Source organism: Algibacter agarivorans, from assembly GCF_039543245.1.
GTDB lineage: Bacteria > Bacteroidota > Bacteroidia > Flavobacteriales > Flavobacteriaceae > Algibacter_G > Algibacter_G agarivorans.
Map to the genome: position 1 here is coordinate 1 of NZ_BAABJJ010000018.1, position 92,533 is coordinate 92,533.

Genomic DNA, 92,533 nt, shown 5'->3' on the forward strand with positions numbered 1-92,533 from the left:
AGAAATATGAATAATACTCCAATCCTTTTTAAAAATGAATAGTTTTTGGACTTACTTCTGAAAGTGCCTAATATTTTGGGCGTTACCCAAGGGTCTGGCTTTTCGTTACAATCTTTTTAAAACGTCATCGCAAGTAGTATACGGTGTGGCAATCTGTTTATTATTTGCTTAAAAGCTTGTTGAATTCTGGTCATTTTTAAAAAGGATTTCCTCTTCAATCTCTAACGCGGGCTATTTTCCAAGAAATAGTCTTCAATTCATTGTTACTTCCTTATCTGCTAAATGTAGAATTCAGAAGTTTTAATAAGAATTAGCTTATTTTTTGCCACAGTCCTTTGTTAGCTATTGTTTTTTTTTAATTGTTCTCCAATTTCTTTCCATCTTAAAACAGTGTTTTTTCATTTAATATTACTTTCAAATGCTGATTTTAATTGAGGTGTAATTAGCAATAGTCATAGTTGTAATAATAAAAACGAAATACCAAATATGCATAATTGCAATAGGTGAAAAGTATTTATGATTATAATCATAGAGTTAACGTACAGATACATTTTATGTGAGTTGAAAATATTAAAATGAAAAATGTACGCTAAATTGAAGTTGCTGATTTGCGTTAGTGATTGTAGTAGTTAGCTTTTACCGAGGCGAGTATCGAGGCAAACTAGTAACGAAAAGTTAGACCGCCTGCCCACCGGCAGGCAGGCGCTCAAAATACGGCATAATTAATTAGCTACTTCGCTTATGAATTTTATACGATATAATCGGAGTTCATCATCATCATAATCGCCATCAAACTCTTCAATGGCAGCATTAAGATCATCAGTTTCAGATTCCATAAAATAATCATGAATTTCTTCTTGCTGATCTTCGTCTAAAATATCGTTAATCCAATAATCTATATTCAATTTTGTTCCTGAATACACTATAACTTCCATTTCTTTAATAAAATCTTCCATAGACATCCCTTTTGAAGACGAAATATCATCTAGCGGTAATTTTCTGTCTATATTTTGAATGATGTATAGTTTATTAGCAGAATTGCTTCCTGTAGATTTTACAACTAAATCGTCTGGACGAGTAATATCGTTTTCTTCAACATAACTAGCTATTAATGCTACAAAATCTTTACCGTATTTTTTTGCTTTACCATCTCCAACTCCATGCACATTTGCAAGTTCCGTAAGGTTAATGGGGTATTTTAAAGCCATATCCTCTAAAGAAGGGTCCTGAAAAATAACAAATGGTGGCACACCTAGTTTTTTGGCATTCTTTTTACGTAAATCTTTAAGAATTGCCATTAAAACATGATCTGCAACTGCTCCACTTCCTTTTGCAGCGGTAATAATGCTACCGTCTTCCTGAGCGCCTTCAAATATATGATCTTCGGTCATCATAAAAGATATTGGCTTTTTTATAAAAGCTTTGCCAGTATCTGTTAATTTAATAACGCCATAAGTTTCAATGTCTTTTCTAAGATAACCAGCAACTAAAACCTGCCTTAATAATGCCATCCAGTATTTGTTGTCTTTATCTTTTCCTTTACCAAAAAAGGGTTGTTCATTGGTTTTGTGGGAGTTTATCAAGGCATTCTCTTTACCAATAAGAACATTTACTAAATCCTTAGATTTATATTTTTCGTTGGTATTATCAATAGTTTCAAGAAGCAATTTCACTTCATCTTTAGCCTCAACCTGCTTTTTAGGATATCGGACATTATCATCCATATCGCCACCTTCACCAGTTTTAGTGTCAAACTCTTCACCAAAATAATGTAAAATAAATTTCCTTCTTGAGATAGAAGTTTCCGCGAAAGCGACAACCTCTTGCAACAAAGCCTGCCCAATTTCTTGTTCGGCTACAGGTTTGCCAGACATAAATTTTTCTAACTTTTCAATATCCTTATAAGCATAAAATGCTAAGCAATGGCCTTCTCCGCCATCACGTCCTGCTCTGCCTGTTTCTTGATAATAACTTTCTATACTTTTAGGAATATCATGATGGATTACAAAACGCACATCGGGCTTGTCAATCCCCATTCCAAAAGCAATGGTAGCCACCACCACATCAACATCTTCCATTAAAAATTTATCCTGATGACTCGACCTCGTTTTGGCATCTAAACCGGCATGATACGGTACTGCTTTTACACCGTTTACTTGCAGTACTTGTGCCAATTCTTCAACACGTTTTCTACTTAAACAATAAACAATACCTGATTTGCCATCATTTTGTTTAACAAAACGAATAATATCGGCATCCGCATCTTTAGTTTTTGGTCGAACTTCGTAGTATAAATTAGGTCTATTAAAAGAAGCTTTAAACGTTGTTGCGTTACCTATTCCTAAATTCTTGATAATGTCTTCTTGAACTTTTGGCGTTGCTGTAGCAGTTAAACCAATTATAGGAATATTATCGCCTATACGACCAATGATATGACGTAAATTTCTGTATTCTGGTCTAAAATCATGACCCCATTCGCTAATACAATGCGCTTCATCAATGGCCATAAAAGATACTTTTACCGACCTTAAAAACTCAACATTTTCTTCTTTAGTTAAAGATTCTGGTGCTACATATAGTAATTTGGTAATACCATTAACAATATCTTCTTTAACTTGCTTTACTTCAGTTTTATTTAATGAAGAATTCAGAACATGTGCCACACCGTCTTCTTTCGAAATCCCTCTAATGGCATCTACTTGATTTTTCATTAAGGCAATTAAAGGCGACACTACAATAGCTGTTCCTTCTTGCATTAATGCTGGCAATTGATAACAGAGCGACTTTCCGCCACCGGTTGGCATAATTACAAATGTGTGATTACCAGATAGTAAACTTTCAATAACGTCTTCTTGTAGTCCCTTGAATTTACCAAATCCAAAATATTTTTTGAGTGCGATATAAATATCACTTTTTGCTATTAACATGAATTGTATAAATATTATTTTACTTAATTAAAAACTCAAACAAACATCACAAATCCTATCGATTAATTTAATAATGCATTTGAAGAACCCTCATATTTTTTTTCGTTAGTTTTGTAACGAAATTCCAAATTACAACAATATTTAATTTGAGAAACATTTAAAGATAAGAAAATCTTTAAAACATCAACAAAAAAATTGCAAATTTTGAAAGACATAAATTCTATTATTAATATTGCGAAGCAAACTATTGAAATGGAAGGTCAAGCCATTTTAAACTTATCTAACTTAATAACAGATGATTTTGCTGAGGCTGTTCAACTTATTTATCACTCTCAAGGCCGTGTTATTATTACAGGCATTGGCAAAAGCGCTATCATCGCTAATAAAATTGTGGCCACATTAAATTCTACAGGTACACCTTCAATTTTTATGCATGCTGCTGATGCTATTCATGGTGATTTAGGGTTAATACTTAAAGACGATGTGGTTATTTGTATCTCTAAAAGTGGTAATACACCAGAAATTAAAGTATTAGTACCATTAATTAAAAGTGCTAAAAATAAAATGATTGCCATTACCGGGAGTACAGACTCATTTTTAGGACAGCATTCCGATTATATTTTAAATGCTTTTGTTGAAAAAGAAGCATGCCCAAATAACTTAGCTCCAACCACGAGCACAACAGCTCAGTTGGTTATTGGCGATGCTTTAGCTGTTTGCTTATTAGAATTACGTGGTTTTTCTAGTAACGACTTTGCTAAATACCATCCAGGTGGCGCCCTTGGAAAAAAATTATATTTAAGGGTTCAAGATATTTCTTCGGTAAATGAAAAGCCTAAAATTAATGGAGGCACTAGTATTAGAGATGTTATTGTTGAAATTACCGAAAAAATGTTGGGCGTTACCGCTGTAGTTGAAAATGATAAAATTATAGGCATCATAACGGATGGCGATTTACGTAGAATGTTATCTAAAGTAGATGATTTTTCTAAGTTAACAGCCAAAGATATTATGAGTTCAAACCCAAGACGTATTGAAGCAGAAGCCATGGCTATTGATGCTTTAGAGGTTATGGAAACGAATGGTATTTCTCAATTACTAGTTGAAGAAAACGGAAAATATGCAGGCGTGGTGCATTTACATGATTTAATAAAAGAAGGCATTATATAATGGGGAAAAAGGATATTAATGAGATGTCTTTTTTAGACCATCTTGAAGATTTACGTTGGCATTTAATTAGGATTTGTATAGCAGTTATTACAGTTGCAACTTTTGCTTTTATTTTTAGTCGTTTTATTTTTGACGAAATAATATTCGCACCATTGGAAATGAACTTTCCAACTTATGACATGCTATGTCAAACCGCTAATTTTATTGGCTTAAACACGACATTCTGTGCTGAAGAAATGCCAATGATATTACAAAACAGAACCATGGCAGGACAGTTTTCTGCAGATATTTGGACCGCTATTTTGGCAGGTTTTGTTATTTCTTTTCCTTATGTTATTTATCAACTATGGAAGTTTATTAGTCCTGGTTTACATGGTAACGAGCGTAAACACTCGCGTGGTTTCATTATTATTTCATCACTTTTATTTTTCATTGGCGTACTATTTGGATATTATATTGTAACACCCTTGTCTTTAAACTTTTTAGCGAATTATAGCATTTCTACAAAAGTAGACAATCAAATAGATATAAGCTCTTATATAGCATTAGTAAGGTCATCTGCTTTGGCATCAGGGTTAATTTTTGAGTTACCAATTATTATATATTTTTTAACTAAAATAGGATTGGTTACGCCAGAAATTTTAAGAAAATATAGAAAATATGCTTTGGTAGTTGTACTTATTCTTTCGGCAATTATAACTCCACCAGATATCGCAAGTCAAGTTATAGTTGCCATTCCTATTCTAGTATTATATCAAGTAAGTATTTACATTTCTAAAATTGTTATTAGAAATCAATCGAAAAAAGAAAAGCGACAAGCATAATATTAACATTCCGTTATAATAGTGTATATGATTTTACTATTTTTAGCGTTCAGTATATAAAATTATGATATTAAAAGCCGAAAATTTGATGAAGTCCTATAGCGGACGAAAGGTAGTAAAGGACGTTTCTCTTGAAGTCAACCAAGGCGAAATCGTTGGTCTTTTAGGACCAAATGGTGCTGGAAAAACTACATCTTTCTATATGATTGTTGGTTTAATCAAGCCCAACGGCGGTCATATTTTTTTAGATAATACAGAAATCACAAAATACCCCATGTACAAACGTGCACAGAACGGTATCGGGTACTTAGCTCAAGAAGCGTCTGTTTTTAGAAAATTAAGCATTGAAGATAATATTCTGAGTGTGCTCCAACTTACCAAACTAAGTAAGAAGGAACAGATTGACAAAATGGAATCTTTAATTGAAGAGTTTGGCTTAGGTCATATTAGAAAAAGTAGAGGAGATTTATTATCCGGTGGGGAGCGTCGTCGTACCGAAATTGCACGTGCTTTAGCAACCGACCCAAGTTTTATTCTTTTAGATGAACCTTTTGCTGGTGTTGACCCCGTTGCGGTTGAAGACATACAACGCATTGTAGCACAGCTTACCAAAAAAAATATCGGTATTCTTATTACAGACCACAACGTACAGGAGACTCTAGCTATTACCGATAGAACCTATTTAATGTTTGAAGGTGGTATTTTAAAGCATGGCACTCCTGAAGAATTAGCTAATGATGAAATGGTGCGTAAAGTGTATTTAGGACAGAATTTTGAATTACGTAAAAAGAAGATTCGCGATTAGACACTAAGTGTCATTTGGTTGTTTTTAATTCATTATAACATAGATTTGCCATTCCTGATTTTCGACTGAGCTCAACATAAACTTCAACAGGAATTCGCTTTTAAAAACAGGTTTTTACTTCTTTCCCTACTCATCATTGGAAAACTTCTTCTTAATAAAAATAAAGATTTTTAACAGCAAAAATGCCAGAAGCCCAATAATTAAACCTACAATAAAATCTCTAATAAAACTTGGTAGTGCTTCTAAAAAATGATGTAGAAACTCAATGTTATGAACAAAAATACCACCTGCTACTAACAACAAAGCTATGGTTCCAACAACAGACAAACTTTTTATAACCCATGGTAATGTTCTTATCAAAAGGTTTCCAACTATATGCGAAATACTTTTTTTATTATCATTTAAACTAACTAATTTCAATCCGAAATCATCCATTCTAACAATAAGAGCTACAATGCCATATACTCCAATTGTAGCCACAATAGCCACTACAGACACGACTAAAATTTGAAATAAAATAGGTTTACCAATTACTGTTCCAAGTGCTATAATCACGATTTCTACAGACAGTATAAAATCAGTAAAAATCGCTGATTTAACTTTCATTTTTTCAGCAATAGCGAGCTCTTCTTCAGATAAAACAACATCGTCCTCAGAATGATTTATTTCAGCGTCTTCATGCTTATGTGGAACTAAAAAATGATACACTTTTTCAAATCCTTCAAAGGCTAGATACACGCCCCCTAAAATTAAAGCTAAAGTAACTCCCCATGGCGCAAAAGCACTAAGCAAAAAAGCAATTGGTAAAATAATTAATTTATTAAGCGCAGAACCTTTGGTTATTGCCCATAAAACCGGAAGCTCTCTGGAAGCTAAAAAACCTGTTGCTTTCTCTGCATTTACGGCTAAATCATCACCTAAAATTCCTGCTGTTTTTTTGGTAGAAATTTTACTCATAACTACCACGTCGTCCATTAAGCTTGCTATATCGTCTAAAAGTGCAAAAAAACCTGATGCCATTAAATTAATTTCGATTTTAAATTATCTAAAACAGACATGATTATATAAAGTAATATAATTAATGGGATTGCAGCAAATTGAAGAACAATTAAAAGTACTACACACAATATTATAAAAATATATCTCGTGGCATTATTTTTAAAACTATAGTCTTTGAACTTTAAGGCAAAAAGTTTAATGCTTGAATTTAACATATAGCAACTCACTAATGTAAGCCCGATTAAAAACCATTTATTTAAAATAATGCTATTTATAGCATCGCTGTTTTGAAATTCTATTATTAACGGCAATGACATTATTAATAGTGTGTTTGCTGGTGTTGGCAAACCTTTAAAATACGTTTGTTGGTCTTCATCAATATTAAATTTGGCTAATCTATAAGCTGAAGCTAACGTAATTAGCAAACCTAAAAGAGGAAGTATTGGCAAATTAAAATTCATCCCAGTTGTATTTGATGACCAGCTACTATTTATAGTGCTCGGAGTATCAATAGTAAACTCTAATAGCTTATACATGATAATTCCAGGAACCAAACCACTTGTTACCATATCAGCAAGCGAATCTAATTGCAAACCTAATGCCCCCGATACTTTTAATTTTCTCGCTGCAAAACCATCAAAAAAATCGAAAAATATGCCTAGAAATACAAATAATGCAGCGGCAACATAATTATTATTTACAGCTAAAAGGACAGCAATACTTCCACACAATAAATTTAAAAGTGTTAACGCATTAGGTATATGTTTCTTCATATTCAGAAATTTATTTTGTAAAAATAGCAAACAATTTTCGTCTAATACCAAATAACTAATTCAAATTATTTTAGCATAATCATATAGATTATTTGTTATGAAGCAATATCTATTATAATTTCAAGTTTATAACTTTAAATATTATGCCGATTTGAACATGATATTTTATGATTAAATTGGTATTATGTGCATCTTTGTAAAAAATTGCGATTGAGACTTTACATAACCACATTATTTTGTGTAATATCTATATCTGTATTCAGTCAGACCGTTAGAAAATATTCTAACGAGTTTATGAATATTGGTGTGGATGCCGCTGCTTTGGGCATGAGTAGTGCAGTGACATCACATACTGCTGATGTTAATTCTGGATATTGGAATCCTGCAGGACTCGTAAATCTTGAAGACAATCAATTATCGCTAATGCACTCTAGCTATTTTGCAAATATTGCGAATTATGATTATGCAGCTTATGCCATGCCTCTTGATAACAGAAGTGCTGTTGGAATTTCCTTAATTCGTTTTGCGGTTGATGATATTTTAAATACAACACAACTTATTGATTCCGAAGGCAATATAAACTATGACAGGATTAGCTTATTTTCTACCGCCGATTATGGACTGACTTTTTCGTATGCAAGGAAACTACCTCTAGACGGTCTAAATTATGGTGTAAATGCCAAAGTAATAAGACGTGTTATAGGTGATTTTGCATCATCTTGGGGATTTGGTTTGGATATCGGTATCCAGTTTGAAACCGATAATGATTGGAAATTTGGTGTCATGGCGAGAGATATTACTACCACATTTAATGCTTGGGCTATTGATGATGAGCAATTTGCAACAATTAGAGATGCTGTTGCTGGTCAAAACCAAGAATTACCTGAAACTACTGAAATCACTATCCCAAAATTACAAATAGGCATTTCAAAATTAGTAGATTTCAATTACGACTACACACTTTTAACTGCTGTTAATTTGAATGTTCGTTTTGAAGAAAATAACGATATCATTTCAACATCTGTAGCAAGCATAAACCCTGCTTTAGGGTTTGAGTTTGGCTATGTAGACATGGTTTATTTGCGTGCAGGAATGGGTAACTTTCAAAATGAATTACAGATTGATAATACTGAGCAATTAAGCTTCCAACCAAGTTTTGGTTTGGGTTTTAAATATAACGGTATTCAAATAGATTATGCGTTTACAGATATTGGAGACCAAAGTGTTGCGCTATATTCTAACGTGTTTTCTTTAAAAATTGACTTTAGTATCTTTAGGTAATCTTAAATTACATGCAAAAAACGCTACTCCTCTTATTTCTTTTTTTATTTGCTGAAATATCTCATGCTCAACAAAACATATTATCTGAACAAGCTGAAATTAGCGTGCTTACCGTTGGGCCTGGTACGTCTTTAAATGATGCTTTTGGACATAATGCATTTAGAATTAAAGACCAAATACATGGTATTGATGATGTTTATGGCTATGGTGAATACAATTTTGACGCCCCTAACTTCTATTTAAAGTTCGCCCAAGGAAAATTAAACTACTTAATAAATAAAACAGATTTTAACAAATTTTATCAAGTATATGTTTACTATAATAGAACTATAAAAGAACAAGTTTTAAATCTATCGCTAAGCGAAAAACAAAAACTTTACAATTTCCTTCTGAACAATTATAAACCAGAAAACAGAGCCTATTTATATGAGTTCTTTTTTGATAATTGTGCTACAAAAATTAAGGATGTCGCTAATATTGCTTTAAACAACACAGTTGTTTTTAATGCTCCTGAAGATTTTAAAGAAGCCTCTTTCAGAACCTTAATTCAAAATAATTTAAACCGGAATTCTTGGGGAAGCTTGGGTATCGATTTAGCTTTAGGTTCTGTAATTGATAAAAAAGCAGGCACAGAAGACCACATGTTTTTACCAGAAAATATTTACAATTTCTTTGATAATGCTACAATAAAAAATGGAGAAAGGTCTTTGGTTAAAGACAGTCGCGTGCTTTTCATTCAAAAGAAAATTACTGAACCTAATTCTTTTTTAACAAGTCCTATTTTCATATTTGGAATTATTGGACTACTTATCATTTTTATAACCTATAGAGACTATAAGAATCAAAAGCAAAGTAAATGGTTAGATATAACTCTGTTCACTATCACGGGGATTATTGGTATTGTTATTTTGTTGCTTTGGTTTGCAACAGACCACAAAGGCACACATCAAAACTATAATTTATTATGGGCGTTTGCGCTTAATGCTTTAGTAATAGGCCAGTTTTTTAGAGAAAAAGTTCGTGCTTGGTTTATAAAATACATAAAGCTTTTAGTTATTCTATTGTGTCTATTAATACTACATTGGGTAATTGGCGTTCAAGTATTTGCTATTGGATTGATCCCTTTATTGATAGCGCTATTTATTAGATACCTCTTCTTGGTAAAGTACTTCACGCAAAGCCACTAAGACGCAAAGGTGTTAGACTGGAAAAAATCAAAAGGTGCAATCTTAACGTAAACAACGGAACACTGCGACTGATCACTGAAAACTGAATCACTGTCCTCTAAAGAAAATAACTGTACTAAGTGTTTTTATTAAAATATTTACATCAAGAAAGAAACCCCTATGCTTAATATAATATAAATCATATTGCAGCTTAAGCAAGCTATCATCTACAGATTCACCATATCTGGTTTTTACTTGAGCCCAACCAGTAAGACCAGGTTTAACAATATGCCTAGTTTCATAAAAAGGAAGCATCTGCGATAGTTCGTTAACAAAAAACGGACGCTCTGGTCTTGGTCCTATCAAACTCATTTCACCTATCAAAATATTGATAAACTGAGGTATTTCGTCTAATCTTGAATGCCTTAAAAACTTGCCAAATGGATTAATTCGAACATCTCCTTTTTTTGCCCAAACCGCTCCAGATTTTTCGGCATTTTTAATCATAGTTCGAAATTTAAGTATTTTAAAAATTTCACCATTCTTCCCTATTCTATCTTGAGAATAAAAAAGAGATCCACGATTAGCAATGGCATTACCTAGTAATATAAGTGGCAAAAATAGTATCCCTACTAAAATACCAAGAATGGAAATAACAATATCAAAAAGACGATGAAAAAACAAGTATAGTTTATTCTGATTACTCCGACTAAACGGGAAATATTTATAAAAATCTTTTCCAACAAATTGTACAGGGATACGCTGTGCCAATTCCTCATATACCTGAGTATATTCTTTTATGGGAAAACCTTCTTCAAGCAACTTTATTAGCGTATAATAAATCTCAGAGGTTATAGATTCTGAGTTATAACTTGCTATAACAATTTCAGATATACTTTCACTTTTAATAACTTCTAAAATTTGATTGGGGTCATATTCAGGAATTGCTTTAAACCTTAATGCTTCAAGTTTATTCATTTCACAGTTAACAAATCCAACAATTTTATAATTAGGGTCTGAAGTTTTAAAAGCTTCTATGATTGTTTCAATATTTGATGTCTCACCTATAATTAAAACCTTTTTATAAAATCTGGGAGACACGACAAAGGTGATATAAGCTAACCTCCATAAAAAGAGTGCAACAAGAATTGCAAAATAAAAGAAAAGTATTTGCAAACGATTATCTGGTAGTATAGGCGTAAAATACGGGGTTAAAAAATAAAACAATACGGTTGTTGAAACCGTAAAAATTATACTAGTAGAAATTTTTTCAATCTTACTAGATTTTTGTAAATCATAAAGTTCGAAGACTGTTCCAAAAATTGAAATATATAAAATAAGCACAAAAACCCACCTCCATTTTTCTTTCGTTATCGTAAAATAATCAAAATCGAACGTGTTGCTGACAAAATACAATACTAAGAGTATTGAAACGATATCGAGAAGACGTAAAAGAATTTTACGCTCTGATATATTAAAATGAATACCGCTATTAGACATTATTAAGAACAAAATTGAGAGACCATAAAGATAGTAAGTAAATTCAATTAAGCATCAAATTATTGCAAGACTTTAATCCACTGATTCTTAACAATTTCCCAATCAAACAGTGCTGCCTGTTTTCGTGCTAACCGTCCAATTTCTTTTGTTTTATCGGGTGAATCAATCAATTCTTTAATGGACTTAACAAATGCTTCTTCAGAATTCGGAGTTACCAAAACACCTGTTTTGTTATGCTCAATTAAAAAAGGCACACCTCCAACATTTGTAGAAATTACAGGCAAGCCTAATGCCATGGCTTCTATAACACTAACAGGCATATTATCAAAATTGGTTGTATTAATGAAAACATTATAGCTTTCTGAAAGTGTAATCCAATCTTGTTTTGATAATTTATCTGTAAAAGTAACATCTACATCCAATTCTTCTGCAAGCAGTCTCGCCTTTTGCATACTTCCATCTGCATCTGGACCAACCATACACAATTCAGCTTCAATATTTTCGTCTTTTAAAGCCTTAATAACTTTTACAGCTAATAACGGATTATATATTTTTGAAAATGAGCGCACCCATAACAAACTAATTTTACTAAAAGTACGTTCTTTAAAACGATAATTTTTTAATGCTATTGAATTAGGAATACACTCGATATTACCATACCCTAAATCTTCGAAATTTGATTTCATATATAGTGAAGGCGCAACATTTGTATTCGCATTTCTAAATATTGCTTTTGATAAAATAGGAGACTTTTCTAAACGACTAGGCAAATTACCTCCCCTTAAAATAGGGATATACTCTAGTTTAAGCAACCGGCATAATTGGCTAACTATATATGCATAATAAAAATTCGACGTGCTATAGGTATCAATTAACACAAAATCCACCTGTTTTCTATACTTTAAAACACTAAACATCATATCTAACAACCTTAGTAATTTATTTGACTTACTAGAAGCTGTATTAACAATAAATCCTTCAGCCTCTAATAACTTTCCTAAAGTTTCTATAGACGTTTGGGTTTTACCTTTACTTGATAATTTGTTTCCTATGTATAGGAGGTTTTTCATAATTTACATTTAATAAACATAACCCATAAATAAAGGCGGGTGCAGCAATTCGCATGGACGAATGATTTATTGTTAAAAACCAGAATAAATAAAATGAATAGAAATATATATTTTTTTTGTTTTGTAATCTTAACAATAAAGGTGCTAATAATAATATTGAAAAAGCAATAACGCCAAACAGACCATGTTCGCCAACTATTCTACTCATTTCATTATGCGACGAAACTCTAACTCCTTCTTTTTCTATTCTTAATTCCTTAAGTTTTCCAACGCCTACACCAAGAAAAGGATTTTCAAAAAACTCGTTTAATTCATTGGCTAATAAATCTGATCTTCCTGTTGTTACATCTTCTTTGGTCCTTCCAATAGCGTCTTGGTTTTTATAGCGCTTATCTATTAATCCTTCTGTTCTTAAAGAACTTATGTACCAAGTTAATGCCATACCTATACTAAATATAACTACAGAAAACATAATTCTACTTCTTGTTTTCGAAGCTGCTTTTAAGTAAAATGCTGTAACAAAAGCTAAAATAATTATAATAGCAACCAAAACCCCACCACGACTAAAGGTTATTATAGCTCTATATGTTATTAATCCTAAAATGGAGATATTTAAAACCTTTAAAAACATGGTTCTGGATTGCAAAAATATTCTACCAGCAATTGCAAACATACCCAATCCTAAAATGGTTGACACTTGATTAGGTCCAAAACCGCCAGAGGCTTGAAAATTAGACTGCGTACCCGATAAAATATATTCTATACTTGGCGTATATAAAAACAAATAAAAAGTAGTCGATACAATAGGCAATAAAGCGGCTAATAAAACATCTTGAAGAAGTTTTATAGATACTTGCCTCTTGTAACAATATAAAGCAGCTATACCAAGGCAAAACGGTCCGCTTAAATTAAATGCAATGGCCTTTCTTATATTTGTTTCAAATCCTAAGTTAGAGGTGGCAACTACAATTCCAGGTAAAAGTACCAGCAAATAAATAAAATACACATAAGATCTTTTCCCAACACCATCGCCAAGAAATATGCCTATTAATAAAAATAAAATGATTAAATATTTAGACGCTTCATACAATAGGTTACCTCCTGTCATTCGTAATAAAACCTCAGCACCAACTAAGTATGAGCAAGATATTAACACATAAATATACCTTTTCTGAGGAGGTGCATTAAGTATACTATAAACACTTACAATTACGATTCCTAAAAAATAAATTTTAGAAAGAGGCTCAAACAAATAGATGCCAATAGCAATGCCTAAATGAAATATGATTTGAACTATGTAACTGTACTGTTTCAATTATTATGATTTATAAATTGAGATTAATTGCGTTATTGCATTATCAGCACTAAAGTTAATTTTAACATTTTTATACACCGACTCGCCATGTTGCTTGCGTAACTCAGAATCGTTTATATAAAGTAATAAGGCTTTAGAAAAAGCATCTACATTTTGAGAATTAATTAATTGCCCTTCCCTTTTATTAGTAATAACTTTATTACAATCGCCTACATTTGTTGCAACAATAGGTAATTTAGCTAAGCCATACTCTAATAAAGTTAATGGTAAACCTTCAGAAGAAGACGTTAAAACCCCAATATCACTTTGGTTTAAAATATAATTTACATCTTGTTTTTGTCCATAAACAAACACCTTGTCTTGCAAATTATGGCTGTCAATAAATTTATTTAATTCATTTGAATAAGCATCATTAAAATTCTTACCTATTAAATGTAAACTCCAGTTTTCCATAAACTCAGTTGCTTTAAAAAATGCTTCAAGTAAAAAAATATGGTTTTTTGGATGCCTCAAATTTGCTAAACAAACAATACGATTTCCTATATTGCCTTTCAAATTTGTAACTTGTTTTTCCTCACCTTTTAAAACAGAAAAATTAGGTAAACAATAAATTTCTTTTGTAAGCGTATTTTGTTCTGACCACAATTTCAAATCTTCATTTACCGTAATTATTTTATTAAAAAAATAAGAACAGCTTTTTAAAACGCTGTTATGAGATTTATTAGAAAACAGTCTATTCCCATTATGATCGTGCCAAATAACAATTATTTTTCTATTTATAAGTTTTAAAAGTGTCGCAAAAAAATAGGATGTGGAGTGCGCATGAATAACATTAATCTTGTGGTTTTTTATAAAATCATTTAACTTTTTTAACGCTTTAAAATCTAATGTTCGCTTCTTGTTCAAGAATAAATATTCCACATCTTCACTTAAAGCAAGTTTTAAAGCCCCTTCCAATCTTGTTGCGCATAAAAATGATTTTTCAATTTCTACTGACAATAAATTAGCATAATTAACGGCGGTACGTTCTGCACCACCAACTTGTAAAGAATCTATTAATTGTAAAACTCTCATAGTCTCTTAAGCAATTTAACAATTTCTGATTCAAAAGTTTCTAAAGTATAGTTTTGAGACCATATACTAGCAGATTTAGACATTACTTTTAGACGGTCAGTATCTTTTAAATGTTTCAAAACACTTACAATAGCATCATCAATATTAGGTTCAATTAAAATTCCTCGATTCCCATAATCAAGCATGTAAGGGACAGATGATACTTTTGTAGCTATAGGAATCGTTCCAAAAAACATAGCTTCGGCAACAGCTTTTGGCCAACCTTCAGATTTTGATGGTAATATTAAAAAATGAGCCGTTTTCAATACCTCTTGTATGATTCCATTTTTTTGACTTCCTTTCAATTGAACGCTAGATTCTAAATTATTATCAACTATATATTGCTGCAATTCGTTTTTCAAAACACCTTCACCATACAATTCTAATTGAACTATATTGCCTTTTTTTTGTAATGATTCTACAATCTTAATAGCCAATAACGGATTTTTTCCATTAACTAAACTACCTATGAATACAAAACGTAACTTATTGTCATAATCGCGTTCTGAAGGGGTTATAATATCTTTATTTTTAAAAGTTGCCGTAAAAAAAGGGATGATGTTTTTAGATTGATTTTCCCAAAAACCATAGACTAAAACGGTCATGTTTTTACTAAAAAAAGTGTTTCTTAATATTGCCTTTTGAAATCTATAACTTAAGGGCTGTTTACTTTTAGAATCCCAATTACCTGCATACTTAGCGGTTTTTATTTTCTTAGGAAAAAATATTTGAATCAAGCATCCTAACAAACCGATATTACCTGGGCAACGTAAATGAATGTGGTCTGCTCTTTTACAGGCATTAAAAATTGAAATAAGTATTATTGGAATTTGAATTGTAGATACCAAACTCTTTTTAATAGAAGTAAAAGCTATAGATGGAATCTTATTTAAAATAATATCTGAACGTTCATAACACACTTCTAAATTAGTTGTTGGATTGTTAATTTTTGGTGCTACCACCTCAACCTCATCAACATACTTTAACCATAAATTCATTTCACGTACATAAGGTGCATAAGCAAAAAGTGCGTTTGCTTCTTGCTTATGCGGCGTATGTGAAATAATTAAAAACCTCATGCTTTTACTTTTGGTTTATTAAAAAACAAAGAAACCCAGCCTACAACACGCCCCAAACTTTCTGTAAAAGCTTCCTTTTTTTTATTGGTAGTTATAACATTAGTAAACCGAATGATAGTTAATAACAAAGACGTAGCATGCCATTTTATTCTAGCTTTAAAATTTGGATTTGGGTATTTAACACGCCAAACATACCAGCCATTTCTAACTACCATTTTACCATATGCATACTTGTTTGGTCTGCCAGAATCATCATGATAATGATATAATTGCGCTGAAGTATTAACATATAGTTTTCCTAGTTTTGAAAGTCGCAGGCTAAAATCGGCATCTTCATACAAACCATATCCTTCAAAATAAGTTGAAAAACTAATCTGCTCAAAAACTTCTTTTTTATATGAAGAGACACCACCCATAATTTGCTCAACTTCGTAAATTTTCCCTGAAGGTGGCAAGAACCCAATGCTTCTTCCATGAGCGAATGTAGGAAGAAAACCTGGTACTTTATCTGGTAATAAACCAAACTTCCCTCTTAATTTAAAACGCAATGGTTCATTGCGCATCCACTCACCAAAATAAAATTTATTATTACTTTTTTCATCTGATGTTTCTTCCCAATTTACATTATTTAAAATATAGCCTCCAACAGCTAAAGCATCTTTTTTTAAGGTATAAGTACTTAATAAATTTTCAAAATAATCAGTTTTCAAAATAATATCATCATCCAAAAAACAAATAATTTCTGAAGCCTCAGAAACTAGATTAATCCCATAATTGCGTTGTTTTGTTAAACCTCTATCGACTTCATTGACTTTATAATATTTTAAATCCTCGAAGGTGTTATTTTTTAATTGTTTTTCAGTTTTATTGTCAATAGACCCATCTATAATTAAAATTTCATTTGGATATAGAATTTGTTCCTTTATCGAAAATAGTAGTTTCAATAGAGGTTCGCTTCGCATGTAAGTGCATATAATTAATGAGAATTTCATAATATATCCTTAGAAGTTGTAATGAATTTTTCTTTCACATTAAAAAGAAAATCTGTATTAATATATATAAAACTAAATAACAAAGCTAAACCATAAATAGCATTAAATCGTAAACCTGTGTAAATGTAAGCAGCCATAAATATTTGACCAATTAGTATTGAGAAAACGACTAAATAAACTTTGTCTTTTTCTGATATTATTTTGAATCTTCTGTATTTAAAAATCCTGAACAAACATTGTGAAAACAAAACAACATAAAGTAATCTAAAAACGATAGCTAAAGACTCTAATCCGCCTTCTTTTGGCTTTTCTGGAAACGGATTAAAATTAGACTTCAACTTAATAAAAATGATTTTAAAAAAGTCTTTAAAGCTTAAATTTTTAATATAATTGATTGTGCCCTCTTTATAAAGTTTACCTAATTCTAAAGTTGAATTTTTGGCTTTACCCTCTAAGTTTTCTACATATTTTAAATTTAAACCTTCATCGGCTAAATCACCATCAACATTAGTGTAATTTGTTATTACATTTTCATTCCACCCTTTGGAAAATGTTGCACCTTGCGATGCTGTTAAATAAAGTCCCTGATTAAAAGTTTGTAGATTTCTGAGTGGCCATAAAACCATTAATCCAACAATTAACATAGCATGAGTTAAGACTCTAATAGGATGCTTTTTTAAATTGGTTAAACCGTACATAACCAATAGTGCTAGTACGAAAAACACAGAAACAGGGTGACATAGAATAGTTATTACGGATAGCAATGGAATAATAATACTATATTTTTTTGATTCACTAAATAGCACAAAAGATAATGCCAATAAAAGCACTAGAATTGAAGTTAAACTCTCTGATAAAAATAATGTGGAATATTTTAAGTAGTAAGGTTCTATAAAAAGTATTACAAAAATTAAAAAATGAATAGGTTTAATATTTTCAAGACGCTTTATTAATGAAAAGGCAAAAATCAACAACATCAATTCTAATATAGATTTTGCTATAATTAAACCAAATGGATTGTTAGTTATATAAAAACCCGAAGCCAAAACATAAGGCCAAAGTGGTGGTCTCCAAGTAGCACTTTCTGTAGAAGTTCCTGAATTATTGTCTGAAAAAACACCAAACGTATTTATGTTTTTAGCAATTTTTAAATAATGTGAACCATCACCACCAGCATACACTTTTTCAGGTGTGTACAATTTGTTATTGTATGACAAAACCAAGAAGTAAATTTTAGGCAGCAATACGCATAAAAAAGCTATGGCTATAAAACTAGGCTTACTTAAATATTTTGTCATTATTTAAAAAATCTGTATTTTATGATACAATATATAGCTCTAAAACCGTCTTTCCATCCTATTTTTTTTCCTTCTTCAAAAGTTCTTCCATAATAACTAATACCAACTTCGTAAATTCTAACTTTTGGAATTCGTGATATTTTTGCTGTTACTTCGGGTTCAAAACCAAACCTGTTTTCCTTTAAACTTAAAGACTTTAGCATTTCTGCGTTAAACATTTTATAGCAGGTTTCCATATCTGTTAAATTCAAATTAGTCATCATATTACTAAAAAACGTTAGAAATTTATTCCCTATACTGTGCCAGAAAAACAAGATTCTATGCGGATTACTTCCCATAAATCGGCTTCCGTAAACGACATCGGCATGCCCATTTAAAATGGGGTTTAAAAGCTTGTTATATTCCTTTGGGTCGTACTCTAAATCGGCATCTTGAATAATTATTATATCTCCGTTAGCTTTATCAATTCCAGTATGTAGTGCTGCGCCTTTACCTTTGTTTTTTTTATGTTCAAAAAGTTTTATATTTAAGTCGCCATTAGCACTCATATACTTTTTTACAGCTTCTGAAGTTCCATCGGTACTAAAGTCATTTACAATAACAAGCTCACGACTAATATTATCTAATAGCTTTACATCTCTAATTTTATCTAAGATTTGATGAATTGTTGCCGCTTCATTGTAAGCTGGAATTATGATGGATAATTTAGTAAATGTGTTGTTCATTTATACTTTTTTGTTTTATAAAATAGTAATTGTTCTATCTAAACTGTTCTCCTTTTTTTACTAATCGTTTTGCATATAGTAACGATTTATTAAACTGTATACATTTATATGGTAATTTTAATAATCTTAAAATGATTCCTTTTTTTTCTCTTTTAAAAAGGTATATAAAAAAATGCTTCCAACGCCATTCTTTAATTTGCGATGGCGTAAAATGTTTCAAAAATTTATATGTCACTGTTGGGCTAGGTACCGGACGAATATACTTTACTGGTTTATCTAATTCCCAAGGTTGAACTTTACGGTTTTTACCTAGTATTTTTGACTGATTCCCCCAAAATCGATACCCTCCCATTGGTGGTTTTAAATGCAAATTAGGCGAAAACGGATTGTGTAATACTACTTCGCCTAACATTAATATTCTTAAACCAAAATCTGCATCCTCTCCGTAGCCTCCATCAAAATTCACATCATTGCCTATTAACTTTTCTACAACAGTTCTTTTAACACATGAATTGGCATTACTAAACATGTGTGAGACTCCAACTTTCCATCTATCAGCCTTTAACGTTGAAAGTTTTTGTTTTAAATCGGTAATATTTTGATTTGTGTTATCTGCCATAATATCTAAGCCATTACAAGCACTGGCGTTGTAAGTTTGCAGTATCTTTATATGATTCTCAACAAAATCTGGCAATATCCTCACATCATCATCAGCAAAAATAATATAATCGCCAGTACACATATTTATAGCTTCATTTCTGGCACGACAACTGCCTTTAGTCGTTTGCCATTTTACTTTAACTTCAAACTTAAAGTTTTCTGGGTTGTAATATTTTGCGTCTCGCTCCTCCTCTGGAGTTGCATCAACAATAATGGCTTCCTTAATAAGATACGTTTGTGCGTTATGGTCTTTTAACAGCAACTCTGTATATTCTTGACGCTTCATTGTTGGAATAACCAAACTGACTGTTGGATTACCTTCTATTGTATTTAAATCCCTGTAATCAAGAATTGTATTTTTCTTTTTTAAAACTTTTCTAGAAGCACTTTTTAAAGCTTTATATTCAGATAAAAAACCAAACACCTTCCTAAACAACATATAATAACTATGATGCATTTTGAAATTTTTAAAAAAAAACAAATACCTGTCTTCTTTTGAAATTGACACATCAATTGACGCCTTTGGAAATAAACCTTTTACATAAAGTGGGGTACCTCCTGAGTTTCTTATCAAATTAAATCCAAAATCTAATCCACTAACAACAACTTCTGAATATTGATAATCAAAGCCACCTAACACTTCCCAAACAGATGCTCTAACTACGAAATTATGCGCATTCAACCTCCAGTTAACACAGGTGTCTACACCTTCAAAATCATTAATAAACCACCAATACACAGCAGATTGATACACCAATTCTTGAAAACAGTTTTCAAAGCCTTGATCTAAACCACTATGCCATAAATCGCCAGCACCTTTGGAGAGCTCTTCCAACATTTCAAAATCTGGGTCTCCGTTATAAAACAAAACTTCACCACTATGCGTGGTATATGTATGGAGTTTAATCATTTTTGGGAAGTAGTGATTTATATAGGTCTATATTTTTTTTAAGAACAACAGATGTCGAAAAATTAGAAATAACATGTGCCCTTCCATTGTTTCCGAAGCGTTTATTCTTTTCTTCGTCCATTAGAAGTGATACAATTTTATTTGAAAACAGTTCATGATTTCTGGGGTTTACCAAATATCCTGTTTTTCCATCTTCCATAAGCTCTGTTGCCCAACCAATGTTCGAAGCCACCAAAGCTTTTTCCATAGCTAAAGTTTCAAGCCATGTCATTGGGAAAGCTTCTGCAAAACTTGGTAAAACCACAACTTGAGCCTTCGCTATATGATTTTTTATGTCTTTATAAGGCACTTCTTGTATATGCGTCACTTTAGATTTAGCTTTTTCAGTTAGAAGTTCGAAAAACAAATCGAGTGTTGATTTATTTTCAAAAGCATCCTTAACATCTTTTCCTATTAGAAGTAAACTTGTATCTTCATATACTTCCACAACTTTATTAAATATACTTGCTAACTCTAACACGCCCTTTTTCCTAATAATAGTACCAAAATATAATACCTGTCCTGTCTTAATTTTCGTGTCAATAGGTTTGAATATTTCAGTATTAATTCCATTATAGATAGTTTTAATATCACATTTTAAATGAAACAATTCCTTCGTTAAGTTTCCGGTAAATGTACTTACAGATACTATTCTATCTGCTTGTTTTAAAGCTATTTTTTCAAAAAAATAATTTTTTCGTTTTTGATGTTGCCCTTCAAGGTTACAAAAATAAGTATCGCTACCGTGTAAACGAATAATTAACGGTATAGAAAATGACATTAATGCAGTAATTCCTGTCCAATCAGGCGCTTCAACAACCTCTATTTTGGAGGTTTGAATTTCTTGTTGAATTTTTTTCTGTATGTACTTGCGCTCTAAATACCAACCAAAAAACCTATACCCTTTACGTGAGATTGAAATAACTTTTATACCATCATCATAAAATATTTTTTCTTCGTTTTGAAAAACCACAAAAACAGTAATACTATGCCCTGTATGCACCAAAACAGATGCCATATTTTTAATGCTTGACCCTAAACCTGCAGAAGGCTTCAAATTATTATGTGGATATTCTGGGGTTATGAAGGCTATGTTCAACTTTAATTGATTTTAAAAGTATAAAAATCCTTAATCAGTATTTTGGTAAATTCGCGAGCACCATCTATATTTAAATGTCCACAATTAAAAAAATACTCTTCTTTATAATCAAAAACTGAGCTATAATTAAATATGTTAGTTAAGCGAGATTTTAAAACACCAAATCTATTCCTGTTCTCCATTTCCATACAATAAGGAGCTATAAAAAATTTAAGGTTAACTCTTTTTTCTTTCATCAAACTAATTAAAGACTGAATTTCTTCATTTTTATCATTATAAATAGTAGGTAACTGACCTGATTTAGTTAAGCCAACACCTACTTTAGGATTAAACCCTACTTCAAGATTTATTTTTGGTTTCTTGCCTAAAAATGCTAATAAGCTCTCTCTAAAACCTACTACTTTGTCATATTTCATATACCTATAAAAAGGAATACTGCTATAATAAAAGTTTTGCTTATCCTTTTTTAATTCTTTTTTTATATCAGTATTTTTAATAAACGGAATTAAACTAGCTTTAAAATTATTTGATAGTCCTTTACTATTATAGTTATAATCAACTTGTAAAAAAACATCATCAAAAGTAACACCATTGGAATCTGCTAAAGTTAGCAAAATAAGCATATCTCCTATTGACCCACCAGATAAACCAAAGTTTACACAAGATTTTCCTGTTAATTGTTCGACCAACGCGCAATCAATATGATTTTCAGTCCTAGAGGATCCCAAAAAAACAATATCGTAATGTACATTTTTTGTTTGAAGTATTTTTTGAATTTTGTTTCTTGGAATACCATTTTTAAAAACATAGGAATACAAAGTGTCTAACCCATACATAAGGATTATAAGGATCCCAATAACTTTAGATATGTATATTAAAAACTGTTTCATTAAAATTGAAAATAAATAAATTCTAGATGATTGGAATACACTCCCAATGTTAAAATCATTATAATAACACCAACGATTTTCAGCCATTTTACTCGACCTAAAAAAGGATGCTCAACATGTTTGTGGAACCATTCAAAGAGTATAAATATACCTATTAACACTAATATTTCTATACTATACCTTTCAATACTTAAATATTCAATATTGAAATTTAAGTTAGACACTAATCGCTTAATATAATGACATGCCACTGTACTGTTATCTGCTCTAAAAAACACCCACGCCAATGTAACTAATGTAAAAGTTATTAGCATATCCATAAATTCCCTAAAAGAAGGTATAACTCCATTTTCTGAAACTTGATTTATGTTTTTCCTGTTCTTTTTCCCAATTAATAAAGGAATAAAAAACAAGGCATGCAATGCACCCCAAATAATAAACGTCCAATTTGCTCCATGCCAAAAACCGCTAACTAAAAATATAATAAAAACATTTCTAATTTGTTTATTTTTAGTTGTTCTAGAGCCTCCTAATGGGATGTATAAATAATCTCTAAACCAAGTTGAGAGCGATATATGCCATCTTCTCCAAAACTCTGCCACATCTCTAGAAAAATATGGGTAATTGAAATTTTGCATTAATTCAAATCCAAAAAGTCTTGCTGTCCCAATAGCTATATCGCTATAACCAGAAAAATCACCGTAAATTTGAAAAGCAAAATATACAGCACCCATAAGAAGAGTTAATGTATTTACTTCTTGATAATTGTCAAAAATGGCATTTACATAAGTTGCACAGCTATCGGCGATTACTATTTTTTTAAATAGTCCCCAAATAATTAAATGTATTCCCGATTTGGCTCTTTCTAAATTAAAGATTCTTTTTACTGAAAATTGAGGTAATAAATTTGTAGCTCTTTCTATTGGCCCCGCTACTAGTTGAGGAAAGAAAGCCACAAAAGTCGCGAAATTTATAAAATTCTTAGTTGGTGTCAATTTTTTACGGTAGACATCTATAGTATAACTTAAGGTTTGAAACGTGTAAAACGAAATACCAACAGGAAGCACAATTTGCATAGTTGACACATGCATTTTAACTCCTGACATTGCCCAAGCATCTATCCAACTTTCAACGAAAAAATTGTAATATTTAAAAAAGCCCAACATGCCTAAATTGAAAATTAAGCTTAAAGCTAATAAGTAGTTCCGCTTTTTTTTAACCGTTTCGCTTTGTAGTTTTAAACCAACAACATAATCAATCCCCGTACTTAATGCAATAAGTATCAAAAAGCGATAATCCCACCAGCCATAAAAAAAATAGCTAGCAACCAATAAAAGGATATTTTGAACCTTAAGGTTTCGTTTCAATAAAAACCAATACAAAAAAAACACAGTAGGCAGAAATAATAAAAAAGCAATTGAGTTGAAAAACATAGATAACGTCGTTTATAATTGCTTATTTTTTAATGAAATCAACTTATGCATATCATTCAATATACGCTCTGATGCAAGTGAATGCGGATATTGATTAATTGCATTAAACCACTCTTGTGAAGCTTTTACCGTTTTATTAGAATCTTTTAGAAGGTTTTCTATATCCTTTGAAATGTCATCAGGATGTTTTAACCAACATACAACATCCTTTGATGGTTTAGATCGAAAGTGTACAAAATCATAAACATATACCCCTTTTTGTGGCTTCGCTTCATCATTAAAATAATTGTAATTCATAAAGGCACAGGGTTTGCCATAAGCGGCATAATCAAAAACCATTGAAGACCCTAAATTCACCACACATTCAGTATGTTCAACGATATTAGTTTGAAGTTTATAATCTGCTTTTGTTGGCATTATACTATTCCAAGCGCCACCTTTTTTTTCCCAAATAGGTTCAATAGAAACAATAATATCTTTATATTTTTCTAACACACCATCATACCTGTTTGAAAAATCGACAGGGCACCTTCTAAAAATTATACCCACATTGTGTGACTTATTATTAAGTACTTCCACAGCCTTAGCCAAATCTCTTAAATACAACTCGTCTTTTGGAGACGTTGTTATATCATCCCCACTAAAACAAATATATTTTTTATTCAAATCTAAACCATGTGTTTTAAAGAACTTGACTTTTGATTCTTTAAGAGACGCATCAAAATGATTTTCAAATTGAGGTGTTCCCGTTACTTTTATTTGTTTTGGTTCAATATATTTTTGATAATGAAGCAATTCCTTTTTCATGTGTTCGCTCCAAACACAATAATAATCGGCTGTAACAACAGTAGTTGCTTTTGGAATATTGTCCCAAGAATAAATAAAAGCAGCTGTTGTAATGTCTAAATCTTGAGCTGCCGTAAGCGGTGAAATAGCTGTAACGGCACGCTGGCTTGTAGAAAACACAAAATCTGGTTTTTCCTTTTCTAAACTCAACTTACATTGTTTGTAATATTCGGTTTTTCGTTCTAAAACAATCATTTTAGAACGCAATTGCTTAATGCCTTCTTCTGAATTGAATATACCAACAATCAACTTAACAAATAAGCTTTTTATAGTTGACTTTAAATTTTTATAAGACAACGGGAACTTATATTTCTGATAAATTAAATCCTTATCACGTTTTGTAAAAAGGTTAAGTTCAATACGTATTAATGCCGTTTTTATTAAATCGGTTAAAGCACTTGGTTTAGGTTTATTAATTTCAACCTCTCTAACATTTATATCTTGCAAGCTAAAAGGCGTACTATTCCAAAATACTAAATCTATATTTTTTTCTTTGGCCAAATATAGAAATGAAGTATAAGCAAAGTTCCGAATACTCACTCCATCTGATACCAAAACAAAAACCTTTTTACTCATTCTGCTTACTATAATTTTAATTTCTAAAATTTAGAATTCATTTTACCCTAAATTATTTTCCTTTAGTAAAAGACTCGCGTTTATCCATTGCCATATATGAAAACTACTATCTTGATCACCGTCAAAATAAACTTTCAATTCATCATCCAATAGTTCATTATCAAACCAATTTAGCGTCTTTAAATTATTTGTTTCAGACTGCACCCAATCTTTTAAATCATTTGCCAACCACTCACGTTGTGGTGTTTGCAATGCTCTTTTTGGTGCGTACCTTATAGCATCTGGCAAGTATTCTGAGGCCAAAACTCGTAATAAATATTTTTGTTTTCCTTTATTAATTTTATATTCCAAAGGTTGCGCAAAAGCAAATTCTACTAACCTATAATCTAAAAAAGGTTCTCTCAATTCGGTACTTGCAGCCATGGAAAGCCTATCATTAAACCGTAAGGCTCTCGGGATTTTAGTATAGAACAAATCTCGATATTGCATATTCTTAATAGCATCATCAAAAGGTTTTGGGTACTCAATTTTCTCTGACAAATTTAAAAATTTAGGATTCAAAATTTTTGGTCTAAACGGGGATTTATTTACACCTTGAATAACACTAGCTGTCCTTTTTACGTAATAATCATAACCTGCCCATTGCTCATCCATTCCTTGTCCATCCAATAAAACAACTACGCCATTTTTTTGAGCTTTTTTAAAAATTTCAGCATAAGCAATAGTTGGTACCCCGCCAAAAGGTTCATCTTGAAACTGACACATTTCATTACTCAAATTTACTATGTCCTGAGCTTTCAAAAGAACCTTATGCAACGGATTATTTGTGTTATCTAACAACGCTTCGACCCAAGGCAGTTCGTCATATTTGGAATTATCGGTATAAAACGTATATGCATTTATATGCTTTCCTTCTTCATTTTTATTAACCAATGCCAATAAAGTTGAGCTATCTACGCCTCCACTTACGTTGAATCCTAAAGGAACATCTGCTCGAAACCTCAACTTAATACTATCTTCTAATAAATCTCTATAGGTTGTTTTTGCTTCTTCAAATGAAAGCTTTGTTTGATGCTTCTTAACTTCTTCTTCAAAAACATACCATCTTTCTATATTTAATTTACCTTTTTTATAAGTTAATACATGTCCTCCAGGAAGCTGTAAAACACCCTCCCAAAATGACTCATCTGGCATGCCATAACTTCCAAAAGCAAAATAATTGGCCCAAACTTTATTATTTGTTTTCTTTGGAATACCAGCTGAAAACAACGTTTTAATTTCTGAAGCAAAGTAAAACGACTCATCTTTTAATGCGTAATAAAATGGCTTCACACCAAAACGGTCTCTTGCTGCAAATACTTCTTCTTTAAAAGTATCCCAAATTAAAAACGAGAACATCCCGTTCAATCTTGACAGACATTGATTGCCCCATTTTATGTAGGATGCCAATAATACTTCGGTGTCAGAATCAGTATAAAAATCATAGTTATTTTGTAACTCATCTTTCAACTCAATATAGTTATATATTTCACCGTTAAAAATGAGAATATATCTTTTATCATTAGAAAAAAAAGGTTGATTAGCACTAGATTTAAGGTCTATTATGGATAATCTATTATGGCCTAAAGCTACATTGTTATTCAAAAATTTTCCAGTAAAATCAGGACCTCTATGATGCTGAACTGAAAGCATTTTACCTAAACTATCTTCTGTAGCTTTGTTACCAATAATCCCAGCAATTCCGCACATTATAATTTCTGTTTTTGTGCCATAGTAACCGCTTTTTCCCAATCTTCCATGGTATCAATATTAACATTGAAATTGGGTGGCGATTCGATATACCCCAAGGAATTGCCATAGAGTGAATTTTGATTTAAAAGGACGTTGGTTTTTGTTAAATAAATAATACCGTCTCTATGATACGCCACAGGTAAATCTTGACGTCGGCCTATGATTTTTTCTTCACCTGTTGAAAGTTCTAAACAATCGTTATCGTTTACTTTGAATGTCCAATGTGGATTATATTCATCCGGCACTTTTTTAACAGAAACTAACGCATCGGCTTTGCTTTCAATAAATCTTTCAATAGCATTGTCTATAAATTCCGTTGTTTTAAAAGGGCTTGTAACCTGTAATAAACAAACCGCATCAAAATGAATACCTTGGTTTTTATAAAAATGTAATGCATGTTGAATAACGGGTAATGTTGGTGAACTATCTTGCGCTAAATCTGAAGGCCTTTTAAACGGAACTTCTAAATTCAGTTGCTTTGCCACATTAATAATAGCATCATCATCTGAACTTAAAATTAATTTAGAAAGGTGTTTTGATGCTTTGGCAACATCCACAGTATATTGCAAAAGCGGCTTGCCAGCTAAAAGTTTTATATTTTTTCCTGGTACCGTTTTGGAGCCTCCTCGTGCAGGTATAATGCCTAAAATATTCATTAATAAGAAATCGTTTTATGAAAACGTAGTTTAACATCAGCTAGAATATTAGCTATTTTTTCTCCTGAATTTCCTTCTCCATAAATAGCGCTTTGCTTTATAACTTTTGCTTTTTCAAATCTATTATTAATCCCATTTTTTATAGCTTCGCTGCTATATGATACATCAATTACATTTTCGCCTCTAGCTCTGCCATGTTGCCTTGTGCCTATATTCACTACTGGAACGCCTAAAAAAGCACACTCCCTGATACCAACACTAGAGTTACCTATTAGGCATTTACTATTTACTAATAATCTTAAAAAATCTTCAGGAATCATATTCTTAAAAAAGTGGATATTCTCTGGTTGGTATATTTCACGATATGACCGTATTCCATTTGATGTTCCATCGGCACCAGCATCTACATTAGGCCAAAACCAAAAGGTTGGAATCCCTAATTCATGTATTACTTTCAAAGATGTTGTAACATGCAATCTAGCTTCATCATACTCTGTAGTTACAGGGTGTTGCATAACTACCAGATAACCATTTTTCCAATCTATATGCTTTCCTACACCACCATATTTTTGAATAGGATTAAAATTTAATTCAGGAGATTCTCTAACCACATTTGCTATATCTATTGATGGGCAGCCTGTATTGAATACATAATCAGCATCTTCGCCCATTTTAAGTAAACGTGCTTTTGCATCATTAGAAGCTACCAAATGAATATCGGCCAATTTGGTATTGGCATGTCTAACTTTTTCGTCGATATTGCCCGTAACTTCTCCGCCTTGAATATGTATTAATGGTATATTTTGATATGCCGCTGCAATAGAAGTTGCTATAGTTTCAAAACGGTCTGCAATTGTAACTACCGCATCTGGTTTTAAATTATAGAAAACGGTTGCCAACTCCATAACGCCCAAACCAGTGGTTTTAGCCATAGACGTTTTGTTTTCTCCCTCTAACACCATAAATACTTTGGCGTCTATTTTAAATCCATCTTGCTCTATATAATCAACAGCATTACCGTAACGATCCAACAATGCAGAACCTGCAATAACCAATTGCAATTCTAAACTTGGGTGTTTTTTAATTGCTGTTAAAGCGGTTTTTATTCTACTATATGATGGTCTTGCAGTAACTACAACACAGATTTTTCGTTTAGTCATTATGCGATGTCTTCATTATTTAAAAATTCCCATTGTGTCATATTTCGTTGAAGTCTAGTTCCAATTACACTTCTAAATTCTGAAGCTTTAACACCTTTATTTGCAGGTTTTTTTGCTTCTAAATCTTCAAATCTAATAATATGTCCTTTATTTAGATTTTTGTTTACAGCCAATGATTTTTCAAAAATTAGTTTTAATTCTGAAAACTTGCTTGTATCGTTTTTATTGATAGATGATTGAAGTGCAATATCTATATTCCTAACAGCTTTCACCAGTGTTTCAACCTCTTGAATGGTTAATGAAGATGTGGTGTCTGGTCCAAAAACCTGTCTGTTTAAAACCGCATGAAATTCTAATATTTCAGCTCCTAAAACTTTAGCCGCAATACAGGTTTCTATTTTTGCTGAATGATCTGAAAAACCGATAGGGATATTATAACGCGATATTAATTCTGTTATTACATTCAACCCATATTCTTGTGGTTTTGTTGGATATGCCGTGGTACACTGTAAAACAGCTATTTCTATATGCTTCTCTTTTAAAAATTTTACCGCGGCATCAAGCTCATTAAAAGAACTCATTCCTGAAGATAAAATTACAGGCTTTTTAGTTTGAGATATGCGTTCTAAAAGTAAAAAATTAGTAACCTCACCAGAACCTATTTTGTAGCGTTTGACACCAACTTCTTCTAACAAGTCAACAGCTGCATTACTAAAAGGTGAACTCATAAACTCTAGTCCAGCATCATCACAATGCTGTTTTAATCCTTTCCATTCACTAAGCTTAAATTCCATACGCTTCCAATAATCGAAACGTGTTGCATCTTGGTCTGAAAATTTTACTCGAAAAGGCTCGTAAATACTACTTTCTGCATTTGCAATATGGGTTTGAAATTTAATAGCATCCACTCCTGTTTTAGCCAATGCATCAATATAATCATGAGCAATATCAATACTTCCATTGTGCGCTTGACCTATTTCAGCTATTATAAAACTCATTACCTGCAACTATTATTTTGGAACCATGGCAATTTAATAATTTATCTGAACCGAATAAAAGGAAAACGTTTTTAGTTATACATATTTTACTTATACCAATTTAACTAAAAATGAACAAGCTTGAATACGTTAATGTATAATTACATTGGCGTTACTTAAATGGGCAAACATCCATTAAGCCTTTTTTAAGATTATTAATTATATTTTTGTCCGGAAGCGCCTTATCCCTTTCGAATAATTTTTCAAAATTCTCATTATCGTTTAACAATTCGATACTAAGTGGAGTATATGGTTCTATGGATACTGATTTAAAATAATCTTTAAACTTTATATCGTCACCAAAAAGCTTATCAGAAAACTTAATCCACAAAGCTGGTATTTGATACGCATGAGAAACTATAATTCCATGTAAAGATGAGGACATGATGTATTTGCATTGTAATATTTCATTGGTTGTATGCTCAATATCATTAGTCATTAAATCAATAACTACAACATCTTTTATATGGCTAAAACTATTCTTAACAAACTCATAATCTACATAATGCGGAATAATTCCTAATTGATATTTTTTATCAAGTTTAGGATTGTAATAATCTGATAAAAGCAACGCAGGGTCTCCATATATTTCTGGCACATCATAACCTTGGCTCATTAAAACTCTTCTAGTCTCTGGGCCTCTAACCGCCAAAAATTTTGCCGGTTTTACTATTTGATTATCTTGAATAACACCACTACCCCAAACCACACATTTTTTATTGATATGCGCTAAAATACTGCCAGCAGTAACATAAATAGGCTGCCAAAAATCTAGGATACTAAACTTTTTAGGATGAGAAAAAAGTACTTTTTTATTCGAAATTTTTTCCACTAAATACCTACCTAAAACATCTCCATAATTTTCTTTAGGCTTTCCCATTAACAAAGGTTCACTCCACCAGAACAATCGTATTTTTTTTCGACTCCTCATTAGTTTCTTAAATCTATAGTAAATTCAACAGAATTTAAATATTTAGAAACTTTATATGAATAATTATAGTTTCTGTAATCGAAAAGTATTTTTTGCAATATCAAATCATTGACTTCCTTCATTGATAAATACGGTTGCGTTTGCTTATTCAGAGCTGTTTTAAGTTTGTATTTTGATGAATTGTAGAAAGCCGACTCCTTGACTATTACTTTAACAATATGGCTTTTAAAAAGTGGTAACTCATAATTTAAAACATGAATGACTTCTGCTTCAATATTATCAATCTCTATTATTTTTGAAGGTTTTTCAAGTATTTCGTAATCTGAATTGGAGTAGTACTTTCTAGTTTGAACTGCATCTAAGGCGAACTTTTGAGTTTCTTTATGTCTTAAAAAATGTCTTTGATTAATTCGCTGAATATTTGACAATCGTGGTATTGCCGATAAATTTTCTTTAGCCTTTTGTGGATACCTTTCGTGCCATTGATGAAGTAACATATTTGATTGGCATCGGTTCATTTTATAACCAGCAGCTACTAACCTGAAATTTAAATCTTCATCTTCTGATCCATAAAAATGAAAGAACTCATCTAAGCCTCCAACTTTTTCTAAAGCTTTCTTAGGGAATAAACCAACGCCAAAAGTATCGCCATAATGTTTGGGTTTTAACATATCAAAATCTGAGTTTTCAATAACATTGGAAGTCACACGTTCTGGTAAATAACCTATTCTGAATAACGAAAACTGATTTGGCTTTATTAATGATTCTATTACTTCTGAAAAATCTGGAGCAACTAACACATCTACATCTGCAATAAAAATGGTATCTGTTTTGGTTTTTGTAGTTCCGTAGTTGAGCGCTTTGCTTTTATTCCATAACAACCCGTTATGACCAATATGGTAGTAAGTTGCAAATTCAAAAACTTCAACAACTTTTTTTATGTTTTCAGAAAATTCAAGTGTGCTACCATAATCTACAAAAACCACTTCAAAATTTATATGTTTTTGCTTTTTTAATGATAATAAAGACAGTTCAACCCTATTCGGTTCCCTGTTTCTATACGCATATATTATGGTAAATTTCATTACACGATTATTTACTAAATTGAAATAAGGTTTGGTTTTTCCATGTTCCAATGATTTTAGATTGCCAATTAAGTGCCTTGGCAATAGCTATAATATCAGATTCGCTTAAATCGCTAACCCAACCATGAAATCTTCTTTCAGAAGTGTTAGCAAATGTATTGGTCGTGGCATACGAAAGCACGAAATGATTTGTAAACTGCGATAAGTGAACGATGATTGTATTAATTTCGAATACATATTCTAAAACACCGCTAAATATAACATAATCTACTTTTGGGAGTTTTGGCAATTCCTTATTTAAATCTACGACTAAAGTTTCCTCATTCCTTTTTACAATATCTGAATGTAAATAAGTGCAGTCTTCTGGCAACATGTTTTTTAAAACTAAACGTGCAGCACCAAACTCAAAAACTTTACTGTTTGGCAACACTTGACTGGCCAATAATTGTGTTCGTTCATCCCATGATGAAAACAATGATTTTTGTTGGCTCCAACGATTTATATCCGATTGCTTTTGAGATTTATTAAAATACGTATTTGAAATCTTACTATATTTAGTTTTTAATCTTCGAAGCTTATTTTTTACTTTTTTAATCATGCTTTTATAGATACCTCTTTTAGTCGCTCAATAGTTTCTTTTAAATTTTCATAAGATAAATACACTTCTAAATCTGGCCTATTTAAAAACTGCTGTTCTGTTTTGTTTTTCCAATGATGGTATAATACTTCAATATGACTTGCAATTTTATCGACTTCATCAATTTCAGATGAAAATGGATGATTTCCCCCTAAAAGTCGTAACGTTTCGCTTTGTTTAGGACCTAAATATAAAATGGGCTTATTAGCTTTTACACAATGTGGAAACTTGCCTGGTAAAAATGGACTAATTTCAGATTTTGCTTCTAAAATAACGTTTACAGAAGTATTGTTTTGAATGTATTGTACTTCATTAAAAGGAACATATCCTGAACTTAAATATAGTTGAGGCAACTCCATTTTTTTAACGTTTAAATAATTTCCAAAATACTCTTTTTTTCCTAAAATTAGTAATTGAGCATGTATTTTTGCTCCTTTATTATTCTCTAAAAATTTTTGAAACCCCTCAACTAAACCACTTGGATTCCTGGGTTTCATTAAACTGCCAGCGTACAAAATTGTAAACTTATTTTCTTTGAAATAATCTGGTGTTTCTTTATTTATTTCTAAATTATCCGAAATTTGATGAGGAATAACAATACTTCGTTCTAAAAAATCTGAATAATAGCTTCCCATCCATTCTTTTAGAAGTTTACTCGGAAAAACACTATGTGCCGCTTTTTTTGAAACCGCTCTAAAAAACTCTTGTTGCTGATAATAACCTGGAGCAACCCAATTATATGGTCTAGGATAAAAATGCATGGGATATGGATCGTGAACATAAGCCAACCATTTACTATGCCATTTGGGCAATTTCAATAGTGCTTTATGGGATCTAAAACTAGCAGCTTTACTAAGGGTTAATATCCAATCTGGATTAAAATCGACTTCTTTATCTAGAGCTTTTTTAATGCTATTAACATCATTAAAGAAAGAAAAAGAAAAACCAAATTGCTTTTCAAAAAAAGTACTGATATTTATTTTAAAAGTGCGGCGAATAGAAACTTGCAATTTACTTAACAAATAAAATATATTTACTTTCTGCTCTTTTATAGCAATACATTCAACACCTTCTATAAAAATATTTTTTCTTGTATAGTGATATACTTTTAGTTTAAAACCACATTGTTTTAAATTATTAATGAGAGCAACACGCCCCTTTGTAGCACTGCTATCATTAACATCTATGGATTCACATAAAACTAATATTTTCATTTTATACTTTAGAATCAGATTCCAATTATTTTTAAACACGATTTTTAAACTTAAAAAACGTTTCTCCCTTTTTAAAAATTGAATACAAAGGAACACCTAACAAAACTCCTCGATATATTTGTTTCCAATATATTGTATTTATTCCATACCATAATAAAGAAAACGACATTTCAAATATATTATTAAAATACAGATGATAAGTAGATTTTTTAAGTGCATTCAGCATAATTTTAAACAAATAAAACTCTAAATTACTATCCAGCTTCCTGTTTTTTTTCAAAGTCCTGTATATCATTAATCTAGAAACATACCTTGACCAGAACTTTTGAGCGCTCACACTTTTCCCTATCCTTTTATCATGTCGTCTTACTCTTATTGTATCTATATTTAATATTTGATAACTCATATCATTTAGTAACATTGTAACATGAAAAAACCATTCTTGCGCATCTTGTAATGCTTCATTAAATGGTCTAATAGGAAGACTGTTTTTTTTCCATGTTGGTGATGGTGTAGCCCAACTTATTCTTCCGCAAATCATATCTTTCCAATCTTCTTCATTTGGGGTGATTTCAGACCACAAGTCATTTAAATCTTCTAGATTAGACCCAAAGGTTAAGGCTCTTGATACTACACAATTAACATGGCTTTTTTCGTGCTCATTTATATGTGTTTGAAAATGATTAACTATTAATAAATCATCGCTATCTAGCCAATTAATTATAGCTCCATTACTTTTTTCTAAACCAAAATTCCTACATGCATTTGCACCTTTAAGCCTACCTTCAGGCCTTCTATAAAATGAAATCCGAGAGTCTCTGTTTATAAACTCATTAACAACCTGTTCTGTATTATCCGTAGAACCATCATCCACCACTATACATTCCCAATTTGAGTAACTTTGGTCAATTACACTTTGAATAGTCTCCCCTATTAAGGTTGCTCTATTATAAGTTGGTATGATTAAAGAAAATTTCATTTTAATGAACTTTTTAATCGAAGTCTAACGGATTCATTTCTTCCAAAAATATATTTTAATAATCTAGAAAACATATAATACATTAATGATTTAACTCCAAAAAAATTATATAAATCGGTAATTAACAAAAGTTCCTCTTTAGGCTTCAAAATGATATTTACTCTTGTTATATTTTTAATAATATTTGCTATAAACCAACGTTTAACCTCATTTGAAGTTTTATCATATATTTCCAAAAGTGTTATAACTCTTAACTCAACAGTATACCTATCTACCTCATACTGAGTAAATTGATTTTTTATTGAAACATCATGTAATCTTCGCTTAGTTAGAAATTTATTTAAAAAATAACCTTTTTCAGATAAGAGTGTAAGTTTAGTATAAAAATTATACTCCTGTCCTCGAAATAGTTTCTCATTAAAGCGAATTTGTCTTACAAATTTCGAACTAATTAAGGCATCTGGTGTTAACCAATTTAATGATTGACACACATAATTATAATGATTTAAAGGGTATGTTTTAAAATTATAATTTGTTGATGTTGACGAAAAGACCTCATTTGAATTTGGGTGATTAAAATCAATTGTTTTTGAAATTACATAATCTACTTTAGTCTCATACAATACTTTTAATTTTAATTCGATTTTATTAAAAACCATTAAATCATCACTATCAAAAAAATTAATATAATCTCCATTACTTAATTCAAATCCATAATTTCTACATGCATTAGCTCCTTTTGGTCTATCCTTTGGTCTGTGATAGTATTTAAATCTAGTATCTTTTTCACAATACAATTTCATAAATTCCATTGTATTATCTGTACTTCCATCATCTACAACAATGCATTCCCAATTAGCATAGGTTTGTACCAATATAGAATCAAGTGTTTCTCCAATTACATGAGCGCGGTTATAAGTTGGGATAATTATTGAAACTAGTGATTTCATTTATGTGTTGAATACTTTTTTAAAATGTAAATAAAAAATCATAGTTGAATCTATAAATAATGTTTCCCTTTTTTTGAATTAATCCTTCTACTATTAAAAATTTCTGGAAGAATATGATTTATCAAACTCAACTCCTTTTTATAATAAATTGCTTCTTTAAATTTAAATTTAATTAAAAGCTTTAATATTAGTTTCTGCAATTTATTTTTATGTTGTTTAATATCCCTTTTCACTTCAATATTAATATTAGCCCATTTGTATTTATAATATCGTTCCTTAAAAATCAATTTTTCTTTTTCGCTTTTATCTTTCACTTTGTTACTATTTTCTCTATCGTGATAGACATATGCATAAGGGCTAACACCTATTTTAAGGTTATGAAATAATATGCGTTGACAATAATTATCATCTTCTCCATAATGAAGAAAAATAGGATCAAATCCTCCTATTTTTTCTATGGTTTTTCGAGGCAATAACCATGCTGCCGCATTTACAAAAGGAACCTGATATATAGTTTTACCATAATTTTGTTGTAATACATCAAAAATTATAGAATTGTTCGCTTTTAAATAATTAGAAAAATTTTGATCCAATCTACTTCCATCTCCATTTAAATGTATTGGGCTTATAATTCCATAATCTTTATTACTTTTATGAACTTTTATTAATTCACTTATTGTATCTTGCTGTAAATAGGCATCTTGATTCAATAAAAACACAAAATCTGCATCTTTTGATAATGCATAGCTCACACCTATATTATTAGCTTTTCCAAAACCTAAATTTTCTTTTTGTTCAATTAATATTAGTTTTTTTAAATGTATTAACTTTTTAAATTTTAAGTTTATTAATTGTACTGTATCGTCATTACTAAAATTATCAACTAAAATAATTGTAATTGATATTGAACTGAATAAAACACTGGTTAAACATTCTTCAATCCATTTCTTTCCATTATAAGTTGCTATTATAACATAAACTTTCATAGAATTATTTAAAAATAAAGCATAGCAGTCATTGAGTCAGAATTTGAATATAAATCTGTACCACATTTACATTTTAATGTCATATAATTAAAATCACTTCTGTTACATGCATAACAATAATCAGGTAGTATTGATCTTTTAAAAATTTCTATTTTTTTTACTTTATTATAGAGTAAAATTAATTCTTCCTCAGTAAACAAACTTTGTTTAAAATTAATAGAATTGTTAAAATCGACTGTAGTTCTGTTCATTCTTTTAAAATGCTCTAAATGTAATAAGCATTGCAAAGTCATGTAGTAATCTATTTTCTTTTTTTTAAAAAATTTCAAAGAAGAATTAATTTTATTTAATCGACTCTTGAAAAGTGGGTGCTCAACATGTGAAGTATGAATATCCTCTAAAATATATACTGAGCCTTTTTCTAAATATGGAAGTGTTTCTATTAAAGATATTTTTTGATGCAAAGGGTCATGACTCCCATCCTCTATGACAATGTCAAATATTTTATTAATTTCTGACAAACAAAGTCTATATTTAGTAACATCACTTTGGTCTATTTCAAAATATTTTATATTATTATCTTTTGGCCAAGATTCACGTTCACCAATTATATCAATTCCAAAAATATTTGCAAGTTTATAGCGTTCTCTCCAATATTTTATAGAATTTCCTTCAAAAACTCCAATCTCAAGAATATTGCTTGCCTCTTTATTAGGCAATCTAGGTTCGTAAAAAACATCGAACTTATGCCAAAATATTTTATCTGAAACTTTATTCATCTTTAAAATTATTTTTAAGTTAAATTTTCCGTTAACTTGTTATAATCAATACTATTAACTTTTAACCAAGTTCGACTATTTACACCGTCAAAACCATCTATTAGGCTACCAAAATCAAATAAAAAAATATTAAATTTATTTAAAAGCAATCTTTTCATCAAAGGTCTACCTGAGCAGCCCATAGCAACAACAACAACAGCAAAACCATCAAATTTTTCAATTTCAAATTTCGATTCTGTATATATTCTTTTAATGTCATCATAAGCATTTTTTGATGGTGTTTTAATATGAATGGAATTACCAAATAACATTTTAATAACAGATTTATTTAATTCTTTATTTCCTATAAATAATTTTGTCTTTGACTTCAACATCTTTAAAAAAGAATTTGTCCTAATTGGGTTTTGAGTTGCTGTAAAATGTAAAGCTACTGGACTATATATTTTTTGACCAATAAAAAACATATAGGTAGATTTTAATAAACTAATAGATAAAACTTGATTATTTTTATGATTCCCATCAAACATTCCATCTTCATAACCAAATTTCTCGGAATGTATTGCCAATGACTTGAAAACGTACTTATCATTAATCTGAAAAGCTTCTAACATTTCTTTTGCTAAAAATTCATTAGCATTTTGATAAGAATCATGTTTTTTATTTAAAAGATAAATATCTCCATCTCCAAACCGCAAATAAGCTCCTCTTTGATTTAGTTTTATACAATTTTCAAGTTCATTTAAAGTATTAAAAGTCGTTTGAATCCTTATATTATCCATATTTTCAAGAATTATTAATTCCTTAAAATCTCTATAAAAATATTTATACGACAATTTTTTTAATATAGGTCTTAATTTTCTTTTTATACTTTTTTTAAATCTCATTTAATCCCATTTAGTATTTAAATAAAGCTTGGCATGTGTTGGTAATGGTTTGGTTCTTTTGGTAAAACCACTCTGTTCTATTTGAAAATTAAAAATATTTTCAACCTGATAAACAGTTTCTATATGAGCTGTTCCAATCCAAAAATTAACAAAATATCGTCCAGGAATAAATAAAATTCTATCTGTAATAACATTAATATTCAAATTGCTTCCTTTTTGGGCTTTACTAATATAGTATCCAGAATCTTCATTTGTTACATGACATATTAGTTCATTCTGTAGATTAAAAAAGTCAAAAGAAATTGACAAATCATTTGTCTCTTTAATAATATTAAAATTAAAATTAAATATTAATCGAGCTCCTAATAATATAGAATTTGAATTTAATATTTCTTTATTCTCCTTTAATACTGTAAAATTAAAATTTGAAACCACTCCATTATCATTATGGTGTCTTGCTTCTTCATTAAATTTATTAAGACCCAAAGATGTATAAAAATCAATAGCACTACTTTGACTTCCTTCAAACACAACTTTCCCATGTTCCAATACAATTCCTCTTGTGCACAAGTTCTTAACAGCTGCCATATTATGGCTAACAAACAACACCGTACGTCCTTCACCTTTACTAATATCCTGCATTTTACCTATCGCTTTCTTTTGAAACTCCGCATCGCCAACCGCCAATACCTCATCAATCACCAAAATATCGGGTTCTAAATGAGCTGCCACTGCAAATGCCAAACGTACTCTCATACCTGAGGAATACCGTTTAACAGGTGTGTCAATATAACGCTGACACCCAGAGAATTCAATAATCTCATCGATTTTTGAAGCTATTTCCTTTTTGGTCATACCTAAAATGGCTCCATTAAGGTATATATTTTCTCGACCAGTCATTTCTGGATGAAACCCTGTACCGACTTCAAGTAAAGAAGCAATACGTCCTTTGGTTTTAATTTCGCCAGTGGTAGGACTGGTAACTCTAGAGAGTATTTTTAAAAGTGTTGATTTACCAGCACCATTTTTACCGATAATACCCAAAACTTCACCACGTTTAACTTCAAAATTAATATCCCGCAATGCCCAAACATAATCACTATCGCCTTTAGTGCTCCTATCGTTGGTTTCTCCTATTTTTAAAAACGGATCGCCCTTACCTCTTACCCTATGCCACCAACGGGTCAGATCATGACTTAAAGTGCCCGAACTAACAAGACCTAAACGGTATTGTTTAGAAATATTTTCAGCCTTTAAAATAATATCAGACATGACTTGTTTGTTTTGGCATTTTATAAATTATGGTTTGACTTCTCGCTCCAAAATATTGCATGAATTTTGGTGCGTATTTTTCTAACTTTAATGCAACTCTTCTGTATTTTCTGAGGGTTTTTGTTGAAAAAGGCAAAATGCGATAAAAACGCTCTAGCATACCCATTGGTATAATCTCAGTAGTATCAAAAAACTGATGTCCTAAACGTTTAAAATGTTTTGAACTATTATCGCGATGCGGGTGTGGATCTGAATCCTCCCATTGCTTAAAAGCTTTTGGGCTTAATAATTTGGATGGCCTGTTGTTCATAGGTACCGCCCAACGCAATTCATCCAAAATCTTACTATTTACAGCAGGTTCAAAAAAACGTGCTTCGCCATCTGGTTTCAACACTTGACTAATTTTTTTTATAACTTCAAATTCGTGTTCTAATGTTAAATGATGCAAAAAGGCTTTGCCAATAACCATATCCAATGATTGTTCTTGTAAATTATGACTAGTAAAATCGCCTTTTACAAATGTTATATTGTGTTCAAATTTATAATTTTCATTTAGTGCTTTAACAATATCCTCACTATAATCTGAAATATCATTAGCTACAACTTCGGCTCCTAAAGCTGCCAATATAGCTACATTGGCACAATTACCACAGCCCAATTCCATGATTTTTTTACCTTTAACCGTATCTTTAAAATTATTGATATACATCCCTACCCAACTAATATCGGTGGTTGTGGCATCGTTTAAAAATGCATCTAAGTTATTTAAGGTTTTTATAAGTCCACTAACATTTACACCTTTATATTTTTTATCATAAAAGTCTCTGTTCTTAGTAATGTTGGAAATACTTTCCTTTCTTATCACTTTCATTATACCGTATCTATAAAGCTTTTTTCAGTTTTATTAAAAATAATTAACCCCACTAAGAATAAAACCGAACTCACTACAATAACATATATGAGTTTCGAAAAAGAAAAATCGCCCACGCCAAGTGTAATAAACCTAAAGGCTTCTACAATAGTTGTCATAGGGTTATATTCTATTAAAATACCTGTTATATTAGGAATACTACCTTCGGCAACTTTCGTTTTAATTAAATCTAGAGGATACATAACTGCCGAGGCATACATTAATAATTGCACACCAAAAGTGACCAGATATGATAAATCCCTATATTTTGTGGTCATTGATGATATAACCATACCGAAGCCTAAACCAAGAAGCCCCATAAAAAATACCAACACGGGTAACAAGAGCAACTCCATTTGTGGGGACGCCTGAGTTGCTTGATTTGTAAAAAACACATAATACACATAAAAACCAACAAATACCAACAACTGAATTCCAAACTTTATAAGGTTTGAAACCACCACCGATATGGGCATAATAACTCTAGGGAAATAAACTTTTCCAAAAATATTTTGATTCTTCCTAAACGTATCACTTGTACCCACTATGCATTCTTTAAAATAGTTCCACAAAGTGATGCCTGCTAAATTAAATAAAAACGAAGGTATACCATCTCCTGTAGAAATATTGGCAATATTGTTAAATACTAAGGTAAAAATTACTGATGTGAATAAGGGCTGTATAAAATACCATAATGGTCCTAAAATAGTTTGTTTGTATAAGGTGACAACGTTGCGTTTTACAAACAAAAGCATCAAATCTTTATATCTCCAAATTTCTTTAAAATTTAAGTCTATAAACTTCTGCTTTGGCGTAATACGATATAACCACTGGTCTTGTTTGGGTGTATTCAATTTCACTTAAATAATAGTTAGCCTTTAGGGTTAAAACAACAACATTAGATGTTTCAAGAATTATTTCAATTTTAACAGGTTCTTCAGTTTTCCTATAAAACCTTTCTTTTTGGAAGGTTCATGATAAGCATTACCATATACGCCATAACCGTAGCCATAACCGTAGTCGTAACCGTAGCCGTACCCTTTTTTATGCTTATAAAAATTTAAAATATAACTTATATTTTTTAGCTCTCCAGTTTTATACTTGGCATTTACCAATTCGAGCATCCCTTTTTTTGTATAATTTAGTCGGATAACAAATAAGGTAGCATCTGCATATTGCGATAATTCTAAAGCATCGGTAACCAAACCTAATGGTGGTGAATCAAGTACAATCATATCATATTTTTGCCTCAATATCCCAATGAGTTCTTTCATATTATCGCCCATTAATAATTCGGACGGGTTAGGAGGAATAGGACCAGAAGTTATAATATCCAGATCCTTTATATGGCTTTTAAAAGTAACTTCTTCTAAGGTTTTATCTCCAATGAAATAATTCACAACACCTTTATTGTTGTCCAACTTAAAGTCGCCAAAAATTTTAGGTTTTCGCAAATCTAAACCTAATAATATTGTTTTTTTGCCCGATAACGCATAGGCACTTGCTATATTAATAGAACATGAAGTTTTACCTTCTCCACTTACTGAAGACGTAATCATTATGGTACGCCCTTCTTCTTTATCCAGCTTTTTATAAAAAAATTGCAAACTAGACCGAACAGCTCTAAAAGACTCCGCCACGGCAGATTTTGGCTTTTCGTAAACCACTAAATTATTATCATGATCATATTCGCCAATTAAGCCCAAAATGGGGATTTTAGACAAACGCTTTACTTCATCTACGGTATGAATGCTATTATCTAGTATAAAAAGTATAAACACTAATAGCATAGGTCCAAAAAAACCAATGACTAACGCCATCATGTAATTCAAATCCTTATTTGGCCCGATAAGTCCGCCGCCTATATCTTTGGCTGCTTCTATAACCGAAATATCAGATACATTTGCCGCTTTTACAATGGCGGCTTCACTCCGTTTTGCCATATAAATATCAAAAGCTTCTTGACTTAAGTTCAACTTGCGCTGAATTTTAAGGTATTCCTGTTGATCTGCGGGTAAACCACTTAAGCGTTTTTCTAAACTTGCTTTTTTAGAATTTAAAGATTTTATCTGTACAGCAATAGTTTTCTTCGTGGAAGCTAAGGTTTCTAGAAGCACATTTTTTTCAGCATTTATACTCCCATCCAATTCTTTGAGCGAAGACGACCCTTCTTGCACCAACTGTTCTAGTTCTTGTCGTTCAATTGCTAAACGGGTAATTTTACTAACACTATTAACAATATTGCCTTCTTCGATACCTGCTGAGGTTGGTGCTGCTATTTTTGTATAATCCGTTTTAGTTTTTAAATAATCTTGAAGAATATCCAAATATTGTAATTTAGACTGCTCTCCTTCAATTTCTAATTCTAGCTCTCTAATTCTATCTGATACTTGTAATAGTTCTTCATCTAAATTGAATACTTTATTTTGCTTTCTAAAAGCATTCATAGTCTCCGTAACCGACTCTAAATCAGTATTTACAATGCTTAAGCTACTGTCTATGAATTTTATAGTATTGGTGGCATATATGTTTTTTCTTTCTAACTCGCTTTTACTTAATATGGCGCTAGTTGTGTTTAAATAATCTACAATTTTAGCTTTATTATTTCCTGAAAGCGTTAAGGTTAAAATGGATTGCGATGTTTTAGAATATGTTTTTACAGAAATTTTATTTTTAAAACTATTAACAACACGATCAAAATTTAAAAATTGAATGTAATATTCTGAATCTGGTACTATAGTTCCTTCTGCTACTTTATTTAATGTAAAACTCGCAAAAGGCAGATTAATAATTTCTCCAATAGTTCCCGTTTTTTTAAATTTGCCTTGAGGAATTGAAATTTTATTTATTGATTTATCTGAATAATTCTGTGCACTAACTTGGCTAGTTTCAAAGTTGATAAAAACCTCATACTGCGTACTGCTTAAAAAACGAATACCGATTGGCCTTCCTAAAACCTGCGGCTTAGATTTATCAATTTTAATTACAAATGGCACACTTTTATAAGCATCAACCTTAATATACTTGCCTTGTTTTAAATACTGAAGGTAATATTGTAACGAATCTACAACCTTTTCATTATGATTTCTGGTTACTAATGAAATCATTGTTTTTCCTACTTTTCCAGAAACACCTCCCCAATTAAACGAAATATTCGTGCTTGATCCGAAAATAGGATTTTGTTCATTATCTAAAGAAATAAGAGAATTTAACCTGTAAACATTTTGCTTTCTATCATTAACGGAATACGCTATAATTAAACCTACACCAATACATAAAACAAAAAGTTTCCAGAACTTAAGCACCTTAAACAAAAACCCTCTAGCATCAAAACTAACGCCTTTGCCTTCGCTAAATTCTATATCTTCTATGTCGTCGTAAGCCATAATTATATTCTATTTAATAATAAAATAGTTGTAGTTATTAACGACAATACGGTTGCTACCGCTCCAATATTCTGAATGGCCGTAGTACCTGTACCCCAAGATTTTTGTTTTAGGGGCTTCACATAAATCATATCGTTGGGTTGAATGTAATAATAAGGGGAATTCATTACGTTTACATCGGTTAAATCGACATGAAAAATTTTTTGCCCTTGAGGAAATTGTCTGACTATTAAAACATCTTTTTTATCTCCTGTATCAGGAATATCACCAGCATTGGCTATAGCTTCAAAAATATTTACACGTTCTTTAAACAAGGTATTTGTTCCTGTGCTACCAATCTCACCTGTAGTTGTATATTGCAAACCCGTAAGTTTTACGGTAACAAAAATATCATTAGCCGCTTTATATTCGGTTTCTAACAGCTTAGTTTCTATTACATTTTTAATTTCATTGGTTGTAAAACCCAACACATTAATCTCGCCTAGTTTAGGCATTAAAATATTACCGTGTAAATCTACCGTAAACCCATCAAAATATGCACGCTCTTCTTTACTTGCATTCAAATCGCCCTCTCCTATAGGGTTAAAAATGGTAACCGTTTCTTGTTTTGCTGCTTTAATTCTAATATTTAAGATATCATTAATCTGAACACGGTAAGGCTTCTGTTTTTCAACTATAATTTGAGTAGAATCAGTAGCATTGCTTTTATTCTGAAGATAAATTGTGTCTTTATAAGGAATACAGGACACAAACACCACATTTATAACGACTAATACTACAAGAAAACATCTCTTCATTCTGAGGCAATTGATTTATCACAAATATAAGTTTTCGTCTTGAACCATGAAACTTATAACGTGATTTTTGGTTTTTTATCCGTTATTTGCAGAAAAAATATCTTTTGAATTATTTAACTGTTGAAAACATATCAAAATCTTACGGAGAACTTACACTTTTTGAAGACATTTCGTTTAGTGTACACAAAGACCAAAAAATTGCTTTTGTAGCAAAAAATGGTACCGGAAAAACCTCCATTTTAAACATCCTTTCTGGTGATGACCAAGCGGACACCGGCTCAATTGTTTACCGAAAAGGAATAGCTGTTTCGTTTCTGTCGCAAGATCCAAAATTTGACAATGCGCTTACCGTTGAAGAAACTATTTTCGCTAGTGACAACCCTATACTAAAAGTTATTTCTAATTACGAAAAATCACTTTTAAACCCCGAAGATTCAGAAAGTTACCAAACTGCTTTTGAAGCTATGGAACAATACCAAGCGTGGGATTTCGAAACACTTTACAAACAAATACTTTTTAAATTAAAACTTGAAGAATTAGGTCAAAAAGTAAGCACCCTTTCTGGCGGGCAAAAAAAACGTCTTGCCTTGGCTAATGCATTAATCAATAAACCCGACCTATTGATTTTAGATGAACCTACCAATCATTTGGATTTAGAAATGATTGAATGGTTAGAAGCCTTTTTTGCTAAAGAAAATATCACCCTTTTTATGGTGACACACGACCGTTATTTTTTGGAACGTGTTTGTAATGAAATTATAGAATTAGACGAAGGGTTACTTTATAGTTATAAAGGCAACTATTCCTACTACCTAGAAAAACGTGAAGCTAGAATAGAACTAGAAGCAGTAGAAACCGGTAAAGCAAAACAACTATTCAAAAAAGAGTTAACGTGGATGCGTCGCCAACCTAAAGCACGAACTACCAAATCAAAATCTAGAATTAACGATTTTGCAGATATAAAACATAGGGCGCACCAACGCAGAAATGACCATGAAGTTCAATTAGAACTGAATATGGAACGCTTAGGAAGTAAAATTTTAGAATTCCATAAAGTCTCAAAGGCATTTAAAGACAAAACCATTCTTGACGGGTTTAATTATATGTTTCAAAAGGGAGAACGTGCTGGCATTATTGGTAAAAACGGTACAGGAAAAACGACCTTTTTAAATATTCTAACGCAAACAGCTCAACCCGATTCTGGCAAAATAACAAAAGGTGAGACCGTTAAATTCGGGTATTATACCCAAGACGGCATTACCATTAAACCCAATCAAAAAGTAATAGACGTTATTCGGGAATTCGGAGATTATATACCCTTAAAAAAAGGGCGACAGATAAGCGCCCAACAACTATTAGAGCGCTTTCTATTCAGCAGAAAAAAGCAGTATGATTTTGTTGAAAAGTTAAGTGGTGGCGAACGTAAACGCTTGTATTTATGCACCGTTTTAATTCAGAATCCTAATTTTTTAATTCTTGATGAGCCCACAAACGATTTGGATATTGTAACACTTAATGTGCTTGAAAGTTTCCTTTTAGATTTTCCTGGCTGCATCATTGTGGTATCACACGACCGCTATTTTATGGACAAAGTGGTAGACCATTTGTTTGTATTTAGAGGCGAAGGTGTTATTGAAGATTTCCCTGGGAATTATACAGATTATAGAGTTTACGAAGATAGCCAACCCGCTATTTCAAATACGTCTTCTGAAGATAAAAAAGACAAAAATGCTTGGAAGCAAAATGATGCTGCTAAATTGTCTTACAATGAAGAAAAAGAACTTAAAAATATCGAGAGTAAACTGAATTCGTTAGCCTTTGATAAGAAGGAATTGGAAAACAAGTTTAACAACCCAGAGTTATCTCAAGACGCCATTAATAAACTCTCTGAAGAGTTGCAAAACATTATTGATACCATGGACGCTAAAGAGGAACGTTGGTTTGAATTGTCGTCAAAGCTTGAGGGATAAAAAAGTTTGCAGTCGCAGTGGCAGTTTTCAGTTGTTTTCGTTAAAATTGTGACGCTTTGCATCTTTTAAACTTTGAGACTGAATACTGACACTGGATTTTTTTCGCGCAAAGACGCAGAGACGCAAAGAAAAAAAGATGGAGCACGGAAGACGGAAAACGATAACAACTGAAAACTGTGACTGAAAACTGTGACTATGACTGAGACTGAGACTGAGACCAAAAACTGAAACATGTACCAAATCAAACAATACATAAAATTCTTGTTAAAATCTACCAACCAGCATGCCGTACACTCCCCTTTTGTGTATAACTTGGTAACCAAGTGTTTTTATGATAAAACAAAATATGACGATTACAAGTCTATTTCAGACTATAAAAAAGAACTTCTTGAAAACAATACAATAATTAAAGTCACCGATTTAGGGGCGGGTTCGCAAGTCATGAAACAAACAGAACGTACTGTTTCAAAAATTGCTAAAAATGCGGGCACAACTAATAAAAGAGCTAAACTTTTATACAGACTTACAAGCTATTTTAAATTTGAAAACATATTGGAACTCGGCACTTCTTTAGGTGTTGCTACTCATGCAATGAGTCTAGGGAATCTTATTGGGGAAATAACAACTATTGAAGGCTGCCCGAATACTTCTGCGTTTTCAAAAGCTCATTTAAAAATTCATAATATAAAAAACACTACGCTCATCACTGGAAATTTTAATGATGAAATCAAAAAAATAACTTCAAACCATTACGATCTTGTTTTCTTTGATGGCAACCATCAAAAAGAAGCTACTTTGAGTTATTTTGAAACCCTTTTACAGACAGCTAATAACAACTCTGTTTTTATTTTCGATGATATTTATTGGTCCAAAGGTATGACCGAAGCATGGGAAACCATCAAAAAACATCCAAAGATTACCGTTACCATAGATACTTTTTTCTGGGGCTTGGTGTTTTTTAGAAAAGAACAGGTTAAGGAACATTTTGTGATTAGAGTTTAGTATTTCAGTTATGAAGTTTTAAAGGAACAACACTAATACCAATTATTACACAAAATAACCCATATAATCTGTTTCTATTTCGCTCATATTTCAATATAAAATAAAACCGTAACTAAGGCTATGCTTGAATTTCCTATCTCATTTGAACAAAATATAATTCAAATTATTTATGGCTCATTTTAAATAATAATTGGTATAACTAAACAAAAAACTCCCAGAGTATTTAAACCCTAGGAGTTTTAAAATATTTTTAAATAAAAGTTTTTTTACTTAACTAAATTAATTTCAACTCTTCTATTTTGTGCTCTTCCCGAGCTAGTTGCGTTGTTAGCAATAGGTAAGCTTTCTCCAAAACCTTTAGATGTTAACCTAAATTGGTCCACACCATTATCAATTAAAAATTTCTTAACTGCATTTGCTCTAGAATCCGATAATCTTTGGTTTAAGGTATCACTTCCTGCACTATCTGTATGTCCTTCTATTGAAAATTTAGAATTAGGATATTCTTGCAGTATTTTAACAATTTCTGTTAATACTTCATTTGATTCAGCTTTAATAGAAGATTTCCCAGAATTAAACAATATAGTTTTTGCATAATTATTTAAGGTTTTTTGAACCTCTTTAGTAACCACGGGTTCTGGTACTACTGGTTCTGGCACAACCTCAGGACAGCCATTATTAGCAACCGTACCTACAACATCAATACACTGATCGTCTTTATCTAAAACACCATCTTTATCTGTATCTGGCCAAGGACAACCGTTATTTTCTTCTGCTCCTGCTACTTCTGGGCACTCATCAACATTATCTAAAACAGAATCTTCATCCTTATCACCCCAAGGGCAACCGTTATTTTCTTCTGGACCTGCTTGCTCTGGGCATTCATCAACATTATCTAAGATAGCATCATCATCTTTATCACCCCAAGGACAACCGTTATTTTCTAAAGGACCAGCCTCTTTTGGGCAAGCATCCAATTTATCAATAACACCATCTTTATCTTTATCTCTTGGTTTACCTTGATATACCGGTATTTTTAAACCTGCATAAACGTCAGCACCTTTTGTATTATCACTAGTTAAAACAGATAGAACTGATCCTGACCCAACATACAAAGGTCCCATTCTTAAACCTGCTCCAGCTTGAAATCCGATGTTCTCAACAACGCTAAGTGGTACATAAAAACCTAACCATCTACTTTCAAAACGCGGCGTTAAAGACACTATGTTTGAAATACGACTTGTCCCTATTTCTCCTTTTTTGGTAAGCGCAAAATCTGTATTTAAATTTAAATAAAACTTACCACTAAAACTCCAATCTGCATTAAAATGAAGTGCTGTTGGTAATTTTGTTTTGTAGCTACTGTTAGATTCTGTTAATGTATAGAACGTACTTAAAAAATCTTCAATATCATCAGCATCATCAAAATTGTCTTCATTAACACCAGAATTAGTAATATCATAAACATCTTCCACGCCGTTTTTATAGTTAATAGAACCTAAATCGGTAATAGACAAACCTAATTTCAATTTATACTTGCTTTTATGCTTTAAGGTATAAGCATCACCTTTGGTGTTTGTTTTAGTATAGTCCGCATGATTAGGTCTCCATTCGTAAACAAAACCTAAATCTACTCCAAAACCAGTGGCGTCAGGCAATTCGTAATCATAGTCATCACCATCAAAATTATCAAAACGACCGTATGTTAATTCACCTGTAGAATTAATACTTCCTGTGGTTTCTCCACCTCCTAAATCGGTTCCATCAGCATCGTAATTTATGGTAACATTTTTACCATAAACATAACCACTACCTATACCTTGCAAATATTTTAAAGAAAATCCTCCTTTTAAAAAGTGCTGCTCGTTATTCATAAACACTCTAGCATAAGCCAAGCCAACTTCTGCCCAGGCCTGTCCAAACATAGTAAAATCACCTTCGTTCACCACAAAATCATCGGTTTCATCATCATCAATAGCATCAATGGTATTGCCGTTAATTTCATTAATACCAACAAAAGACCTAGCTCTAGTAAAAACAGCAATAGAACTTTTTTTAGATAAGTTAAACATAAAAGATGGTCCCATAACATCGGAGTTTAAACCTATGTTATTATCATTACTTGGAGATTTTGTTGCATCCAAATCAAAATCATAATCATCTTTTAAGGCATCCATGACATTAACACCGTAATAATCATTACCTGCAAACACACTGGCTCCTGCCAGATTGATATCTAATTTAAAACGAGAATCTACGATATTTGCTGGGTTGGAAATAACACTATTTACACCACTATAGTTGTCAGTAAGGAATCCAATATAAGACTGCGCTTCTACATAAAAAGAACCTACAAGAAGCAATACATATAAAGTAATTTTTTTCATAATTTTGGTTTAGGTTAAAATATAATTCATCGCCAAAAGTAGTTTTTTTATCGACAAAACGTAAGTTTATATGTGCTTTTTTATACAAAAAAATCATAAACAACTAATAATTAACACTTTAATCGGTCATTATTTCTCTCATTACCAACAGCATTTCATCCTTTAAATTCCATTACCGAAAATCAATAACCTATGGGCAAGCCTACAAAATATGAATCAGAAAATGTCTTTTCATTCGAGGCAAACCTTGGGATATCAAAACCCGCTACTCGGAATAAATAGAAACAAAAAAATCTCAGAGCATCTAAACTCTGAGATTTTCAAAATAGTCTCTTCTTATTTTATAAAAATTTTACTTCTTGATTAAATTAATTTCTACTCTTCTGTTTTTAGCTCTACCATCTTTATACATATTAGTTGCAATTGGTCTGCGCTCACCATATCCAATAGCTATCAATCTACTTGAATCTATTCCGTTTTTAACTAAAAAGTTTTTAACAGCGTTGGCTCTAGCATCTGATAATTTTTTATTTAATCCATAACTACCTATACTATCTGTATGACCTTCAACTGTAAACGTAGCATTTGGATACTCATTTAAAACTTCAATAATTTCAGATAAGACTTCATTAGATTCTTCTTTAATAGAAGCTTTCCCGTAATTAAAAAGAATGACTTTAGCATAATCATTCAACGTTTTTTGAAGTTTTTCTATAACGTCTTCTGGACAACCATTATTGGCTACAGTTCCAACTTCATTTATACAAACATCATCTTTATCGTAAACGCCATCACCATCAGTATCCTTATATGGGCAACCATTATTTTCTTCTGTTCCAGGCAAATACGGACAAGCATCTACATTATCTAAAATTAAGTCGCCATCTTTATCTCCCCATGGGCATCCTTTATTTTCTATAGTACCTCCTTCTTCCGGACAATCATCAACATTATCCAATAAACCATCTTCATCTGTATCCCCCCAAGGGCAACCATTATTCTCAACGGGGCCTGGTTCTTTTGGACAATCATCTAATTTGTCAATAATACCATCTTCATCCTTATCTTTTGGAACACCTTGATAGACCGGAATTTTTAAACCTCCATATACATCTGCCTCTCTATTATTGTTACTAGTAAATCCAGAAATTACAGATCCTGAACCTAAGTACAGTGGCCCTGCCCTTAAACCTGCTCCCATTCTAAAACCATTGCTTTCTATAACACTTAATGGCATATAAAAACTAAACCACTTACTTTCATAGCGCGGTGTTAATGATACCACATTAGAAATTCGATTTGCAGTTATTCTATCTTTAGATATTAGTGAAAAATCTGTGTTTAAATTCAAATATAGCTTACTGTTAAAGCTCCAATCTGCATTTAAGTGCAATGCTGTTGGCAGGTCAATTTTATAACCTGTATCAGCATTAGTTAGTTCGTAAAACCTATCTAATGCAGCTCCAAAATCTGGCTCTGATTCAAATTGATTTTGGTTTACATTGCTTTTCCTAATATTAAACCCTTCCTTTATACCATTTTTGTAATCGACAAAACCAATATCTGTAATGGATAGCCCAATTTTTAGCTTGTATTTGTTTTTATGTTTAAACCCATTAAGGTTAGGGTCATCGGTAATATAATCGTCATAATTTGGTCTCCACTCATAAACAACACCAAAATCTGCTGAAAACCCATTTGATTTATCAGGCTTTTTATAATCGTAATCATCGTTATCAAATTCAGCATAACGCGCATAAGTTAAATTACCATTTGATGTTATACTTCCTGTAATTATACCACCTCCTAAATCGATTTCATCGTCATTATAATCAATCGTTACATTTTCTCCAACCACATAAACACTGCCCATACCTTGTAAGTATTTTAAAGAAAGTCCGCCTTTAAGAAAATGCTGCTCGTTACTCGTAAACACTCTAGCATAAGCCAAGCCAACTTCCGCCCATGCATGCCCTAAAGCATTAATGTCATTTTCGGTAACAATAAAATCATCCGTGGTATCATCATCCAAAGCTGCTATTGATGAACCATTAATTTTATTAATGTTTACAAAAGACCTTGCTCTAGTAAAGAGTGCTATGGAACTATTTTTAGAAAGATTAAACATGAAAGCTGGCCCTAAAGCATCTACATTTACTGCTGCCCTATTATCTTCTGATGGAGATGTTTTTGCTTCTAAATCAAAACTATACCCGTCTTTTGTTGCATCCAAAAGATTAATACCATAATAATCATTGCTTCCAAAAACGCTTACTCCTGCAAGATTAATATCGGTTTTAAAGCGAGAATCAACAATATTTGCAGGATTAGAAATAACGCCATGCACACCACTATAATTGTCTGAAAGGAATCCGATATAAGATTGAGCTTCTAAAAAGAAGGAAACTGTAACAAGTAAAATTGATAATGTAATTTTTTTCATTGTTTTGGTTTAGCTTTCTCTCAAAAGTAATTGTTTTCTGTTAGGATTAGTTAGAAGCGCTTATATTTTAATTAACATAAAATGTTGAAAACAGAATTATTAATCAATTCTGCTAAATTTATATTTTTTGAAGTTTTAAATTTTACATTTTGCCTCCATCTTGATAGTAGTTAAGTTTGCGCTTTAGCGGGAAATGATTTAACTTTGAATACATGAAAATCTACACTAAAACAGGAGACAAAGGCACTACAGCATTATTTGGCGGCACCCGAGTCCCCAAACATCATATACGTATTGAAAGCTACGGAACGGTTGATGAATTAAACTCGCATCTAGGATTAATCCGAGACCAAGATATTAATGAGCACTACAAAGATTTAATTATTACTATTCAAGATAAACTCTTTACCGTTGGAGCTATTTTAGCAACCGACCCAGAAAAAGCGATTTTAAAAAACGGGAGCGAACGTTTAAACATTGAGAAAATCACTTCGGAAGACATTGAACGTCTAGAACAGGAAATGGACACTATGAATGAGGCACTACCCCCTATGACACATTTTGTGTTACCTGGCGGGCATCAAACGGTGTCATTCTGTCACATAGCGCGCTGTGTGTGCCGTAGAGCCGAACGTTTAGCATCTGCACTTAACGATTTAGAACCTTTTGAGGCAAATGCGTTGATTTACTTAAACCGTCTTTCTGACTATCTTTTTGTATTGGCACGAAAGTTGTCATCTGACTTACAAGCAAATGAAATTAAGTGGATTCCTGAGAAGATGTGAAAAAGCTTGAAACAGGGAGTTTGAAGTTTGGAAAAAGAAGTTTAAAGTAATGCTTTAACTGCAGACTGAAAACTGACTACTGCGGACTGGTTCGCGTTAGGGATTGCAGTGGAAAGCCCACAGTGAGTCCCGATAGCTATCGGGATGAGCGAGGACTTGTAACGGAAAGCCCGACCCTTGTGGTAACGCCCACTTCTCGATACAATTCCGAAAAAACATCGGAATTACTCGAAATTACAAAACAATTGATTTTGCTAGATTATTATTAACCCGCAGGAATAATTTGCAAGGGTTTAGAGTACAAAAAGATACGTTCTTATAATTAATGATAAATAATTCATTTTTTTCTTGTGTGTTTAAACTAAAAAATTATTTTTGCAGAAAATTAAACACAAAGAAATGTATTGGACATTAGAATTAGCATCTTACTTAAGTGATGCGCCTTGGCCAGCAACTAAAGACGAATTAATAGATTACGCTATTAGAACGGGAGCTCCTTTGGAAGTTGTTGAAAATTTACAGTCGATTGAAGATGAGGGTGACTCATATGATTCGATTGAAGAAATTTGGTCAGATTACCCAACAGATGAAGATTATCTGTGGAATGAAGATGAATATTAATAAAGCATAAAGAATTAGTTAAAAAAGTCTCGATTTGAGGCTTTTTTTTTGTTCTAAAATGTATCTTTGAATGCATTACCAAACACAAAAATAATAAAGCAAAATAACTAGGCAAATCCTAGATAAAATATAAAATAAATACCCATGAGTTTTTTAAATTCTGTACTAAAAATATTTGTTGGCGATAAATCCAAACAAGATGTAAAAGCCATAAACCCTATTGTTGATTTAATAAAAGCTGTAGAGCCTACTATTGCCAAGCTATCTCACGATGAACTTAGAGCAAAAACGGCTGAGTTTAAAACCACTATTGCCGAAGCCATTAAACCTATTAATGATGAAATGGCCAAGCTTTTAGAAGAAGCTGAAAACACTGAAGATATTGACAGACGTGAAGACATCTATCAAGTCGTTGATAAACTTAAAGACGATGCTTACGAAAAAACCGAGACCGTTTTAAACGATATTTTACCAGAAGCATTTGCTGTTATAAAAGAAACGGCTAAACGCTTTACAAACAACACATCTATTACTGTTTCCGCTAGTACTTACGACAGGGAATTATCGGGTTATAAGGATTATGTAACGCTTGATGGAGATAACGCTACTTGGGCAAACTCTTGGGATGCCGCTGGAAAGCCCATTACTTGGGACATGATACATTACGATGTACAACTTATTGGTGGTATTGCCATGCATCAAGGTAAAATTGCCGAAATGCAAACAGGCGAAGGTAAAACTTTAGTGGCTACCCTTCCCATGTACTTAAATGCCCTATCTGGACAAGGTGTGCATTTGGTAACTGTAAATGATTACTTAGCAAAACGTGATAGCGCATGGATGGCACCTATTTTTCAATTTCATGGGTTGACCGTGGATTGTATTGATTATCACAAACCAAATTCGCCTGAGCGTATTGCAGCTTATAATGCCGACATTACTTACGGCACCAATAACGAGTTCGGGTTTGACTATTTACGTGATAATATGTCACACTCCCCAGATGATTTAGTGCAACGCCCGCACCACTTTGCCATTGTGGATGAGGTGGATTCTGTATTAGTGGATGATGCCCGTACGCCGTTAATTATTTCTGGCCCTATCCCTCAAGGAGAACGCCATGAGTTTACAGAATTAAAGCCTAAAGTAGATGATATTGTTTCTGTGCAACGTAAATATTTAACAGGTGTTTTAGCTGAAGCTAAGAAGTTGATAAAAGATGGTGATACTAAAGAAGGTGGTTTCCAACTGCTACGTGTATATCGCGGTATTCCTAAAAACAAAGCGCTTATTAAGTTTTTATCTGAGGAAGGTGTTAAGCAACTGCTTCAAAAAACGGAAAACTTTTACATGCAAGACAACAACCGCGAAATGCCAAAGATTGATGCGGAATTGTACTATGTTATTGAAGAAAAAAATAATCAAGTTGAATTAACCGATAAAGGGATTGAATACATTTCTGGAAAAGATAATCCAGACTTTTTCGTGATGCCCGAAATTGGTATTGAAATTGCTAAAATTGAAGAACAAGGCCTTTCTGCCGAAGAAGAAGCGAATCTTAAAGAAGAGTTATTTAAAGAATTTGGTGTAAAATCGGAACGTATACACACACTTAATCAATTATTGAAAGCCTATGCTTTATTTGAAAAAGACACGCAATATGTGGTCATGGAGAATAAAGTAATGATTGTAGATGAGCAAACCGGTCGTATTATGGATGGTCGTCGTTATTCTGACGGACTGCACCAAGCCATTGAAGCTAAAGAAAATGTAAAGATTGAAGATGCTACCCAAACTTTTGCCACAGTAACGCTTCAAAACTACTTTAGAATGTACCGCAAACTATCTGGTATGACGGGTACGGCAGTTACTGAAGCTGGCGAATTCTGGGAAATATACAAATTAGATGTGGTTGAAATCCCAACCAACCGCCCTATTGCTCGTGATGATAAAGAAGATTTAGTTTATAAAACAAAACGTGAAAAATACAATGCGGTTATTGATGATGTAACTAAACTATCTGAAGCAGGTCGTCCGGTGCTTATTGGTACAACTTCGGTTGAAATTAGTGAGTTGTTAGGAAAAATGTTAAGCATTCGTAAATTATCGCATAATGTATTAAATGCGAAACAACACAAAAGAGAGGCTGATATTGTTGCAGAAGCTGGAAATGCAGGACAAATAACCATAGCCACCAATATGGCGGGTCGTGGTACGGATATTAAATTATCAGACGAAGTAAAAAAAGCTGGCGGTTTAGCCATTGTTGGTACAGAACGTCATGATTCACGTCGTGTGGATAGACAGTTACGTGGTCGTGCTGGTCGTCAAGGAGACCCAGGAAGTTCACAATTTTACGTATCGTTAGAAGATAACTTAATGCGTTTATTTGGTTCTGAACGTATTGCCAAAATGATGGATAAAATGGGGTTAAAAGAAGGCGAAGTCATTCAGCATTCTATGATTTCAAAATCTATTGAACGTGCTCAGAAAAAAGTTGAAGAAAACAACTTCGGGGTTCGTAAGCGATTGTTAGAATATGATGATGTTATGAACGCCCAACGTGAAGTGGTTTACAAACGTCGCCGTCATGCTTTACATGGGGAACGTCTTCGTGTGGATTTAGCAAATATGATTTTTGATACTTCGGAAGGTATTGCTGAAACCAACAAAGGGGCTAACGATTATAAAAACTTTGAGTTTGAATTGATTCGTTATTTCTCAATGAGTTCGCCAATTACTGAAGATGACTTCGGAAAATTTTCAGCAGAAGAAATTACTTCTAAAATATATAAAGGCGCTTTTGAGCATTACAAGGCAAAAATGGCACGTAATGCAGACATTGCTTTCCCTGTAATTAAAAATGTATATGAAACGCAACGCGATAAATTTAAACGTATCGTGGTACCTTTTACTGATGGTATTAAAACCTTAAACGTAGTTACCGACCTTGAAAAAGCGTATGAAACTAACGGTAAACAATTAATTACCGATTTTGAAAAGAACATCACACTTGCTATTATTGATGATGCTTGGAAAACCCATTTACGTAAAATGGATGAGTTAAAGCAATCGGTACAGTTAGCGGTTCACGAGCAAAAAGATCCTTTATTAATTTATAAGTTTGAAGCTTTTGAATTGTTTAAAGCCATGATTGACCAAGTGAATAAAGAAGTGATTTCATTCTTATTTAAAGGGGAATTACCGCAAGAAACACAAAACACCATTCAAGAAGCGAGAGAAACCCGTAAAAAGGAAAATCTACAAACACAAAAAGACGAAATTCCTAATTTGGATGAGCGTTCTGCCCAAAGTAGAGCGGCAGGAAATACGCAACGTCGGCAAGAAGTGGTGGAGACTATTGTACGCGACAGACCAAAAATTGGGCGTAACGACCGTGTTACCATTAAGCACGTTATTAGTGGTGAAAACAAAACGGTTAAATACAAACAAGCTGAACCGCTTTTAGCCAAAGGGGAATGGGTATTGGTTGAGGATTAGCATTAATTCCTTTGAAGGCAGGAATCTCATAAATTGAAAAGTTTGAGTTTTCAACAAACAGATTGCTACATCACACAAAAAAAGTGTGATTCGCAATGACAAATAATTTAAAAAATCCCGATAGAATTTATCGGGATTTTTCTTTAGATAAAACTTAAAACGAATGTCTAAACATTTATAATTAGACTTCTAAACAATTTAGATCTTTAGCTACCTCATCAAACTAAAATGCCCTTTTAAAGTCCCACCATTTTTGTATAAAATTAAATACCAATAATCGTTTGTTGGTAGAGGTTTATTATTATAAGTTCCATCCCATCCTGATTGTAAATCTCCAACTTCTTTTAGTAGCTTTCCATAACGGTTATATATATAAATAGTGCTTATATTATTTAAGCGATTTGGAACTATCCAGTAATCATTTGTACCATCACTATTTGGTGTAAAATATTTTGGAGGCACTTGTCTTCTTTCAACAAGAAAACTATCTTCAATACAGTCTATTGCCATTTGGTCACTATTATAAGGTATGATACTAACGTATATATCTACTGAATAAGGCAGGTTTTCTGGCAAATCATAACTTAACACATTACCAAGGTCTAATGCATCTATTATGTCTGTACCGTTTGAATTTGTTCCTACAGATAAAATATACCCTGAAGCATCAGGTACTATATTCCAAGAAAAATCGGTATCATTAGGAACATCAACTGCAGTATTTAAAGGATTACTTAAATTGGTACATTCAAGTGGTAATAAGATTGTTAGTAAAAAGTTTTCTTCTGATGTACATCCAGTATTTCCGATATCGAAATTATAAAGTATAATTGGATACGACGTAAAATCTTCAAAATTAATAGTATCTCCTGCAGAATAAACGGAACCAGTGCCATTAGTATTAGTATAATAGGCTTGATTACCTGATAAATTTGATCCTAGTATTGTTGAAAAAGTAAAACTGCCAATTGCGGTTTGGTCTTCTAAATCTTGAACTTGTGGTTCTGGGATGATGCCATCACAATCATTATCTAAGCCATCACAAAGTTCTGGTGCTCCTGGGTAAATAGTAACATTCGTGTCATCGCAATCCGTATTATCGGGCACATAACCCGGAGGTGCTGTACAAGCTTGAACAAAATCTGCTGAATCTCCATAACCATCACCATCTGTATCGGCATAAAACGCAGTAGTAACGCCTTCGTCTATTTGTCCATCACAGTTATTATCTATCCCGTCGCAAACTTCAGTAGCATTTGGATTAATTGCAGCATTTGCATCATCACAATCTGTATTGTCTGGCACATAACCCGAAGGAGGTGTGCAGCCTTGAAAGCTATCTGCCGAATCGCCAAATCCATCACCGTCTGCATCGGCATAAAACGTGGTTGTAACACCTTCGTCAATAGTACCATCGCAATTGTTATCTAATCCATCACAAACTTCAATTGCACTTGGATTAATCGCCGCATTGGTATCATCACAATCACCCTCACATTCCGAATAACCATCACCATCATTGTCTATCTCTTCAACAGGAATGTTACCATCACAATCATTATCTAAGCCATCACAAAGTTCTGGTGCTCCTGGGTAAATAGTAACATTCGTGTCATCGCAATCTGTATTATCGGGCACATAACCCGTTGGTGGCAAACAATCTTGAATGCTATTTGCTAAATCACCATACCCATCACCGTCTGCATCGGCATAAAACGTGGTTGTAACACCTTCGTCAATAGTGCCATCGCAATTGTTATCTAATCCATCACAAACTTCAATTGCACTTGGATAAATCGCCGCATTGGTATCATCACAATCACCCTCACATTCCGAATAACCATCACCATCATTGTCAATCTCTTCAACAGGAATATTACCATCACAGTCATTATCTAAGCCATCACAAAGCTCGGGTGCGCCAGGATAGACGGTAGCGTTGATATCATCACAGTCTGTATTATCTGGCTCATAGCCTGGAGGCGGAGAACAAGTTTGAATACTGTTTGAAGGATCCCCATAGCCATCACTATCGGCATCGGCATAGAATGTTGTAGTAAAACCTTCGTCTATCTGTCCATCGCCGTTGTTGTCTATTCCGTCGCACACCTCAACATCCACACAGTCCGCAATGCCATCGCCATCGGTATCAGGAAACCCTTCATCAATAGCCCCATCGCCATCATTGTCTAATCCGTCACATTCTTCAGTATCCATACAATCGGCAATGCCGTCACCATCGGTATCGCTAAACCCTTCATCTACCTGTCCATCGCCGTCATTGTCTAACCCATCGCAGGTTTCAGTATCCATACAGTCAGCAATGCCATCGCCGTCGGTATCGCTAAACCCTTCATCAACTGTTCCATCGCAGTTGTTGTCCAGTCCATCGCAAATCTCTGTAGCTGCCGGATAAGTCATAGCATTTGTGTCATCACAGTCTGTATTATCTGGCACATAGCCCACTGGTGGCAAACACCCTTGGATACTGCTTTCAGCATCTCCGTAACCATCGCCATCTGTATCGGCATACCAGAGGGTGCTACAGGTAATAGTGAGCAAAAATGATTCTTCAGAACTACAGCCAGCGGTAGGATTATCATATATATAAAGAGTAATTGGGTAAGGAGCTAAATCAGTATAATTAACCACCTCGCCAGCATAATAAATGCTGCCATTACCACCAGTTAATGTGTAATAGGCTTCATTGCCCGAAAGGTTAGTTCCAGTTATTGCTGGAAAGGTAAAACTATCTATAACTGTTTGATCTAATAAATCATCTACGGTAGAACCTACAAAACCACCATCATTAATTTGCCAGGCATCACTTGCTATCATATTAGTTCTGGCTGCTTCACCAGCACAATATTTACTTAAACCACCACCAAAAGTAACGTTAGGATTTAAATTTTGTGCATTCCAACCAATCAATAAACTATCATAATTAGGAGTAGATAAGGTAACCCCTCTAAACATTTGGCCTGCATTTGTAACATTTTCCACATTCCAATTCCCCAAGTCTTGATCAAAACCAATAACCCCCTGAAACATTGATAACATTGATGTTACATTACTGGTATCCCAACTACCAATATCTTGGTTAAAGGCAATGGCACCATAAAACATCCCCTGCATATTGGTAACATTACTTGTGTCCCATAGCCCTAAATCTTGATTAAAACTAGAAGCCCCCGAAAACATCACACTCATATCTGTTGCCGCTGTGGTGACCCAATTTCCTATATTCTGGTTAAAACTAACAGCATCAAGAAACATTGATTGAAAACTGGTGACGCTAGAGGTGTCCCAGTTATCTATATCTTGATTAAATGCATTAGCAGCATAAAACATAGTATTCATATTGGTAACCTTACTTGTATTCCAAGCCCCAATATCTTGGTTAAATACAGATGCCTGATAAAACATGTGATTCATTAAGGTGACATTACTGGTATCCCAACTTCCAATATCTTTATTAAAGTTATTAGCTTGCGAAAACATGTTTTCCATAGTGGTTATGGTACTTGTATCCCAGTTCCAGTTGCCTGTACCACCACCAAGCGACGTCGCACCGAAAAACATTTGACTCATGTCCGTAACATTAGAAAGATTTGGTACATCTAACGCATTAATAACTAAATTTGAACATCCTTTAAAGGCCTGATTCATATTTGTCCATGGATTACAGCCCCATTGATCAACGGATATGATACTTTGCGGATTAGTTAAAATATTCCAGGAAAGTTGTGTAAAAAGCCCTGTAATGGTAATTTGGTGGGTACCTGGAAGAGCATAAGCATGACTTGTGTTTCCCGTAGCTCCAATGGTAGATGTGCCGTCACCCCAATCTACATTATAATTATACGCCCCATTTTGATTCGAGGTTGGTATGGTTATGGTTTGGTTTGCTAATGTAGTTTCCCAAGTGGTGACAAAAGCACAAGCACTATCATCAATAGTTAATAGAAAATCTTCTTCAGAACTACAGCCGGGACTTGGGCTATCATAAATATAAAGCCTAATAGGGTATGTTGAAAAACCTGCAAAATTAATGACATAGCCGGCATTGTATAAAGTTCCTGTTCCATTTGGACCTGTGTAATAGGCTTCTGTACCCGAAAGGTTTGTTCCTGTAATGGTTGGCAAAGTATAACTATCTAAAGCCCATTGGTCTGCTGAAATTTGAAATATAGGTGTTGCGGAGCCACCATCTATAATATTCCACGCATCAGTAGCAATCATATTGGTTCTGGCGGCTTCACCAGCACAATATTTACTCAGTCCTCCATCAAAGCCTACATTAGATAACAAAATTTGAGCATCCCAACCTATCAATAAACTATCATAATTGGTGGTTGAAAGTGTGACACGAGTAAACATATTATTGGCTGTATTAAGACTGGATAGATTCCAATTCCCTAAATTTTGATCAAAAGAAATAGCGTCCATAAACATAAGCGTAAAAGTCCATACATTGCTAGTATCCCAATTGCCAATGTCTTGGTTAAAAGTAGAAGCCCCATTAAACATACCTGTCATAGACGTAACATTACTCGTATTCCAATTACCAATATCTTGATTGAACACTGTGGCATATTGAAACATACCTGGCATAAATGTCACATTACTTGTATTCCAAGCACCTATGTTTTGATTAAATGCACTTGCACTATTAAACATACTATTCATTGATGTAACATTGGAGGTATTCCAAGCACTAATATCTTGATTAAAGGAAGATGCATCTCTAAACATGGTTGTCATAATTGTTACGTTTCCGACATTCCAACTACCAATAGCTTGATTGAAAGCTAAAGCTCCTTGAAACATAGATGACATATCTGTTACATTACCTACATTCCAACTATCAATATTTTGGTTAAAAGTAGAAGCACCGTAAAACATGCTACTCATCTGTATGACATTAGCAACATCCCAACTACCAATATCTTGATTAAAAGAAGTTGCGTTATGAAACATTGCTCCCATAGTTGTCACATTCCCTGTGCTCCAATTCCAATTTCCTGTACCACCACCTAAAGAAGTTGTATTTACAAACATTTGAGACATGGATGTAACATTAGAAAGATTTGGAGTATCTGTTGCATTTACAACTAAATTAGTACAGCCATAAAATGCATCTCTCATAGATATCCATGGGTTACAGCCCCAATTATCGATAGACTTAATTTTTTGGGCGGAAGTAGAACCATTAAAATATATTCTTGGAAATGTACCCGTAATAGTAACTTGATACACTCCTGCTGTGGCATAAATGTGACTTGCGTCTGCAGTTGCTCCTGTTGCTACATTACCATCTCCCCAATCTACATTGTAATTATAGCCTACACCTGTTGTTGGTATGGTAATAGACTCATTGGCTGCAGTGGTTTGCCAGGTGGTGATGAAAGCACCTACCGCGGGTTGTGCCAAAGATTCGTTTATATATAAATTTGAAGCAGAACCTAATGCTGAAGCTCCTACAGTCAATACATCCAAATCACCATCACCATCAACATCAGCTATGTCTACTTTACCGATTGTGCCAACAAAAGGCATACCAACAACTTCAGTAAAGTTTCCATAACAATCATTACTGTACAATATAGCTTTTGGCCCTGCATATGCACCAGTTAAAAATATGTCTAGGTTTCCGTCTCCATCAGCATCAAACATAACAGCTTCACCACTCGAAACTATCTGAAAAGGGTCTGGTGCATAAAGTGTAAAATTCCCTAGACCATCATTTATAAATAAATCGGAATAATTACCCCCAGTATTGTAACTATATCCTGTTAAAAAAACATCGAGATCACCATCATTGTCAACGTCTCCAAAATCAATTGAACCATTTGTTACTTGAGGAAAAGGCGTTCCTAGCATAATAGAATAATTTCCATTTCCATCATTAACATATAATTTTGTTGAAGCTTGTGAAGTATTAATTTGCCCAGAGATCATTAAATCTAAATCGTTGTCGCCATCAATATCTGCAAAAGCATTAAATGGATATCCTCCCGCAAGTTCAAAAGGTTGCCCTATAGATTCTGTAAATATTCCTGTACCATCATTTATAAAGAGTTTAACAATGGAGTTACTTCCATCTGACCCATTGATTAAAACATCTTGATCACCATCATTATCCACATCTCCAAAAGAAACATGTCCTCGTATTATACCATTAAATGTTGTCGCTGTATCTAATGTAAAGTTACCCGAACCATCATTAATATAAAGTTCTGAAACTCCAGAAATAACCCCGCCATCTTCACCAGTTATAAATACATCCATATCATTATCGCCATCTACATCGGCAAAATTAACTGTGCTAACATATACGGGAGTAAACGGAGTGCCTGGAACTAATGCAAAATTACCAATACCATCATTAAGATATAAATTAGCTATTGTTGTACCACCAATAAATAAACCTGTAATAATTACATCTTGGTCGCCATCGCCATCTACATCTGCAAAATCTGCATCGCCTAATGAAACATCATCAAAAGGTACGGTGCTGTCTTCAACAAACGAAATTTGGGAATTTATACTCAGTGTGAAAATTAAAAAGAGAGCAAAAGTAATTTGAGCGTAAATAGTCCTCATAGTGGTTGGTTATGGTTAATAGCAAAACACGCCAATTTATGGCGAAGCCTAACAACGATGTAAACAAGAAAAGCAGTTTTGGGTATGCTATTTATTTGTCAGGGAGACAGGGTAAACATACTCTCTTTTAAATAATAATCCTATAACTTATAGAGAAACTACTTTAAAATAGGACAAACAGACGAATTCATTGAATTTACGGTTACTAAAACACTTAAAATTGAAGCCTAAAGTGACTTGAATTGTCTTTAGAAAAGGAGATTTTTGAAAATACATAATAAAATTTTAAAAAGCTTTTTTTGCGTTAAATGGTAAGATATAATAGATAAAGTAAGAATTAAAGTGCTGCATACTGTATTAATTTACAACTTCAACAACAAACTAGGATCTGGACAATTCCCTTTATAAAACCCTAAATCATTTTCACTACAAACCCCTGGGTAATCGCCATTATAATCTTGAATATCTTTTATTATCTGGAAGTGTAAATGCGGCGGATAATCCCCATTTACAGAAGTATCGCCTAAAGTCGCGATTTGTTCACCCTTCTTAAATTCCTTACCTACTTTTAGTTTATTAATAGATGCTAAACTTAAATGTCCGTATAGCGTATAAAATGCAACACCTGAGATATTGTGTGTTAAGATAATGGTTGGCCCATAATCGCCATAATTTGTATTGTTCTTAAAACTGTGTACAACACCATCTAACGGAGTTAAAATCGGTGTTTCATCACCACACCATAAATCGACTCCTAGGTGGATGTTGCGCTCTTCTTCAGCTTGACTATTGAAATGACTACTGCCTTTATAAATGTTTCTAACTTCTAAATAACCACCATAAGCCACTAAAGCATGATGCTTTTTTATATGATTATTTACAAACATGCCTAGTTTTGAAGATGAAGATATGTCTACAGTATTTAATATTTGGTTGGATTCAGATAAATCTATTGGAATGTATTTGGATTTTGGAATAGAGGAATTTAAAACTCGTAATGGTTCTGAACTTATAGTATTTAAGAATTTTGAAAAATCGATTGGACTCATAGCTTCAAAAATACAAACTAATTTACAGAATGATAAATGAATAATGAGACCCTAAGACTGCTCTCAGAGTGACAATCAATTTCTATTTTGATTTAATCCTAGTTTACAACTTCGCCATACAAATCAAAATCTTCAGCCTCAATAATTTTAACGGTAGTGTATTCACCAGTTTTTAAATAGGTCTTTGTAGCATCAATCAATACTTCATTATCCACGTCTGGCGAATCAAACTCTGTTCTTCCAACAAAATAATTACCTTCTTTTCTATCAACAACCACTTTAAACTCCTGCCCTATTTTTTGTTGATTCAATTCCCAAGAAATCTGAGATTGAATTTCCATAATCTGATTTGCGCGATCTATTTTAACATCCTCAGGAACATCGTCTTCTAAATTATAAGCATGTGTATTCTCTTCATGACTATAGGTAAAACAGCCTAAACGTTCAAAACGCATATCTGTAACCCATTGTTTTAATTCTTGGAAGTTTTCTTCTGTTTCCCCAGGGTAGCCCACAATAAGCGTCGTTCTAATAGTCATATTAGGCACTTTGGCACGAAACTCTTGTAATAACTTAGTGGTTTTTTCTTTAGTTGTTCCACGACGCATACTTTTCAAAATCGAGTCGGAAATATGTTGTAATGGAATATCTAAATAGTTGCATACTTTTGGTTCACGATTCATCACATCTAACACGTCCAAGGGAAATCCTGTTGGAAATGCATAGTGCAAACGAATCCACTCCACGCCATCCACTTTTACTAAAGCTTCGAGCAATTCAGCAAGGTTTCGTTTTTTATATAAATCCAGTCCGTAGTATGTTAAATCTTGAGCAATAAGAACCAATTCTTTAACACCTTTAGCGGCTAGTTTCTCCGCTTCTATAACGATTTCCTCTATTGGCGTGCTTCTGTGCTTACCACGCATAATAGGAATAGCACAAAACGAACAAGGTCTGTCGCAACCCTCAGCAATTTTTAAATATGCGTAATTTTTTGGTGTAGTTGTTAAACGCTCCCCTATCAACTCATGCTTATAATCAGCACCTAGGGCTTTTAACAATCCTGGTAATTCCGTCGTTCCAAAATACTCATCTACATTCGGGATTTCTTTTACTAAATCTGGTTTGTAACGCTCACTTAAACAGCCTGTAACAAATACTTTATCAACATCGCCATCTTGCTTTTTCTGAACGTATTCTAAAATGGTATTAACGCTTTCTTCTTTCGCATTATTAATAAAACCGCAGGTATTAATCACCACAATATTACCTTCCTCCTCGTGCACTACATCTTTTCCGCTGGCTTTTAATTGCCCCATTAGCACTTCGCTGTCGTAAACATTTTTACTACAACCGAGGGTTACTACGTTGATTTTATTCTTTTTAAGTGATTTCGTTCTCATACCAAAATTTAAGTGTGCAAAGATACGTAATGATTTAGGATTTTGGATTGATGAATTTAGATTTCACATGAGATTCCCGTTTTCACGGGAATGACAATTTCAAAGGAGGCTCCGAGTTTACAACTCGGAGAATTCTTTTTCAATTAAACCTTTTATTTTAGCCTCTTATAAGTTCGGAATGATATTTTAAATTTCAAAACTAATACATTTGACATATGAAATACAAAAAATGGACTTTAGAACAAAAGCTAGAAATACTTAGCTATTCCGAAGAGAAAGGGGTTGTTGATGCCGCCTGCCATAGTTTATCTTGAGCGAAGCCAAAAGGCAGGAATGACAAAAAAAACATATTAAAGTGTCATGAGATTCCCACCTTCGTGGGAATGACAAAACGATTATTTGAAAAACGAATCCACAAATTCATACTTATTAAAGACTTGTAAATCTTCAAGTCCCTCACCTACTCCAATATACTTTACAGGAATTTGAAATTGATCCGAAATACCAATAACCACACCACCTTTAGCTGTTCCATCTAATTTTGTGACGGCCAAAGAAGTTACTTCGGTAGCAGCTGTAAACTGTTTTGCTTGCTCGAATGCATTCTGCCCTGTTGAGCCATCTAAAACCAATAATACATCATGTGGTGCATCCACAACTACTTTTTTCATGACACGTTTTACTTTTGTAAGCTCATTCATTAAGTTGACTTTATTATGTAAACGACCAGCGGTGTCTATAATAATAACATCGGCATCTTGATTTACACCAGATTCTAAAGCATCAAAAGCTACGGATGCTGGATCGCTTCCCATATCTTGACGAACCATAGGCACATCTACACGGTCTGCCCAAACTTGAAGTTGATCTATAGCGGCTGCTCTAAACGTATCGGCTGCGCCTAGTACGACTTTTAAACCTTGTTTTTTAAATTGATACGCTAACTTCCCTATTGTTGTGGTTTTCCCAACACCGTTTACACCTACCACCATTAATACGTAAGGTGTTTTACTTCCGTCTTCTCTTTTAGGCAAATCGGGAATGGTGTATTCTGTTTCTTCACCTGAATTGGTCTCACTCAATAACCCTGCAATTTCTTCGCGGAGGATGGTATTGAGTTCGTCGGTTCCTAAATATTTATCTTTTGATACGCGCGCTTCAATACGTTCAATGACTTTTAAAGTGGTATTTACACCGACATCACTAGATACTAAAACTTCTTCAAGATTATCTAAAACATCATCATCTACTTTAGATTTTCCTGCAACGGCTTTACTTAGTTTGCCTAAAAAACTGGTTTTAGTTTTCTCTAATCCTTTATCTAGGGTTTCCTTTTTTTCTGAAGAAAATATTTTTTTAAAAAAACTCATTTTTCCTGTTTGTTGTTTGTTGTTGAGTTGTTACGCTCAAAAACGGGTTATTTTGATTTAGCAAATAGTAAACAATAACGGTTGATTACTACTAATTGCGGACTGGTGCGTTAGGGATTGTAACCCTTCGACTGCGCTCAGGATAAACTCTATCCTTTTTAAAACTAATTAAATTATCATTGCTAAGAACTAAAATTTGGCAGATTGCCACGTCCTTTGTCCTCACAATGACGTATTAAAAAAGCGACTGCCAAAAGCCCGCCCCCCCGATAGCTATCGGGAGTGGCAACCTGCTGGCAGGCAGGCGCCCTAACTATTCAATTTATCTATGTCAATTTTCTTACCACAAATTTTTGCTGTTAATCTGTCAGTAATCTATTCAAAGATAAAAATAAAAAAGCTGCTTTCTTAAAAAGAAAGCAGCTTATAATATGTTGAAACAAAGTGTTTTACTTTTTAGCTAAAAAGTCGTTTACTTGTTCTGGATTCATAATAGACTCAACAAACATGTAAGCCCCTGTTTTAGGCGACTTTACCATTTTTATTGCTTTTGTTAATCTTTTAGATCCTGTTTGTAATGATGCTACTGATTTCTTTGCCATGATCTACTGTTTTATTTGATTTCTTTATGAACTGTCATACGCTTAAGGATAGGATTAAATTTTTTAATCTCCATTCTATCTGGCGTATTCTTTTTGTTTTTTGTAGTAATGTAACGTGACGTTCCTGCTTTACCAGACTCTTTATGCTCTGTACATTCTAAAATTACCTGTATTCTGTTTCCTTTCTTTGCCATTTCTTTTTATTTTAAATACAGCTAATTACTTAGTTAAAAATCCTTTAGATTTTGCATCTTTAATTGCTGCAGAAATACCTATTTTGTTAATAGTCTTTAAAGCAGATGTTGAAACTTTTAAAGTTATCCAGCTATCTTCCTCTGGAATATAAAAACGTTTCTTTACTAAATTCGCGTTAAATTTGCGTTTAGTTCTGTTCATTGCATGAGACACGTTGTTTCCAACCATTGCCTTCTTTCCTGTAAGTTCACAAACTCTTGACATTATTATATAACTTTAAAATTCTTGTTGCTTAAATTCGAGGTGCAAATATATAAAATCTTTATATTATGACAACGTAAATTTTATCAATTTTTAAAAATTTCTTTTTGAAGCATTTCCAGCCCTTTATTAACCGCTTTGCCAATGACTCTTGAACGGTTATTCCCAAAGTCAAATTGCTCTGAATAAACGCCTTTTTTAGTGGCTATAGCAATAAAAACGGTACCAACTTCCGCATTAGAATCGCCTTTTGTTGGCCCTGCATTTCCAGTGGTAGCTATAGCATAATCTGATTTATATAATTGCAGAACATTTTGCGCCATGGCTTCGGCAACCTGAGCACTGACTACAGAATATTGATCTATAATGGTTTCTGGAATGTTTAATACATCAATTTTTGATTGTGTTGCATAGGTTACAACGCCGCCTTTTAGATATTGTGAAGCTCCAGGATGTGCTGTAAACAAGTGTAACAACTTGCCTCCTGTACAGCTTTCTGCTATAGCTAATGACTTTCCTAATTTAGTGAGTTGCTTAGCAATAACAACTTCCTCATTACCTTCTTCATCTTCATAACCAAAAAATTCTTTTTCAATTAATGGTAATACCTTATCTATATGTTGCTGGACATCATTTCTAATCTTTTGTTCATCAAATCCTTTTGCTGATAAACGCAATCTCATTTTACCTAAATTTGGCAAATACGCAAGTTTTATGTGGCTTGGCAGAGCATCTTCCCAAGATTCTATTCTAGCCGCTAAAGCACTTTCACCTAATCCATAAACCACTAATGTTTTGTGTAAAATAAATGGACATTTATATTTTACCCTTAATTTAGGAAGGACATCATTTGAAATTAGTGCTCTCATTTCAAAAGGAACACCTGGTAAGGACACGAAGGTCTTATCGTCTTTTTCTAACCACATGCCTGGAGCTGTTCCAACCATGTTCATTAAAACAGTGGCTTTTGATGGCACCAAGGATTGGTCTTTATTAACCTGAAGCAGTGTTTGTCTTATATTTTTTTTCCATATAGACTCTATGTTTGCCAAAACAGAAGCATCTCTAACTAAGGTATCATTAAAATATTCTGCAATTGTTTTTTTGGTTATATCATCTTTTGTAGGTCCTAACCCACCAGTAAGAATAATGATATCTACATTATTTTCAGCCTCTTTTAAAGCTTTTAGTATATGTGCTTTATTATCCTGAACGGACGTTATTTGGTAAACAGAAACACCTATTTTATTAAGTTGTTTAGCTACAAACGCAGAATTAGTATCAATAACTTGACCAATAAGAAGTTCGTCGCCAATGGTAATTATCTCGGCTAACATTACAAATTGAAGTCTGATTTCATTTCAGCAACAGCGTTGTCAACAGCTGTAATAACTACCTCTAACTGCTCAGTTACATCTACATCAGTTTGTGTAAACTTGCCCCAATCCTGCACCTCTATTAACTTATCTAGCACACCCAACTCAAATAAATCCACTGTAGGTTTCATTTTATGAGCCGCCTGATAAGCTTCATGGTAATCTTTTTCAGCAACTGCTTTTTTTAATCGCTCGGCATCTTCGGGTACTTCTTCTAAAAAAGCTTCGGCGAGTGCGGCTATAAAATCGGCGTCGTTATCAGCCAATTCGCGTACTCTGTATAATTTGTAATGTTGTTCCATTTATTTTACCGTTATTGAAAACATTTCTTTGTTTTCTATAAATCCTTTTAATTTGTCATTAGCAAATACTTTGCCAACTCCTGCTGGTGTGCCTGTAAATATAATATCTCCAATCTTTAAAGTAAAATATTTTGACACATATTCTATTAATTCATCAATTTTCCAAAGCATGTGGCTTGTATTTCCCGATTGTACAATAGCATCGTTCTTTTTTAAGGAAAATTCAATATGGTTTACATCAGCTACCTCTTTTTTAGATATCCAATGACCGACCACGGCAGCACCATCAAAGGATTTTGCCTTTTCCCAAGGCAAACCTTTAGATTTTAACTGACTTTGCAAATCCCGAGCTGTAAAGTCTATTCCTAATCCAATTTCATTGTAATATTTATGGGCAAACTTTTTATCGATGTGTTTGCCAACTCGATTAATTTTAACCAAAACCTCTACTTCATGATGTACATCATCCGAAAAATCAGGAATAAAAAAAGGTTGCTTTTTAAGAAGAATAGCCGTGTCCGGTTTTAAAAACACAACAGGATCCGTTGGTTTTTCGTTTTCTAATTCTTTTATGTGTTCGGTGTAATTTCTACCGATGCAGATTAGTTTCATATGTCTTAAAATTTATTTTCGCGCAAAGACGCTAAGACGCAAAGATTTAAGTCTATTTTTTTTATCTGGGCGTTACCACAAGGGTCGGGCTTTTCGTTGCAAGTCCTCGCACCCCCTTCGTCGGGCTGTGGGCTTTCCACTGCAATCCCTAACGCGGGTTAGCCTGCAATAATCTGTCTTCGACCCAAAGTTGCTTTTTATCGAGTAAATTCATCGTTTAGAGCTTAATAGATTAGCTTATATTTTATTTGTTATATACGCATGTTGTGCTTAGTACTTATTTGATTTTCTCGTCTTCTTAAAGTGTTTTATCATTTTTCCTAAATCTTTGTCTTTTTTACGCTTTTCAGCAACTGTCGATTCAAAATACTCTTTTTCCTTCTCCATTTTTAGGTAGTTTTCATAAGAGTTCGGGTCAATTTCCCCTTTGCTAACAGCTGCTAAAACGGCACAGTCAATTTCTGTTGTATGGGTACAATCCATGAACTTGCAATCTTTGGATAACTCTATTATTGTTTCAAATGTCCTTTCCAGTCCACTAGTTGAATCTACGATTCCTACTTCTCTCATTCCTGGATTGTCAATTAGAATACCACCATTTTCTAGAACTAATAATTCTCGGTGGCTTGTAACGTGTCGTCCTTTTTTCGTACTTGTACTAATAGTGTTAGTTTTCATCAATTGTTTACCGGAAAGATTATTTAAAAGGGTTGATTTTCCTACTCCTGATGAACCTAACAAACAGTAGGTTTTACCTTTTAGCAAATATTCTTTGAGTCTTTCAATACCTTTTTGGGTCTCATTACTTATTGCAATTATCGGTACTTGCTTTATTCTTTCCTGAACTTGTGAAATCAACTCCTTTAACTCAATTTCATTTATCAAGTCAATTTTATTGAGAATGATTATAGGTCTTACATTGGAAGTATTACAAATTGCCAAATACCTTTCTATTCGGTTAATGTTAAAATCTCTGTCAACCGCCTGTACAATAAAAGCAAAATCAATATTTGTTGCAATGATTTGTTTCTCGCCTTGTTTCCCAACCGATTGTCTTTCAACGATGGTCTTTCTAGGAAAAACAGAATGAATCAGCACTTTATCTTCATCATATTCGGTAATTGCAACCCAATCCCCAACAGCAGGAAAATCAGACCTTTCGTGTGCCGAAAATCTTAAATTTCCGATTATCTCAGCATTGTATTCATTCTCAGAGGTTTTTACAACGTACCTTTCCTTGTGTTCAGAAATAACTCGCCCTACTTCAAATGAATCAAGGTTTTGGTCCTTTCGATAGTTTTCCAAATCTATGTTATATCCCAAATCTTCAAGTGTCATTTCATTTGTCCTGTATTAAGCACAACGGTTAGTATATGAAAAGTAGCGGATTTTTACGCACTAACTTTTCGGGTTATAACTGAACTTAATTTTATTATTTATCTTTCCTTTAAGCACCAAAACCGCTATTTTTTATATACGTTGTTAGGGTTAGTGCTTTTATTTTAATTCATCTTTAGCTTCCTTAATATTTATTCTTGCAGTATAACCATGTTTTTCAAGTAGATAAAGTAAATTTCCTCCATTTATTAGAGTAATTGGCTTATCCTTTGCAAATTTGAATGAATCAGAACCATAATCAGAAGTCGTTACTAATATTCCCTTTGTCGCTCCCTCATTCATTACTGTTCCATATAAGTCTCTAACAGCAGAAACTCCTACTATATTCGTATAACGTTTAGCTTGAATTACTATTTTTCCTCCACGAATTGGGTCAGGGTCGAATGCAATTGCGTCTACACCTCCATCTCTACTTGACTGTGTAACTTTTACTTCTCCACCGTTTATACTAAATTCTTTCTCAAAAATTTCTCTTATTAAGTGTTCAAAGTCTTCCCAGTGCATCGATGCCAAATTTGTGGAAGAGTCTATTCCGATTTCTTGAGATGACACAAATCTTCTATCATCATTCGCTATTGTGATAATAGGTTTTATAGGCGTTTGGTTACTGATTTTATTTGCAGAAATTCCTTTAAGACTTTTAAAGCATTCTTTAGGGTCAACTTCTGACAAATTAATTTTAATAAATTCACTCTTGTCGCAAACTACAGAAAGAACACATGCTTTATTATAAAGTCCAGTAGCCTTGTTAATAGCATTTGTCCAACCATTGAAAACAATCGTTTTAATGACATTTATCAAGTCATTTTCGAATGAAATACTTATTAAGTCAAGCACAAGTCTATAAATAATATCATTATATAATTTGTCAAGTTCTCTATCTGAAAATTTAATTTCTTTGTATTCGTTTCGTGTTTTTATGTACCGAAATTCTTTTGTTTCAGGAAACTGCTCTATTGTAGGAAGAAGGTATTCAATAATAAGAATTTTATTCTCCTCGTTGTAATCAGTAGTTATTGATTTGTGAAAATTTGGGTCATAGATTATTTTTTCAAGTATTTGAAGATGAAATTCAGCAATTGAACTTTCGTTACTTTCATTATATTTTGCTTTTAACAAATCAACTTTGTCATTTTTTTGTTTCTGTTTTTCCTTGAACTTTTCAAGCTCTAAAGTCCATAGTTTGCCTTTTTGCTTATATCTCTCTTTGAGCTCGTGTATTTTATTTTTCGTGGAATTTAGATTTGAAGTGTAAATAGATTTTAAGCTTTGATTAAGTTCCTTTTTCTTCTGTTCAATTTCTGTTGACAGTTTGTCTTTATTTTCTGTATTTGGTTTTAGTTCAAAGTATTCAGGTTTATTGATTTCATCGACTAACCTTATTTTTTCTTCGAAGCGTTGATTAAGATTTATAACCTTAAATTCACCTTGGTCATAAAATAAATCCCAAATTTCGTTGAGACTTAAAGTCTTTACTTTAAGAATATTTTGAAGTTTTGAAATAGCTCTTATCGGGTCATAAGAATCATTGTAAGTGTTTTGTTTATTTTCTAATGCGATTATATCATTCTGAATTTTCTGAAGTGACTGAAATATTCTCTCTTTTTTGTTCTCAATTCTGCTTTTTTCTTGTTCATATTTTTCATTGAGACCTTTTAAAATTGCATTATGAATATTAAGTTTTTGCTGTTTTTTTGAGTCTTGATGTTCTATGAATTTAACAACAGCAAAGATTACAAGAGCAATTCCAACGATTACTCCGATAACAACAATATAATCCATGATAAATTCGAAGACTTTTGCAATGATAAATACTACAAAACCTATTATAATTAGTAGTCCAGTTGCTTTATCATTTCTTCTCGCCATATTCTAATCTTTGAATTGTCGTTTATTTTTCGGCATTAACCCTAACTCGTTATATAATTACTTTTATTACTCATATCCAGTAAATAAGTCAGGATATAGTAAGTTTTGTGCTACTGTTATCCCGTAAATAAAATTTTTATGGCATAACTAAATACCTTTTTATCTGTTGTAAATCTTTTCGAGTTACAAAACTTCTGTTTTCGGTCTTCGGTCTTCTGTCCTATTTTCTATCCCAACTTATTATTAAAGCTCCTCAACTTAATGGCTGTCAGTACTTTTTTAGTGTACAACGGAAAATCGGCATTTAATAACCATCCAAAATAACCGGGTTCTTTTTCTAAAACATCGGTTACTAATTTGCCTTTATGCTTTCCGAAAGAAAAACACTCAACACCCTCTTTATTATAGGTTATAAAACCTGCAAAATCTGCAAACTTTTTTCTTGAACTGAATTCTGCTAAAAACTTAGTATCATTTTCTAGGTCGTCATATTTGGAAATCTGCGCTTTTAAAACCTCATAAGTGGCTTTAGTATCCGCTTCAGCACTATGCGCGTTATCTAAACTTTCATCACAATAGAATTTATAGGCAGCACTTAAAGTGCGCTGTTCCATTTTATGGAAAATGGTTTGCACATCAACAGCCAAACAATTTTTCATATCAAAATCTATATCGGCACGCAGCATTTCTTCAGCCAATAAAGGAATATCAAATCGATTTGAATTGAATCCTCCCAAATCTGAATCCTTTATCATATTATAAATGTCTCTGGCTAAGGCTTTAAAAGTGGGTTCGTTTGCAACTTTCTCATTGGTAATGCCATGAATTTCTATAACTTCCTTAGGAATAGTCATTTCTGGATTTACTAACCATGTTTTACTTTCTTCAGTGCCGTTAGGAAATACTTTTAAAATTGAAATTTCAACAATACGGTCATGAGATATATTGATTCCTGTTGTTTCTAAGTCGAAAAAACAGATGGGTTTAGTGAGGTTTAATTGCATTCAATTGAATTATTAATGAACTGTAAATATACTAAATTGCTAAAGTGTAGAAGTAAAAAATCCAACCGTTTTACAGGTTGGATTTATCTTTTTTTATCTTTCGTGAAAGGAAAAAATATTTTATTTACTTGATCAGATTCCTTCCCGATAGCTATTGGGATTCGCAGGAATGACAGCATCATATTTCTCTATTAACATCCCAAGCCTCTAAATAATCTGTTACAGCTTTTACAAACATACCGCCTAATGCACCATTAACCACACGATGATCATAAGAATGCGATAAGAACATTTTGTAACGGATACCAATAAAATCACCATCTGGAGTTTCAATAACCGCAGGTACTTTTCTTATAGCTCCAAGAGCCAAAATACCTACTTGTGGCTGATTAATTATTGGTGTTCCCATGATGCTTCCAAAAGTACCAACGTTAGTAACTGTATACGTACCACCTTGGGTATCATCTGGTTTTAGCCTACCTGTTCTGGCACGATTGGCCAAATCATTGACCTGCTTAGTCATACCAACCAAGTTTAATTGATCTGCATTTTTTATAACAGGCACAATTAAATTACCATCTGGTAAAGCAGCTGCCATACCTAAATTTATGTTTTTCTTTTTTACAATAGTATCACCTTGCAAAGAAATATTCATCATAGGAAAATCTCGTAACGCTTTAGCAATAGCTTCCATAAAAATGGGAGTGAATGTTAGGTTTTCACCTTCACGCGTCATGAAATCCGCTTTAACTTTCTTCCTCCAATTCCAAATATTAGTAACATCTGCCTCAATAAAACTTTGAACATGTGCTGAAGTTTGTATAGACTCCATCATGTGATGCGCAACAAGCTTGCCCATTCTGGTCATTTTTATAATTTCATCGTCTCCGCTAGAAATTACTGGAGGCTTCTCTGCTTTGGGCTTTTCAATAGTTTTTGCTGGAACAACAGGTGTTTCAACTTTAGCAGCAATTGGCTCTTGACTATGTCCTCTATTTTTAATATACTCTAAAATATCATTTTTAGTAACTCGCGCCTCTTTTCCTGTACCTGCTATAGCATCTAATTCTGACTGGGAAACGCCTTCTGCTTTGGCAATGTTTTTTACTAATGGCGAATAAAAACGATTTTCGCTAGAAACTACTGGGGCTACCGTTTCTTTTGCAATAGTAATTGTTTGAGCAATTTGTTCAACAACTTCTTCTTCCACTTCTTTTAAGGGTTCAGCAGCAGTTTCATCCTCGGAATCATCATCACCTTCTGTTTCAATAATGGCTAAAACTTGACCAACTTGAACGACATCATCTGTATTGAAAAATTTTTCAACCAAAACGCCATCAACCTCACTAGGCACCTCACTATCCACTTTATCTGTAGCTATTTCTAATACAGGTTCATCCAACTCGATAGTATCTCCAACTTCCTTTAACCAAGACGTTATGGTTGCCTCTGCAACACTTTCACCCATTTTTGGTAATATAAGTTCAAACTTTGCCATATTAATAATGTAATGGTTGTTTTTTAATTTTATTTTGCAAAATTAATAAAAAAAGTATTGTTTTGATTAATTATTTACAAAACTCTACTCAAAATTAATAACTTCACCTCTACTAATTGCATTATCACTTCCTAGCGCAAATTTAGAGTTTTTAGGTAATATTTTGAACGTCATTGGTTCTTCATTATGATTATTCATCATATCAATGATACTTTTATAGGTCATATAATTAGCATCAAAAATAATCTCAGAATCTTTTTCAACATTAATTAAACCTGCCTTTAATATAACCTTCTTTAATAAAACAGCTTTTAGTTTTTCATTAATCTTATTTGAAATAAAAACATATTGAGAAACATGTTTTGTTTTATTAATAGGTGTTTTTCTAAAAATATAAACCAGCCTAATACCCGACCACACAAACATATCGAAAAGGATATTTTTCTTAAAATGTTTCTTATAAAATATTTGCATGGCCCCATAAAAACGACGTGCATAATACTTATCTCTTAATGTGCTTTCTCCCTTAAAATGTATAACTGTAGTTTTGCCGTAATAATAGTTTTTATAGCCATGTTTTATAGCCTTGTATGATATGTCTATATCTTCGCCATACATAAAATAATCTTCGTCAAACCCACCTATTTTATTATATAAGTCTCTTTTCAAAAACATGAAGGCACCGACCAAAATATCAACTTCGCTAACTTCATTTTCACTTAAATGATTTGCATAATAATCATTGGAATTACCTAATATTTTTTTTAAAGCTGCATTTACATAAGGTATTTTTCGTTTGCTTTCCGGTAGGAAATCACCCTTACCATTAATTAATTTACAACCAACAATACCAAGTTTCTCTTTGTTTTCTGAAAACTCCAATAGTTTTAAAAAAGTATCTTCTGCCACCACAGTATCTGGGTTTAGAATACACAAATACTCTCCTTTTGCCTGTGAAACGCCTATGTTATTTCCTTTTGAGAAACCAAAATTTTCTTTATTTTCAACAAGCTTAACTTTTGGAAATAAATCTTTCACCATATTGCAACTACCATCTTCAGAATTATTATCAACGACAATAATTTCAGCATCAATTTCAGAAATGGCTGCTTCTACACTTCTTAAGCAGAGCTCTAAAAAATAGTGCACATTATAATTTAAAATGACTACTGATAGTTTCAAATATATTCTACTTTAAAGTTTTATAGAAGTCTCAAACGGAATTCTATTAATAATACTTCTTCCCAAGGTAATTTCATCGGCATATTCTAGTTCATCACCAACCGAAATACCTCTTGCAATAGTTGAAGTGAAAATTTGAAAATCTTGAATTTGTTTAAATATATAAAAATTAGTGGTATCGCCTTCCATAGTAGAACTTAAAGCAAAAATAAGTTCTTTTACTTTTCCTTCTTTTACTTTACCTACCAAAGATTCTATATTCAAATCATGCGGACCAATACCATCCATAGGCGAAATTTTACCACCTAAAACATGATACAATCCTTTAAAAGAGCTTGTGTTTTCGATAGCCATAACATCTCTAACATCTTCAACTACACAAATAATATGGGCATTCCTGTTTGGATTTGAACAGATTTCACAAAGTTCAACATCGCTTATATTATGGCATGATTTACAGAATTTCACATCTTTACGCATGGTTTGTAAAGCTTCAGACAACGCAAAGGTATGCTCTTTTGGCTGCCTTAACATATGCAGTACTAAACGCAAAGCTGTACGCTTACCTATCCCAGGTAATTGCGACATCTCATTTACTGCGCGCTCCAATAATTTTGAGGAAAATTCCATAATTGCGAAATTACTATTTAGTCGTGAATTTCACTAATTTAAGCGAACTCTTTTAAAACAACTCATGCGCGTTTGCAATTTAAATTTGTACATTCCAAACCTGAAAACACGTATCTATGTCGGCAACACAAATCATTCTCCTTATATCAGCCTATTTTGTGGTCTTAATTATAATCTCTTATCTTACTGGAAAAGAAGATAGTAATGACGCTTTTTTTAAAGCCAACAAATCTGCTCCTTGGTATTTAGTAGCTTTTGGAATGATAGGCGCATCACTTTCTGGTGTAACATTTATTTCTGTTCCTGGTGCGGTTGAAGTAAAACAATTTGGATATCTACAGGTCGTCTTTGGCTACTTTTTTGGATATTTAGTTATTGCTTATGTGCTACTTCCTATTTATTATAAGCTGAATTTAACTTCTATTTACACCTATTTGAAAGATCGGTTTGGCAATGTTAGCTACAAAACGGGGTCTGTTGCTTTTTTAATTTCAAGGGTTATTGGTGCCGCTTTTAGATTGTTTTTGGTTGCAAAAGTGTTACAACTATTAATATTTGACCAGTATCATATTCCTTTTACAATTACCGTTATCATTACTATTGCTCTCATTTGGCTTTACACTTTTAAAGGTGGCATTAAAACCATCATATTTACGGATACCTTGCAAACACTTTTTATGCTTATTTCTGTAGTGGTGACTATTGCTTTTTTGGCTTCTGCTTTAGACCTGAATAGTATTTCTGAAGTTTACACCAATGTAAAAGAAAACGCTATGAGCAAAGTTTTTTTCTTTGACGATGTTAATAATGCACAATATTTTATCAAGAGCTTTCTTGCTGGTATGTTTATTACTATAACTATGACTGGTTTAGATCAAGATATGATGCAAAAAAACCTGACTTGTAAAAACTTAAAAGAAGCACAAAAGAACATGATTTCTTTTAGTGTGGTTTTAGTTTTTGTGAATATTTTATTTCTAGTTTTAGGGTTACTATTAACACAATATGCAAATCAGCATGGCATTACAGCTAAAAAAGATGATTTGTTTCCAACCATAGCCATGCTACCAGAGATTGGTGTTATGACCTCAGCCTTCTTTTTACTTGGTTTAATTGCTGCCGCTTATTCTAGTGCCGATTCCGCTTTAACATCATTAACGACATCGTTTTGTATTGATATTATCGAATTAGATAAAAAGCCAAAAGAATCTCAAAAACGGGTTAGAAAACGTACTCACATTTTCATTAGCCTAGTGTTGGTTATCGTGATCGTTATGTTTGATGCTATTTTTAAAGATGTTTCGGTTATTTGGGAATTATTCAAAGCCGCTGGCTACACTTATGGGCCACTATTAGGTTTATTCGCTTTTGGCATATTCACTAAAACTCAATTAAAAGACAAATACGTTTGGATAATAGCCATCATTGCTCCAATCATTTCATATATAATTAATGAATATTCTGTTGATTTATTAAATGGCTATCAAATAGGATTTGAAATATTAATTATAAACGGCATTTTAACGTTCTTGGGATTAATATTGATTAGTAGAAAGCAACACTAAAGTACAAGCGGCTTCAAAATCAATATCGTTTTCTTTTAAAATCTTATAAAATTCAGGATTTTCAGTTCCTGGATTAAAAATAACACGCTTTGGTCTTAACGAAACAATATAATTATAATAATCTTCCTGTCTTTTAGGATTTAAATACAATGTTACGGTGTCTATATTTTTATAAGGTAAAAGCTCAGCATCAATTTCTATTCCTGAAACCATTCCTTTTTTCATACCAAAAGCCACAACTTCATATTCATTTGCAACTAATCGCTGTATAGCGTAATTAGAATACCTGTTAAGTTTTAAAGATGCCCCAAACACCAATGTTTTTTTATTCATACGTTGAACTCATTTAAACTTTTTTTAATTGGCTGTAAAATGATATTTTTCACTCACTTTTTATCTTTTTATAACTCCGTAACGATGCTATGCAGTTCAAAAAAGTCTTCAATTGAGCAAAACACCTCTATTTTTCGCTTCAATCAAAAAAGTTTAAACCAGTTTGTTAAAAAAAAGTTAATACTAAAAAACATAGTAACATAAATTAAAGTAAAGCGTCTATAAATATACATCAATTAATCAATCAAAAAACGAATCAAATTAAATGAAAAGACTCCTCTTTTTGTGCTTTATTTTATTATCAACATCTGCAAAAGCACATACCACAGACCCCGAAACAGATGCAGACAAAACTGGCAGCATATCAGGAAAAGTATTAGACGCAGAATTAAAGCAACCCTTACCTTACGTTAATATTATTATAAAAAATACATCTGGTAAAACTATAACCGGAAGTATCACGCTAGACGATGGTACTTTTGAAATTAAAAAAATCATAGCAGGACATATTATTGTAAGCGTTCAATATATTGGCTATAAAACTTACAATAAAGAAATTGATTTTGGTAAAAGGAACTACAAAGTCAATTTAGGAAATATATTCTTAGAAGAAGATATAGAGGCCTTAGATGAAGTTACCGTAATTGCTGAAGTATCTACTATCCAACAAAAAATAGACAGGAAAATTATAAATGTTGGAAAAGATTTGGCAGCCTTAGGGACTGCATCCGAATTAATGACAGCCGTACCTTCAGTAAGTGTTGATGCACAAACTGGAGATATTAGTTTACGTGGCAATCAAAATGTTAGAGTTATGGTAGATGGGAAATTTTCTAATATTCCTACGGCTCAATTATTACGACAAATTCCTTCTACATCAATAAAACAAATTGAATTGATAACTAATCCGTCAGCCAAATATAATCCTGAAGGAATGAGCGGCATTATAAATATAGTGCTTCATAAAAACACCATGATTGGTTTTAATGGTAGTTTTAATACCGGAATAAGACATCAAAGAGAAGCGAAATTTAATAGTTCAATAGACATGAACTATAGAAATGGAAAAATCAATGTTTTTGGCAGCTACGGAAACAACATTGAAAAAAAACAAACTAATGGACTTATAACACAAATAGAAAAAAATGCATTTCAAACCCTGAGTTTATTTGATAATAATAAATCTCATCTTTATAAATTAGGTGTTGATTTGTATTTGAATGACAAAAACACTATTTCAGTTTTTACAAATCAAAATATTTTCGATGGTAAAAATTTATCGACCTCCAATTTCGTATTCAATGAGAACATATCTAATAATCAAATTCAAATTAATGATGGACTTAGAGAAAATAGCGCATCACAATACAACTTTGATTACAAACTAGATTTTGATAAAAAAGGACATAATATTGAATTAGAAATTGATTATAATATTTTTACTAATACTATTGAAACAGACAACGTACTTAGCGGATTAAACATTAGACCAAGCTACCTTGAACTCACAAATACCGACAGAATTAATACAACTATAAATCTAGATTATGTAAATCCATTATCGGAAAAGTCTAAATTGGAACTTGGGTTACAAGCAAGATTATTTGATAACGAAATTATTTATGAATCTGATGGTAGAATAAGAAACCAAAGTGGAGATTACATCCCAACATTTACTGATTTTGACTATAAGAGAGATATCTATTCTGCTTATGCTAGTTATTCAAAAAAGTTTGAAAAATGGACCTATCAATTAGGTCTTAGAGCAGAAAGCGTTAATGTTGATGCCAATGCTGTTGAAACAGATTTAACAACTAATTTTAAAACTCTCATTCCTTTTAATAATGATTATTTTCAAGTCTATCCATCCGCGTTCTTTACATATAATCCATCCGATAAAAACGCTTATCAATTAAGTTATAGCAGAAGAGTTGACAGACCTGGAATTGGTCAAGTAAATCCAATCCCGAAATGGAACACGCCTCTTGTTTCTGATTTTGGAAATCAAGAGCTAGAACCACAATTCACAAACTCCTTAGAGGTAAACTATACAAGAAACCTTAAAAAAGGAAATATCACTGGAGGTGTGTTTTATAGAATAATTGAAGATGAAATTAATAGAGCCGTTTTTGTTGACAAATCTGACTTAACATCAAATAGAATCATATTAACTTTCGACAATTTTGAAAACACATCAGCTTATGGTCTTGAATTATCAAGTAACTATAAACCAACAAAATGGTGGAGTTTAAATGCTAGTTTCGATTTATACACTCAAACGCAAAAAGGTATTGCACAACGTATAGATCCTACGCTAATAAATCCAACGGAAAATGACATTGTTACTGAAACTGTTGAAGTAGATAATGTTATTTGGAATTTTAGGATATTCAACAACTTTAAAGCAAGTAAAAAATTGACTCTTACCGCTTTTGCAATGTACCGTGGAAAAGATACTGGTTTAAATTTTGAAGTAGACCCCATGTATTTTGTAAATCTAGGTGCTCGCTATGCATTCTTAGAAGATAATAGAGCAACTCTAAGTTTAAGCTTTAATGACGTTTTTGACACTCAAAAAATTGCAGTTGTAAGTGAAAGACCATTTTTGCAAACCGCCAAATTCTCTCCAGAATTCAGAACTGTTTCTGCAAACATTTCATATAGATTTGGTGACGGAAAATATCGTGCTAAAGCTCGTAAACGAAGAGATAATAATGAAAAATCTTCTGGCGGAGGATTCTAATACCAATTAATTATTTAAAATAAGCCATAAATAATAATTGGCATAAAACAAAAATTTAATACCCTGCATAATAGTTGATGGTTAGTATTACTGCAAGGGTATTAAATAAGAAACCTCAAAACTTACATGTTTTGGGGTTTTATTCTTTAAAAACCTAAGGTATGACAAAAAAAATGTTAAATTTTTAAATATCACACAATAAAAGTAATAACCTAACGTTAAACATATTATACAATCTAGCTAATAAACGAAAGAATAATTATTTAGAGTTAGTCGTCTACAAACAAAATTCGTAATTAAAAGATTAGTATGTTTAAAAAGAACTCGAAATAATTATTTCGAGTTTTCTTGTTTAAAATATGTTAAAATTAGTTAAATTTTAAGACGGCATGCAATATTATTGCAAATATTACGTCTAAGGTATTAAGATTCTTCATATAAGTGTTAGTTGAAGTTGATTAATAGCTAGAAAAACCCGAAACTTAAAAGTTTCGGGTTTTTCGTTTTCATATAAAATTAGATATTTAACTCCATTTAATAATAGCACTTGCCCAAGTAAACCCACTACCAAAAGCCGCTAAAACAACGTTATCGCCTTCTTTTATTTTGCCTTCTTCCCAAGCTTCGGTTAATGCAATAATTACAGATGCAGCAGTGGTGTTACCATATTTCATAATATTATTGAACACTTGGTCGTCTCTTAAACCAAATCTCTTCTGTATAAATTGTGCAATACGTAAATTCGCTTGATGCGGAATCAACATATCAATATCTTCTTTTTGAAGGTTGTTTTTAGCCAAACCTTCCATAATCACTTCGCTAAAACGTACCACGGCATGTTTAAAAACAAATGTACCATCCATATAAGGGAAATAAGACACATCTTCTTCTTTAGATTCTAAAATCTCTGGAACCCAATGCGCAATACTTGGAGATGCTACAATCAATTTATCGGCATATTTACCTTCACTGTGTAAATGTGTAGACAGAATACCTTTAGTGGTATCTTCTTCTCTTGAAAGCACACAAGCCCCTGCTCCATCACCAAAAATAACAGTTACACCACGGCCTCGCGTTGTTTTATCCAAACCATTACTATGATATTCTGCACCTATAACAAGTATGTTTTTATACATGCCCGTTTTTATAAACTGATCGGCCACAGAAATAGCGTATACAAAACCAGAACACTGATTCCTAACATCTAAAGCGCCGACAGTTGGCATATCCAACATATCTTGAATTTGAACGCCACATCCAGGAAAATAATAATCTGGACTTAAGGTTGCAAACACAATAAAATCGATATCATCTTTAGTTAAACCTGAACGCTCAATGGCGATTCGCGCTGCTTTGGCTCCCATTACTGCTGATGTATCATCCGATCCTTCAGGAATCCATCGACGTTCCTTTATACCTGTACGTTCTTGTATCCATTCATCGTTAGTATCCATCATTTTAGATAAATCATCATTAGTAACCACATGATCTGGCACATATTTACCTAAGCCTATTATTTTCGAGTTATACATATAAAAAACATGTTTTTTATTTCCGACAATCCCGATAGCTATCGGGAGGAAATCTTAATTAGAATAACAAAGTACAAAATAATACCATCAAATTCCAAAAACTAAAACCAAACTTCAAAATTCCAAAAAGGCTAAATACCAAAAACTATCGAGATGGTCTTTTTTTGTCTTTTGGAATTTAGCCTTTTTGGAAATTTACTTTTTCTACAGAAAAAGTTGTGTCAGTTTGTCATATTTCCGCAATTGGCATTTTTGTTGTCTATACGTTACGAGAATATAAAAATTAAAATTAATCAGATTCCCATCTTCATGGGAATGACAAATAACAATTCATTATGACAAAAGGAAACATTAATGTATCGGTTGAAAACATCTTCCCACTCATTAAAAAATTCTTGTACAGCGACCACGAAATATTTTTACGTGAGCTTATTAGTAACGCTACAGATGCAACATTAAAGCTTAAGCACCTAACTCAAGTTGGCGATACCAAAGTTGAATATGGTAATCCACAAATAGAGATTAAAATTGATAAAGAAGGCAAAAAACTTCATATTATTGATCAGGGCTTAGGTATGACTGCTGAAGAAGTTGAAAAATACATCAACCAAATCGCTTTTTCTGGAGCAGAAGAGTTTTTAGATAAATATAAAGATTCTGCTAAAGATTCAGGAATCATCGGTCATTTTGGTCTTGGTTTCTATTCAGCATTTATGGTTGCTGAAAAAGTTGAAATTATTACAAAATCTTATAAAGATGAACCCGCAGCGCATTGGACTTGTGATGGATCTCCAGAATTCACATTAGAACCGTCTGACAAAACAGAAAGAGGCTCAGAAATCATCCTTCATATAGCTGAAGATTCTACAGAGTTTTTAGAAGAAAGCAGAATTAGCGAGTTATTATTAAAATATAACAAGTTTATGCCTGTGCCAATTAAATTTGGAACTAAAGAAATAAACGACCCAGAGCATGAGCCTAAAACAACAAAAGATAAAGACGGTAAAGAAACCACAGAACCACATAGAAAAATAACTGTTGATAATATTATCAACAACCCAAATCCAGCTTGGACTAAACAACCAGCTGAATTAGAAGATGAGGATTATAGTAACTTTTATAGAGAATTGTACCCAATGCAATTTGAAGAACCTCTATTCAACATTCACTTAAATGTAGATTATCCATTTAATTTAACTGGGATTTTATATTTTCCTAAAATGTCTAATGACATTCAAATACAAAAGGATAAAATTCAACTGTATCAAAACCAAGTTTATGTAACTGATAATGTTGAAGGTATCGTTCCAGAATTTTTGACTATGTTACGTGGTGTTATTGATTCTCCAGATATTCCATTAAACGTATCGCGTTCGTATTTACAAGCCGATGGTGCGGTTAAAAAGATTTCATCTTACATTACCAGAAAAGTTGCCGATAAATTAAAATCGTTATTCAATAATAACCGTGAGGATTTTGAAGCCAAATGGAACGATATTAAAATCGTTATTGAATACGGTATGCTTTCCGAAGAAAAATTCTTTGAAAAAGCAGATGCATTTGCACTATACCCAACCGTTGATGGTAAATATTATACTTACGAAGAGTTATTCAACAAAATAAAAGCAAATCAAACGGATAAGGATGGCAAATTAGTTATTCTATATGCTTCTGATAAAGATGCGCAACACAGCTACATTGAATCTGCTAAAGCTAAAGATTACGAGGTTTTATTATTAGATTCTCCAATCGTATCACATTTAATCCAAAAGCTAGAAAGCACGAAAGAAAACATTACGTTTGCTCGTGTTGATGGTGATCATGTTAACAATTTAATTAAGAAAGATGAAACAACAATTTCTAAATTAGATGAAGACCAAACAAAAGCTTTAGATGCATTATTGAAAGAAGTTATTCCTTCGGAAAAATTTATGGTACAATTGGAAGCTATGGATAGCAACGAATCGCCTTTCACGATAACGCAACCGGAATTTATGCGTAGAATGAAAGAAATGCAAGCTTCTGGAGGTGGTGGAGGTATGAATATGTTTGGAAGTATGCCAGAAATGTACAACCTTGTTGTTAATACAAATTCTGAATTAGTTGGCGAAATTCTTGGCACTAAAACCAAAAAGAAACAAGAGCGCTTAATTACGCAAAGTTTAGATTTGGCAAGGCTATCTCAAGGATTGCTTAAAGGTGAAGAACTAACAAACTTTATCAAGCGTAGTTACGAAATGATAAAATAGGGTGTTTTGTCATTCCCTCGAAGAAGGGAATCTCATAAATTATAAAGAAAAACTTTTTCGCTTCCACGCAAATGTTACATATATTAAAACCACTTTGTGCAAACAAGGTGGTTTTTGTTTGCCTATATTTTTAAAAAAGGATTGTAATTCCAAAAACTAAATCAATTATATTTACCACCTCAAAAAAAAAAATATCATATGAAAAATTCACTATTTATATTGGTCTTAATACTATTAACATCCTGTAGTAAGAATGATGAAATAATCGATTACCCTACTCAAAATGACGAAGAAATCAAAGCCTATATAGCAACTAATAATTTAAACGCTATAAAAAGCAATTCCGGTTTATATTACGTTATAAACGAACAAGGCCCTGGCGAACAACCCATACAAACAGACAGAGTTAAAGTAGCTTACAAAGGCTACCTAACTGATGGTTCAATTTTTGACGAAAACGCAACTGGTTATGACACCAACTTACAGGATGTAATAAGAGGCTGGACAGAAGGTATAACCTATTTTAATGAAGGCGGTAGTGGTATCCTTCTAATTCCTGCACATTTAGCTTACGGAAGTAGCGATTATTCTACAATACCAGGCGGATCTGTACTTATTTTTGAGATAGAACTTATTTATGTCAATTACGTTACCGAAAACGACGAAGAGATATCAGCCTACATTGCTGACAACAACTTAAATGCTCAAAAAAGTAGTACAGGTTTATATTATGTAATTGATGAATTAGGAGATGGAAAACAACCTACAGAAACCGATAATGTAACCGTTGCCTATAAAGGCTATTTTACCAATGGCTCTATTTTTAACGAAAGTACAGCAGATGGCGCTTCTTTTAACCTAGAGCAACTCATTAAAGGATGGACTGAAGGAATCACGTATTTTAAAGAAGGAGGTACTGGTACCCTGTTAATCCCTGCACATCTAGCATACGGCAATAATGGCACTTTTGGCATACCAGCTGGATCTGTGGTTCTATTTGATATTAATCTGCTCTCTGTAAATTAAAAAAAAACTTATAAAACTAAAAACCACTTTGTGCAAACAAAGTGGTTTTTAGTTTAAATTTAAAGATGTTAAAAACACTACATCGCTCCCCATTCGGCAATCGACTCTTTATTCATTTTAACATAATCCGCATTACCAGCTTTTTCAGCTCCAGCTAAGGATTTTTTAGCAGTAGCGATAGCCGCTTTTTTATCGCCTAATTTAGCATAAATCAAAGACTGCTGTCTTAATTGCCAAAAACGTGGGGATTCAGACATAGACATAGCTTTCTCAATCCAAGTTTTTGCTTGATTTATATCTTTTCCACTATTAAAGTAATACACAGCAGCAGCATAATAATCATTAGCCCCTGGACCATTCATTACTTTTTCAATAGATGCCATAACCGCTTTATCAGTTGGCACTTCAAAAGGAAGTGTTAGATACGTTTTCTCCCAAATAAAATCAAGCGACGCACTATTGTTAGATAAATTACCAAAACCCATGGTAAAGGTTTCAACATTATACTCCATAGCATAAGTTTTTATGGTTGTTTTAGCTGCTAGATATTGAGCATCTATTTCTTTAGGTGTTCCCGATTCTTTTCCATCGTTATAAAAAATAACATCCCAAGTATCAGTATTCGGAATTGTAAAAATTGAGTAAGATCCTGCTTTCAAATTTTGTCCATCAATAGTAACATCTGTACTAAATGTAATTTTGGTTCTAGCATTAGCTCCAGTTCTCCAGATCTTTCCGTAAGGCACTAAATCTCCATAAACAGTACGCCCTTTAACACCTGGTCTAGAATACTCTAAAGTCACATCGGTTAAACCCACTTTTTGTTCCACTTTACTAAACGGACTAGGTTGTGGCGTTTTAATTTGTGCATTTACCGAGCAAACTGTAGTAAAAGCCAATACAAGTAATAGTAGTTTTTTCATTTTGTTTTTATTAAATAAAAGGTTAAAGTAAAGCATAAATTTACGCATCCAAATTTCGTTTAATGTTAACAAAAGCTTAAAATAAGACATTGTAAATTTGCAACATAAAAAAATTAGTGCTTCTACTTGCCGATAAGCAGATTAATCAAGGATCAGAATTTAACTAAGTTGTTCCTCCTACTTTTGCAGCCACTTGAACTTTATTGTTATAGCAATGGTTTATCCATTTGACGAAATTCCTGTAGCGCATTTTAATCTAGGGTAACCATAGGTTTTGCATTTGCAAATAAATACTGCGAGCTATTGCCGCCAATTATAGTTGCAAATTGGTTAAAACGAGTCGTGTTGTTAAAACTATAAGTTAAAGTAATAGTGTTATCAAATAATTTTGTTTAACTTTTTGTAATATTTATTAAACATTTTATATATTTGCCGTAAATAAAAAGTTATGGCTAAGAAAAAAATAATAACAAGGAATGACATCATAGGGTTTTACATGGATTACGTGTTAGAGCACGACCAGAATCCTAAATCTATTTTTGCCTTTTCCAAATTAAATAAGTTTGAAGAATCTCAATTTTATACACATTTTGCATCTTTCGAAGCTATTGAAAAAGGCATTTTTGAAGCATTTTTCACAAATTCAATTACAGCTTTAAGTAAAAGTGGGGACTACAAAACATTTGATGCCCGTAATAAACTATTAAGTTTCTACTATACGTTTTTTGAAAACTTAACGGCTAACAGAAGTTATGTAATCCATAGTTTAAACAAACATAAAAACAGTTTAAAGGGTTTAAAAACACTGTCTGGTTTAAAGCAGCACTTTTCAAATTATATTTCACAATTAGAAATTCAAATGCTTGATATAAAACAAGAACAAATTGAAAAAATTCAACAAAAAACATTAAAAGAATCTGCCTGGTTACAATTATTAATGACTATGAAATTTTGGATGGACGACACATCGTCTTCATTTGAAAAAACAGATATTTTTATTGAAAAATCCGTGAATACCACATTTGACGTACTAGATATTGCACCTTTAAAAAGCGTGATTGATTTAGGCAAATTCTTGTTCAAGGAAAAATTTCAAATGAACTAAACAACCATTTATGAAAACTATAGACAACATACCTACTTCTAAAATTCAACGTGCCACCAAGCTTGTAACTACTGGTGCAAAAGTAGGCGTGAATTACATAAAATATTATGGCGATAAAATGGTTAATCCGGAAACTGATGCCAAAGACCGATTAAACAAAAATAATGCTACAGATATATATGATGGCTTAAAGCAACTTAAAGGTAGCGCATTAAAAGTGGCGCAAATGCTAAGTATGGAAAAGAGCATTTTACCACAAGCCTACGTTGATAAATTTTCATTAGCTCAATTTTCTGTACCACCATTATCTCCGCCTCTGGTAATAAAAACGTTTAAAAAATATTTTGGAAAACATCCAAATGACCTATTTGATACTTTTAACGCAACTTCTGTAAACGCTGCTAGCATTGGTCAAGTCCATATAGCAGAACTCGATGGGAAACAACTTGCTGTGAAAATCCAATATCCAGGAGTTGCCAAAAGTATTGCAACAGATTTAGCCATGGTTAAACCCATTGCCATGAGCATGTTCAATATTAAAGGAAAAGATTCAGATAAATACTTTAAAGAAGTTGAAAACAAATTGGTTGAGGAAACAAATTATGTATTAGAAATGAAGCAAAGCAAGGAAATTGCTTTCGCTTGCTCTCACATTTCTAATCTTTTGTTTCCTGAATATTACCCCGAACTATCCTCAGAACGCATCATTACCATGGACTATATGCAAGGCCAACACCTTTCTGAATTTACGGCATATAGTACAAAACAAGACACATCCAACAAACTCGGCCAAGCCCTTTGGGATTTTTACATGTTTCAAATACATAAATTAAAAAAAGTGCATGCAGACCCGCATCCAGGAAACTTTTTAATATCAAAAAAAGGAGAATTAATAGCATTAGATTTTGGGTGTATGAAAACCATCCCCATGGAATTTTATACACCTTATTTTGAACTGGCAAAACCAGAAAACATCAAGAATAAAGACTATTTTGTTTCAAAGTTATACGAATTAGAAATTTTAAGAGACGATGATTCAAAAGAAGAAATAGCCTTTTTTACCGAAATGTTTCATGACATGTTAAGTTTATTTACCAAACCCTTTCATCAAGAATATTTTGATTTTTCTGATTCTCGATTCTTTGGTGAAATTGCAGAATTAGGTGAACGCTATTCAAAAAATACGGATTTAAAAAAAATGAATGGTAACCGTGGCTCTAAGCATTTCATCTATATCAATAGAACGTTTTTCGGTTTATACAATTTAATGTTCGACTTAAAAGCAAAGGACATTAAAATCAATAATTACATCAACCTATAATGATATATTTCAGTGAAGATGATATTAACAAGCTTCACCATTTATACAGAATAAACTTAATAAATAGTTGTTCAGGTTATAAATCGGCGAATTTAATTGGTACTAAATCTAAGGATGGAAATGAGAATGTTGCAGTTTTTAGTTCTGTAACACATATAGGATCGAGCCCAGCCATGTTTGGTTTTTTTATGAGACCAACTACAGTCATTAGGAATACATACGATAATATAAAATCTACAGGATCATACACGATAAACCATATATATAAATCTATTATTGAAGACGCTCATCATACATCAGCAAAATATAATACGTCGGTTTCAGAATTTGATGTTACTAATTTAAACTCAGAATATAAAAATGAATTTCACGCACCTTTCGTAAAAGATGCACCTATTCAATTGGCTATGGAGTTTGCTGAAGAATATGACATTAAAGCGAATAACACTATTTTAGTGATTGGGAAAATAATTGGGGTATTCATTAACAATGAACTTATTGAAAAAGACGGTTTTGTAAATCTTTCAAAAGCAGAAATAGCAGCAATAAATGGGTTAGATGGCTATGCCATTCCAGAAAACAAAACACGCTTTGGTTATCAGAGACCTAAATGAGGTAGAAGCAAATAAAAGTATTAAAGTTCTTATATTATAAACCAATAGCGTCCTAAACGATTAAAAAAGAGAAAGGGAAATTTGTTCCGCAAAGTTACCTTTGTGGTGCAAC

General features: G+C 32.6%; 72 protein-coding genes. 17 read left to right on the forward strand and 55 right to left on the reverse strand.

Annotated features, from left to right (window positions below; all coding sequences use genetic code 11):
- Window positions 1–722: 722 nt before the first annotated feature.
- Window positions 723–2,927, reverse strand: coding sequence for a RecQ family ATP-dependent DNA helicase (locus ABD935_RS07500; RefSeq protein WP_345191158.1), 2,205 nt, complete (start codon window positions 2,925–2,927; stop codon window positions 723–725).
- A 252-nt stretch (window positions 2,928–3,179) separates the two neighbouring features.
- Here ABD935_RS07500 and ABD935_RS07505 point away from each other — a divergent pair, with 252 nt between their 5' ends.
- The 3 genes from ABD935_RS07505 to lptB all read left to right on the forward strand — a co-directional run bounded on the left by ABD935_RS07505 (window position 3,180) and on the right by lptB (window position 5,726).
- Window positions 3,180–4,097, forward strand: coding sequence for a KpsF/GutQ family sugar-phosphate isomerase (locus ABD935_RS07505; RefSeq protein WP_425550209.1), 918 nt, complete (start codon window positions 3,180–3,182; stop codon window positions 4,095–4,097).
- A complete protein-coding gene (gene tatC / locus ABD935_RS07510) occupies window positions 4,097–4,921 on the forward strand; it encodes a twin-arginine translocase subunit TatC (protein ID WP_345191160.1) in 825 nt (274 codons plus the stop codon). The genes ABD935_RS07505 and tatC overlap by 1 nt, the downstream gene beginning before the upstream one ends.
- Window positions 4,922–4,985: 64 nt before the next feature.
- Window positions 4,986–5,726 (forward strand): LPS export ABC transporter ATP-binding protein, encoded by a 741-nt coding sequence (lptB, locus tag ABD935_RS07515; protein ID WP_345191161.1) that lies wholly within the window; start codon window positions 4,986–4,988, stop codon window positions 5,724–5,726.
- Between the two features lie 126 nt (window positions 5,727–5,852).
- On the opposite strand, the gene ABD935_RS07520 is transcribed toward lptB, so the two are convergent.
- Both ABD935_RS07520 and ABD935_RS07525 read right to left on the reverse strand, forming a co-directional pair.
- Window positions 5,853–6,746: a DUF808 domain-containing protein gene (locus ABD935_RS07520; protein WP_345191162.1), complete on the reverse strand. Its 894-nt coding sequence runs from the start codon at window positions 6,744–6,746 to the stop codon at window positions 5,853–5,855.
- Window positions 6,746–7,498 (reverse strand): CDP-alcohol phosphatidyltransferase family protein, encoded by a 753-nt coding sequence (locus tag ABD935_RS07525; RefSeq protein ID WP_345191163.1) that lies wholly within the window; start codon window positions 7,496–7,498, stop codon window positions 6,746–6,748. Before ABD935_RS07525 ends, ABD935_RS07520 begins: the two co-directional genes overlap by 1 nt.
- Window positions 7,499–7,708: 210 nt before the next feature.
- Here ABD935_RS07525 and ABD935_RS07530 point away from each other — a divergent pair, with 210 nt between their 5' ends.
- Together ABD935_RS07530 and ABD935_RS07535 are read left to right on the forward strand one after the other, a co-directional pair.
- Window positions 7,709–8,779, forward strand: coding sequence for a putative type IX sorting system protein PorV2 (locus tag ABD935_RS07530; protein WP_425550208.1), 1,071 nt, complete (start codon window positions 7,709–7,711; stop codon window positions 8,777–8,779).
- An 11-nt stretch (window positions 8,780–8,790) separates the two neighbouring features.
- Window positions 8,791–9,966: a lipoprotein N-acyltransferase Lnb domain-containing protein gene (locus tag ABD935_RS07535; RefSeq protein ID WP_345191164.1), complete on the forward strand. Its 1,176-nt coding sequence runs from the start codon at window positions 8,791–8,793 to the stop codon at window positions 9,964–9,966.
- Between the two features lie 87 nt (window positions 9,967–10,053).
- On the opposite strand, the gene ABD935_RS07540 is transcribed toward ABD935_RS07535, so the two are convergent.
- The 31 genes from ABD935_RS07540 to ABD935_RS07690 form a co-directional block, all read right to left on the reverse strand.
- Complete coding sequence (locus ABD935_RS07540) at window positions 10,054–11,445, reverse strand: exopolysaccharide biosynthesis polyprenyl glycosylphosphotransferase (protein WP_345191165.1); 1,392 nt, start codon at window positions 11,443–11,445, stop codon at window positions 10,054–10,056.
- Window positions 11,446–11,504: 59 nt separating this feature from the next.
- Complete coding sequence (locus ABD935_RS07545; protein ID WP_345191166.1) at window positions 11,505–12,515, reverse strand: glycosyltransferase family 4 protein; 1,011 nt, start codon at window positions 12,513–12,515, stop codon at window positions 11,505–11,507.
- Window positions 12,475–13,830: an O-antigen ligase family protein gene (locus ABD935_RS07550; protein WP_345191168.1), complete on the reverse strand. Its 1,356-nt coding sequence runs from the start codon at window positions 13,828–13,830 to the stop codon at window positions 12,475–12,477. Before ABD935_RS07550 ends, ABD935_RS07545 begins: the two co-directional genes overlap by 41 nt.
- Window positions 13,831–13,833: 3 nt before the next feature.
- A complete protein-coding gene (locus tag ABD935_RS07555) occupies window positions 13,834–14,904 on the reverse strand; it encodes a glycosyltransferase (protein ID WP_345191169.1) in 1,071 nt (356 codons plus the stop codon).
- Complete coding sequence (locus ABD935_RS07560) at window positions 14,901–16,022, reverse strand: glycosyltransferase family 4 protein (RefSeq protein ID WP_345191170.1); 1,122 nt, start codon at window positions 16,020–16,022, stop codon at window positions 14,901–14,903. Before ABD935_RS07560 ends, ABD935_RS07555 begins: the two co-directional genes overlap by 4 nt.
- On the reverse strand, window positions 16,019–17,014 hold the full coding sequence (locus ABD935_RS07565; RefSeq protein ID WP_345191171.1) for a glycosyltransferase family 2 protein: 996 nt from the start codon (window positions 17,012–17,014) through the stop codon (window positions 16,019–16,021). Before ABD935_RS07565 ends, ABD935_RS07560 begins: the two co-directional genes overlap by 4 nt.
- On the reverse strand, window positions 17,011–18,312 hold the full coding sequence (locus tag ABD935_RS07570) for a hypothetical protein (RefSeq protein ID WP_345191173.1): 1,302 nt from the start codon (window positions 18,310–18,312) through the stop codon (window positions 17,011–17,013). The genes ABD935_RS07565 and ABD935_RS07570 overlap by 4 nt, the downstream gene beginning before the upstream one ends.
- Entirely contained in the window at window positions 18,312–19,037 is a 726-nt protein-coding gene (locus ABD935_RS07575; protein WP_345191174.1) for a glycosyltransferase family 2 protein, read from the reverse strand. The genes ABD935_RS07570 and ABD935_RS07575 overlap by 1 nt, the downstream gene beginning before the upstream one ends.
- 34 nt (window positions 19,038–19,071) lie before the next feature.
- Window positions 19,072–20,607 carry a glycosyltransferase family 2 protein gene (locus tag ABD935_RS07580; RefSeq protein WP_345191175.1) on the reverse strand — a complete coding sequence of 512 codons (1,536 nt, stop codon included), beginning with the start codon at window positions 20,605–20,607 and terminating at the stop codon, window positions 19,072–19,074.
- The gene (locus tag ABD935_RS07585) at window positions 20,600–21,745 is read right to left on the reverse strand and encodes a glycosyltransferase family 4 protein (RefSeq protein ID WP_345191176.1); all 1,146 of its coding nucleotides are present in this window, start codon (window positions 21,743–21,745) and stop codon (window positions 20,600–20,602) included. Before ABD935_RS07585 ends, ABD935_RS07580 begins: the two co-directional genes overlap by 8 nt.
- A 2-nt stretch (window positions 21,746–21,747) precedes the next feature.
- A complete protein-coding gene (locus tag ABD935_RS07590; RefSeq protein WP_345191178.1) occupies window positions 21,748–22,635 on the reverse strand; it encodes a hypothetical protein in 888 nt (295 codons plus the stop codon).
- On the reverse strand, window positions 22,635–24,068 hold the full coding sequence (locus ABD935_RS07595) for an MBOAT family O-acyltransferase (protein WP_345191179.1): 1,434 nt from the start codon (window positions 24,066–24,068) through the stop codon (window positions 22,635–22,637). Before ABD935_RS07595 ends, ABD935_RS07590 begins: the two co-directional genes overlap by 1 nt.
- Before the next feature lie 12 nt (window positions 24,069–24,080).
- Window positions 24,081–25,490, reverse strand: a complete 1,410-nt coding sequence (locus tag ABD935_RS07600; protein WP_345191180.1) for a UDP-glycosyltransferase — start codon at window positions 25,488–25,490, stop codon at window positions 24,081–24,083.
- A 42-nt stretch (window positions 25,491–25,532) separates the two neighbouring features.
- Window positions 25,533–27,239, reverse strand: a complete 1,707-nt coding sequence (gene asnB, locus ABD935_RS07605; protein ID WP_345191182.1) for an asparagine synthase (glutamine-hydrolyzing) — start codon at window positions 27,237–27,239, stop codon at window positions 25,533–25,535.
- Window positions 27,239–27,937, reverse strand: a complete 699-nt coding sequence (locus ABD935_RS07610; protein WP_345191183.1) for an acylneuraminate cytidylyltransferase family protein — start codon at window positions 27,935–27,937, stop codon at window positions 27,239–27,241. The genes asnB and ABD935_RS07610 overlap by 1 nt, the downstream gene beginning before the upstream one ends.
- Window positions 27,937–29,097 carry a UDP-N-acetylglucosamine 2-epimerase gene (neuC, locus tag ABD935_RS07615; protein ID WP_345191185.1) on the reverse strand — a complete coding sequence of 387 codons (1,161 nt, stop codon included), beginning with the start codon at window positions 29,095–29,097 and terminating at the stop codon, window positions 27,937–27,939. Before neuC ends, ABD935_RS07610 begins: the two co-directional genes overlap by 1 nt.
- Window positions 29,097–30,095 carry an N-acetylneuraminate synthase family protein gene (locus tag ABD935_RS07620; protein WP_345191186.1) on the reverse strand — a complete coding sequence of 333 codons (999 nt, stop codon included), beginning with the start codon at window positions 30,093–30,095 and terminating at the stop codon, window positions 29,097–29,099. Before ABD935_RS07620 ends, neuC begins: the two co-directional genes overlap by 1 nt.
- Before the next feature lie 151 nt (window positions 30,096–30,246).
- Complete coding sequence (locus ABD935_RS07625) at window positions 30,247–31,014, reverse strand: polysaccharide pyruvyl transferase family protein (protein WP_345191188.1); 768 nt, start codon at window positions 31,012–31,014, stop codon at window positions 30,247–30,249.
- A 50-nt stretch (window positions 31,015–31,064) separates the two neighbouring features.
- Window positions 31,065–32,150, reverse strand: a complete 1,086-nt coding sequence (locus ABD935_RS07630) for a glycosyltransferase family 2 protein (protein WP_345191189.1) — start codon at window positions 32,148–32,150, stop codon at window positions 31,065–31,067.
- Window positions 32,151–32,157: 7 nt separating this feature from the next.
- A complete protein-coding gene (locus tag ABD935_RS07635; RefSeq protein WP_345191191.1) occupies window positions 32,158–32,748 on the reverse strand; it encodes a hypothetical protein in 591 nt (196 codons plus the stop codon).
- Entirely contained in the window at window positions 32,745–34,001 is a 1,257-nt protein-coding gene (locus tag ABD935_RS07640) for a glycosyltransferase family protein (protein WP_345191192.1), read from the reverse strand. Before ABD935_RS07640 ends, ABD935_RS07635 begins: the two co-directional genes overlap by 4 nt.
- 31 nt (window positions 34,002–34,032) lie before the next feature.
- Complete coding sequence (locus ABD935_RS07645) at window positions 34,033–34,980, reverse strand: glycosyltransferase family 2 protein (RefSeq protein ID WP_345191193.1); 948 nt, start codon at window positions 34,978–34,980, stop codon at window positions 34,033–34,035.
- Window positions 34,977–35,930: a glycosyltransferase family 2 protein gene (locus ABD935_RS07650; RefSeq protein WP_345191194.1), complete on the reverse strand. Its 954-nt coding sequence runs from the start codon at window positions 35,928–35,930 to the stop codon at window positions 34,977–34,979. The genes ABD935_RS07645 and ABD935_RS07650 overlap by 4 nt, the downstream gene beginning before the upstream one ends.
- Before the next feature lie 50 nt (window positions 35,931–35,980).
- On the reverse strand, window positions 35,981–36,916 hold the full coding sequence (locus tag ABD935_RS07655; RefSeq protein ID WP_345191195.1) for a glycosyltransferase family 2 protein: 936 nt from the start codon (window positions 36,914–36,916) through the stop codon (window positions 35,981–35,983).
- Between the two features lie 8 nt (window positions 36,917–36,924).
- Window positions 36,925–37,695 (reverse strand): hypothetical protein, encoded by a 771-nt coding sequence (locus ABD935_RS07660; protein ID WP_345191196.1) that lies wholly within the window; start codon window positions 37,693–37,695, stop codon window positions 36,925–36,927.
- Between the two features lie 14 nt (window positions 37,696–37,709).
- Window positions 37,710–38,579: a GT-D fold domain-containing glycosyltransferase gene (locus tag ABD935_RS07665; RefSeq protein WP_345191197.1), complete on the reverse strand. Its 870-nt coding sequence runs from the start codon at window positions 38,577–38,579 to the stop codon at window positions 37,710–37,712.
- On the reverse strand, window positions 38,580–39,851 hold the full coding sequence (locus ABD935_RS07670) for an ABC transporter ATP-binding protein (RefSeq protein WP_345191198.1): 1,272 nt from the start codon (window positions 39,849–39,851) through the stop codon (window positions 38,580–38,582).
- Window positions 39,844–40,722 (reverse strand): class I SAM-dependent methyltransferase, encoded by an 879-nt coding sequence (locus ABD935_RS07675; RefSeq protein ID WP_345191199.1) that lies wholly within the window; start codon window positions 40,720–40,722, stop codon window positions 39,844–39,846. The genes ABD935_RS07670 and ABD935_RS07675 overlap by 8 nt, the downstream gene beginning before the upstream one ends.
- Window positions 40,722–41,615 (reverse strand): ABC transporter permease, encoded by an 894-nt coding sequence (locus tag ABD935_RS07680; RefSeq protein WP_345191252.1) that lies wholly within the window; start codon window positions 41,613–41,615, stop codon window positions 40,722–40,724. Before ABD935_RS07680 ends, ABD935_RS07675 begins: the two co-directional genes overlap by 1 nt.
- 60 nt (window positions 41,616–41,675) lie before the next feature.
- Entirely contained in the window at window positions 41,676–44,147 is a 2,472-nt protein-coding gene (locus ABD935_RS07685) for a GumC family protein (RefSeq protein WP_345191202.1), read from the reverse strand.
- Between the two features lie 2 nt (window positions 44,148–44,149).
- Window positions 44,150–44,944 (reverse strand): polysaccharide biosynthesis/export family protein, encoded by a 795-nt coding sequence (locus tag ABD935_RS07690; RefSeq protein WP_345191203.1) that lies wholly within the window; start codon window positions 44,942–44,944, stop codon window positions 44,150–44,152.
- 104 nt (window positions 44,945–45,048) lie between these two features.
- Here ABD935_RS07690 and ABD935_RS07695 point away from each other — a divergent pair, with 104 nt between their 5' ends.
- A complete protein-coding gene (locus ABD935_RS07695) occupies window positions 45,049–46,914 on the forward strand; it encodes an ABC-F family ATP-binding cassette domain-containing protein (protein WP_345191204.1) in 1,866 nt (621 codons plus the stop codon).
- Window positions 46,915–47,145: 231 nt separating this feature from the next.
- Window positions 47,146–47,916, forward strand: coding sequence for an O-methyltransferase (locus tag ABD935_RS07700; protein WP_345191205.1), 771 nt, complete (start codon window positions 47,146–47,148; stop codon window positions 47,914–47,916).
- 266 nt (window positions 47,917–48,182) lie between these two features.
- Here ABD935_RS07700 and ABD935_RS07705 read toward each other — a convergent pair whose 3' ends face one another.
- Both ABD935_RS07705 and ABD935_RS07710 read right to left on the reverse strand, forming a co-directional pair.
- Window positions 48,183–50,303, reverse strand: a complete 2,121-nt coding sequence (locus ABD935_RS07705; protein ID WP_345191208.1) for a DUF5723 family protein — start codon at window positions 50,301–50,303, stop codon at window positions 48,183–48,185.
- 352 nt (window positions 50,304–50,655) lie between these two features.
- Window positions 50,656–52,746, reverse strand: a complete 2,091-nt coding sequence (locus tag ABD935_RS07710; RefSeq protein ID WP_345191209.1) for a DUF5723 family protein — start codon at window positions 52,744–52,746, stop codon at window positions 50,656–50,658.
- A 212-nt stretch (window positions 52,747–52,958) separates the two neighbouring features.
- Here ABD935_RS07710 and ABD935_RS07715 point away from each other — a divergent pair, with 212 nt between their 5' ends.
- The 3 genes from ABD935_RS07715 (at window position 52,959) to secA (ending at window position 57,653) form a co-directional block, all read left to right on the forward strand.
- Window positions 52,959–53,531 (forward strand): cob(I)yrinic acid a,c-diamide adenosyltransferase, encoded by a 573-nt coding sequence (locus tag ABD935_RS07715; protein ID WP_345191211.1) that lies wholly within the window; start codon window positions 52,959–52,961, stop codon window positions 53,529–53,531.
- A 399-nt stretch (window positions 53,532–53,930) separates the two neighbouring features.
- The gene (locus ABD935_RS07720) at window positions 53,931–54,152 is read left to right on the forward strand and encodes a DUF2795 domain-containing protein (protein ID WP_019387375.1); all 222 of its coding nucleotides are present in this window, start codon (window positions 53,931–53,933) and stop codon (window positions 54,150–54,152) included.
- Between the two features lie 144 nt (window positions 54,153–54,296).
- On the forward strand, window positions 54,297–57,653 hold the full coding sequence (gene secA, locus ABD935_RS07725) for a preprotein translocase subunit SecA (protein WP_345191213.1): 3,357 nt from the start codon (window positions 54,297–54,299) through the stop codon (window positions 57,651–57,653).
- Between the two features lie 210 nt (window positions 57,654–57,863).
- On the opposite strand, the gene ABD935_RS07730 is transcribed toward secA, so the two are convergent.
- The 16 genes from ABD935_RS07730 to recR all read right to left on the reverse strand — a co-directional run bounded on the left by ABD935_RS07730 (window position 57,864) and on the right by recR (window position 79,010).
- Window positions 57,864–64,259 carry a BspA family leucine-rich repeat surface protein gene (locus ABD935_RS07730; RefSeq protein WP_345191214.1) on the reverse strand — a complete coding sequence of 2,132 codons (6,396 nt, stop codon included), beginning with the start codon at window positions 64,257–64,259 and terminating at the stop codon, window positions 57,864–57,866.
- 362 nt (window positions 64,260–64,621) lie between these two features.
- Window positions 64,622–65,308 carry a peptidoglycan DD-metalloendopeptidase family protein gene (locus ABD935_RS07735; RefSeq protein ID WP_345191215.1) on the reverse strand — a complete coding sequence of 229 codons (687 nt, stop codon included), beginning with the start codon at window positions 65,306–65,308 and terminating at the stop codon, window positions 64,622–64,624.
- A gap of 98 nt (window positions 65,309–65,406) precedes the next feature.
- Window positions 65,407–66,711 carry a 30S ribosomal protein S12 methylthiotransferase RimO gene (rimO, locus tag ABD935_RS07740; RefSeq protein ID WP_345191216.1) on the reverse strand — a complete coding sequence of 435 codons (1,305 nt, stop codon included), beginning with the start codon at window positions 66,709–66,711 and terminating at the stop codon, window positions 65,407–65,409.
- A gap of 395 nt (window positions 66,712–67,106) precedes the next feature.
- Complete coding sequence (ftsY, locus tag ABD935_RS07745; protein ID WP_345191218.1) at window positions 67,107–68,081, reverse strand: signal recognition particle-docking protein FtsY; 975 nt, start codon at window positions 68,079–68,081, stop codon at window positions 67,107–67,109.
- Between the two features lie 449 nt (window positions 68,082–68,530).
- The gene (locus ABD935_RS07750; RefSeq protein ID WP_092852940.1) at window positions 68,531–68,683 is read right to left on the reverse strand and encodes a DUF4295 domain-containing protein; all 153 of its coding nucleotides are present in this window, start codon (window positions 68,681–68,683) and stop codon (window positions 68,531–68,533) included.
- 11 nt (window positions 68,684–68,694) lie between these two features.
- Complete coding sequence (rpmG, locus tag ABD935_RS07755; RefSeq protein WP_298236868.1) at window positions 68,695–68,877, reverse strand: 50S ribosomal protein L33; 183 nt, start codon at window positions 68,875–68,877, stop codon at window positions 68,695–68,697.
- A gap of 25 nt (window positions 68,878–68,902) precedes the next feature.
- Entirely contained in the window at window positions 68,903–69,142 is a 240-nt protein-coding gene (rpmB, locus tag ABD935_RS07760) for a 50S ribosomal protein L28 (protein ID WP_345191220.1), read from the reverse strand.
- An 83-nt stretch (window positions 69,143–69,225) separates the two neighbouring features.
- The gene (locus tag ABD935_RS07765; RefSeq protein ID WP_345191221.1) at window positions 69,226–70,476 is read right to left on the reverse strand and encodes a competence/damage-inducible protein A; all 1,251 of its coding nucleotides are present in this window, start codon (window positions 70,474–70,476) and stop codon (window positions 69,226–69,228) included.
- Window positions 70,476–70,817 (reverse strand): Hpt domain-containing protein, encoded by a 342-nt coding sequence (locus tag ABD935_RS07770; RefSeq protein WP_345191223.1) that lies wholly within the window; start codon window positions 70,815–70,817, stop codon window positions 70,476–70,478. The genes ABD935_RS07765 and ABD935_RS07770 overlap by 1 nt, the downstream gene beginning before the upstream one ends.
- Complete coding sequence (locus tag ABD935_RS07775) at window positions 70,818–71,429, reverse strand: fumarylacetoacetate hydrolase family protein (protein ID WP_345191224.1); 612 nt, start codon at window positions 71,427–71,429, stop codon at window positions 70,818–70,820.
- 270 nt (window positions 71,430–71,699) lie between these two features.
- Entirely contained in the window at window positions 71,700–72,767 is a 1,068-nt protein-coding gene (gene rsgA, locus ABD935_RS07780) for a ribosome small subunit-dependent GTPase A (protein WP_345191225.1), read from the reverse strand.
- A gap of 159 nt (window positions 72,768–72,926) precedes the next feature.
- The gene (locus ABD935_RS07785) at window positions 72,927–74,696 is read right to left on the reverse strand and encodes a restriction endonuclease (protein ID WP_345191226.1); all 1,770 of its coding nucleotides are present in this window, start codon (window positions 74,694–74,696) and stop codon (window positions 72,927–72,929) included.
- Between the two features lie 227 nt (window positions 74,697–74,923).
- Window positions 74,924–75,700 carry an exonuclease domain-containing protein gene (locus ABD935_RS07790; protein ID WP_345191229.1) on the reverse strand — a complete coding sequence of 259 codons (777 nt, stop codon included), beginning with the start codon at window positions 75,698–75,700 and terminating at the stop codon, window positions 74,924–74,926.
- A gap of 178 nt (window positions 75,701–75,878) precedes the next feature.
- Entirely contained in the window at window positions 75,879–77,198 is a 1,320-nt protein-coding gene (locus tag ABD935_RS07795) for a dihydrolipoamide acetyltransferase family protein (protein WP_345191231.1), read from the reverse strand.
- Window positions 77,199–77,282: 84 nt separating this feature from the next.
- Window positions 77,283–78,380 (reverse strand): glycosyltransferase family 2 protein, encoded by a 1,098-nt coding sequence (locus ABD935_RS07800; RefSeq protein ID WP_345191233.1) that lies wholly within the window; start codon window positions 78,378–78,380, stop codon window positions 77,283–77,285.
- A 12-nt stretch (window positions 78,381–78,392) separates the two neighbouring features.
- Window positions 78,393–79,010 (reverse strand): recombination mediator RecR, encoded by a 618-nt coding sequence (recR, locus tag ABD935_RS07805; RefSeq protein ID WP_345191234.1) that lies wholly within the window; start codon window positions 79,008–79,010, stop codon window positions 78,393–78,395.
- A gap of 116 nt (window positions 79,011–79,126) precedes the next feature.
- On the opposite strand from recR, the gene ABD935_RS07810 reads away from it, so the two are divergent.
- Window positions 79,127–80,575, forward strand: coding sequence for a sodium:solute symporter (locus ABD935_RS07810; RefSeq protein WP_345191236.1), 1,449 nt, complete (start codon window positions 79,127–79,129; stop codon window positions 80,573–80,575).
- Here the strand turns inward: ABD935_RS07810 and ABD935_RS07815 are convergent.
- Window positions 80,546–80,908, reverse strand: a complete 363-nt coding sequence (locus ABD935_RS07815; protein WP_345191237.1) for a CoA-binding protein — start codon at window positions 80,906–80,908, stop codon at window positions 80,546–80,548. The genes ABD935_RS07810 and ABD935_RS07815 overlap by 30 nt on opposite strands.
- Before the next feature lie 265 nt (window positions 80,909–81,173).
- On the opposite strand from ABD935_RS07815, the gene ABD935_RS07820 reads away from it, so the two are divergent.
- Window positions 81,174–83,651, forward strand: coding sequence for a TonB-dependent receptor (locus ABD935_RS07820; protein ID WP_345191239.1), 2,478 nt, complete (start codon window positions 81,174–81,176; stop codon window positions 83,649–83,651).
- 524 nt (window positions 83,652–84,175) lie between these two features.
- Here the strand turns inward: ABD935_RS07820 and ABD935_RS07825 are convergent.
- The gene (locus ABD935_RS07825) at window positions 84,176–85,183 is read right to left on the reverse strand and encodes a 3-oxoacyl-ACP synthase III family protein (RefSeq protein WP_345191240.1); all 1,008 of its coding nucleotides are present in this window, start codon (window positions 85,181–85,183) and stop codon (window positions 84,176–84,178) included.
- A 335-nt stretch (window positions 85,184–85,518) separates the two neighbouring features.
- Between ABD935_RS07825 and htpG the strand changes: the two genes are divergently transcribed.
- Together htpG and ABD935_RS07835 are read left to right on the forward strand one after the other, a co-directional pair.
- Window positions 85,519–87,432 (forward strand): molecular chaperone HtpG, encoded by a 1,914-nt coding sequence (gene htpG / locus ABD935_RS07830; protein WP_345191242.1) that lies wholly within the window; start codon window positions 85,519–85,521, stop codon window positions 87,430–87,432.
- A 198-nt stretch (window positions 87,433–87,630) separates the two neighbouring features.
- Window positions 87,631–88,458, forward strand: coding sequence for an FKBP-type peptidyl-prolyl cis-trans isomerase (locus tag ABD935_RS07835; RefSeq protein ID WP_345191244.1), 828 nt, complete (start codon window positions 87,631–87,633; stop codon window positions 88,456–88,458).
- A gap of 77 nt (window positions 88,459–88,535) precedes the next feature.
- On the opposite strand, the gene ABD935_RS07840 is transcribed toward ABD935_RS07835, so the two are convergent.
- Window positions 88,536–89,381, reverse strand: a complete 846-nt coding sequence (locus ABD935_RS07840) for a DUF2911 domain-containing protein (protein WP_345191245.1) — start codon at window positions 89,379–89,381, stop codon at window positions 88,536–88,538.
- A 448-nt stretch (window positions 89,382–89,829) separates the two neighbouring features.
- Here ABD935_RS07840 and ABD935_RS07845 point away from each other — a divergent pair, with 448 nt between their 5' ends.
- Genes ABD935_RS07845 through ABD935_RS07855 form a run of 3 tightly spaced genes read left to right on the forward strand, consistent with a single transcriptional unit; the run spans window position 89,830 to window position 92,421 of the window.
- The gene (locus tag ABD935_RS07845) at window positions 89,830–90,486 is read left to right on the forward strand and encodes a TetR family transcriptional regulator C-terminal domain-containing protein (RefSeq protein WP_345191246.1); all 657 of its coding nucleotides are present in this window, start codon (window positions 89,830–89,832) and stop codon (window positions 90,484–90,486) included.
- Window positions 90,487–90,496: 10 nt separating this feature from the next.
- A complete protein-coding gene (locus ABD935_RS07850) occupies window positions 90,497–91,807 on the forward strand; it encodes an ABC1 kinase family protein (protein WP_345191248.1) in 1,311 nt (436 codons plus the stop codon).
- A complete protein-coding gene (locus ABD935_RS07855) occupies window positions 91,807–92,421 on the forward strand; it encodes a flavin reductase family protein (RefSeq protein WP_345191249.1) in 615 nt (204 codons plus the stop codon). Before ABD935_RS07850 ends, ABD935_RS07855 begins: the two co-directional genes overlap by 1 nt.
- Window positions 92,422–92,533 lie beyond the last annotated feature (112 nt).

What these genes read in the sequence shown, in the direction of transcription:
- ABD935_RS07500 (WP_345191158.1), bottom strand. Translation starts at nt 2,927, where the DNA reads ATGTTAATAGCAAAAAGTGATATTTATATCGCACTCAAAAAATATTTT.
- ABD935_RS07505 (WP_425550209.1), top strand. Translation starts at nt 3,180, where the DNA reads ATGGAAGGTCAAGCCATTTTAAACTTATCTAACTTAATAACAGATGAT.
- tatC (WP_345191160.1), top strand. Translation starts at nt 4,097, where the DNA reads ATGGGGAAAAAGGATATTAATGAGATGTCTTTTTTAGACCATCTTGAA.
- lptB (WP_345191161.1), top strand. Translation starts at nt 4,986, where the DNA reads ATGATATTAAAAGCCGAAAATTTGATGAAGTCCTATAGCGGACGAAAG.
- ABD935_RS07520 (WP_345191162.1), bottom strand. Translation starts at nt 6,746, where the DNA reads ATGGCATCAGGTTTTTTTGCACTTTTAGACGATATAGCAAGCTTAATG.
- ABD935_RS07525 (WP_345191163.1), bottom strand. Translation starts at nt 7,498, where the DNA reads ATGAAGAAACATATACCTAATGCGTTAACACTTTTAAATTTATTGTGT.
- ABD935_RS07535 (WP_345191164.1), top strand. Translation starts at nt 8,791, where the DNA reads ATGCAAAAAACGCTACTCCTCTTATTTCTTTTTTTATTTGCTGAAATA.
- ABD935_RS07540 (WP_345191165.1), bottom strand. Translation starts at nt 11,445, where the DNA reads ATGTCTAATAGCGGTATTCATTTTAATATATCAGAGCGTAAAATTCTT.
- ABD935_RS07545 (WP_345191166.1), bottom strand. Translation starts at nt 12,515, where the DNA reads ATGAAAAACCTCCTATACATAGGAAACAAATTATCAAGTAAAGGTAAA.
- ABD935_RS07555 (WP_345191169.1), bottom strand. Translation starts at nt 14,904, where the DNA reads ATGAGAGTTTTACAATTAATAGATTCTTTACAAGTTGGTGGTGCAGAA.
- ABD935_RS07560 (WP_345191170.1), bottom strand. Translation starts at nt 16,022, where the DNA reads ATGAGGTTTTTAATTATTTCACATACGCCGCATAAGCAAGAAGCAAAC.
- ABD935_RS07565 (WP_345191171.1), bottom strand. Translation starts at nt 17,014, where the DNA reads ATGAAATTCTCATTAATTATATGCACTTACATGCGAAGCGAACCTCTA.
- ABD935_RS07570 (WP_345191173.1), bottom strand. Translation starts at nt 18,312, where the DNA reads ATGACAAAATATTTAAGTAAGCCTAGTTTTATAGCCATAGCTTTTTTA.
- ABD935_RS07575 (WP_345191174.1), bottom strand. Translation starts at nt 19,037, where the DNA reads ATGAACAACACATTTACTAAATTATCCATCATAATTCCAGCTTACAAT.
- ABD935_RS07580 (WP_345191175.1), bottom strand. Translation starts at nt 20,607, where the DNA reads ATGATTAAACTCCATACATATACCACGCATAGTGGTGAAGTTTTGTTT.
- ABD935_RS07590 (WP_345191178.1), bottom strand. Translation starts at nt 22,635, where the DNA reads ATGAAACAGTTTTTAATATACATATCTAAAGTTATTGGGATCCTTATA.
- ABD935_RS07595 (WP_345191179.1), bottom strand. Translation starts at nt 24,068, where the DNA reads ATGTTTTTCAACTCAATTGCTTTTTTATTATTTCTGCCTACTGTGTTT.
- ABD935_RS07600 (WP_345191180.1), bottom strand. Translation starts at nt 25,490, where the DNA reads ATGAGTAAAAAGGTTTTTGTTTTGGTATCAGATGGAGTGAGTATTCGG.
- asnB (WP_345191182.1), bottom strand. Translation starts at nt 27,239, where the DNA reads ATGTGCGGAATTGCTGGGATTATTGGTAACAAAGCTACAGAAGATAGT.
- ABD935_RS07610 (WP_345191183.1), bottom strand. Translation starts at nt 27,937, where the DNA reads ATGAATATTTTAGGCATTATACCTGCACGAGGAGGCTCCAAAACGGTA.
- neuC (WP_345191185.1), bottom strand. Translation starts at nt 29,097, where the DNA reads ATGACTAAACGAAAAATCTGTGTTGTAGTTACTGCAAGACCATCATAT.
- ABD935_RS07620 (WP_345191186.1), bottom strand. Translation starts at nt 30,095, where the DNA reads ATGAGTTTTATAATAGCTGAAATAGGTCAAGCGCACAATGGAAGTATT.
- ABD935_RS07625 (WP_345191188.1), bottom strand. Translation starts at nt 31,014, where the DNA reads ATGGGAAAGCCTAAAGAAAATTATGGAGATGTTTTAGGTAGGTATTTA.
- ABD935_RS07630 (WP_345191189.1), bottom strand. Translation starts at nt 32,150, where the DNA reads ATGAAATTTACCATAATATATGCGTATAGAAACAGGGAACCGAATAGG.
- ABD935_RS07635 (WP_345191191.1), bottom strand. Translation starts at nt 32,748, where the DNA reads ATGATTAAAAAAGTAAAAAATAAGCTTCGAAGATTAAAAACTAAATAT.
- ABD935_RS07640 (WP_345191192.1), bottom strand. Translation starts at nt 34,001, where the DNA reads ATGAAAATATTAGTTTTATGTGAATCCATAGATGTTAATGATAGCAGT.
- ABD935_RS07645 (WP_345191193.1), bottom strand. Translation starts at nt 34,980, where the DNA reads ATGAAATTTTCTTTAATCATACCAACTTATAATAGAGCAACCTTAATA.
- ABD935_RS07650 (WP_345191194.1), bottom strand. Translation starts at nt 35,930, where the DNA reads ATGAAATCACTAGTTTCAATAATTATCCCAACTTATAACCGCGCTCAT.
- ABD935_RS07655 (WP_345191195.1), bottom strand. Translation starts at nt 36,916, where the DNA reads ATGAAAGTTTATGTTATAATAGCAACTTATAATGGAAAGAAATGGATT.
- ABD935_RS07660 (WP_345191196.1), bottom strand. Translation starts at nt 37,695, where the DNA reads ATGAATAAAGTTTCAGATAAAATATTTTGGCATAAGTTCGATGTTTTT.
- ABD935_RS07665 (WP_345191197.1), bottom strand. Translation starts at nt 38,579, where the DNA reads ATGAGATTTAAAAAAAGTATAAAAAGAAAATTAAGACCTATATTAAAA.
- ABD935_RS07670 (WP_345191198.1), bottom strand. Translation starts at nt 39,851, where the DNA reads ATGTCTGATATTATTTTAAAGGCTGAAAATATTTCTAAACAATACCGT.
- ABD935_RS07675 (WP_345191199.1), bottom strand. Translation starts at nt 40,722, where the DNA reads ATGAAAGTGATAAGAAAGGAAAGTATTTCCAACATTACTAAGAACAGA.
- ABD935_RS07685 (WP_345191202.1), bottom strand. Translation starts at nt 44,147, where the DNA reads ATGGCTTACGACGACATAGAAGATATAGAATTTAGCGAAGGCAAAGGC.
- ABD935_RS07690 (WP_345191203.1), bottom strand. Translation starts at nt 44,944, where the DNA reads ATGAAGAGATGTTTTCTTGTAGTATTAGTCGTTATAAATGTGGTGTTT.
- ABD935_RS07700 (WP_345191205.1), top strand. Translation starts at nt 47,146, where the DNA reads ATGTACCAAATCAAACAATACATAAAATTCTTGTTAAAATCTACCAAC.
- ABD935_RS07705 (WP_345191208.1), bottom strand. Translation starts at nt 50,303, where the DNA reads ATGAAAAAAATTACTTTATATGTATTGCTTCTTGTAGGTTCTTTTTAT.
- ABD935_RS07710 (WP_345191209.1), bottom strand. Translation starts at nt 52,746, where the DNA reads ATGAAAAAAATTACATTATCAATTTTACTTGTTACAGTTTCCTTCTTT.
- ABD935_RS07715 (WP_345191211.1), top strand. Translation starts at nt 52,959, where the DNA reads ATGAAAATCTACACTAAAACAGGAGACAAAGGCACTACAGCATTATTT.
- ABD935_RS07720 (WP_019387375.1), top strand. Translation starts at nt 53,931, where the DNA reads ATGTATTGGACATTAGAATTAGCATCTTACTTAAGTGATGCGCCTTGG.
- secA (WP_345191213.1), top strand. Translation starts at nt 54,297, where the DNA reads ATGAGTTTTTTAAATTCTGTACTAAAAATATTTGTTGGCGATAAATCC.
- ABD935_RS07730 (WP_345191214.1), bottom strand. Translation starts at nt 64,259, where the DNA reads ATGAGGACTATTTACGCTCAAATTACTTTTGCTCTCTTTTTAATTTTC.
- ABD935_RS07735 (WP_345191215.1), bottom strand. Translation starts at nt 65,308, where the DNA reads ATGAGTCCAATCGATTTTTCAAAATTCTTAAATACTATAAGTTCAGAA.
- rimO (WP_345191216.1), bottom strand. Translation starts at nt 66,711, where the DNA reads ATGAGAACGAAATCACTTAAAAAGAATAAAATCAACGTAGTAACCCTC.
- ftsY (WP_345191218.1), bottom strand. Translation starts at nt 68,081, where the DNA reads ATGAGTTTTTTTAAAAAAATATTTTCTTCAGAAAAAAAGGAAACCCTA.
- ABD935_RS07750 (WP_092852940.1), bottom strand. Translation starts at nt 68,683, where the DNA reads ATGGCAAAGAAATCAGTAGCATCATTACAAACAGGATCTAAAAGATTA.
- rpmG (WP_298236868.1), bottom strand. Translation starts at nt 68,877, where the DNA reads ATGGCAAAGAAAGGAAACAGAATACAGGTAATTTTAGAATGTACAGAG.
- rpmB (WP_345191220.1), bottom strand. Translation starts at nt 69,142, where the DNA reads ATGTCAAGAGTTTGTGAACTTACAGGAAAGAAGGCAATGGTTGGAAAC.
- ABD935_RS07765 (WP_345191221.1), bottom strand. Translation starts at nt 70,476, where the DNA reads ATGTTAGCCGAGATAATTACCATTGGCGACGAACTTCTTATTGGTCAA.
- ABD935_RS07770 (WP_345191223.1), bottom strand. Translation starts at nt 70,817, where the DNA reads ATGGAACAACATTACAAATTATACAGAGTACGCGAATTGGCTGATAAC.
- ABD935_RS07775 (WP_345191224.1), bottom strand. Translation starts at nt 71,429, where the DNA reads ATGAAACTAATCTGCATCGGTAGAAATTACACCGAACACATAAAAGAA.
- rsgA (WP_345191225.1), bottom strand. Translation starts at nt 72,767, where the DNA reads ATGACACTTGAAGATTTGGGATATAACATAGATTTGGAAAACTATCGA.
- ABD935_RS07785 (WP_345191226.1), bottom strand. Translation starts at nt 74,696, where the DNA reads ATGGCGAGAAGAAATGATAAAGCAACTGGACTACTAATTATAATAGGT.
- ABD935_RS07790 (WP_345191229.1), bottom strand. Translation starts at nt 75,700, where the DNA reads ATGCAATTAAACCTCACTAAACCCATCTGTTTTTTCGACTTAGAAACA.
- ABD935_RS07795 (WP_345191231.1), bottom strand. Translation starts at nt 77,198, where the DNA reads ATGGCAAAGTTTGAACTTATATTACCAAAAATGGGTGAAAGTGTTGCA.
- recR (WP_345191234.1), bottom strand. Translation starts at nt 79,010, where the DNA reads ATGGAATTTTCCTCAAAATTATTGGAGCGCGCAGTAAATGAGATGTCG.
- ABD935_RS07810 (WP_345191236.1), top strand. Translation starts at nt 79,127, where the DNA reads ATGTCGGCAACACAAATCATTCTCCTTATATCAGCCTATTTTGTGGTC.
- ABD935_RS07815 (WP_345191237.1), bottom strand. Translation starts at nt 80,908, where the DNA reads ATGAATAAAAAAACATTGGTGTTTGGGGCATCTTTAAAACTTAACAGG.
- ABD935_RS07820 (WP_345191239.1), top strand. Translation starts at nt 81,174, where the DNA reads ATGAAAAGACTCCTCTTTTTGTGCTTTATTTTATTATCAACATCTGCA.
- ABD935_RS07825 (WP_345191240.1), bottom strand. Translation starts at nt 85,183, where the DNA reads ATGTATAACTCGAAAATAATAGGCTTAGGTAAATATGTGCCAGATCAT.
- htpG (WP_345191242.1), top strand. Translation starts at nt 85,519, where the DNA reads ATGACAAAAGGAAACATTAATGTATCGGTTGAAAACATCTTCCCACTC.
- ABD935_RS07835 (WP_345191244.1), top strand. Translation starts at nt 87,631, where the DNA reads ATGAAAAATTCACTATTTATATTGGTCTTAATACTATTAACATCCTGT.
- ABD935_RS07840 (WP_345191245.1), bottom strand. Translation starts at nt 89,381, where the DNA reads ATGAAAAAACTACTATTACTTGTATTGGCTTTTACTACAGTTTGCTCG.
- ABD935_RS07845 (WP_345191246.1), top strand. Translation starts at nt 89,830, where the DNA reads ATGGCTAAGAAAAAAATAATAACAAGGAATGACATCATAGGGTTTTAC.
- ABD935_RS07850 (WP_345191248.1), top strand. Translation starts at nt 90,497, where the DNA reads ATGAAAACTATAGACAACATACCTACTTCTAAAATTCAACGTGCCACC.
- ABD935_RS07855 (WP_345191249.1), top strand. Translation starts at nt 91,807, where the DNA reads ATGATATATTTCAGTGAAGATGATATTAACAAGCTTCACCATTTATAC.